General features: G+C 66.3%; 110 protein-coding genes, 1 tRNA gene and 2 rRNA genes (2 of these 113 only partly in view). 77 read left to right on the forward strand and 36 right to left on the reverse strand.

Annotation, left to right across the window (positions count from 1 at the left end; all coding sequences use genetic code 11):
* The 3 genes from PVT71_RS07185 to PVT71_RS07195 all read left to right on the forward strand — a co-directional run.
* A 23S ribosomal RNA gene (locus PVT71_RS07185) occupies window positions 1-1514 on the forward strand; it begins 1314 nt to the left of the window's first position.
* Window positions 1515-1687: 173 nt separating this feature from the next.
* Window positions 1688-1802: ribosomal RNA gene (rrf, locus tag PVT71_RS07190) — 5S ribosomal RNA — on the forward strand.
* Between the two features lie 47 nt (window positions 1803-1849).
* Window positions 1850-1926: transfer RNA gene (locus PVT71_RS07195), tRNA-Met, on the forward strand.
* 156 nt (window positions 1927-2082) lie between these two features.
* Here the strand turns inward: PVT71_RS07195 and PVT71_RS07200 are convergent.
* The 5 genes from PVT71_RS07200 to PVT71_RS07220 all read right to left on the reverse strand — a co-directional run bounded on the left by PVT71_RS07200 (window position 2083) and on the right by PVT71_RS07220 (window position 7632).
* A complete protein-coding gene (locus PVT71_RS07200) occupies window positions 2083-2610 on the reverse strand; it encodes a hypothetical protein (RefSeq protein ID WP_353471124.1) in 528 nt (175 codons plus the stop codon).
* Window positions 2611-2713: 103 nt separating this feature from the next.
* Window positions 2714-4192, reverse strand: coding sequence for a S8 family serine peptidase (locus PVT71_RS07205; protein ID WP_353471125.1), 1479 nt, complete (start codon window positions 4190-4192; stop codon window positions 2714-2716).
* Between the two features lie 14 nt (window positions 4193-4206).
* Entirely contained in the window at window positions 4207-5106 is a 900-nt protein-coding gene (locus PVT71_RS07210; protein ID WP_353471126.1) for a hypothetical protein, read from the reverse strand.
* A gap of 18 nt (window positions 5107-5124) precedes the next feature.
* A complete protein-coding gene (locus PVT71_RS07215) occupies window positions 5125-6726 on the reverse strand; it encodes a hypothetical protein (protein WP_353471127.1) in 1602 nt (533 codons plus the stop codon).
* Window positions 6727-7074: 348 nt separating this feature from the next.
* A complete protein-coding gene (locus PVT71_RS07220) occupies window positions 7075-7632 on the reverse strand; it encodes a hypothetical protein (protein WP_353471128.1) in 558 nt (185 codons plus the stop codon).
* A 351-nt stretch (window positions 7633-7983) separates the two neighbouring features.
* Between PVT71_RS07220 and secE the strand changes: the two genes are divergently transcribed.
* The 4 genes from secE to rplA all read left to right on the forward strand — a co-directional run bounded on the left by secE (window position 7984) and on the right by rplA (window position 10320).
* On the forward strand, window positions 7984-8175 hold the full coding sequence (secE, locus tag PVT71_RS07225; RefSeq protein WP_353471129.1) for a preprotein translocase subunit SecE: 192 nt from the start codon (window positions 7984-7986) through the stop codon (window positions 8173-8175).
* A 336-nt stretch (window positions 8176-8511) separates the two neighbouring features.
* Window positions 8512-9045, forward strand: a complete 534-nt coding sequence (nusG, locus tag PVT71_RS07230) for a transcription termination/antitermination protein NusG (protein ID WP_353471130.1) — start codon at window positions 8512-8514, stop codon at window positions 9043-9045.
* A 125-nt stretch (window positions 9046-9170) separates the two neighbouring features.
* On the forward strand, window positions 9171-9620 hold the full coding sequence (gene rplK, locus PVT71_RS07235; RefSeq protein ID WP_095880753.1) for a 50S ribosomal protein L11: 450 nt from the start codon (window positions 9171-9173) through the stop codon (window positions 9618-9620).
* A gap of 1 nt (window position 9621) precedes the next feature.
* Entirely contained in the window at window positions 9622-10320 is a 699-nt protein-coding gene (gene rplA / locus PVT71_RS07240; RefSeq protein ID WP_353471131.1) for a 50S ribosomal protein L1, read from the forward strand.
* Between the two features lie 65 nt (window positions 10321-10385).
* Here the strand turns inward: rplA and PVT71_RS07245 are convergent, their stop codons facing one another.
* Window positions 10386-10625, reverse strand: a complete 240-nt coding sequence (locus PVT71_RS07245; RefSeq protein ID WP_353471132.1) for a DUF2798 domain-containing protein — start codon at window positions 10623-10625, stop codon at window positions 10386-10388.
* A gap of 573 nt (window positions 10626-11198) precedes the next feature.
* Here PVT71_RS07245 and rplJ point away from each other — a divergent pair.
* From rplJ to PVT71_RS07270, 5 genes are all read left to right on the forward strand, one after another.
* Window positions 11199-11711 carry a 50S ribosomal protein L10 gene (gene rplJ, locus PVT71_RS07250; RefSeq protein ID WP_353471133.1) on the forward strand — a complete coding sequence of 171 codons (513 nt, stop codon included), beginning with the start codon at window positions 11199-11201 and terminating at the stop codon, window positions 11709-11711.
* A 73-nt stretch (window positions 11712-11784) separates the two neighbouring features.
* On the forward strand, window positions 11785-12165 hold the full coding sequence (gene rplL, locus PVT71_RS07255; RefSeq protein ID WP_353471134.1) for a 50S ribosomal protein L7/L12: 381 nt from the start codon (window positions 11785-11787) through the stop codon (window positions 12163-12165).
* A 243-nt stretch (window positions 12166-12408) separates the two neighbouring features.
* Entirely contained in the window at window positions 12409-16545 is a 4137-nt protein-coding gene (gene rpoB / locus PVT71_RS07260; RefSeq protein WP_353471135.1) for a DNA-directed RNA polymerase subunit beta, read from the forward strand.
* Between the two features lie 77 nt (window positions 16546-16622).
* Window positions 16623-20873, forward strand: coding sequence for a DNA-directed RNA polymerase subunit beta' (rpoC, locus tag PVT71_RS07265; RefSeq protein WP_353471136.1), 4251 nt, complete (start codon window positions 16623-16625; stop codon window positions 20871-20873).
* A 228-nt stretch (window positions 20874-21101) separates the two neighbouring features.
* The gene (locus PVT71_RS07270) at window positions 21102-22025 is read left to right on the forward strand and encodes a DMT family transporter (RefSeq protein ID WP_353471137.1); all 924 of its coding nucleotides are present in this window, start codon (window positions 21102-21104) and stop codon (window positions 22023-22025) included.
* On the opposite strand, the gene PVT71_RS07275 is transcribed toward PVT71_RS07270, so the two are convergent.
* Window positions 21986-22801, reverse strand: a complete 816-nt coding sequence (locus PVT71_RS07275) for a putative rhamnosyl transferase (protein ID WP_353471138.1) — start codon at window positions 22799-22801, stop codon at window positions 21986-21988. The two genes, PVT71_RS07270 and PVT71_RS07275, sit on opposite strands and share 40 nt — an antisense overlap.
* Before the next feature lie 420 nt (window positions 22802-23221).
* Here PVT71_RS07275 and rpsL point away from each other — a divergent pair, with 420 nt between their 5' ends.
* The 28 genes from rpsL to PVT71_RS07415 all read left to right on the forward strand — a co-directional run bounded on the left by rpsL (window position 23222) and on the right by PVT71_RS07415 (window position 40929).
* On the forward strand, window positions 23222-23593 hold the full coding sequence (gene rpsL / locus PVT71_RS07280) for a 30S ribosomal protein S12 (protein WP_008883423.1): 372 nt from the start codon (window positions 23222-23224) through the stop codon (window positions 23591-23593).
* Window positions 23594-23605: 12 nt separating this feature from the next.
* Window positions 23606-24076, forward strand: a complete 471-nt coding sequence (gene rpsG / locus PVT71_RS07285; RefSeq protein WP_095880744.1) for a 30S ribosomal protein S7 — start codon at window positions 23606-23608, stop codon at window positions 24074-24076.
* 20 nt (window positions 24077-24096) lie between these two features.
* Window positions 24097-26220 (forward strand): elongation factor G, encoded by a 2124-nt coding sequence (fusA, locus tag PVT71_RS07290; RefSeq protein WP_353471139.1) that lies wholly within the window; start codon window positions 24097-24099, stop codon window positions 26218-26220.
* 84 nt (window positions 26221-26304) lie between these two features.
* Window positions 26305-27480 (forward strand): elongation factor Tu, encoded by a 1176-nt coding sequence (tuf, locus tag PVT71_RS07295; protein WP_353471140.1) that lies wholly within the window; start codon window positions 26305-26307, stop codon window positions 27478-27480.
* A 181-nt stretch (window positions 27481-27661) separates the two neighbouring features.
* Window positions 27662-27970, forward strand: a complete 309-nt coding sequence (gene rpsJ, locus PVT71_RS07300) for a 30S ribosomal protein S10 (RefSeq protein ID WP_009503373.1) — start codon at window positions 27662-27664, stop codon at window positions 27968-27970.
* A gap of 11 nt (window positions 27971-27981) precedes the next feature.
* Complete coding sequence (rplC, locus tag PVT71_RS07305; RefSeq protein ID WP_353471141.1) at window positions 27982-28707, forward strand: 50S ribosomal protein L3; 726 nt, start codon at window positions 27982-27984, stop codon at window positions 28705-28707.
* Window positions 28704-29321, forward strand: a complete 618-nt coding sequence (gene rplD / locus PVT71_RS07310; RefSeq protein WP_353471142.1) for a 50S ribosomal protein L4 — start codon at window positions 28704-28706, stop codon at window positions 29319-29321. Before rplC ends, rplD begins: the two co-directional genes overlap by 4 nt.
* On the forward strand, window positions 29318-29614 hold the full coding sequence (locus PVT71_RS07315; RefSeq protein WP_353471143.1) for a 50S ribosomal protein L23: 297 nt from the start codon (window positions 29318-29320) through the stop codon (window positions 29612-29614). Before rplD ends, PVT71_RS07315 begins: the two co-directional genes overlap by 4 nt.
* Window positions 29615-29969: 355 nt before the next feature.
* Window positions 29970-30812: a 50S ribosomal protein L2 gene (gene rplB, locus PVT71_RS07320; RefSeq protein WP_353471144.1), complete on the forward strand. Its 843-nt coding sequence runs from the start codon at window positions 29970-29972 to the stop codon at window positions 30810-30812.
* Between the two features lie 3 nt (window positions 30813-30815).
* Entirely contained in the window at window positions 30816-31094 is a 279-nt protein-coding gene (rpsS, locus tag PVT71_RS07325; protein WP_353471145.1) for a 30S ribosomal protein S19, read from the forward strand.
* Between the two features lie 3 nt (window positions 31095-31097).
* Window positions 31098-31478 carry a 50S ribosomal protein L22 gene (rplV, locus tag PVT71_RS07330; protein ID WP_353471146.1) on the forward strand — a complete coding sequence of 127 codons (381 nt, stop codon included), beginning with the start codon at window positions 31098-31100 and terminating at the stop codon, window positions 31476-31478.
* On the forward strand, window positions 31478-32188 hold the full coding sequence (gene rpsC, locus PVT71_RS07335) for a 30S ribosomal protein S3 (RefSeq protein WP_353471147.1): 711 nt from the start codon (window positions 31478-31480) through the stop codon (window positions 32186-32188). The genes rplV and rpsC overlap by 1 nt, the downstream gene beginning before the upstream one ends.
* 13 nt (window positions 32189-32201) lie before the next feature.
* The gene (gene rplP, locus PVT71_RS07340) at window positions 32202-32615 is read left to right on the forward strand and encodes a 50S ribosomal protein L16 (RefSeq protein WP_353471148.1); all 414 of its coding nucleotides are present in this window, start codon (window positions 32202-32204) and stop codon (window positions 32613-32615) included.
* 124 nt (window positions 32616-32739) lie between these two features.
* On the forward strand, window positions 32740-33360 hold the full coding sequence (locus tag PVT71_RS07345; RefSeq protein ID WP_353471149.1) for a 2OG-Fe(II) oxygenase family protein: 621 nt from the start codon (window positions 32740-32742) through the stop codon (window positions 33358-33360).
* 229 nt (window positions 33361-33589) lie between these two features.
* Window positions 33590-33796 (forward strand): 50S ribosomal protein L29, encoded by a 207-nt coding sequence (gene rpmC / locus PVT71_RS07350; protein ID WP_066104080.1) that lies wholly within the window; start codon window positions 33590-33592, stop codon window positions 33794-33796.
* A 13-nt stretch (window positions 33797-33809) separates the two neighbouring features.
* On the forward strand, window positions 33810-34040 hold the full coding sequence (gene rpsQ / locus PVT71_RS07355) for a 30S ribosomal protein S17 (protein WP_353471150.1): 231 nt from the start codon (window positions 33810-33812) through the stop codon (window positions 34038-34040).
* Between the two features lie 117 nt (window positions 34041-34157).
* Window positions 34158-34526, forward strand: coding sequence for a 50S ribosomal protein L14 (gene rplN / locus PVT71_RS07360; RefSeq protein ID WP_023851005.1), 369 nt, complete (start codon window positions 34158-34160; stop codon window positions 34524-34526).
* Window positions 34526-34837 (forward strand): 50S ribosomal protein L24, encoded by a 312-nt coding sequence (gene rplX / locus PVT71_RS07365; protein WP_353471151.1) that lies wholly within the window; start codon window positions 34526-34528, stop codon window positions 34835-34837. Before rplN ends, rplX begins: the two co-directional genes overlap by 1 nt.
* Window positions 34830-35390 (forward strand): 50S ribosomal protein L5, encoded by a 561-nt coding sequence (gene rplE / locus PVT71_RS07370; RefSeq protein ID WP_353471152.1) that lies wholly within the window; start codon window positions 34830-34832, stop codon window positions 35388-35390. Before rplX ends, rplE begins: the two co-directional genes overlap by 8 nt.
* A gap of 12 nt (window positions 35391-35402) precedes the next feature.
* Window positions 35403-35708, forward strand: a complete 306-nt coding sequence (rpsN, locus tag PVT71_RS07375; protein WP_353471153.1) for a 30S ribosomal protein S14 — start codon at window positions 35403-35405, stop codon at window positions 35706-35708.
* 12 nt (window positions 35709-35720) lie between these two features.
* Window positions 35721-36113, forward strand: a complete 393-nt coding sequence (rpsH, locus tag PVT71_RS07380; RefSeq protein WP_353471154.1) for a 30S ribosomal protein S8 — start codon at window positions 35721-35723, stop codon at window positions 36111-36113.
* Window positions 36114-36123: 10 nt separating this feature from the next.
* Complete coding sequence (gene rplF / locus PVT71_RS07385; RefSeq protein WP_353471155.1) at window positions 36124-36657, forward strand: 50S ribosomal protein L6; 534 nt, start codon at window positions 36124-36126, stop codon at window positions 36655-36657.
* Window positions 36658-36668: 11 nt separating this feature from the next.
* Window positions 36669-37028 (forward strand): 50S ribosomal protein L18, encoded by a 360-nt coding sequence (gene rplR, locus PVT71_RS07390; protein WP_353471156.1) that lies wholly within the window; start codon window positions 36669-36671, stop codon window positions 37026-37028.
* A 210-nt stretch (window positions 37029-37238) separates the two neighbouring features.
* Window positions 37239-37817, forward strand: a complete 579-nt coding sequence (rpsE, locus tag PVT71_RS07395; RefSeq protein WP_095880728.1) for a 30S ribosomal protein S5 — start codon at window positions 37239-37241, stop codon at window positions 37815-37817.
* Between the two features lie 5 nt (window positions 37818-37822).
* Window positions 37823-38011: a 50S ribosomal protein L30 gene (gene rpmD / locus PVT71_RS07400; RefSeq protein ID WP_066104107.1), complete on the forward strand. Its 189-nt coding sequence runs from the start codon at window positions 37823-37825 to the stop codon at window positions 38009-38011.
* 338 nt (window positions 38012-38349) lie between these two features.
* Window positions 38350-38814 carry a 50S ribosomal protein L15 gene (gene rplO / locus PVT71_RS07405; protein WP_353471157.1) on the forward strand — a complete coding sequence of 155 codons (465 nt, stop codon included), beginning with the start codon at window positions 38350-38352 and terminating at the stop codon, window positions 38812-38814.
* Window positions 38815-38923: 109 nt separating this feature from the next.
* Window positions 38924-40288, forward strand: a complete 1365-nt coding sequence (gene secY, locus PVT71_RS07410) for a preprotein translocase subunit SecY (RefSeq protein WP_353471158.1) — start codon at window positions 38924-38926, stop codon at window positions 40286-40288.
* The gene (locus PVT71_RS07415) at window positions 40285-40929 is read left to right on the forward strand and encodes an adenylate kinase (protein ID WP_353471159.1); all 645 of its coding nucleotides are present in this window, start codon (window positions 40285-40287) and stop codon (window positions 40927-40929) included. The genes secY and PVT71_RS07415 overlap by 4 nt, the downstream gene beginning before the upstream one ends.
* Before the next feature lie 118 nt (window positions 40930-41047).
* Here PVT71_RS07415 and PVT71_RS07420 read toward each other — a convergent pair whose 3' ends face one another.
* Window positions 41048-41440, reverse strand: a complete 393-nt coding sequence (locus tag PVT71_RS07420; RefSeq protein ID WP_353471160.1) for a BLUF domain-containing protein — start codon at window positions 41438-41440, stop codon at window positions 41048-41050.
* 349 nt (window positions 41441-41789) lie between these two features.
* Here PVT71_RS07420 and rpsM point away from each other — a divergent pair, with 349 nt between their 5' ends.
* The 8 genes from rpsM to PVT71_RS07460 all read left to right on the forward strand — a co-directional run bounded on the left by rpsM (window position 41790) and on the right by PVT71_RS07460 (window position 47728).
* Entirely contained in the window at window positions 41790-42158 is a 369-nt protein-coding gene (gene rpsM, locus PVT71_RS07425) for a 30S ribosomal protein S13 (protein WP_353471161.1), read from the forward strand.
* Window positions 42159-42171: 13 nt separating this feature from the next.
* Window positions 42172-42564, forward strand: a complete 393-nt coding sequence (rpsK, locus tag PVT71_RS07430; RefSeq protein ID WP_072780049.1) for a 30S ribosomal protein S11 — start codon at window positions 42172-42174, stop codon at window positions 42562-42564.
* Between the two features lie 115 nt (window positions 42565-42679).
* Window positions 42680-43696 (forward strand): DNA-directed RNA polymerase subunit alpha, encoded by a 1017-nt coding sequence (locus tag PVT71_RS07435; RefSeq protein WP_095881762.1) that lies wholly within the window; start codon window positions 42680-42682, stop codon window positions 43694-43696.
* A gap of 136 nt (window positions 43697-43832) precedes the next feature.
* The gene (rplQ, locus tag PVT71_RS07440; protein WP_095881763.1) at window positions 43833-44258 is read left to right on the forward strand and encodes a 50S ribosomal protein L17; all 426 of its coding nucleotides are present in this window, start codon (window positions 43833-43835) and stop codon (window positions 44256-44258) included.
* A 234-nt stretch (window positions 44259-44492) separates the two neighbouring features.
* The gene (locus PVT71_RS07445) at window positions 44493-45623 is read left to right on the forward strand and encodes an S-(hydroxymethyl)glutathione dehydrogenase/class III alcohol dehydrogenase (protein ID WP_353471162.1); all 1131 of its coding nucleotides are present in this window, start codon (window positions 44493-44495) and stop codon (window positions 45621-45623) included.
* Window positions 45624-45731: 108 nt separating this feature from the next.
* The gene (locus PVT71_RS07450) at window positions 45732-46499 is read left to right on the forward strand and encodes a potassium channel family protein (protein ID WP_353471163.1); all 768 of its coding nucleotides are present in this window, start codon (window positions 45732-45734) and stop codon (window positions 46497-46499) included.
* Entirely contained in the window at window positions 46499-47002 is a 504-nt protein-coding gene (locus PVT71_RS07455; protein WP_353471164.1) for a GNAT family N-acetyltransferase, read from the forward strand. The genes PVT71_RS07450 and PVT71_RS07455 overlap by 1 nt, the downstream gene beginning before the upstream one ends.
* Before the next feature lie 18 nt (window positions 47003-47020).
* Window positions 47021-47728, forward strand: a complete 708-nt coding sequence (locus tag PVT71_RS07460) for an NYN domain-containing protein (RefSeq protein WP_353471165.1) — start codon at window positions 47021-47023, stop codon at window positions 47726-47728.
* 7 nt (window positions 47729-47735) lie between these two features.
* Here PVT71_RS07460 and PVT71_RS07465 read toward each other — a convergent pair whose 3' ends face one another.
* On the reverse strand, window positions 47736-48353 hold the full coding sequence (locus PVT71_RS07465) for a TetR/AcrR family transcriptional regulator (RefSeq protein ID WP_353471166.1): 618 nt from the start codon (window positions 48351-48353) through the stop codon (window positions 47736-47738).
* A gap of 151 nt (window positions 48354-48504) precedes the next feature.
* Between PVT71_RS07465 and mbfA the strand changes: the two genes are divergently transcribed.
* Both mbfA and polA read left to right on the forward strand, forming a co-directional pair.
* On the forward strand, window positions 48505-49479 hold the full coding sequence (gene mbfA, locus PVT71_RS07470; RefSeq protein ID WP_353471167.1) for an iron exporter MbfA: 975 nt from the start codon (window positions 48505-48507) through the stop codon (window positions 49477-49479).
* A 213-nt stretch (window positions 49480-49692) separates the two neighbouring features.
* Entirely contained in the window at window positions 49693-52512 is a 2820-nt protein-coding gene (gene polA, locus PVT71_RS07475; protein WP_353471168.1) for a DNA polymerase I, read from the forward strand.
* A 73-nt stretch (window positions 52513-52585) separates the two neighbouring features.
* On the opposite strand, the gene PVT71_RS07480 is transcribed toward polA, so the two are convergent.
* Entirely contained in the window at window positions 52586-53575 is a 990-nt protein-coding gene (locus PVT71_RS07480) for an adenosine kinase (protein ID WP_353471169.1), read from the reverse strand.
* Window positions 53572-54216: an endonuclease III gene (nth, locus tag PVT71_RS07485; RefSeq protein WP_353471170.1), complete on the reverse strand. Its 645-nt coding sequence runs from the start codon at window positions 54214-54216 to the stop codon at window positions 53572-53574. Before nth ends, PVT71_RS07480 begins: the two co-directional genes overlap by 4 nt.
* A gap of 154 nt (window positions 54217-54370) precedes the next feature.
* Between nth and PVT71_RS07490 the strand changes: the two genes are divergently transcribed.
* Window positions 54371-55228: a bifunctional helix-turn-helix domain-containing protein/methylated-DNA--[protein]-cysteine S-methyltransferase gene (locus PVT71_RS07490; protein ID WP_353471171.1), complete on the forward strand. Its 858-nt coding sequence runs from the start codon at window positions 54371-54373 to the stop codon at window positions 55226-55228.
* A gap of 134 nt (window positions 55229-55362) precedes the next feature.
* Entirely contained in the window at window positions 55363-56013 is a 651-nt protein-coding gene (locus PVT71_RS07495) for an OmpA family protein (protein ID WP_353471172.1), read from the forward strand.
* A gap of 81 nt (window positions 56014-56094) precedes the next feature.
* Here PVT71_RS07495 and PVT71_RS07500 read toward each other — a convergent pair whose 3' ends face one another.
* Window positions 56095-56787 carry a sugar transferase gene (locus PVT71_RS07500; RefSeq protein ID WP_353471173.1) on the reverse strand — a complete coding sequence of 231 codons (693 nt, stop codon included), beginning with the start codon at window positions 56785-56787 and terminating at the stop codon, window positions 56095-56097.
* Window positions 56788-57677: 890 nt separating this feature from the next.
* Here PVT71_RS07500 and PVT71_RS07505 point away from each other — a divergent pair.
* The 6 genes from PVT71_RS07505 (at window position 57678) to PVT71_RS07530 (ending at window position 61510) form a co-directional block, all read left to right on the forward strand.
* Window positions 57678-58292 (forward strand): ribonuclease D, encoded by a 615-nt coding sequence (locus PVT71_RS07505; protein ID WP_353471174.1) that lies wholly within the window; start codon window positions 57678-57680, stop codon window positions 58290-58292.
* A 3-nt stretch (window positions 58293-58295) separates the two neighbouring features.
* Window positions 58296-58895, forward strand: a complete 600-nt coding sequence (lptC, locus tag PVT71_RS07510; RefSeq protein ID WP_353471175.1) for an LPS export ABC transporter periplasmic protein LptC — start codon at window positions 58296-58298, stop codon at window positions 58893-58895.
* Between the two features lie 7 nt (window positions 58896-58902).
* Window positions 58903-59415, forward strand: a complete 513-nt coding sequence (locus PVT71_RS07515) for an LptA/OstA family protein (protein WP_353471176.1) — start codon at window positions 58903-58905, stop codon at window positions 59413-59415.
* Window positions 59415-60173: an LPS export ABC transporter ATP-binding protein gene (lptB, locus tag PVT71_RS07520; RefSeq protein WP_353471177.1), complete on the forward strand. Its 759-nt coding sequence runs from the start codon at window positions 59415-59417 to the stop codon at window positions 60171-60173. Before PVT71_RS07515 ends, lptB begins: the two co-directional genes overlap by 1 nt.
* A 251-nt stretch (window positions 60174-60424) precedes the next feature.
* Window positions 60425-60991, forward strand: a complete 567-nt coding sequence (gene raiA, locus PVT71_RS07525) for a ribosome-associated translation inhibitor RaiA (RefSeq protein WP_353471178.1) — start codon at window positions 60425-60427, stop codon at window positions 60989-60991.
* Between the two features lie 54 nt (window positions 60992-61045).
* Window positions 61046-61510: a PTS sugar transporter subunit IIA gene (locus PVT71_RS07530; protein ID WP_353471179.1), complete on the forward strand. Its 465-nt coding sequence runs from the start codon at window positions 61046-61048 to the stop codon at window positions 61508-61510.
* A gap of 91 nt (window positions 61511-61601) precedes the next feature.
* Here the strand turns inward: PVT71_RS07530 and PVT71_RS07535 are convergent, their stop codons facing one another.
* The 8 genes from PVT71_RS07535 to cysQ form a co-directional block, all read right to left on the reverse strand.
* Window positions 61602-63032 carry a nodulation protein NodH gene (locus PVT71_RS07535; protein ID WP_353471180.1) on the reverse strand — a complete coding sequence of 477 codons (1431 nt, stop codon included), beginning with the start codon at window positions 63030-63032 and terminating at the stop codon, window positions 61602-61604.
* A 6-nt stretch (window positions 63033-63038) separates the two neighbouring features.
* Complete coding sequence (locus PVT71_RS07540; RefSeq protein ID WP_353471181.1) at window positions 63039-64739, reverse strand: beta-1,6-N-acetylglucosaminyltransferase; 1701 nt, start codon at window positions 64737-64739, stop codon at window positions 63039-63041.
* Window positions 64736-65746: a glycosyltransferase family 2 protein gene (locus PVT71_RS07545; RefSeq protein WP_353471182.1), complete on the reverse strand. Its 1011-nt coding sequence runs from the start codon at window positions 65744-65746 to the stop codon at window positions 64736-64738. The genes PVT71_RS07540 and PVT71_RS07545 overlap by 4 nt, the downstream gene beginning before the upstream one ends.
* A gap of 52 nt (window positions 65747-65798) precedes the next feature.
* Entirely contained in the window at window positions 65799-67019 is a 1221-nt protein-coding gene (locus tag PVT71_RS07550) for a glycosyltransferase family 1 protein (RefSeq protein WP_353471183.1), read from the reverse strand.
* Window positions 67000-67983, reverse strand: a complete 984-nt coding sequence (gene galE, locus PVT71_RS07555; RefSeq protein WP_353471184.1) for a UDP-glucose 4-epimerase GalE — start codon at window positions 67981-67983, stop codon at window positions 67000-67002. The genes PVT71_RS07550 and galE overlap by 20 nt, the downstream gene beginning before the upstream one ends.
* A 21-nt stretch (window positions 67984-68004) precedes the next feature.
* A complete protein-coding gene (galU, locus tag PVT71_RS07560) occupies window positions 68005-68898 on the reverse strand; it encodes a UTP--glucose-1-phosphate uridylyltransferase GalU (protein ID WP_353471185.1) in 894 nt (297 codons plus the stop codon).
* 110 nt (window positions 68899-69008) lie between these two features.
* Complete coding sequence (locus PVT71_RS07565) at window positions 69009-70250, reverse strand: glycosyltransferase family 2 protein (RefSeq protein WP_353471186.1); 1242 nt, start codon at window positions 70248-70250, stop codon at window positions 69009-69011.
* A gap of 7 nt (window positions 70251-70257) precedes the next feature.
* Entirely contained in the window at window positions 70258-71055 is a 798-nt protein-coding gene (gene cysQ, locus PVT71_RS07570; protein WP_353471187.1) for a 3'(2'),5'-bisphosphate nucleotidase CysQ, read from the reverse strand.
* A 121-nt stretch (window positions 71056-71176) separates the two neighbouring features.
* Between cysQ and PVT71_RS07575 the strand changes: the two genes are divergently transcribed.
* On the forward strand, window positions 71177-72007 hold the full coding sequence (locus PVT71_RS07575) for an ABC transporter permease (protein ID WP_353471188.1): 831 nt from the start codon (window positions 71177-71179) through the stop codon (window positions 72005-72007).
* Window positions 72008-72090: 83 nt separating this feature from the next.
* Window positions 72091-72696 (forward strand): SH3 domain-containing protein, encoded by a 606-nt coding sequence (locus tag PVT71_RS07580; RefSeq protein WP_353471189.1) that lies wholly within the window; start codon window positions 72091-72093, stop codon window positions 72694-72696.
* Between the two features lie 3 nt (window positions 72697-72699).
* Here the strand turns inward: PVT71_RS07580 and PVT71_RS07585 are convergent, their stop codons facing one another.
* Window positions 72700-73305, reverse strand: a complete 606-nt coding sequence (locus PVT71_RS07585; RefSeq protein WP_353471190.1) for an alpha-ketoglutarate-dependent dioxygenase AlkB — start codon at window positions 73303-73305, stop codon at window positions 72700-72702.
* Between the two features lie 221 nt (window positions 73306-73526).
* On the opposite strand from PVT71_RS07585, the gene dnaK reads away from it, so the two are divergent.
* The 3 genes from dnaK (at window position 73527) to radC (ending at window position 77564) form a co-directional block, all read left to right on the forward strand.
* Window positions 73527-75458: a molecular chaperone DnaK gene (gene dnaK, locus PVT71_RS07590; RefSeq protein ID WP_353471191.1), complete on the forward strand. Its 1932-nt coding sequence runs from the start codon at window positions 73527-73529 to the stop codon at window positions 75456-75458.
* Between the two features lie 76 nt (window positions 75459-75534).
* Window positions 75535-76686, forward strand: coding sequence for a molecular chaperone DnaJ (dnaJ, locus tag PVT71_RS07595; protein ID WP_353471192.1), 1152 nt, complete (start codon window positions 75535-75537; stop codon window positions 76684-76686).
* Window positions 76687-76802: 116 nt separating this feature from the next.
* Window positions 76803-77564 carry a DNA repair protein RadC gene (gene radC, locus PVT71_RS07600; RefSeq protein ID WP_353471193.1) on the forward strand — a complete coding sequence of 254 codons (762 nt, stop codon included), beginning with the start codon at window positions 76803-76805 and terminating at the stop codon, window positions 77562-77564.
* Here radC and PVT71_RS07605 read toward each other — a convergent pair.
* The 3 genes from PVT71_RS07605 to secA all read right to left on the reverse strand — a co-directional run bounded on the left by PVT71_RS07605 (window position 77561) and on the right by secA (window position 83017).
* On the reverse strand, window positions 77561-79135 hold the full coding sequence (locus tag PVT71_RS07605) for a phosphate ABC transporter substrate-binding/OmpA family protein (protein ID WP_353471194.1): 1575 nt from the start codon (window positions 79133-79135) through the stop codon (window positions 77561-77563). The genes radC and PVT71_RS07605 overlap by 4 nt on opposite strands.
* Window positions 79136-79156: 21 nt before the next feature.
* Window positions 79157-80116 (reverse strand): translocase, encoded by a 960-nt coding sequence (locus PVT71_RS07610; protein WP_353471195.1) that lies wholly within the window; start codon window positions 80114-80116, stop codon window positions 79157-79159.
* A gap of 177 nt (window positions 80117-80293) precedes the next feature.
* Window positions 80294-83017: a preprotein translocase subunit SecA gene (secA, locus tag PVT71_RS07615; protein WP_353471196.1), complete on the reverse strand. Its 2724-nt coding sequence runs from the start codon at window positions 83015-83017 to the stop codon at window positions 80294-80296.
* Window positions 83018-83201: 184 nt separating this feature from the next.
* Between secA and PVT71_RS07620 the strand changes: the two genes are divergently transcribed.
* The 4 genes from PVT71_RS07620 to PVT71_RS07635 all read left to right on the forward strand — a co-directional run bounded on the left by PVT71_RS07620 (window position 83202) and on the right by PVT71_RS07635 (window position 86067).
* The gene (locus tag PVT71_RS07620) at window positions 83202-84065 is read left to right on the forward strand and encodes a peptidylprolyl isomerase (protein WP_353471197.1); all 864 of its coding nucleotides are present in this window, start codon (window positions 83202-83204) and stop codon (window positions 84063-84065) included.
* Entirely contained in the window at window positions 84066-85295 is a 1230-nt protein-coding gene (argJ, locus tag PVT71_RS07625; protein WP_353471198.1) for a bifunctional glutamate N-acetyltransferase/amino-acid acetyltransferase ArgJ, read from the forward strand. It begins immediately after the preceding gene.
* A gap of 89 nt (window positions 85296-85384) precedes the next feature.
* A complete protein-coding gene (gene mutT / locus PVT71_RS07630) occupies window positions 85385-85786 on the forward strand; it encodes an 8-oxo-dGTP diphosphatase MutT (RefSeq protein ID WP_353471199.1) in 402 nt (133 codons plus the stop codon).
* 158 nt (window positions 85787-85944) lie between these two features.
* A complete protein-coding gene (locus PVT71_RS07635; RefSeq protein WP_353471200.1) occupies window positions 85945-86067 on the forward strand; it encodes a hypothetical protein in 123 nt (40 codons plus the stop codon).
* Between the two features lie 207 nt (window positions 86068-86274).
* Here the strand turns inward: PVT71_RS07635 and infB are convergent, their stop codons facing one another.
* The 4 genes from infB to rimP are packed head-to-tail and all read right to left on the reverse strand — an operon-like array spanning window position 86275 to window position 91701.
* Window positions 86275-88812: a translation initiation factor IF-2 gene (gene infB / locus PVT71_RS07640; RefSeq protein ID WP_353471201.1), complete on the reverse strand. Its 2538-nt coding sequence runs from the start codon at window positions 88810-88812 to the stop codon at window positions 86275-86277.
* Between the two features lie 10 nt (window positions 88813-88822).
* The gene (locus tag PVT71_RS07645) at window positions 88823-89476 is read right to left on the reverse strand and encodes an RNA-binding protein (RefSeq protein WP_353471202.1); all 654 of its coding nucleotides are present in this window, start codon (window positions 89474-89476) and stop codon (window positions 88823-88825) included.
* Between the two features lie 7 nt (window positions 89477-89483).
* A complete protein-coding gene (gene nusA, locus PVT71_RS07650) occupies window positions 89484-91112 on the reverse strand; it encodes a transcription termination factor NusA (protein WP_353471203.1) in 1629 nt (542 codons plus the stop codon).
* Window positions 91113-91116: 4 nt separating this feature from the next.
* On the reverse strand, window positions 91117-91701 hold the full coding sequence (gene rimP / locus PVT71_RS07655; RefSeq protein ID WP_353471204.1) for a ribosome maturation factor RimP: 585 nt from the start codon (window positions 91699-91701) through the stop codon (window positions 91117-91119).
* Between the two features lie 342 nt (window positions 91702-92043).
* Between rimP and PVT71_RS07660 the strand changes: the two genes are divergently transcribed.
* Window positions 92044-93000 carry a putative zinc-binding metallopeptidase gene (locus PVT71_RS07660; protein WP_353471205.1) on the forward strand — a complete coding sequence of 319 codons (957 nt, stop codon included), beginning with the start codon at window positions 92044-92046 and terminating at the stop codon, window positions 92998-93000.
* Between the two features lie 6 nt (window positions 93001-93006).
* Here the strand turns inward: PVT71_RS07660 and PVT71_RS07665 are convergent, their stop codons facing one another.
* A complete protein-coding gene (locus tag PVT71_RS07665; RefSeq protein WP_353471206.1) occupies window positions 93007-94863 on the reverse strand; it encodes an FUSC family protein in 1857 nt (618 codons plus the stop codon).
* A complete protein-coding gene (locus tag PVT71_RS07670) occupies window positions 94860-95324 on the reverse strand; it encodes a MarR family transcriptional regulator (RefSeq protein ID WP_353471207.1) in 465 nt (154 codons plus the stop codon). The genes PVT71_RS07665 and PVT71_RS07670 overlap by 4 nt, the downstream gene beginning before the upstream one ends.
* Before the next feature lie 189 nt (window positions 95325-95513).
* On the opposite strand from PVT71_RS07670, the gene PVT71_RS07675 reads away from it, so the two are divergent.
* Complete coding sequence (locus PVT71_RS07675; protein WP_353471208.1) at window positions 95514-97235, forward strand: tetratricopeptide repeat protein; 1722 nt, start codon at window positions 95514-95516, stop codon at window positions 97233-97235.
* Window positions 97222-98106 (forward strand): 4-(cytidine 5'-diphospho)-2-C-methyl-D-erythritol kinase, encoded by an 885-nt coding sequence (locus PVT71_RS07680; protein WP_353471209.1) that lies wholly within the window; start codon window positions 97222-97224, stop codon window positions 98104-98106. The genes PVT71_RS07675 and PVT71_RS07680 overlap by 14 nt, the downstream gene beginning before the upstream one ends.
* A gap of 19 nt (window positions 98107-98125) precedes the next feature.
* Here the strand turns inward: PVT71_RS07680 and PVT71_RS07685 are convergent, their stop codons facing one another.
* Window positions 98126-99127 carry a polyprenyl synthetase family protein gene (locus PVT71_RS07685; protein ID WP_353471210.1) on the reverse strand — a complete coding sequence of 334 codons (1002 nt, stop codon included), beginning with the start codon at window positions 99125-99127 and terminating at the stop codon, window positions 98126-98128.
* A gap of 54 nt (window positions 99128-99181) precedes the next feature.
* On the opposite strand from PVT71_RS07685, the gene PVT71_RS07690 reads away from it, so the two are divergent.
* From PVT71_RS07690 to PVT71_RS07700, 3 genes are all read left to right on the forward strand, one after another.
* Window positions 99182-99403, forward strand: coding sequence for a DUF2007 domain-containing protein (locus tag PVT71_RS07690; RefSeq protein ID WP_353471211.1), 222 nt, complete (start codon window positions 99182-99184; stop codon window positions 99401-99403).
* Window positions 99400-100179, forward strand: coding sequence for a methyltransferase (locus PVT71_RS07695; RefSeq protein WP_353471212.1), 780 nt, complete (start codon window positions 99400-99402; stop codon window positions 100177-100179). Before PVT71_RS07690 ends, PVT71_RS07695 begins: the two co-directional genes overlap by 4 nt.
* 113 nt (window positions 100180-100292) lie before the next feature.
* Window positions 100293-100466, forward strand: a complete 174-nt coding sequence (locus PVT71_RS07700; RefSeq protein ID WP_353471213.1) for a DUF465 domain-containing protein — start codon at window positions 100293-100295, stop codon at window positions 100464-100466.
* 357 nt (window positions 100467-100823) lie between these two features.
* Here the strand turns inward: PVT71_RS07700 and PVT71_RS07705 are convergent, their stop codons facing one another.
* From PVT71_RS07705 to PVT71_RS07720, 4 genes are all read right to left on the reverse strand, one after another.
* A complete protein-coding gene (locus PVT71_RS07705) occupies window positions 100824-101747 on the reverse strand; it encodes a VOC family protein (protein ID WP_353471214.1) in 924 nt (307 codons plus the stop codon).
* Window positions 101748-101915: 168 nt separating this feature from the next.
* The gene (gene phbB / locus PVT71_RS07710; RefSeq protein WP_353471215.1) at window positions 101916-102638 is read right to left on the reverse strand and encodes an acetoacetyl-CoA reductase; all 723 of its coding nucleotides are present in this window, start codon (window positions 102636-102638) and stop codon (window positions 101916-101918) included.
* A gap of 148 nt (window positions 102639-102786) precedes the next feature.
* The gene (locus tag PVT71_RS07715) at window positions 102787-103962 is read right to left on the reverse strand and encodes an acetyl-CoA C-acetyltransferase (protein WP_353471216.1); all 1176 of its coding nucleotides are present in this window, start codon (window positions 103960-103962) and stop codon (window positions 102787-102789) included.
* 241 nt (window positions 103963-104203) lie between these two features.
* Window positions 104204-105106 (reverse strand): EAL domain-containing protein, encoded by a 903-nt coding sequence (locus PVT71_RS07720; protein ID WP_353471217.1) that lies wholly within the window; start codon window positions 105104-105106, stop codon window positions 104204-104206.
* A gap of 310 nt (window positions 105107-105416) precedes the next feature.
* Here PVT71_RS07720 and rpsD point away from each other — a divergent pair, with 310 nt between their 5' ends.
* The 3 genes from rpsD (at window position 105417) to preA (ending at window position 108862) form a co-directional block, all read left to right on the forward strand.
* Entirely contained in the window at window positions 105417-106037 is a 621-nt protein-coding gene (gene rpsD / locus PVT71_RS07725; protein ID WP_353471218.1) for a 30S ribosomal protein S4, read from the forward strand.
* Window positions 106038-106225: 188 nt separating this feature from the next.
* Complete coding sequence (locus PVT71_RS07730; RefSeq protein WP_353471219.1) at window positions 106226-107548, forward strand: NAD(P)-dependent oxidoreductase; 1323 nt, start codon at window positions 106226-106228, stop codon at window positions 107546-107548.
* A 12-nt stretch (window positions 107549-107560) separates the two neighbouring features.
* The gene (gene preA / locus PVT71_RS07735) at window positions 107561-108862 is read left to right on the forward strand and encodes an NAD-dependent dihydropyrimidine dehydrogenase subunit PreA (protein WP_353471220.1); all 1302 of its coding nucleotides are present in this window, start codon (window positions 107561-107563) and stop codon (window positions 108860-108862) included.
* Between the two features lie 30 nt (window positions 108863-108892).
* Here the strand turns inward: preA and PVT71_RS07740 are convergent, their stop codons facing one another.
* Entirely contained in the window at window positions 108893-109540 is a 648-nt protein-coding gene (locus PVT71_RS07740; RefSeq protein ID WP_353471221.1) for a TetR family transcriptional regulator C-terminal domain-containing protein, read from the reverse strand.
* A 198-nt stretch (window positions 109541-109738) separates the two neighbouring features.
* On the opposite strand from PVT71_RS07740, the gene PVT71_RS07745 reads away from it, so the two are divergent.
* Window positions 109739-110003: the beginning of a Zn-dependent hydrolase gene (locus PVT71_RS07745; protein ID WP_353471222.1), read on the forward strand. 986 nt of this gene lie beyond the right edge of the window; the window shows 265 of its 1251 coding nt (coding positions 1-265); it begins with the start codon at window positions 109739-109741; its stop codon lies off the right edge, out of view.

The raw sequence follows: 110003 nt of genomic DNA on the forward strand, positions 1-110003 counted from the left end.
ATCACTAGCGAGAATGATGACATGAGTAGCGACAAAGAGTGTGAGAGACACTCTCGCCGAAAGTCCAAGGGTTCCTGCTTAAAGCTAATCTGAGCAGGGTAAGCCGGCCCCTAAGGCGAGGCCGAAAGGCGTAGTCGATGGGAACCAGGTCAATATTCCTGGGCCATGTGGTGGTGACGGATCGCAGGGGTAGTTCTTCCTTATCGGATTGGAAGGGCTGCTGAGCGGTTCCTGGAAATAGCCCCACTTTTAGACCGTACCCTAAACCGACACAGGTGGACTGGTAGAGAATACCAAGGCGCTTGAGAGAACGATGTTGAAGGAACTCGGCAAAATACCTCCGTAAGTTCGCGAGAAGGAGGCCCAGTTTCAACGCAAGTTTTGGCTGGGGGCACAAACCAGGGGTGGCGACTGTTTACTAAAAACACAGGGCTCTGCGAAGTCGCAAGACGACGTATAGGGTCTGACGCCTGCCCGGTGCCTGAAGGTTAAAAGGAGGGGTGAGAGCTCTGAATTGAAGCCCAGGTAAACGGCGGCCGTAACTATAACGGTCCTAAGGTAGCGAAATTCCTTGTCGGGTAAGTTCCGACCTGCACGAATGGCGTAACGACTTCCCCGCTGTCTCCAACATCGACTCAGCGAAATTGAATTGCCTGTCAAGATGCAGGCTTCCCGCGGTTAGACGGAAAGACCCCGTGCACCTTTACTACAGCTTCACACTGGCATCAGGCCATGCATGTGCAGGATAGGTGGTAGGCTTCGAAGCAGAACGCCAGTTTCTGTGGAGCCTCCCTTGAGATACCACCCTTGCATTGCTTGATGTCTAACCGCGGACCGTTATCCGGTTCCGGGACCCTGTGTGGCGGGTAGTTTGACTGGGGCGGTCGCCTCCTAAAGCGTAACGGAGGCGCGCGAAGGTTGGCTCAGAGCGGTCGGAAATCGCTCGTTGAGTGCAATGGCAGAAGCCAGCCTGACTGCAAGACTGACAAGTCGAGCAGAGTCGAAAGACGGCCATAGTGATCCGGTGGTCCCAAGTGGGAGGGCCATCGCTCAACGGATAAAAGGTACGCCGGGGATAACAGGCTGATACTGCCCAAGAGTCCATATCGACGGCAGTGTTTGGCACCTCGATGTCGGCTCATCTCATCCTGGGGCTGGAGCAGGTCCCAAGGGTATGGCTGTTCGCCATTTAAAGAGGTACGTGAGCTGGGTTTAGAACGTCGTGAGACAGTTCGGTCCCTATCTGCCGTGGGTGTAGGATACTTGAGAGGAGTTGCCCCTAGTACGAGAGGACCGGGGTGAACGATCCACTGGTGGACCAGTTGTCGTGCCAACGGCAGTGCTGGGTAGCTATGATCGGACAGGATAACCGCTGAAGGCATCTAAGCGGGAAGCCCCCCTCAAAACAAGGTATCCCTGAGGGCCGTGGAAGACCACCACGTCGATAGGCCGGAGGTGTAAGTGCAGCAATGCATTCAGCTGACCGGTACTAATGGCCCGATAGGCTTGATCCGATCCAGGAACAGCAAGGCTGTTCCGATCAGACAAAAGCATACAACCCCTACATTTACTTGACTTGGAAATCGCTGCATCCAGCACGTGAGACGTGTCGGCCCGCAACCTGCTTCGCAGGTCGCTTCCGCCGACCAGACCCACTTGCTGCCTGCAGCAAGTGGGTCTTTCTCGGTTTGGTGGTCATAGCGCAAGCAAAACACCCGGCTCCATTCCGAACCCGGCCGTTAAGTGCTGCCGCGCCAATGGTACTGCGTCTCAAGACGTGGGAGAGTAGGTCACCGCCAAACCTAGCAAGGCCCACACAACCCGTATCTCTCAAAACGATCTCCCCTGTCGCGGGATGGAGCAGCCCGGTAGCTCGTCAGGCTCATAACCTGAAGGTCGCAGGTTCAAATCCTGCTCCCGCAACCAACCCCCCACCAGCCGCCCCTAGGGCGGCTTTCGTGTTTTTGGGCATTCCCATCACGCGGCACAAAACGGGTGTGTTGACCGGCGCGGGGAATGGCCGGCGTCACCTTCGGACATTCGTTCTCCGTCGCACGTGCGCTGCGAGCGAAAGAGAGTTGCCTAACCCTTTGCCTGATCGGGGTCCGTCCGTGGCACTGCGGCAGCAGACCTCGGAGCGACCAGCGCCTCCGGGTGCAGCAAGGACAGCGCGGGCGAGGGGGTGCAGCCGCGCAGTTCGCCGAGGCCTTGCTTCACCTCCTCCGCGACCCGGTCGATCGCGTGATCGACGAGTTGTTCCGGACTGTCGAGCAGCACCTCGATCCGCTGCGCGGCGGTGCCGAGGCGCGCGTCGAGGGCGTCGAGCCTTGCGGTGATCTTCCGCGCCGCCTCGGTGGTCATCTCGCTGCCGCCCTCGCGCAGGGCCCGGACGTCGTCGCGCAGCCCCGTCACTTCCGAGGTCATGGTGCCGATCTCCGTGCGCAGCGGATCGAGCGAGACGAGGTTGCGGGCGAAGCTGCCGGTGATCTCCTCGACGCGGTGGCTGAGCTGCAGCGCGAGAAACAGGCAGAGCGCCACGAGGATCAGCGTCGCGTTCAGCAGCGCCAGCAGCAGGTCCTTGATCGTCTTGCCGAAACTCCGCTCGCGCATGGCGTCGCCCTTCCTCGGTCTGCCCGCGTTCACCCTAGGTAAGGCACGGCGGTCTGGCAATCTTGCCCGCAGCCTGGGCAAGGGGCCCGGCTGCGGGAGGTGGCTAGATGCGGGCCCAGTTCAGCTTCGGCTCCGCCGCCGCGTCGTTTGTCGGCGCTGCACTGCCACGCAGCTTCTTCTTCGCGCCCACCCCGTCGCCGCGCGGGACCTTCCCGGTGCTCATCGCGAGCGCCAGCACGCCCGACGCGATGGCCGTGGCGGCGGAGGTGCCGCTGAACCGGCAATAGTAGGAGCGGTAGTCGGGCAGCGTGTTCTCGGCCGGCAGGATCTCGGGGAAGGGGCTGCCGTTGTAGCCCGCCGCGCCCGGCACGTCGGTGCTGATCACGTCCAGCGCCGAGAAGGGCTCGCTCTCTTCGAGCGTGCCCGGCGCATGGGTGTTGGCGTGGAAATCGGGCGAGGTCTGGTCGAGCCGGACGATCTCGCTGTCGAGCCGCTCGCTGTCGCCGCTGGGGGCATAGAGCGTGATCGGCAGCGCGTCCGTTCCGATGTTCGAATAGCCGGCCCGCGTGCCGAGGCTGGTGTGCGCGCCCACGAGGATGATGCCGTTCCTGTCGCTCGCGAGCAGGCCCGGGTAGAGCATCGTGGTGTCCCCGCCATTGCCGCTGGCACAGAGGATCGGCCGGGTCATCGACATCGCCGGCACGAGGTCGTGCAGCGAATCCCAGAGCGTCTCCTCCTCGGGGCTGACGGTGACCGGGTGGGTCTCGCGCAGCAGCGCGAGCTCGGCCGGGTCCACCGTCCCGCCCTTGCCGAGCGCGCCGGTCAGCGGGCTGCGCCAGGGGTCGGGAAAGTCGCGCGCCAGCACGATGAGATCGGCGTCGATGATATGCGCGTAGAGCATCGCGGCGAGGAACTGCTCGGGGTCCGGATCGAAGCTGGTCGAGATCGGGACGATCTCGCAGGTGGGGTCGATGCCGATGTAGGGCAGCCCGTGGCCGGCAAGCGGGCTGTCGACCTGAAGGTCCTCGTCGTTGGGCAGCGGCGTCACCGTCGTGCCGACGAGCTGGACCATCTCGGGGGGAACGGGCCGCGCGCCGATCAGCCCCGCCATGGCCGTGCCATGTCCGGAAAAGGCGGCGGAGGTCGCCGGGAAGACGCGCTGTGCGGTGACGGCGGCGTCGCGGGCGGCGACGTCCTCCTTGGCGAGATGGGCGGTCAGTTCGGTGAAGAGCGCCTTCGCGCGGGCGTCGCCGATGGGCTTGGCGGCGGCGAGCAGGTCCTTGAATCGACTGCCGTTTGGCTCGGGGAAGGTGCCGAGCCGGCTGGAGAAGAAGTCCACCGCGAGGTCCCAGGCGATGGCGCCGTCGAGGTTGGGGTGACCCGGCGTGACCGAGACGTCGATCAGCGCGACGCGGGTCCGCCGACCGCCGGCCGTCACCCGGTCCTCCGCCTCGCCCCATGCATCGCTGTCGAAGGTCGCGACGCTGTCGATGAGGCCAAGCGTGAAGAGATGCCAGAGCGCGTGGTAGCCGTCGTAGCGGCCCGATCCGCGGGTGCTTTCGGGAGGGGTGATGCGTGCCATGTCCGCTCCTCCGCTCAGAGCCATTCCGCGCGTGAGCGCAGCATCTGTTCCTCGAGCACCACTTCCAGCACCGGGGTCAGCATCCGGGCCAGGTCGTGCCCGCATTTCGTGTCCGCCGGGTAGTGGATGCCCGCCCATTCGCGGTTCTCGGCGATGCGGCGGGCGCTGCGGAAGAGCTCGACGATGCCGGGGTGCTCGGGCAGGACGCGGCTGAAGACGAAGGCGATGGAGAAGGACTGCAGCGAGTGGTTCGACGGCCAGGAGGCATGCGCGGGCACCGGGATGAAGGGGCGCAGCCTCGGTTCCACCGCGCTCGGGCGGGGGACGTTGAAGCGTTCCTTGTAGCGCATCCCCACCTCCTCGGCGAGCCGCGCCACCATCAGGAAAAGCGCCGTGGTATTGTCGTAGCCAGAGAGGTTCTCGACCCCGAGCGGCCGCACGTAGCCCGACAGTTCCAGCTCGGCCTCCCGCAGGATTTCCTCCTGCCGGCCGCGATGGGCATCGTCGTTGCGCAGGGACTGTTTCTTCAAGAGGCTCACCGTCTGCGAATGCAGCACCGACAGGGCGGGAGGCCGGCCGATCGGCAGGTCGATCCAGTATTGGCGCAATTGGTGCAGGCGCTCTATTTCGCGCCACGGCAGCAGGATATCCCCGTATTCATAGGAGGCGCTGCCGTTTTCGACATTGGTGCGATTGCGGTTCCGGTTCCGGTTTCTGTTCCGGTTGCGATTGCGGTTCCTGTTGCGGTTCCGATTGAGCACCGAGGACGCGCCACCGCTGCCGGCGGCATTCGCGGTCAGGACGGGGCCGCCGGTGGGCGGAGGGGCCGCGGTGGTGGAGGGGCGTGTCAGCTCGAAACTGTCGCCCACGGCCAGCAGCCAACTCGTTCGCAGCGTCTTTCCGAATGAAGACATGACTCTCCTCCAATGACTTCAGCAAATCGCCTTTTTCAAGCCGGCGGACAAAATGAGCCGTCCGGTTTCATCATTCACCGCCATGCGATTTCGGTCCACCCAATTCGGCGAGAAGTCGGGGTCCATTTCGCGGATCCGGTTGATGAGATCGCGCGCCCGGTCCAGTTCCCCCAGGTGCGCGAGGCTGATCGCGGTATAGCGCAGCGCGGCACCGTAGCGGGGCCTGCGGGCCAGCACGCGCAGCCCATGCGCGCTGGCATTGGCAAAGCGGCCCTCCAGCGTCTCGATCATGCAGCGCGTCTGCTCGTAGGTGAAGGCGAAGGGGCTGCAATGCCCCAGCGCCTCGGCCCGACGCGAGGCGGTGGAGGCCAGGTCGTAGCGCGCGGTGTATAGAGCGTGCAGCGCCAGGTGATCCCAGCTGATCGCCATGAACGGGTTGATCTCCACGGCGCGCTGCAGCAGCAGTTCGGCGCCCAGCATGTCGTGCAGCACGTAGCCCTTGGCGTGACCGGCCAGCGCCATGGCGACGCCGTTCCAGGGCTGCTCCGCCTCGACGCGGGCGATCAGGTCCGCGGTCTCCTCGGCGACCTCGGGCGAGAAGCTCTGCCAGTGCTCGCCGACGGTGAAGGTGTTCAGGTAGGCGAGGATGCTCAGGTAGCTGGTGTTGCGGGTCTGCCCGTAGGCGCGCTGCAGCTCGGCCTTCAGCGCGTCGAGCGCACCGTGGTCGAGGCGGAACATCTCGACGATGGCGTGAAAGGGCGAGATGACCGCGCCCCGGGCGCTCTCCTCGAAGGACATCAGCGTGTGGCAGACCCGGTCGATGCCCTCGCCGATGAACCGCGCGAGCCGGTCGTTCTCGACGTTGATCTGCATCTTGTCGATCGGTTCCGAGGCGAGCGACCAGAGCAGGCTGTTGTCCGTCCCGCGCAGCGCAGCGAGCCGCAGGCCGGCGGTCTCGCCGAAGCTGCTGCAGCCCATGCGCAGGTAGATGTCCGGACGGTTGTGCAGCGTGTCCGCGTCGCCCGAGCCGCCGGGTGTCTCGCGGAAGTCGTTGATCGTGACGTCCACGAGGTGCTGGGTGCCGAATATCAACTGCTCGAGCAGCGTGTCGGCCTGAAAGCGCAGCAGGCTGTCCGCCGGCTGGCCGGCGCAGGGAAGCAGGCCTATCACGAAGCCTCGGCGCGGCGGCTCGACCGGGGCTTCGGCGAGGATCGCGGGGCGCGTCGGGGCAGGGGCGTCGAGCGCCTCGAGCCGGTCGCGCCAATGGCTGCGCTGCACCCGCAGCCAGTCCTCGAACTCGTCGTCGGCCGAGCGCAGGTCGAGCCCCTCGAGCAGGTCCGGCACCGCCGCGCCGAGATGCGCGCGCAGCTGCTGCGCCTCAGAGGGATCGTCGAGCGCGCGGACGTCGACCCAGAGATCGTCGAGGCGCAGCGTCACGTTGGTGCTGTCCGAGGTCACCAGCGCCTCGCCCGGAACCTTCAGCACCTCGCCCAGGTCGCGCCGCAGCGCGTAGAGGGCGCTGCGCAGGCTCTGCGAGGCATAGTGCGCGTCCTTGCGCGCCCAGAGCAGGCTTTGGAGGCGCGAGCGGTGCATGGTGCCGCGCGGCGCGAGCGCAAGCATGGCGAGCAGGGCCTGCGCCGGCTGGCTCTGGGGCGTGCAGTCCCGCCCCTCACGGTCCAGCAGGCAAAGCGGGCCGAGAAGGTGGAGCTTAGCAATAGGTCCCTGATCAATAGGCGTGTTCGAATCCTGCTGCCGCATCTCGCACAACCTGACGGCGATATCGCGGCGTATCATGCGTCAGGGGCGGGTAGCCGTCAGCAAAAATTGCTTGCCCCGTGCTCTTCTGCGGGTCGGCGTGTCCGGAAAGGCCGGCGCTGCCGGTTCCCTGGACGCGGGAAGGCGCCGGGCGGACCCGGCGCCTTCCTGGATGTCGTCCGGGCCGATCGGCCCGGCATCCGGGGTGCGTGGTTACGACACGATGTCGAGCACGCGGCCCTTGATCTGGCCGTCGCTCTCGTCGGTGTAGATCAGCGCGCGAAGGCGCGACACCTGCTCGGCGCTCAGGACGGTCAGGTCGGCTTCCGGCGCGATCGTCTCGACGCGCGAGATCTCGGCGGGGGTGAGGCCGGGGACCATGTTCTCGCCCATGGCATTCAGCAGGCCGCGCAGCTCGGTGTCATCCATGCCGCTGTTGATCATCGCCAGCGCGTCGGCGCGCTGTTCGCCGGTCATCATCATGACGGTCTCGCTCGGCAGGTAGGCCTCGATCTGGGCCAGCTGCTCGGCCGAGAAGGTGCTCGGCGCGCGCTCGGTCATGGCGATGGACTCGATGGTGGAGCGCTTGAGTGTGTCCGACTCGCCGCTGTTGGCCACGCTGAAGGCATCGTTCAACTGCTGCTCGCTCAGCGCCGAGACATCGACGTCGGGGGCGTAGGTGTTGATCAGGTCGGTCTGAGCCTCGCTGGCCGCGAAGGCGCCGGTGGCAAGGGCCGAGGTGAGGGCGGTGATGGCAATGAAACGTTTCATCGTTAAATCCTCCGGTTCGGTGTTCCAGGAAGCGACGACGCGGGATGGCGTGTCGCATCTGGCCTCACAACACGGCGCGCCCGGGCCGCGTTCCGCCCGGTGGAGGTGGCAAGTTTCCGTGTCCGGGTGGCGCTGGTGCTTGACGGCTCCGGAATGGGGGCCAGATGCGCGCAAACGTCTGGGACAGCTACAAGTTCCGTAACGTCACGTCGCGCCGGATCAGCTTTCCTTGATGTTCCGAGGTCGCGCGTGATCCCCGGCGGGGCGGCTTTGCCCGGACTCGGCTTGTATCGGCCCGCGGGTGCGCGTATACGACCCGCCAACCGAGGAATTCCCGCAAGGCAGACCTGCATGACCAACCCGCTCCAGTTCATTCAGCAGACGCGGTCCGAGATCGGCAAGATCGCCTGGCCGACCCGTCGCGAAGTGGTGCTGACCACGATCACCGTCTTCGTCATGGCGACGCTGACGGCGGTGTTCTTCGCGCTGGTCGACATCCTGATCCGCACCGGCCTGCAGGGCCTGCTCTCCTTCTTCGGCTGACCGGAGGGGCGCCCGCGCGCCCGTCCTCGCACGGCATGGGGGCCTTGCCCCCGCCCGCCATTCGGCGGACTCCCCCGGGATATTTGCGCCTGTTGGAAAGGGCGCCGGCGCACGCCGGTGCCGGATGTCGGTGACTTTGCGGTCCCGGCCTTGAAATCACGGCGCAGGGGGGGTAGTCCACACTCCACTTTCCCATGGCGGGCGTGCAGCGATTCGGTTGCACGCCGGTTTTCTTTTGGGGTGGGGCGCATCCGCGCCCAGACGGCAGCACGCCGGAACGGCGCGCATCTGAACGGACGGCCCCTTCGGGCGGTCAAGGTAACGAAGAGGGGCCAGATGGCGAAGCGGTGGTATTCGGTGAGCGTTCTGTCGAACTTCGAGAAGAAGATCGCGGAACAGATCCGGCAAGCGGTGGCCGAACAGGGACTTGAGGACCAGATCGACGAGGTTCTCGTTCCGACCGAAGAGGTCATCGAGATTCGTCGTGGCAAGAAGGTCACGACCGAGCGCCGCTTCATGCCCGGCTACGTGCTGGTGCACATGGAAATGTCCGACCGGGGCTACCACCTGGTCAACTCGATCAACCGGGTGACCGGTTTCCTTGGCCCGCAGGGCCGCCCGATGCCGATGCGCGACGCCGAAGTTCAGGCTGTCCTCGGCCGGGTGCAGGAAGGCGAAGAGACCCCGCGCACCCTCATCCACTTCGAGGTGGGCGAGAAGGTCAAGGTCAACGACGGCCCGTTCGAGGGCTTCGACGGCATGGTCGAGGGTGTCGACGACGACAACCAGCGCCTGCGCGTCTCGGTGTCGATCTTCGGCCGGGAGACCCCGGTCGAGCTGGAATTCACTCAGGTCTCGAAACAGATCTGAGCGTCTCGGCGGGGCTTGCCCCGCCTTTCAGGTGGGAGGCGAGGGCAGCGCGCTGTCCGGACCACACCACGCCAAGCAATCCCTTGCGGACGCGTCCGTGAGGATTTGGATAAAGGAGAGGCCAGATGGCCAAGAAACTCGCTGGCAAGATGAAGCTGCAGATCCCTGCAGGCAAAGCCAACCCGTCGCCGCCCGTGGGCCCCGCCCTGGGTCAGCGCGGCATCAACATCATGGAATTCTGCAAGGCGTTCAATGCCAAGACGCAGGACATGGAAGTTGGTGCACCCTGCCCGACCGTCATCACCTACTATCAGGACAAGTCCTTCACCATGGACATCAAGACGCCCCCCGCGTCTTACTACCTGAAGAAGGCTGCCGGTCTGAAGCCCGTCGGCAAGCGCAACCGTCCGCGCGGCGCCGAGAAGCCCGGACGTGAGACCATTGCAACCGTCACCGTCGCCCAGGTCCGTGAGATCGCCGAAGCGAAGATGAAGGACCTGTCGGCAAACGACGTCGAACAGGCAATGCAGATCATCCTTGGCTCGGCCAAGTCCATGGGCATCGAGGTTAAGTAAGATGGCAAAACTCGGTAAACGCACCCGCGCCGCCCGTGAAGCCTTTGTCGGCAAGGAAGAGCTGAGCGTCGAAGACGCGATCGCCCTGATCAAGGCAAACGCATCGGCCAAGTTCGACGAGACCGTCGAGATCGCGATGAACCTCGGCGTCGACCCGCGCCACGCAGACCAGATGGTCCGCGGCGTTGTCGGCCTGCCGAACGGCACCGGCAAGACCGTGCGCGTCGCCGTCTTCGCCCGTGGCGCCAAGGCTGACGAAGCCCAGGCCGCAGGCGCGGACATCGTTGGTGCAGAAGACCTGATGGAAATCATCCAGGGCGGCACCATCGACTTCGACCGCTGCATCGCGACCCCGGACATGATGCCGATCGTCGGCCGTCTGGGCAAAGTGCTCGGCCCGCGCAACCTGATGCCGAACCCCAAGGTCGGCACCGTGACCATGGATGTCGCCCAGGCCGTCAAGGACGCCAAGGGTGGCCAGGTCCAGTTCCGGGTCGAAAAAGCCGGCGTGATCCACGCAGGCGTTGGCAAGGCGTCGTTCGACGTCAACAAGCTGGCCGAGAACGTCCGTGCCTTCGTCGGCGCGGTTGCCAAGGCAAAGCCGACCGGCGCCAAGGGCACCTACGTGAAGAAGATCTCGCTCAGCTCGACCATGGGCCCGGGCGTGTCGGTGGACGTCGTCTCGGCAACCGCCGAGTGATCTGATCCGATCCGAATGCGAAGGCCCCGCTGGAAACGGCGGGGCCTTCTGCATTTCCGGGGGGCTCAGCGCAGGCGGTCGGCGCTGCGCATCACCAGGAACGAGGCTTTGAAACAGAGCGGTCCGACGATCAGCGACAGCACGAAGGCGACGGGCCAGGCGGCGATCCAGTGATGCATCCAGGTCGCGGCCCAGCCGCTGGCGAAGCCGAGCGGCACGGCGGCGAAGATGCCGGTCATCAGGAAGGACATGCTGCCCGAGATGAAGAGCTGCGCGAGGATCAGGGTGGAACGGGAAGTGGTCATGTGGGGCTCCATGGCGGTGCACGAGGGCAGGGGGCCGTGGAGGGCCGAAAGGTCCCGAGCGCTCCACGGTCCCCGGGTGACGGGGCGCCGCGGGTTCGTGGAACGACTAGCTCCCGCATGAAGCGGTGGCCGGGCTAACCTAACCGGCCTGACGTTTTTCGGCAGTGCCGGATGTAGAGGCCGGGCGGCGCGGCGTCAACCGCCGCAGCTTCCGGGCAGGGCCGCGACCCGGGCCCGAGATGGCGGATTGCATCTTTTCTCGTCGGTGCTAACATGCCCGTCTCCGCAAATGGGCGCATGCGCCCTTGGCAAGGGCGGCAAAACCCTTTAAGCGGAGCAGACGAGGGCAGCGCACGATTCGTCGCAGCCCTCGATTTCGTCCGAGACGGTGGGTGGGTGATCGGTCTTACGACTCGATGTCCGTAAGTCCTGCCTGAGACGGGAAGAGACATAACGTTCCGGGCCGATGTGTTCCGGTGGCGCGATGTGACGACCCGATCGGACCTTGAGGCCGGGGAAACCCGGCAGAACGAGCCGGAGGGGTCGATCCCCTCCATAACTTGGAGTGAAACTGTGGATAGAGCCCAGAAAGAGAAAGTGGTCGAGGAACTCGGCCAGATCTTTGAAAGCTCTGGCGTCGTAGTGGTAAGCCGCTACGAAGGTCTCACGGTTGCCGAGATGACGGATCTTCGTGCCCGCGCCCGCGCGGCCGGCACGTCGGTTCGCGTCGCCAAGAACAGGCTCGCCAAGATCGCCCTGAAAGGCACCGGCTGCGAGAGCATCGCCGACTACCTCGAGGGCATGACCGTTCTGACCTATTCCGAAGATCCCGTGGCAGCTGCCAAGGTGGTCGAGGACTTCGCCAAGGCAAACTCGAAATTCGAGATCCTCGGCGGCGCAATGGCTGGAACGGCTCTGGACCGGGCCGGTGTCGAGGCCGTGTCGAAAATGCCGTCGCGCGAGGAGCTCATTGCCTCCATCGTCGGCTGCATCGGCGCACCCGCTTCGAACATCGCCGGCGCGATTGGCGCACCTGCATCGAACATCGCATCCATTCTCTCGACCATCGAAGAGAAAGCTGCGTAACGGCACCCAACAGATCTTCGTGGGGTTGAAGACCTGCACGTTGGAACACATCTAGCTAAACGGAATACGTAAAATGGCTGATCTGAAAGCACTTGCTGAGCAAATCGTGAACCTCACGCTGCTCGAAGCACAAGAACTGAAAACCATCCTCAAGGACGAGTACGGCATCGAGCCCGCAGCAGGCGGCGCAGTGATGATCGCTGGTCCGGCAGCTGGTGGCGAAGCCGCAGCTGAGGAAGAGAAGACCGAATTCGACGTGATCCTCAAGTCGGCTGGCGACAAGAAGATCAACGTGATCAAAGAAGTCCGCGCCATCACCGGCCTGGGCCTGAAAGAAGCCAAAGAGCTGGTGGAAGCAGGCGGCAAGGCTGTCAAAGAAGGCGTGTCGAAGGACGAAGCCGAGTCGATCAAGAAGCAGCTCGAAGAAGCTGGCGCCGAGATCGAAGTCAAGTAATCGTCCCCCGGGCTTGCCCGGTACGATCGCAAAATTTGGCTGGATCCGGAGAAATCCGGGTCCAGCCGAACCCGTCTCAGCAAGGCCCATTTGACGGGGCTTTTCTAAGGCGAGTTCCAGGATCGGGAGGCTTCTGGTGGGACAGGGGCCAGGAATGGATCGGAACACTGCCGTCTCGGATGGATGTGCCGCTGGTGCCCGACAGCACGCGCGTCCAGTGAGAAGCGAAAGGTGAACAGACCTATGGCGCAAAGCTTTCTTGGCCAGAAACGTCTCCGCAGATATTACGGTAAAATTCGTGAGGTTCTGGAGATGCCGAACCTCATCGAGGTTCAGAAAAGCTCCTACGAACTCTTCCTGAAATCCGGCGACCAGCTGCAGCCCAGCGACGGCGAAGGCATCATGGGCGTCTTCCAGTCGGTCTTCCCGATCAAGGATTTCAACGAGACCGCCGTTCTGGAATTCGTCGGCTACGAGCTGGAGAAGCCGAAGTACGACGTCGAAGAGTGCATGCAGCGCGACATGACCTACAGCGCGCCGCTGAAGGTCACCCTGCGTCTCATCGTGTTCGATATCGACGAGGATACCGGCGCCAAGTCGGTGAAGGACATCAAGGAACAGGACGTCTTCATGGGCGACATGCCCCTGATGACCCCGAACGGTACGTTCATCGTGAACGGCACCGAACGCGTGATCGTGTCCCAGATGCACCGCTCGCCGGGCGTCTTCTTCGACCATGACAAAGGCAAGACCCACAGCTCGGGCAAGCTGCTCTTCGCCTGCCGCATCATTCCCTACCGCGGCTCCTGGCTCGATTTCGAATTCGACGCCAAGGACATCGTCTTCGCGCGTATCGACCGCCGTCGGAAGCTTCCGGTCACGACCCTGCTCTATGCGCTGGGTCTCGACCAGGAAGCCATCATGGATTCCTACTACGACACCGTGAACTACACGCTGCGTCGTGGCGAAGGCTGGGTGACCAAGTTCTTCCCCGAGCGGGTGCGCGGCACGCGCCCGACCTACGACCTCGTGGATGCGGACACCGGCGAGATCATCGCCGAGGCCACCAAGAAGGTGACCCCGCGCGCGGTGAAGGCCCTGATCGACGAAGGCAAGGTGAAGAACCTGCTGCTGCCCTTCGAGCAGATCGTCGGCAAGTTCGTCGCCAAGGACATCATCAACGAGGACACCGGCGCGATCTACGTCGAGGCCGGCGACGAGCTGACCTGGGAAGTCGACAAGGACGGTGACGTCACCGGCGGCACCCTGAAGGATCTGGTCGACGCGGGCATCACCGAGATTCCCGTTCTCGACATCGACAACATCACCGTCGGCGCCTACATGCGCAACACGATGGCGCAGGACAAGAACATGGACCGCAACAGCGCGCTCATGGACATCTACCGCGTCATGCGCCCGGGCGAGCCGCCGACCGTCGAGGCCGCCTCGTCGCTGTTCGACACGCTGTTCTTCGATTCCGAGCGCTACGACCTCTCGGCCGTGGGTCGCGTGAAGATGAACATGCGCCTTGCGCTGAGCAAGCCGGACACCCAGCGCACGCTGGACCGCGACGATATCGTCAAGTGCATCAAGGCGCTGGTCGAGCTGCGTGACGGCAAGGGCGAAGTGGACGACATCGACCACCTCGGCAACCGTCGCGTCCGTTCCGTCGGCGAACTGATGGAAAACCAGTACCGCGTCGGCCTGCTCCGCATGGAGCGCGCGATCAAGGAACGCATGTCGTCGGTCGAGATCGACACCGTCATGCCGCAGGACCTGATCAACGCGAAGCCCGCGGCTGCCGCCGTGCGCGAGTTCTTCGGCTCGTCGCAGCTGTCGCAGTTCATGGACCAGACCAACCCGCTTTCCGAAGTGACGCACAAGCGTCGCCTGTCGGCCCTCGGGCCGGGCGGTCTGACCCGCGAGCGCGCCGGCTTCGAAGTCCGCGACGTGCACCCGACCCACTATGGCCGGATGTGCCCGATCGAGACGCCGGAAGGCCCGAACATCGGTCTGATCAACTCGCTGGCCACCTTCGCCCGCGTCAACAAGTACGGCTTCATCGAGACCCCGTATCGGAAAGTCATCGATGCGAAGGTGACCGACGAGGTCCAGTACATGTCGGCGACCGAGGAAATGCGTCACACCGTGGCGCAGGCCAACGCGACGCTGGACGAGGAAGGCCGTTTCGTGAACGACCTCGTCTCGACCCGCCAGTCCGGTGACTACACGCTCGCGCCGCGCGAAAGCGTCGACCTGATCGACGTCTCGCCGAAGCAGCTGGTCTCGGTCGGTGCCTCGCTCATCCCGTTCCTGGAAAACGACGACGCCAACCGCGCACTGATGGGCGCGAACATGCAGCGTCAGGCCGTGCCCGTCCTGAAATCCGAGGCGCCGCTGGTCGGCACCGGGATCGAGGGCGTCGTGGCACGCGACTCCGGCGCGGCGATCATGGCCAAGCGTGGCGGCGTCATCGACCAGGTCGATGCGCAGCGTATCGTGATCCGTGCGACCGATGACCTCGAGCCGGGCGATCCGGGCGTGGACATCTACCGCATGCGCAAGTTCCAGCGTTCGAACCAGAACACCTGCATCAACCAGCGTCCGCTGGTGAAGGTGGGTGACCGGGTCGGCAAGGGCGAAGTGATTGCGGACGGTCCGTCCACCGACATCGGTGAACTGGCGCTCGGCAAGAACATCATCGTCGCCTTCATGCCCTGGAACGGCTACAACTACGAAGACTCGATCCTCATCTCCGAGCGCATCGCGCGTGACGACGTCTACACCTCGATCCACATCGAGGAATTCGAAGTCGCCGCCCGCGACACCAAGCTCGGGCCGGAAGAGATCACCCGCGACATTCCCAACGTCGGCGAGGAAGCCCTGCGCAACCTCGACGAAGCCGGTATCGTGTATATCGGTGCGGACGTGGAGCCGGGCGACATCCTCGTGGGCAAGATCACTCCGAAGGGCGAAAGCCCGATGACGCCGGAAGAGAAACTCCTCCGCGCCATCTTCGGCGAAAAGGCCTCGGACGTGCGCGACACCTCGCTGCGCGTGAAGCCGGGCGACTACGGCACCGTCGTGGAAGTTCGCGTCTTCAACCGCCACGGCGTGGAAAAGGACGAACGTGCGCTGCAGATCGAGCGCGAGGAAGTCGAACGTCTGGCCCGTGACCGGGACGACGAACTCGCGATCCTCGACCGCAACATCTACGCGCGTCTCAAGGACCTGATCTTCGGCAAGACCGCGGTGAAGGGCCCGAAAGGCGTCCGTCCGAACGCACAGATCGACGACGAGCTTCTGGAAAGCCTGAGCCGCGGCCAGTGGTGGCAGCTCGCGCTCGCCGAGGAAGCCGACGCGCAGATCGTCGAGGCCCTGCACGAGCAGTACGAGGCGCAGAAGCGCGCCCTCGATGCCCGCTTCGAGGACAAGGTCGAGAAGGTCCGCCGTGGCGACGACCTGCCGCCGGGCGTGATGAAGATGGTCAAGGTCTTCGTCGCGGTGAAGCGCAAGCTGCAGCCGGGCGACAAGATGGCCGGCCGTCACGGGAACAAGGGCGTGGTGTCGCGCGTGGTGCCGATCGAGGACATGCCGTTCCTCGCCGACGGTACCCCGGTCGACTTCTGCCTCAACCCGCTGGGTGTGCCGTCGCGTATGAACGTCGGTCAGATCCTCGAGACGCACATGGGCTGGGCCGCACGCGGCCTCGGCATCCAGATCGAGGAAGGCCTGCAGGAATACCGCCGCTCGGGCGACCTGACGCCGGTGCGCGAGGCCATGCGCCACGCCTACGGTGCCGAGGTCTACGCCGAGGGGATCGAGGGCATGGACGAGATCGAGCTCATCGAAGCCGCCTCGAACGTGACCCGCGGTGTTCCGATCGCGACCCCGGTCTTCGACGGCGCCAAGGAAGCCGACGTGAACGACGCGCTGGAGCGCGCGGGCATCGACCAGTCCGGCCAGTCCGTGCTGTTCGACGGCCGCACCGGCGACCAGTTCGCGCGGAAGGTGACGGTGGGCGTGAAGTACATGCTCAAGCTGCACCACCTTGTCGACGACAAGATCCACGCGCGTTCGACCGGCCCGTACTCGCTCGTTACCCAGCAGCCGCTGGGTGGTAAGGCGCAGTTCGGTGGCCAGCGTTTCGGGGAGATGGAGGTCTGGGCTCTGGAAGCCTACGGCGCCGCCTACACCCTGCAGGAAATGCTGACCGTGAAGTCGGACGACGTGGCGGGCCGGACGAAGGTCTACGAAAGCATCGTCAAGGGCGAGGACAACTACGAGGCGGGCGTTCCCGAGAGCTTCAACGTGCTCGTGAAGGAAGTCCGCGGCCTCGGCCTGAACATGGAACTCCTGGACGCGGAGGACGGGGAATAACGGTCCATCCGACCACCGCGCGGGGCGAAAATCCCGCGCGGCTCCCCTCTCCAAGCCCTGTCATTTAGGAAGACGACATGAACCAGGAACTGACGAACAACCCGTTCAACCCGCTGACTCCGCCCAAGGTCTTCGACGAGATCAAGGTGTCGCTGGCGTCGCCCGAGCGGATCCTCTCGTGGTCCTACGGCGAGATCAAGAAGCCCGAGACGATCAACTACCGCACGTTCAAGCCCGAGCGTGACGGCCTCTTCTGCGCGCGCATCTTCGGCCCGATCAAGGACTACGAGTGCCTGTGCGGCAAGTACAAGCGCATGAAGTACCGCGGCGTCGTCTGCGAGAAGTGCGGCGTCGAAGTCACCCTCCAGAAAGTGCGCCGCGAGCGCATGGGCCACATCGAGCTCGCAGCTCCCTGCGCGCACATCTGGTTCCTGAAGTCGCTGCCCTCGCGCATCGGCCTCATGCTGGACATGACGCTGCGTGACCTCGAGCGCGTGCTGTACTTCGAAAACTACGTGGTGATCGAGCCCGGCCTGACCGACCTGACCTACGGCCAGATGCTGACCGAGGACGAGTTCCTCGACGCACAGGACCAGTACGGCGCAGACGCGTTCAGCGCCAACATCGGCGCCGAGGCCATCCGCGAGATGCTCGCAGCCATCGACCTCGAGGCCGAGGCCGAGCAGCTGCGTGCGGACCTCAAGGAAGCCACCGGCGAGCTGAAGCCCAAGAAGATCATCAAGCGCCTCAAGGTCGTGGAATCCTTCCTCGAGTCGGGCAACCGCCCCGAGTGGATGATCCTCACCGTGATCCCGGTCATCCCGCCCGAACTGCGCCCGCTGGTGCCGCTCGACGGTGGCCGTTTCGCGACTTCGGATCTCAACGATCTGTACCGCCGCGTGATCAACCGGAACAACCGCCTCAAGCGCCTGATCGAGCTGCGCGCTCCGGACATCATCGTCCGGAACGAAAAGCGGATGCTGCAGGAAGCCGTCGACGCCCTCTTCGACAACGGCCGCCGCGGCCGCGTCATCACCGGCGCCAACAAGCGTCCGCTGAAGTCGCTGTCCGACATGCTCAAGGGCAAGCAGGGCCGCTTCCGTCAGAACCTTCTCGGCAAGCGCGTCGACTTCTCGGGCCGTTCGGTCATCGTGACCGGCCCGGAACTCAAGCTGCACCAGTGCGGCCTGCCGAAGAAGATGGCGCTCGAACTCTTCAAGCCCTTCATCTACTCGCGCCTGGAGGCCAAGGGCCTGTCCAGCACCGTGAAGCAGGCGAAGAAGCTGGTTGAAAAAGAGCGTCCGGAAGTCTGGGACATCCTCGACGAGGTGATCCGCGAGCACCCGGTTCTGCTGAACCGCGCGCCGACGCTGCACCGTCTGGGGATCCAGGCGTTCGAACCCCAGCTGATCGAAGGCAAGGCCATCCAGCTGCACCCGCTCGTCTGCTCGGCGTTCAACGCCGACTTCGACGGTGACCAGATGGCCGTCCACGTGCCGCTGTCGCTCGAAGCGCAGCTCGAGGCGCGCGTCCTGATGATGTCCACGAACAACGTGCTGTCGCCCGCAAACGGCAGCCCGATCATCGTGCCGTCGCAGGACATGATCCTCGGCCTCTACTACACGACCATCATGCGTGAAGGCATGAAGGGCGAGGGGATGAAGTTCTCCAACATCGAAGAGGTCGAGCACGCCCTGACGGCTGGCGAAGTGCACCTGCACGCCAAGATCGAATGCCGCGTGAAGCAGATCGACGAAGAGGGCAACGAGGTCGTCAAGCGTTACGAGACGACCCCGGGCCGCGTGCGCCTCGGCGCGCTGCTGCCGATGAACGCCAAGGCTCCGTTCGATCTCGTCAACACGCTGCTTCGCAAGAAGGACGTTCAGAAGGTCATCGACACCGTCTACCGCTACTGCGGCCAGAAAGAGTCGGTCATCTTCTGCGACCAGATCATGGCGATGGGCTTCAAGGAAGCGTTCCGCGCCGGCATCTCGTTCGGCAAGGACGACATGGTGATCCCGGACAGCAAGTGGACGCTGGTCGAGGAAACTCGTGACCAGGTGAAGGATTTCGAGCAGCAGTACCTCGACGGCCTGATTACCCAGGGCGAGAAGTACAACAAGGTCGTGGACGCCTGGTCGAAGTGCAACGACAAGGTCACCGACGCCATGATGAACACCATCTCGGCGAACAAGCGCGCCGAGGACGGGTCGGAAATGGAACCGAACTCGGTGTACATGATGGCCCACTCCGGTGCGCGTGGCTCGGTCACCCAGATGAAGCAGCTGGGCGGGATGCGCGGCCTGATGGCGAAGCCGAACGGCGACATCATCGAGACCCCGATCATCTCGAACTTCAAGGAAGGCCTGACCGTTCTCGAGTACTTCAACTCGACCCACGGTGCCCGTAAGGGTCTGTCGGATACCGCTCTGAAGACGGCAAACTCGGGTTACCTGACCCGCCGTCTGGTGGACGTGGCGCAGGACTGCATCGTGCGCTCGCACGACTGCGGCACCGACCGCGCGATCACCGCGGAAGCGGCTGTCAACGATGGTGAAGTCGTCGCCTCGCTCGCCGAGCGCGTCCTGGGCCGTGTCGCGGCGGATGACATTCCGCACCCCGTCACGGGCGAGATCATCGTGCGCGCCGGCCAGCTCATCGACGAGCGCATGTCCGACGCCATCGACGAGGCTGCGGTGCAGTCGACCCGCATCCGCTCGCCGCTGACCTGCGAGGCCGAAGAGGGCGTCTGCGCCATGTGCTATGGCCGTGACCTCGCACGAGGCACCATGGTCAACACCGGCGAGGCTGTCGGCATCATCGCCGCGCAGTCGATCGGTGAACCCGGCACGCAGCTGACGATGCGGACCTTCCACATCGGCGGCGTTGCCCAGGGTGGCCAGCAGTCGTTCCAGGAAGCGTCGCAGGAAGGCGTGATCGAGTTCGAGAACACCTCGACCCTCGAGAACTCCATCGGCGAAACCCTCGTCATGGGCCGCAACATGAAGCTGCGGATCATGGGCGAGGACGGCAAGGAACGTGCGAGCCACAAGCTCGGCTACGGCACCAAGCTGTTCGTCAAGGAAGGCCAGTCGGTCAAGCGCGGCGACAAGCTCTTCGAGTGGGACCCCTACACCCTGCCGATCCTCGCCGAGGCGGACGGTGTCGCGAAGCACGTCGACCTCACCGCTGGTGTGGCCGTCCGCGACGAGACCGACGAAGCGACCGGCATGACCCAGAAGATCGTGATCGACTGGCGTGCGGCACCGAAGGGCAACGAGCTCAAGCCCGAGATCATCCTGATGGATGCCGACGGCGAGCCCGTGCGCAACGCGGCCGGCAACCCGCTGACCTACCCGATGTCGGTGGACGCCATCCTGTCCTGTGAAGAAGGTCAGGAGATCAAGGCCGGTGACGTTCTTGCGCGTATCCCGCGCGAGGGCGCGAAGACGAAGGACATCACCGGCGGTCTGCCGCGTGTGGCCGAACTCTTCGAGGCGCGTCGTCCGAAGGACCACGCCATCATCGCCGAGATCGACGGCTACGTGCGCTTCGGCAAGGACTACAAGAACAAGCGCCGCATCACGATCGAGCCGGTCGACGACACGCTCGAGCCCAAGGAATACATGATCCCCAAGGGCAAGCACATTCCCGTGGTCGAGGGCGATTACGTCCAGAAGGGCGACTACATCATGGACGGCAACCCAGCGCCGCATGACATCCTGGCCATCATGGGTGTCGAGGCTCTGGCGAACTACATGATCGACGAAGTCCAGGACGTGTATCGACTGCAGGGCGTGAAGATCAACGACAAGCACGTCGAGGTCATCGTCCGCCAGATGCTGCAGAAGTGGGAAATCCACGACTCCGGCGACACCACGCTGCTCAAGGGCGAGCACGTGGACAAGGCGGAGTTCGACGCGGTCAACGAGAAGGTCCTCAAGAAGGGCGGCCGTCCGGCCACCGGCGAGCCGATCCTTCTCGGGATCACCAAGGCGTCGCTGCAGACCCGTTCGTTCATCTCGGCGGCTTCCTTCCAGGAGACCACCCGCGTCCTCACCGAGGCTTCGGTGCAGGGCAAGAAGGACAAGCTGGTCGGCCTCAAGGAGAACGTCATCGTGGGCCGCCTGATCCCGGCGGGCACCGGTGGCGCGACCCAGCGGGTCCGTCGCATCGCGACCGAGCGCGACAACAAGGTGATCGAAGTGCGCCGCGAGGAGGCCGAACAGGCCGCGCTCCTGGCCGCTCCGGACATGTCGTCGAGCGACGTGATCGGTGGCGACGAGTTCGACACCCTGGTCGTGGACACGCCGGAAAGCCGCGAGTAATCGCGCGCCGAACGGCGAAAAGCTTCGGGCCCCCGCACACTCGGGGGGGGGGCCGCCTTTCGTTTGGCGGTTCTCTCTGGCCGGCGGGGCAGGGGGGCGCTGCCCCCCTCGGCCTGCGGCCTCACCCCCCGGCGTATTTGGAAAGAGAAGAAGGGGCGGGCGGACTTGCACAAAAGGCGCGCGTTTTGAGGATGGTGGCGGCGCGCCGGGGGTGCTAGCGATCTGCCCATGACGCGCTTGTCCGACAATGGCCGCGGCATGCTCCTGATGATCGGGAACATGGCCGCTTTCACCTTCAGCGACGCCTGTGTGAAGGAGATCGGCTCCGATCTGCCGCTGTCACAGGTGCTCGTCCTGCGCGGGCTCGTCGCGAGCCTGTTCATCGCCGGGCTCGCGCTTCGGCTCGGCGCGCTGCGCCACCGGCCCGGCGGCCGCGACGCCGCGCTCATGCTGCTGCGCGGGATCGCGGAATGCGGCTCGGCCTATTTCTTCCTGACGGCGCTGCGCAACATGCCGCTGGCCAATGCCACGGCGCTCCTGCAGATGGTGCCGCTGACGGTGACGCTGGGCAGCGCGGTCTTCTTCGGCGAGCCGGTCGGCTGGCGGCGCTGGCTGGCGATCGCAGGCGGGTTCTGCGGCATGCTGCTGATCGTCCGGCCGGGCACCGAGGGGTTCAACACCTACTCGGTCTACGCGCTGCTGACGGTGGTCGCGGTCACGCTGCGCGACCTGACGACGCGGCGCTTCTCGAAGCAGCTGCCAAGCATGCAGGTGACGCTCTCCTCCTCGGTGCTGGTGACGCTCATGGCGGCGGTGCTGTCGCTGGGCGAGGACTGGCAGCCGCTCGACGCGCGGCTCTCGGTGCTGATGCTGGGCACGGCGCTGCTGGTCATGGCGGGCTATACGCTGAGCGTGATGGTCATGCGCATCGGCGAGGTCGGCTTCATCGCGCCGTTCCGCTACACCGGCCTGCTCTGGGCTCTGCTGCTGGGGCTGGTGTTCTGGGGCGAGGTGCCGCAGCCGATGACGCTGCTCGGCGCGGCCGTGATCGTCGCCATGGGCAGCTTCACCCTCTGGCGCGAGCGGCAGCTGCGGCGGCGCGGCGTGCGCGATCAGCTGGCGGCGACCCCCGCGAAGACCCGGCGGACGTGATCGGCGTCGATCGCGAAGAGCCGCTTCATCTCGGCCTCGCCCGCGGCATCGAGCCGCGGCAGCTCGACCGGCTTCACGTGTTTCTTCTGGCGTGAATCGTTGTGGTCGTTGTGGCCGCGCAGATACATCGGCCGGTCGGTGAAGCTGAGCGTGGGCATGAACTCGATCAGCTTCGCGTGGCCGAAGTTCATGTTGCTCTGGCGCACGCCGGGCGCGACGGCCACCGCCTGTGCGACGCCCCAGAAGGGGGTCACGGAAGGCTCGGCGCAGAGCCCTGCGGCATCGGGACGCGCCACGTAGCCGCGGTTCCAGTCGAGCGCCACCAACCGGTGCCGCGCGCGCAGCGCCGAGATGTCGAGCGCGGCGGCCCGGAGTTCCTCGACGAACGTCACCGCCACCGCGTCGTCGTCGTCATGGCGGAACTCGAGGCAGGGCAGGGCAAGGTCGCGGGCGGCGTTGATCACCTCCTGGCAGACCTGCCGGTGCGGGCCGGGCGGGCGGCTGACGATCCGCGCCTGCGGGAAGTCCGCGAGAAGCTCCTGCAGCCGCGCGAGATAGGGCAGGGGCATGGCGTCGCCGACCAGCACGAGGAAGATGAAGTCGGGATCGGTCTGGGCCTTCAGCCCGGGCAGGCAGATGCATTCGAAGTGGCGCAGTCTTTCCTCCATCCGCGCCGGCGCGTAGAGGTAGGCAATGCGTGCGGCGAGGCTCTCGTGCTCGACCTGGAAGCCCCCCTCGGCGGGGTAGGAAAACCGGCACAGGCCAATGATCTGCATGGGGGGAAACCTCTGTCACTCGTCCGCCTCATCGTTGGCATCGCGCCCCCGTGCTGGCAAGGGGCGGGGCAGGGACCGGGCTGGGGCAGGGCAGCCGGCGGCCCATGTTGACAAGCCCTGCGACTCCCCCTATACGCGCCTCAATCCGGCGGAGGCCTAAGTGCGCCCGCCGCATTCTACAGAACTAAAGCGGTCAAGATCGGCGTCCCTGGCCCCGATCCTCTGGAGACCCACCGCGACGTCACCCGTGCTCGGGGGCGTATGCGGTATTTTGCGTCGTTATAGGGTTCCTGCCCTTCGGTCCTCGGATCTTCGGCGCATCACCGGTGACCCGCGGACGCGTGGGGCGCCTGATCGATTGAACCGCATGGGGGGCTCCCCCTTGCACCACATATGTGAGAATTACGGGGAACAACCCATATGCCCACGATCCAACAGCTGATCCGCAAGCCGCGGCAGCCGAAAGTTAAGCGTTCGAAGTCGCAGCACCTCGAGCAGTGCCCGCAGAAGCGCGGTGTCTGCACCCGCGTCTACACCACCACGCCGAAGAAGCCGAACTCGGCAATGCGTAAGGTGGCCAAGGTGCGTCTGACCAACGGCTTCGAAGTCATCTCCTACATCCCGGGTGAATCGCACAACCTGCAGGAGCACTCGGTTGTGCTCATCCGCGGCGGCCGTGTGAAAGACCTTCCGGGTGTCCGTTACCACATCCTCCGCGGTGTTCTGGATACCCAGGGCGTCAAAGACCGTAAGCAGCGTCGCTCGAAGTACGGCGCGAAGCGTCCGAAATAAGAGGATACGAATATGTCTCGTCGTCACGCCGCAGAAAAACGCGAAGTCCTGCCCGACGCCAAGTATGGCGACCGGGTTCTGACGAAGTTCATGAACAACCTGATGATCGACGGCAAGAAGTCGGTCGCAGAGCGCATCGTCTACAATGCCCTCGACCGCGTCGAGAGCAAGGTGAAGCGCGCGCCGGTGGAAGTCTTCCACGAAGCGCTCGACAACATCAAGCCGGCCGTCGAAGTCCGTTCGCGCCGCGTTGGTGGTGCCACCTACCAGGTCCCCGTCGAAGTGCGCCCCGAGCGCCGTGAGGCCCTGGCCATCCGCTGGCTGATTGCAGCCTCGCGCGCCCGCAACGAGCACACCATGGAAGAGCGCCTCGCAGGCGAACTCCTGGATGCCGTGCAATCCCGTGGCTCCGCTGTTAAGAAACGCGAAGACACCCACAAGATGGCCGACGCGAACAAAGCGTTCAGCCATTATCGCTGGTAAGCTCGGAAAGGCAGACCATCATGGCACGCGAATATCCCCTCCAGCGCTACCGTAACTTCGGGATCATGGCCCACATCGACGCGGGCAAGACCACGACGACGGAACGCATCCTGTACTACACCGGCCGTTCGCACAAAATCGGTGAAGTCCACGACGGCGCTGCCACCATGGACTGGATGGAGCAGGAGCAGGAGCGTGGTATCACCATCACCTCCGCTGCAACCACCACGTTCTGGCAGTGGCAGGAAGATCCGACCGAAGAAGGTACTTCGGACACGAAATTCCGCTACAACATCATCGACACCCCCGGCCACGTGGACTTCACCATCGAAGTCGAACGTTCGCTGGCCGTGCTCGACGGTGCGATCTGCCTCCTCGACGGCAACGCCGGCGTTGAGCCCCAGACCGAGACCGTGTGGCGTCAGGCTGACCGCTACAAGGTGCCGCGCATCGTGTTCGTCAACAAGATGGACAAGATCGGTGCCGACTTCTTCAACTGCGTGAAGATGATCAAGGACCGCACGGGCGCAACCCCGGTCCCCGTCAACTTCCCGATCGGTGCGGAAGACCAGCTGGAAGGCATCGTCGACCTCGTGACCATGGAAGAGTGGGTCTGGCAGGGTGAAGACCTCGGCGCATCCTGGGTGCGTCAGCCGATCCGCGACGACCTGAAGGACCTGGCCGACGAGTGGCGTGCAACCCTCATCGAGAATGCTGTCGAGCAGGACGATGCGGCGATGGAAGCCTACCTCGAAGGCGAAGAGCCCGACGTTCCGACGCTGCGCAAGCTGATCCGCAAGGGCACGCTGTCGCTGTCGTTCGTTCCGGTTCTCGGCGGTTCGGCGTTCAAGAACAAGGGCGTGCAGCCCCTGCTCAACGCTGTCGTCGACTTCCTGCCGGGTCCCCTCGACGTTCCGCCGTACCTCGGCTTCTCGCCGGATGACGAGACCGAAACCCGGAACATCGAGCGCCGCGCTTCGGACGAAGAGCCGTTCTCGGGCCTCGCGTTCAAGATCATGAACGACCCGTTCGTGGGTTCGCTCACCTTCACCCGTATCTACTCCGGTACGATGAAGAAGGGCGATTCGATCATGAACTCGACCAAGGGCAAGAAAGAGCGCATCGGTCGTATGATGATGATGCACTCGAACAACCGGGAAGAGATCGAAGAAGCCTTCGCAGGCGACATCATCGCGCTGGCCGGTCTCAAGGAGACCACCACCGGTGACACCCTCTGCGACGCTCAGAAGCAAGTGGTTCTCGAGACCATGACCTTCCCCGAGCCGGTGATCGAGATCGCGGTCGAGCCGAAGACGAAGAACGACCAGGAGAAGATGTCCCAGGGTCTGGCCCGTCTGGCCGCAGAAGACCCCTCCTTCCGCGTCGAGACCGACATCGAGTCCGGTCAGACCATCATGAAGGGCATGGGCGAACTTCACCTCGACATTCTCGTCGACCGCCTGAAGCGCGAGTTCAAGGTCGAGGCGAACATCGGTGCCCCGCAGGTGGCGTATCGCGAGACCATCGGTCACGAGATCGAGCACACCTACACCCACAAGAAACAGTCGGGTGGTTCGGGTCAGTTCGCAGAGGTCAAGCTGGTCATCAGCCCGACCCAGCCGGGCGAAGGCTACTCGTTCGAGTCGAAGATCGTCGGCGGTTCGGTTCCGAAGGAATACGTCCCGGGCGTCGAGAAGGGCATCAAGTCGGTCATGGACTCCGGTCCGCTGGCAGGCTTCCCGGTGATCGACTTCAAGGTCGCGCTGATCGACGGCAAGTTCCACGACGTGGACTCCTCGGTTCTGGCCTTCGAGATCGCATCGCGGATGTGCATGCGTGAAGGTCTGCGTAAAGCAGGCGCGAAGCTGCTCGAGCCGATGATGAAGGTCGAGGTGGTCACGCCGGAAGAGTACACCGGTTCGATCATCGGTGACCTCACCTCCCGCCGTGGCCAGGTGTCGGGTCAGGAAGCGCGCGGCAACGCCGTTGCGGTCCAGGCCTTCGTGCCGCTGGCCAACATGTTCGGCTACATCAACAACCTGCGCTCCATGTCCTCGGGCCGCGCGCAGTTCACGATGCAGTTCGACCACTACGATCCGGTTCCGCAGAACATCTCGGACGAGATCCAGGCGAAATACGCATAAGCAGCGGTGCGGGGCACAGCCCCGCACCCTACCCCCCCGTAGGGTGCGTGATCACACGCACCGCCATCGACCAAGGAGGCCATCATGGCAAAGGAAAAGTTTGAGCGCGGCAAGCCGCACTGCAACATCGGCACGATCGGTCACGTCGACCACGGCAAGACCACGCTGACCGCAGCGATCACCAAGTACTTCGGTGACTTCAAGGCGTACGACCAGATCGACGGCGCGCCGGAAGAGAAAGCCCGCGGCATCACGATCTCGACCGCGCACGTGGAATACGAGACCGACGCACGCCACTACGCGCACGTCGACTGCCCCGGCCACGCCGACTACGTGAAGAACATGATCACCGGCGCGGCGCAGATGGACGGCGCGATCCTGGTTGTGAACGCAGCTGACGGCCCCATGCCGCAGACCCGCGAGCACATCCTTCTGGGCCGCCAGGTGGGCATCCCCGCCATGGTCGTGTTCATGAACAAGGTTGACCAGGTCGACGACGAAGAGCTGCTCGAGCTCGTCGAGATGGAAATCCGCGAACTGCTGTCGGCCTACGACTTCCCGGGCGACGACATCCCCGTGATCGCCGGCTCGGCCCTGCACGCGATGAACGGCACCCAGCCGGAAATCGGCGAAGCCAAGATCCGCGAACTGATGGCGGGCGTGGACGAGTACATCCCGCAGCCGGCACGTGCCGTGGACCAGCCGTTCCTGATGCCGATCGAAGACGTGTTCTCGATCTCGGGCCGCGGCACCGTGGTGACCGGCCGTGTGGAGCGTGGCGTTGTGAACGTCGGCGACGAACTCGAGATCGTCGGCATCCGCGACACCAAGAAGACCACCTGCACCGGCGTGGAAATGTTCCGCAAGCTGCTCGACCGCGGTGAGGCAGGCGACAACATCGGCGCCCTGCTGCGCGGCATCGACCGTGAAGGCGTGGAGCGTGGCCAGGTTCTCTGCAAGCCGGGTTCGGTGAAGCCGCACACCAAGTTCGAGTGCGAGGTCTACATCCTGACCAAGGAAGAAGGCGGCCGTCACACGCCGTTCTTCGCGAACTACCGTCCGCAGTTCTACTTCCGCACCACCGACGTGACCGGCACCGTGACCCTCCCCGAGGGCACCGAGATGGTCATGCCCGGCGACAACCTGAAGTTCACCGTGGAACTGATCGCACCGATCGCCATGGAAGACGGTCTGCGCTTCGCAATCCGCGAAGGCGGCCGCACCGTCGGTTCGGGCGTCGTCTCGAAAATCCTCGAGTGATCTCTTGACTCGCGGCGGGCCCGGGTATAACCGGCCCGCCAGCACGTTATACGAAATGGGCGTCACGGCGCCCATTTCGATTTTAGGGCGGGACCCCGGTCTCTCCCGACGGGTTCGATGAAGGGGCAGGGTGGTCCTGTTTCTTCCTCTCAACTCCAACGCCTGAACAAGGGCAAAGAACATGCAAAGCCAGAACATTCGCATCCGGCTCAAGGCGTTCGATTACCGCGTCCTCGATGCGTCGACGCAGGAGATCGTGAACACCGCGAAACGCACCGGTGCGACCGTGCGCGGGCCCATCCCGCTGCCGAACAAGATCGAGAAATTCACCGTTCTGCGTGGCCCGCACGTGAACAAGAAATCCCGCGATCAGTTCGAGATCCGCACGCACAAGCGTCTTCTCGACATCGTCGATCCGACCCCGCAGACCGTGGACGCGCTGATGAAGCTCGACCTCGCGGCCGGCGTGGACGTCGAGATCAAGGTGTAAGGGGGCAGATGATGTTGCGCTCTGGAGTTATCGCAAAGAAAGTCGGCATGACCCGGCTTTTCATGGAAGACGGCAAGCAGATCCCTGTGACCGTCCTCCAACTCGAAGGTTGCCAGGTCGTCGCACAGCGGACCGCTGACAAGGACGGCTACACCGCCGTTCAGCTCGGCGCCGGTGCGGCAAAGGCCAAGAACGTCTCGAAAGCCATGCGCGGCCACTTCGCCGCTGCCAAGGTCGAGCCGAAGCGGAAGATCGCGGAATTCCGCGTCGACGCAGAGAACCTCATCGCCGTCGGCGAAGAGATCTCGGCAGAGCACTACTTCGAAGGTCAGTATGTCGACGTTGCCGGCACGACCATCGGTAAGGGCTTTGCCGGTGCCATGAAGCGCCATAACTTCGGTGGTCTTCGTGCATCGCACGGCGTGTCGATCTCGCACCGTTCGCACGGTTCGACCGGTCAGTGCCAGGATCCGGGCAAGGTCTTCAAAGGCAAGAAAATGGCCGGCCACATGGGTGCCGTCCGTGTCACCACGCAGAACCTGCAGGTCGTGAAGACCGATGCCGATCGCGGCATCATCATGATCAAGGGCGCGGTGCCGGGCTCCAAGGGCGGCTGGGTGACCATCAAGGACGCCGTGAAGAAGCCGTTCCCCGAGAACGCGGTTCTGCCGGCTGGCCTGAAATCCGCTGCAGCTCCTGCTGAAGCCGCAGTCGAAGAGAAGGAAGGCGACGAATGAAACTCGACGTTATCAAACTCGACGGCGGTGCCGCGGGCGAAGTCGAGCTGACGGACGCGATCTTTGATCTCGAGCCGCGCGCCGACATTCTGCACCGTGTGGTTCGCTGGCAGCGTAACAAGGCCCAGGCCGGTACGCACAAGGTCAAGACCCGCTCGGAAGTGAGCTACTCGACCAAGAAGATCTATCGCCAGAAGGGCACCGGCGGCGCACGCCACGGCTCCCGCAAGGCGCCGATCTTCCGCAAGGGTGGCATCTACAAGGGCCCGACCCCGCGCAGCCACGGCCATGACCTGCCCAAGAAGGTCCGTGCTCTCGGCCTCAAGCTGGCCCTCTCGGCGAAAGCCAAGACCGGCTCGCTCGTGATCATCGAGAACGCTGAGACCGATGGCAAGACCAAGACGCTGGCGGCACAGGTGAAGAGCCTGGGCTGGAAGCGCGCCCTGGTGATCGACGGTGCTTCGGTGAACGAGGGCTTCGCCCGCGCCGCCGCGAACATCGAAGGTCTGGACGTGCTGCCCTCCGTCGGCGCCAACGTGTATGACATCCTCAAGCGTGACACCCTGGTGCTCACCAAGGCGGGTGTCGAAGCTCTGGAGGCTCGACTGAAATGACCGCTAAGGCACAACACTACGACGTGATCCGCAAGCCGATCATCACCGAGAAATCCACCATGGTCGGCGAGAACGGCGTCGTGGTCTTCGAAGTGGCGATCGACTCGACCAAACCCCAGGTCAAGGAGGCCGTCGAGGCGCTCTTCGGCGTGAAGGTGAAGGCGGTCAACACCACCATCACCAAGGGCAAGGTGAAGCGTTTCCGCGGCCAGATCGGCAAGCGGAACGACGTCAAGAAGGCCTACGTGACCCTCGAAGAGGGCAACACGATCGACGTGACCACCGGTCTCTGATCGTCGCCTTCGACAAGTTCGGGAAAGCCCTCGCAGCTGCGGGGGCTTTTCCTTTTCCGGGGTCCGGGTCCCGGCCGGGGAGGGGAGGGCGCCAGGCGCCCGAAGCCTCGGCAAATAAGGGCGTCGAGGCGCTTTCCCCGGGTGGCAGCGCTTGACCTTCGGCGACTCTTTGACTAGAGCAGGCCATCCGCAGCAGCCCCGGATTCGTCCGGGGCTTCGCGTTTTGTCGCCGGACCTGTCCGGCGGCTCAGAGCCGGGGACCTTCGGGGCCCTATGAAATGGCCACCTTCGGGGGGCTAAACTCCGGCAGGCCCGACACGCGGGCGCTGTCGCATTACAACGGAAGACAGAAAGCATGGCACTTAAGTCGTACAAGCCGACGACGCCGGGCCAGCGCGGGCTGGTGCTGATCGACCGTTCGGAGCTGTATAAAGGACGTCCCGTCAAGGCCCTCACCGAGGGTCTGACGAAATCGGGCGGCCGGAACAACACCGGACGGATCACCGCACGCCGCCGCGGCGGTGGCGCGAAGCGTCTCTATCGCATCGTGGACTTCAAGCGGAACAAGTTCGACGTGTCGGCCACCGTGGCCCGCATCGAATACGACCCGAACCGGACCGCGTTCATCGCCCTCGTCCAGTATGACGATGGCGAACAGGCCTACATCCTCGCGCCCCAGCGTCTCGCCATCGGCGACCGCGTGATCGCGTCGGCCAAAGCGGACATCAAGCCCGGCAACGCAATGCCCTTCTCGGGCATGCCGATCGGCACGATCGTCCACAACATCGAGCTGAAGCCCGGCAAGGGCGGCCAGATCGCACGCGCCGCGGGCACCTATGCCCAATTCGTCGGCCGTGACGGTGGCTACGCTCAGATCCGCCTTTCCTCGGGCGAACTGCGCATGGTTCGTCAGGAATGCATGGCCACCATCGGTGCCGTGTCGAACCCTGACAACTCGAACCAGAACCTTGGTAAAGCCGGCCGCAACCGCCACTATGGCAAGCGTCCGTCCGTCCGCGGCGTCGTCATGAACCCGATCGACCACCCGCACGGTGGTGGTGAAGGTCGTACCTCCGGTGGCCGTCACCCGGTTACCCCGTGGGGCAAGCCGACCAAGGGCAAGAAGACCCGCAATCCCAACAAGGCGTCCAGCAAGCTGATCATCCGCTCGCGTCACGCCAAGAAGAAAGGGCGGTAATCCATGTCGCGCTCTGTCTGGAAAGGCCCGTTCGTCGACGCCTACGTCCTGAAAAAGGCCGAGAAGGTTCGCGAATCTGGCAAGAACGAAGTCATCAAAATCTGGTCGCGCCGCTCGACGATCCTGCCCCAGTTCGTGGGTCTGACGTTCGCGGTCTACAATGGCCAGAAGCATGTTCCCGTCAATGTCACCGAAGACATGATCGGTCAGAAGTTCGGTGAATACTCGCCGACCCGGACCTATTATGGCCACGCGGCTGACAAGAAAGCCAAGAGGAAGTAAGCCATGGGCAAGGATAAGAATCCCCGCCGCGTGGCGGACAACGAGGCGATGGCAAAGCTGCGCATGCTGCGCACTTCGCCGCAGAAGCTGAACCTGGTGGCCGCGCTGATCCGCGGCAAGAAGGTCGAGCGGGCCCTCACGGACCTGACCTTCTCGAAGAAGCGGATCGCCGTGGACGTGAAGAAGTGCCTTCAGTCCGCAATCGCGAACGCCGAGAACAACCACGGTCTGGACGTCGATGATCTGATCGTCGCCGAAGCCTTCGTGGGCAAGAACCTTGTGATGAAGCGTGGGCGTCCGCGCGCACGTGGCCGCTTCGGCCGCATCAACAAGCCGTTCTCGGAACTCACCATCAAGGTGCGTCAGGTCGAGGAGCAAGCCTAATGGGTAACAAGACCAATCCGATCGGCATGCGCCTCCAGGTCAACCGCACCTGGGACAGCCGCTGGTACGCCGACACCAAGGACTACGGTAACCTGCTTCTGGAAGACCTCGCGATCCGCGATTTCATCCACGAAGAGTGCAAGCAGGCCGGCGTCGCACGTGTGATCATCGAGCGTCCGCACAAGAAGTGCCGCGTCACGATCCACACCGCACGCCCCGGCGTCATCATCGGCAAGAAAGGCGCGGACATCGAAGTCCTGCGCAAGAAGCTGGCGAAGATGACCGACTCCGAGCTGCACCTCAACATCGTTGAAGTGCGCAAGCCCGAGCTCGACGCCCGCCTCGTGGGTGAGAGCATCGCGCAGCAGCTCGAGCGCCGTGTGTCCTTCCGTCGTGCCATGAAGCGTGCCGTGCAGAACGCCATGCGCATGGGCGCCCTGGGCATCCGCGTGAACGTCGCTGGCCGTCTCGGCGGTGCCGAGATTGCTCGTACCGAGTGGTATCGCGAAGGCCGTGTGCCCCTGCACACCCTGCGCGCCGACATCGATTACTCGCACGTCGAAGCCACGACCCCCTATGGTATCATCGGGATCAAGGTCTGGATCTTCAAAGGCGAGATCATGGAGCATGACCCGGCAGCCCGCGACCGTAAGTCCGCGGAACTGCAGGACGGTCCGGCTCCGCGCGGCGCCATGGGCGGCCGTCGCTGAGGAGGTTTGAGAGATGCTTCAACCGAAACGCACTAAATTCCGGAAGATGTTCAAGGGCCGCATCAAAGGTGAGGCCAAGGGCGGTTCCGACCTGAACTTCGGCCACTTTGGCCTGAAGGCTCTTCAGCCCGAGCGTGTGACGGCTCGTCAGATCGAAGCGGCTCGCCGCGCGATGACCCGCCACATGAAACGTCAGGGCCGGGTCTGGATCCGTATCTTCCCGGACACCCCCGTGACCTCCAAGCCCACCGAAGTTCGTATGGGTAAGGGTAAAGGTTCCGTGGATTACTGGGCCTGCAAAGTGAAGCCGGGCCGCGTGATGTTCGAGATCGACGGTGTTCCCGAGGACATCGCCCGCGAGGCCCTGCGCCTTGCCGCGATGAAACTGCCGATCAAGTCGCGCGTCGTGGTTCGCGAGGACTGGTAATCCCTTCGGGATGACCGCATGACACAAGCCCCCGCCGAGCGATCGGCGGGGGTTTTCCGTTAATCCCCGCGGGGCAGGGGGCCCGAGAGGCCCGCCGGCGCCGCAACCGCTTCAGGACAGTGCCATGGCCCAGATCCGCTCTCTCTTCGCCACCCGCCTCTACCGCGCGCGCCTCGCCGAACACGGCCCCGAGATCGACGCGGACGAGCTCGAGGGCTCCTGCTACTCCATCGCCGAGGATGACGAGGCGGGCCAGGAGTGGTGCGAGCAGAACGACTACCCGGGCTACACCTCCTACGCCTCGCTGACCGACCTGCCGTGGCGCTTCCCGATCTTCGGCGACCTGGTGAAGTCGCTCGACGCCCATGTCGCGGCCTTTGCCGAGGATCTCGAGTTCGAGCTCGCCGACCGGAAGCTGGTGCTCGAGGATCTCTGGATCAACATCCTGCCCGAGGGCGGCACGCACAGCTCGCACATCCACCCGCACTCGGTGATCTCGGGCACCACCTATGTCTCGATGCCCGAGGGCGCCAGCGCGCTGAAGCTCGAGGACCCGCGCCTGCCGATGATGATGGCCGCTCCGACCCGCAGGAAGGGCTGCCGCGAGGAGCTGCGCTCGTTCATCTACGAGAAGCCCGCCGTGGGCGACGTGCTGCTCTGGGAGAGCTGGCTGCGCCACGAGGTGCCGATGAACATGTCCGAGGACGAGCGCATTTCGGTCAGCTTCAACTACAAGTGGGAGTGATCCCGCAACTTTCCGCAACGTCAGGGGGCCGCTCGTCCGGCCCCCGTTCCGGCTCCTGTCCGGGCCCCCGTTTCGAGCAGGCCAGCCATGCGCGAAGGGCCTTGTTTTACAGGGTTGTCATGGCCGGGATTCTGGCCTATATCGCCCGCTCATCCACCTCCACCGGGAATCAGGGTGACCCGTAACACGACGGGGCTCTCCGGTGATGTTGAAACAAAGGAGCGACCTTATGGACGCCAAAGAACTTGCGAACAAGACCCCGGACCAGCTCCGGGACGAGCTCGTCGCGCTGAAGAAGGAAGCGTTCAACCTGCGCTTCCAGAAAGCGACCGGCGCACTCGAGAACACCGCACGCATCCGCCAGGTGCGTCGCGACGTTGCCCGCGTCAACACCGTGCTGAACCAAAAAGCCGCCGGCGCGGCAGCAACCGAATAAGGGAGTCCGAGACATGCCCAAGCGCATCCTGCAAGGCACCGTGACTTCCACGGCAAACGCACAGACCGTCACCGTTTCGGTCGAGCGTCGCTTCAAGCACCCCGTCCTTCAAAAGACCGTGCGGAAGTCGAAGAAATACCGGGCTCATGACGAGGCCGAGAAATTCGCTGTTGGCGATACGGTTCGCATCATCGAGTGCGCACCGAAGTCCAAGACGAAGCGCTGGGAAGTCATCGCAGAGTAAACGTCCAAGCCCCGGTCGTCTGATCGGGGCCCAGGCGTTTTCCTGCGGTGGTGCCCAGCATCATCGAAACCCTGGGGGGTAGACCTAGAACAACCCCCAAAGGTCGGGAGAAACCAAATGATCCAGATGCAGACCAATCTGGATGTTGCTGACAATTCCGGTGCCCGGAAGGTTCAGTGCATCAAGGTCCTCGGCGGCTCGCATCGCCGCTACGCATCGGTCGGCGACATCATCGTCGTCTCGGTGAAAGAGGCCATTCCGCGCGGCCGCGTGAAGAAAGGTGACGTCCGCAAGGCCGTCGTCGTGCGCACCGCCAAGGAAGTTCGTCGTGAAGATGGCACGTCGATCCGCTTCGACCGCAACGCGGCCGTCATCCTGAACAACGCGGGCGAGCCGGTCGGCACCCGTATTTTCGGGCCGGTGGTTCGTGAGCTGCGTGCGAAGAACTTCATGAAGATCATCTCGCTTGCGCCGGAGGTGCTGTAATGGCTGCGAAACTCCGTAAAGGCGACAAGGTCGTCGTCCTCGCCGGCAAAGACAAGGGCAAGACCGGGACCATCGAGTCCGTCGATCCCAAGGCTGGCAAGGCTGTTGTCGGCGGCATCAACATGGCCGTCCGTCACACCCGCCAGAGCCAGACCTCGCAGGGTGGCCGCATGCCGAAGGCAATGCCGCTCGACCTGTCGAACCTGGCCATCGTCGATGCCAACGGCAAGGCAACCCGCGTCGGCTTCCGCATGGAAGGTGACAAGAAGGTCCGCTTCGCCAAGACCACGGGGGACGTGATCGATGCTTGATACCGCGACCTACACGCCGCGTCTGAAGACGCAGTACCGCGAGTCGATCAAGGCCGCTCTCAAGGAAGAGTTCGGCTACAAGAACATGATGCAGGTTCCTGCACTCGATAAGATCGTTCTGAACATCGGCTGCGGCGCAGAAGCCGTGCGCGACTCCAAGAAGGCGAAATCGGCTCAGCAAGACCTGACCCAGATCGCCGGCCAGCTGGCTGTCACCACCAAGGCAAAGAAGTCGATCGCCGGCTTCCGCGTCCGTGAAGACATGCCGCTCGGTGCAAAGGTCACGCTGCGTGGTGACCGGATGTACGACTTCCTCGATCGCCTGATCAACATCGCGATGCCGCGTATCCGCGACTTCCGTGGTGTGAAGCCGTCCTTCGACGGCCGTGGCAACTTCGCCATGGGCATCAAGGAACACATCGTGTTCCCCGAAATCGAATTCGACAAGGTCGATGAGGTTTGGGGTATCGACGTGATCATCACCACGACCGCCGACACCGACGCGGAAGCCAAGGCGCTGTTGAAGCATTTCAACATGCCCTTCAACGCCTGAGGAGCGAGACACATGGCCAAAAAATCCATGATCGAACGCGAGAAGAAGCGTCAGAAGCTGGTGGAGCAATACGCCGCCAAGCGCGCCGCTCTGAAAGAGATCGCGACCGACGAAAGCAAACCGATGGAAGAGCGCTTCAAGGCTCGCCTGCAACTGGCGAAACTCCCGCGCAACTCCTCGCCGACCCGTCTGCACAACCGTTGCCAGCTGACCGGTCGTCCCCATGCCTACTACCGCAAGCTGAAAATCAGCCGTATCGCCCTGCGCGAACTCGGTTCGATGGGCCAGCTGCCCGGTGTGGTCAAGTCGAGCTGGTAAGGAGGGTATGAGATGAACGATCCTATCGGCGATATGCTCACCCGTATCCGCAACGCACAGATGCGCGGCAAGTCGACCGTGTCGACCCCCGCTTCCAAGCTGCGCGCCTGGGTGCTCGACGTCCTCGCGGACGAAGGCTACATCCGCGGCTACGAAAAAGGCACTGACGAGCGCGGCCACGGCACGCTCGAGATCAGCCTGAAGTACTTCGACGGCACCCCCGTCATTCGCGAACTGAAGCGGGTCTCCAAGCCCGGCCGTCGCGTCTACATGGGTGTCAGTGACATCCCGCAGGTCCGCCAGGGCCTCGGTGTGTCGATTGTCAGCACGCCGAAGGGCGTGATGTCGGACGCAAATGCCCGCGCTGCCAATGTTGGCGGCGAGGTGCTCTGCACGGTCTTCTAAGGAGGGGCTCATGTCTCGTATTGGTAAGAAACCGGTCGAGCTGCCGTCGGGTGTTTCCGCATCCGTCTCCGGCCAGACCGTCGAAGTGAAGGGCCCGAAAGGCACCCAGACCTTCAACGCGACCGACGACGTGACCATCAAGGTCGAGGACAATGTCATCACTGTGGCGCCGCGCGGCAACTCGAAGCGCGCGCTCCAGCAGTGGGGCATGTCCCGCACCGTGATCGCGAACATGGTCCACGGTGTTCAGAACACCTTCAAGAAAGAGCTCGAGATCCAGGGTGTGGGTTACCGCGCCGCGGTTCAGGGTTCGACCCTGAAGCTGAACCTGGGCTACAGCCACGACGTGAACTTCGACATTCCCGCCGGCATCACGGTCACCACGCCGAAGCCGACCGAGATCATCATCGAAGGTCACGATCTGCAGGAAGTCGGTCAGGTTGCGGCGAACATCCGCGACTGGCGCCGCCCCGAGCCCTACAAAGGCAAGGGTATTCGCTATAAGGGCGAATACATCTTCGCCAAGGAAGGCAAGAAGAAGTAAGGACGCGAAACATGGCACTCAGCAAACGGGAACTGTTCCTCAAGCGCCGCCTGCGCGTCCGGAACAAGCTTCGCAAGGTCAACGCCGGGCGTGTTCGCCTGTCGGTGCACCGCTCGAACAAGAACATCAGCGTGCAGCTGATCGACGACGTGCAGGGCGTGACCCTGGCATCCGCCTCCTCGCTGGAGAAGGATCTCGGCGTCGTCGGCAAAGGCAACGTGGAAGCCGCCCAGAAGGTTGGCACCGCGATCGCCGAGCGCGCGAAGAAAGCCGGTGTGGACGAAGCCTACTTCGACCGCGGCGGTTTCCTCTTCCACGGTCGCGTCAAGGCCCTGGCCGACGCAGCCCGCGAAGCAGGTCTGAAAATCTGATCGTCGCGGCGGGGTGACCCGCCGCACGGTCGAACAATCCGCAAGGCGGGAGACCCTCCCGCCTTGCGCTTTTGCAGGCGGAAACGCCTCGATGATCCGGGATCCGTCCGACTTCGGTTCGGCGATCACCTGGATTGGTCCAATCGGTGCCGATGTGGCCCGGGCTCCGTTCCGGTCCGCCACGCGCCAACCTGAAAAAAGGGATGCCTGATGGCAGAACGTGAAAACCGCCGCGGGAACCGTCGCGAACGCGAGGAAGCCCCGGAATTCGCAGATCGCCTTGTCGCGATCAACCGTGTGTCCAAGACCGTCAAGGGTGGTAAGCGCTTCGGCTTCGCCGCGCTCGTCGTCGTCGGCGACCAGAAGGGCCGCGTCGGCTTCGGCAAGGGCAAGGCCAAGGAGGTCCCCGAGGCCATCCGCAAGGCCACCGAGCAAGCCAAGCGCAAGATGATTCGCGTGCCGCTGCGCGAAGGCCGCACGCTGCACCACGACATCGAAGGCCGTCACGGCGCTGGCCGTGTGGTGATGCGCACCGCACCGCAAGGTACCGGTATCATCGCCGGTGGTCCGATGCGTGCCGTGTTCGAGATGCTGGGCGTGCACGACGTGGTCGCCAAGTCGATCGGTTCGCAGAACCCCTACAACATGATCCGCGCCACGCTGAACGCGCTGGAAAAGGTCAACTCGCCCCGCAGCGTCGCCCAGCGTCGCGGCAAGAAGGTGGCAGACATCCTTCCCAAGCGTGACGATGCCCCCGCGGAATCGTCGCAAGTGGCTGAGGAGGCCTGAGATCCATGGCTAAGACCATCGTTGTGAAGCAGATCGGCTCGCCGATCCGTCGCCCCGCCGTCCAGCGCCAGACGCTGATCGGCCTGGGTCTGAACAAGATGAACAAGACCCGCGAGCTTGAGGACACCCCCGCCGTGCGCGGCATGGTTCGCAAGATCCCGCACCTGGTAGAGATCATCGAAGAGCGCGGCTGAGCCGTTCCTTCGCCAATCTCGGAAGCGCCCCGGACCTCATGCCGGGGCGTTTTCTTTTGCGCGCGGGGCAGGGCGCAGGACAAATCCCTCCGAAGGGATTTGCAAAAGCCTTCGAAGGCTTTTGCGCGCTAACCAATTCTTCACACCATTTCCCCGAAACTGCATTTCCAATTCCGCGCCATGGCGGCAGGCCGGGCTAATCCCTTGCACCGTGCCGCGCCGGACGCTATACGCCCCCGGTGGCCGGCTTTCCGAGTCTGGCCGCGAATCCTTAATCGTCTAATGCCGTGGTTGCTCCATCCGTCGCTTGGGGGGCACATCCGGCAAGGAGAAGCGACATGAAACTGCACGAACTGCGCGACAACGAAGGCGCAACCCGCACCAAGAAACGCGTCGGCCGTGGTCCGGGCTCCGGCAAGGGCAAGACCGGTGGCCGTGGTATCAAGGGTCAGAAATCCCGTTCGGGCGTGGCCATCAACGGCTACGAAGGCGGCCAGATGCCGCTCTACCAGCGTCTTCCTAAGCGCGGCTTCAACAAGCCCAACCGGAAGTCGTTCGCCGTGGTCAACCTCGGCCTGATCCAGAAGTTCGTCGAAGCCGGCAAGCTCGACGCCGCTTCGATCAACGAAGACACCCTCGTTGCTTCGGGCCTCGTGCGCCGCAAGCTCGACGGCATCCGCGTTCTCGCGAAAGGTGATGTCACCGCCGCCCTCACCATCGAGGTGACCGGCGCTTCGAAGGCCGCTGTCGAGGCGGTCGAGAAGGCAGGTGGCGCGCTGAAGACCGCAGTCGCGGCTGAATAAGCGGGTTGTGAGCGGCCGCTGTGCCGCTTACATAAGGCCCCATGTTTTCCACGAACGCCGCCGGAGCCGGAAAGCGCCCCGGCGGCGTTTCGTCTGAGAGAGGACCCTCATGGCATCCGCTGTGGAACAAATGGCCGCCAATACCAGCTGGGCGGCGCTCGGCAAGGCGACGGACCTTCGCAACCGCATCTTCTTCACGCTGGGGCTGCTGGTCGTCTACCGACTCGGCACCTACATCCCGGTTCCGGGCATCGACGGCACCGCGCTGCGCCAGTTCATGGAGCAGGCGGGGCAGGGCATCGGCGGCATGGTGTCGATGTTCACCGGTGGCGCGCTGGGACGCATGGGCATCTTCGCCCTTGGCATCATGCCCTACATCTCCGCCTCGATCATCGTTCAGCTCCTCACGGCCATGGTGCCGGCGCTCGAGCAGCTGAAGAAGGAAGGCGAGCAGGGCCGCAAGAAGATCAACCAGTACACCCGCTACGGCACCGTCGCCCTGGCCCTGTTCCAGGCCTACGGTCTCGCGGTCAGCCTCGAGGCGGGCGATCTCGCCCATGATCCGGGCTGGTACTTCCGCGCCGCGGTGGTCATCACCCTCGTCGGCGGCACGATGTTCCTGATGTGGCTGGGCGAGCAGATCACCGCCCGCGGCATCGGCAACGGCATCTCTCTCATCATCTTCGTCGGCATCGTCGCCGAGATTCCCGCGGCCCTGGCGCAGTTCTTCGCCTCCGGCCGGTCGGGCGCGATCTCCCCGGCGGTCATCGTCGGCGTGATCCTCATGGTCATCGTGGTGATCATGTTCGTGGTGTTCATGGAACGGGCGCTGCGCAAGATCACCATCCAGTACCCGCGCCGCCAGGTCGGCATGCGCATGACCGAGGCGCAGCAGTCGCACCTGCCGATTAAGGTGAACCCGGCGGGCGTGATCCCGGCGATCTTCGCCTCGTCGCTGCTGCTGCTGCCGACCACGATCGCGACCTTCAGCCAGGCCGGCTCGACCGGGCCGATCATGTCGACGATCCTTGCCTACTTCGGTCCGGGCCAGCCGCTCTACCTGCTGTTCTTCACGGCCATGATCGTCTTCTTCGCGTATTTCTACACGCACAACGTGTCGTTCAAGACCGATGAAGTCGCCGACAACCTGAAGAACCAGAACGGCTTCATTCCCGGCATCCGTCCCGGCAAGAAGACCGCGGAGCACCTCGAATACGTGGTCAACCGCGTGCTCGTGCTCGGCGCCGCCTACCTGGCCCTGGTCTGCCTGATGCCCGAGATCCTGCGCTCGCAGTTCGCGATCCCGTTCTACTTCGGCGGCACCTCGGTGCTGATCGTGGTCTCGGTGACCATGGACACGATCCAGCAGATCCAGAGCCACCTGCTCGCACATCAATACGAAGGCCTGATCCAGCGCTCGCAGCTGCGTGGCAAGGGCAAGGCCCGCAAACGGAAGGGACCGTCACGTCGATGAACATCATTCTTCTTGGACCGCCTGGCGCAGGCAAGGGCACCCAGGCGCGCATCCTCGTGGACGAGCGCGGCATGATCCAGCTTTCGACCGGCGACATGCTGCGTGAGGCCAAGGACAGCGGCACCGAGATGGGCAAGAAGGTTGCCGACGTGATGGCTCGCGGCGAACTCGTCACCGACGAGATCGTCATCGGCCTGATCCGCGAGAAGCTCGAGGCGGACCCCGCCGCCGGCTACATCTTCGACGGCTTCCCGCGCACGCTGAAGCAGGCGGATGCGCTGGCGGACCTGCTCGAGGAGCAGGGGCAGAGCCTCGACAAGGTGGTCGAGCTGCGGGTGAACGACGATGCGCTGGTCGAGCGCATCACCGCCCGCTCCACCTGCGGCAGCTGCGGTGAGGTCTACAACGACATCACCAAGCCGATCCCCGCGGATGGCAAGTGCACGGTCTGCGGCGGCACCGAGTTCAAGCGGCGCGCCGACGACAACGCCCAGGCGCTGCAGAAGCGCCTGATGGAGTACTACAAGCAGACCTCGCCGCTGATCGGCTACTACTACGCCAAGGGTCAGCACACCCGCGTCGACGGGCTGGGCGAGATCGGCGACGTCAAGGCGGCGATCGCCGAGAAGCTCGACGCCTGAGTCGGACCTCCCCCGGGACCGCGCCTGCCTGCAGGCGGGCGGGTCCCGGGGAACCCCGCTTCACCGGATCTGCAATGCGGACCGCCGAAGCGCACCGGGGCAGCGCCCCGCATCCCCCTCAGCTCGCCACCGCGATCTCGCGCAGCCGGTCGAAGACCAGCGAGACGTTGCGCCCCTCTCCCGCGAAGCGGCGGTCGAGAAAGGCGCGGTCCTCGGGCGGAAGCGTTCCGTAACACATGCTCCAGCTCGCGAAGCTGCGGATCGGCACCAGCCGGTTGATCCGCTCGGTCACCGCGAAATGCCGCGGGTCGCGGCTGATCTCCTCGAAGAGCCCGCGCACCGTCTCCTTCGCGCCCTCCAGCACCTGGCAGAATCCGGTCTCCTCGCGCAGCAGGCAGCCGGTGATCCCCAGCAGCCGGTTGCGGGTCAGCGCCCCGGCGAGGATCTCGAGATCCGAGGCATGGCCGCGCGGCTCGCTCGAGCGGCTGGTATAGAGAAGCTGGTAGATCATGCGGCGGCACAACCTGCTGACCCGGTGCCATTTCCCCGCGAAGGGGAGGGGGAATTGCGCCGCGCCGCGGCATGGACCGGCCGGATCGTGATCGGGGGGAGGGTTGTCGTGGCCTTCATGAAACGGTAAACGGGTGGCCTCGGTGAATGGTTCCGAAATGGGTCTTGACGCCCTTTCCGAATCCTCATACCCACTCCCATCTCTTACAGAGACTCAGTTTGTGAGGCGGGCCGCGCCTGTCTTGCAGATTACCTCATCAGCGGAAGGCCCGGAGGCGCGCGCGCATTCCGGGCTCATGTTGTGAAAAAAGGTTCTGGAGCTACGGAACCGCAACGAAAGGAATAGACACTTGGCACGTATTGCCGGCGTTAACATCCCGACTAACAAGCGGGTGCCCATCGCCCTGACTTACATCACCGGTATCGGCCCGACCTCGGCCAAGGCCATCTGCGAAGCCGTGAACATCGACGCAACCCGTCGCGTGAACGAGCTTTCGGATGCCGAAGTACTGGCGATCCGCGAGCACATCGACGCGAACTACACCGTCGAAGGCGACCTGCGCCGTGAAGTTCAGATGAACATCAAGCGCCTGATGGACCTCGGCTGCTACCGCGGCCTGCGTCACCGCCGCAACCTCCCGGTCCGCGGTCAGCGGACCCACACCAACGCTCGTACCCGCAAGGGCCCGGCGAAGCCGATTGCCGGCAAGAAGAAGTAAGGGAGGCTGACCAATGGCACGTGATACCCGTCGCGGAGGCAAGAAGAAGGTCTCCAAGAACATCGCCGCTGGCGTGGCGCATGTTAACTCGTCGTTCAACAACACCAAGATCCTGATCTCGGACGTGCAGGGCAACGCGATCTCCTGGTCGTCCGCCGGCACCATGGGCTTCAAGGGTTCGCGTAAGTCGACCCCCTACGCTGCCCAGCTCGCCGCCGAGGATGCTGGCCGCAAGGCTCAGGAACACGGTGTGAAGACGCTGGAAGTCGAAGTTCAGGGCCCGGGTTCGGGTCGTGAATCGGCTCTGCGCGCACTGGCTGCAGTGGGCTTCAACATCACGTCGATCCGCGACGTGACGCCGATCGCTCACAACGGCTGCCGTCCGCCGAAGCGTCGTCGCGTCTGATCGGACTTACTTAAGGGGTGGGGCCTCGCCATGTGCGCGGGGCCCTGCCCTCGTCATTTCAACCTCGGGCGTCCGCGCCTTTGGACATGGGGCACGGACTGGAATGGAGGGACGCATGATCCACAAGAACTGGGCTGAACTTATCAAGCCGACCCAGCTGGAGGTTCGCCCCGGCGCCGATCCTACCCGCGTTGCGACCCTCGTCGCCGAACCGCTCGAGCGTGGCTTCGGCCTGACTCTGGGCAACGCGCTGCGTCGGGTCCTGCTGTCGAGCCTTCAGGGTGCGGCAATCACCTCCGTGCAGATCGACAACGTTCTGCACGAGTTTTCGTCGGTCGCCGGCGTGCGGGAAGATGTCACCGACATCATCCTCAACCTCAAGGGCGTGGCTCTCCGCATGGAAGTCGAAGGCCCGAAACGCCTCTCCCTGACCGCCAAGGGTCCGGGCGTGGTGACGGCTGCCGACATCACCGAAACCGCCGGCATCGACGTGCTGAACAAGGATCACGTGATCTGCCACCTCGACGAGGGCGCGGATTTCTACGTGGAACTGACCGTCAACACCGGCAAGGGCTACGTTTCGGCTGACAAGAACAAGCCGGAAGATGCACCCATCGGCCTCATCCCGATCGACGCGATCTACTCGCCGGTCAAGAAGGTGGCCTATGACGTGCAGCCGACCCGCGAGGGCCAGGTTCTCGACTACGACAAGCTGACCATGAAGGTCGAGACCGATGGTTCGGTCACGCCCGAGGACGCGATCGCCTTCGCAGCGCGCATCCTGCAGGATCAGCTGTCGATCTTCGTGAACTTCGAAGAGCCCGAATCCGCCGGCCGTCAGGACGACGACGACGGTCTCGAGTTCAACCCGCTCCTCCTCAAGAAGGTGGACGAGCTGGAACTCTCGGTGCGTTCGGCAAACTGCCTCAAGAACGACAACATCGTCTACATCGGCGATCTCATCCAGAAGACCGAAGCCGAGATGCTCCGCACCCCGAACTTCGGCCGGAAGTCGCTCAACGAGATCAAGGAAGTGCTGTCCGGCATGGGCCTGCACCTCGGCATGGACGTCGAGGACTGGCCGCCGGACAACATCGAAGACCTGGCGAAGAAACTGGAAGACCAGTTCTGAGCCATCCGCGACCGCACGGGGTGTGCATGACATGTGCATGCCCCGTGCCTCGTGAATTCGGGCCACCGGCCCCAAGGTGAGGGTCCCGTACGCAAGGGATCCCGGACAAAGCAAAACACGTATCTGGAGATAGAAAATGCGTCACGCAAAAGGTTACCGCCGCCTGAACCGTACCCACGAGCACCGCAAGGCGCTGTGGGCAAACATGGCCGGCTCGCTCATCGAGCATGAGCAGATCAAGACCACCCTGCCCAAGGCAAAGGAACTCCGCCGCGTCGTGGAGAAGCTCGTCACCCTCGGCAAGCGCGGCGACATCCACGCCCGCCGTCAGGCTGCCGCGCAGCTCAAGCAGGACATGCACGTTGCCAAGCTCTTCGAAGTGCTCGGCCCGCGCTACGCAGAGCGTCAGGGCGGCTACGTCCGTATCCTGAAAGCCGGCTTCCGCTATGGCGACATGGCTCCGATGGCGATCATCGAGTTCGTCGACCGCGACGTCTCGGCCAAGGGCGCAGCCGACAAGGCCCGCCTCGAAGCCGAAGAAGCTCTGGCTGACGCCGAATAATTCCATCTCTCCCCGCGGGAGATGACTGGGCCCTGCCGGCAACGGCGGGGCCCTTTTCCGTTTGCCGGCGCGGATGGTTGCGTCGGTTTTTGAGTATTTTGGGAAAGATGAAAGAGCGGCGGCGGCGGGCGCGCTGTCGCGAATATGATCGATTGCGCCGCAAAACTGCTTGCGGATGAAGGGGTTGCGTAGCTAGGTGCGGGCAAGCGAACCCCCAGCAGGAAGGACAGGGACATGAGAACCCGTGCAGCCGTCGCCCTCGAGGCCGGCAAACCGCTCGAAATCATGGAAGTCGAACTCGACGGGCCGAAGGCCGGCGAGGTTCTGGTCGAGATCAAGGCCACCGGGCTTTGCCACACCGACGAGTTCACCCGCTCCGGCGCCGACCCCGAGGGGATCTTCCCCTGCATCCTCGGCCACGAGGGCGCGGGTGTGGTCATCGAGGTGGGCGAGGGCGTCACCACGCTGAAGCCCGGCGACCACGTCATCCCGCTCTACACCCCCGAGTGCCGCCAGTGCCCGTCGTGCCTCTCGGGCAAGACCAACCTCTGCACCGCGATCCGCAACACGCAGGGCCAGGGGCTGATGCCGGACGGCACGACCCGCTTCAAGATGCTCGATGGCACGCCGATCTATCACTACATGGGCTGCTCGACCTTCGCCAACCACACGGTGATGCCGGAGATCGCGCTCGCCAAGGTCCGCGATGACGCGCCCTTCGACAAGATCTGCTACATCGGCTGCGGCGTCACCACCGGCATCGGCGCGGTGATCAACACCGCGGGCGTCGAGATCGGTTCGACCGCGGCGGTCTTCGGCCTTGGCGGCATCGGGCTCAACGTGATCCAGGGCCTGCGCATGGCGGGCGCCGACATGATCATCGGCGTCGATCTCAACGACTCCAAGGCCGAGATGGGCCGCAAGTTCGGCATGACCCACTTCGTCAACCCGTCGAAGATCGAGGGCACCGTGGTGCAGGAAATCGTCAACATGACGAAGAAGGGCGCCGACCAGATCGGCGGCGTCGACTACTCGTTCGACGCCACCGGCAACGTCAAGGTGATGCGCGACGCGCTCGAATGCTCGCACCGCGGCTGGGGCGTGTCGGTGATCATCGGCGTGGCGCCGGCGGGGGCCGAGATCTCGACCCGCCCGTTCCAGCTGGTCACCGGGCGGGTCTGGAAGGGCACCGCCTTCGGCGGCGCCAAGGGCCGCACCGACGTGCCGAAATTCGTCGACTGGTACATGGACGGCAAGATCGAGATCGACCCGATGATCACGCACAAGCTGAAGCTCGAGGAGATCAACCACGGCTTCGACCTGATGCACGAGGGCAAGTCGATCCGCGCGGTGGTGGAATACTGAGCCGCGCGCCGGTCGGACCGGCATGAAAATTCTCCCGGCGGGCGCCTGGCTTGCCGGGAGTCCCGCGCCACCCTATAGCTTCTTTATGCCGGAACGGGGAACGCGGACATGGGCCTGCGCGACAAGCTGAGGGAACTCTACGAGGGTGACAGCGACGAGGCGCACCGCTTCCGCTACGTGCTGCTCGGCTTCGACATCTTCACCGTCCTCTTCGTCATCGCCACCTCCTTCACCTCGCATGGCCGCATCGTCGAGATCTTCGACATCGCCTTCGGCCTGGTGATCCTGGCGGACTTCCTCGCGCGGCTCTGGATCGCGCCGAAGCGCCCGGCCTTCCTGTTCAGCCCGGCGACGCTGGCCGACCTCGTCTCGATGGTGTCGTTCCTCGCGCCGCTGGCGGGGGAGGGGCTGGGCTTCCTGCGGGTGCTGCGCACGCTGCGGCTCCTGCACACCTACCAGCTCAGCAAGCGTCTGCGCGAGGATTTCCGCTTCTTCCGCCAGAACGAGGACGTGCTCGTCGCGGTGGTCAACCTCATGGTCTTCCTCTTCGTGATGACCGGGCTCGTCTACGCGCTGCAGTACAAGACCAACCCCGACATCAACAACTACGCCGACGCGCTCTATTTCACCGTGACGACGCTCACCACCACCGGCTACGGCGACATCACCCTCGAAGGGTCGTGGGGCCGGGTGATCTCGGTCGTGGTGATGATCTGCGGCGTCACGCTCTTCCTGCGCCTCGCGCAGGTGCTGTTCCGGCCGCCGAAGGTGCGCAAGACCTGCGAGACCTGCGGGCTGCGGCTCCATGACGCCGACGCCATCCATTGCAAGCATTGCGGAGAGATCATCCGCATCGAGACCGAAGGACAAAGCTGATGAGCGAAACGCTCGAGTTGCGCGCCTATGCGCCCGAGGACGCCGAGGCGGTCTGGCAGATGCTGGAGCCTGTGTTCCGCGCCGGCGACACCTATGCCATCGACCGCGACATCTCGCGCGAGGCGGCGATCGCCTACTGGACCGGGCCCGAGCGCCGGGTCTTCGTGGTGTCGGACGGCGACCGGCTGCTCGGCACCTACTACATCGTGCGCAACCAGAAGGGCGGCGGTTCGCATGTCTGCAACTGCGGCTACGTCACCGCCGCCGAGGCGCGCGGCCGCGGCGTGGCCCGGCGGATGCTGGCGCATTCGCTGGAGATCGCGCCGAAGCTCGGCTTCCGCGCCATGCAGTACAACTTCGTGGTCTCGACCAACCGCCGCGCCGTCGACACCTGGCAGCGCGCCGGGTTCGAGATCATCGGCCGCCTTCCCGGCGCCTTCCACCACCCCGAGCAGGGCGACGTGGATGCGCTGGTCATGTACAAGACGCTTGCGGGCAACTGACCCGCGAAGGAGTGGACCATGCGAGAAGACACCCGCCTGCTGGCGGTCCTGATCGACGCCGACAACACCTCGCCGAAATACGCCAAGGCGATCTTCGACGAACTGGCCAGCATCGGCGAGGCAAGCGTGCGGCGCTGCTACGGCGATTTTTCCAGCCAGCAGATGGCGGGCTGGTCGAAGATCGCCGCCGAGTTCGGCCTCGTGCCGCACCACCAGCCGGCCAATACCGTGGGCAAGAACGCCAGCGACATCGCGCTGGTGATCGACGCCATGGATCTCATGCATTCCGGCCGGTTCGACGGTTTCGCGCTGGTGAGTTCCGACAGCGACTTCACCCGGCTTGCGAGCCGCATCCGCGAGCAGGGGCTCGATGTCTTCGGCATGGGCATGCAGAAGACCCCCGACGCCTTCCGCAAGGCCTGCAAGCGGTTCATCTTCCTCGAGAACCTCGACAGCGCGCCGGAAAAGGCGGCGGGCATCAAGCCGCAGAAATCCGGCAGCCTCGAGGATGCGCGCAACCTGATCTTCACCGCCATGGACGCGATCGACCAGGAAGACGACTGGTACACGCTCGGCCAGCTCGGCCAGTTCATCACCGCGGCCAACCCCGATTTCGACACGCGCAGCTACGGCAAGCGCAAGCTCTCGGACCTGGTGGACGAGCTCAAGGTCTTCGAGACCAAGCGCGGCCCGGGCAACCAGATGCTGGTGCGGCGGCTCGACTGAGCCCGGCTCAGCAGCCGTAGCGGGCGAGGAAGGTGGCCACCGCGCCGTCGACGGTGCGGGCGATCTCGGCCTCGCCCGGCGCCTCGGCCACGCCGAAGACGCAGCGCGTCCAGAGACCGGCCTTGCAGAGCTCGGTGAACTGGTCGGCGGCGAGTTCCAGATCCTCGACATCGACCTCGCCGCGCTCCCGGGCGGCGGCGAGGTAGTTCACCAGCTTGCTGTGCATGGTCATCGGCCCGCTCTGGTAGAATTGCCGGCCAAGGTCGGGAAAGCGGTCTGCCTCGGCGATGCAGATGCGGAAGATGCGCTGTCCCATCTCCGAGAGCACGAACTTCAGGAAACTGCGGGCGACCAGCGGCAGCACCGCGGCGGGCGGCTGGCTCGGGTCGATGGTCAGCATCGCCTCGTCGGCCTGCAGCGCGCATTGCCGGCTGGCCATCTCCATGAAGAGCAGGCGCTTGTCGGGGAAGTAGCTGTAGAGCGTCGCCTTGGAGACACCCGCCGCGCGGGCGATGTCATCCACGTTGGCCCCCTCGAACCCGTCGCGCAGGAAGACGCTGCGCGCACCTTCCAGCACCTGTTCGAACTTGCGCCCGCGGCGCACGCCGGCCGTTTCGGTCCCCATCAGGCAGCTCCCTTGTCCGGACAAGCTTAAACCGCACGGTTCAGTTCAGGCAAGCAAGATACCGGAAGCAGGGGCATTCTGACGGCTTGCCTCCGCGGCAGGGACCGATAGATTGGAATCGTTCTAAAGTATCCGAAGGCCCGGAGGCCCCATGCGATTCTTCACCCAGCGGCGCCACTTCCGCGATCTCAGCGAGCAGGAGGTGCTCGCGCTGGCGATCTCCTCGGAAGAGGACGACGCCCGCATCTACCGATCCTACGCCGAGCGGCTGCGCGCCGAATATCCCGACACCGCCGCGATCTTCGACGGCATGGCCGAGGAGGAGGACGGCCATCGCCGCGCCCTGATCAGCCTGCACCGCATGCGCTTCGGCGAGGTGATTCCGCTGATCCGGCGCGAGCACGTGGCCGGCTTCTACGCGCGCCGCCCGGTCTGGCTGGTGCAGAACCTGCCGCTCGAGCGCATCCGCGACGAGGCCGAAGGCATGGAGCGCGAGGCCGAGCGCTTCTACCTCGAGGCCGCCAAGCGCAGCAGCGACGCCGCGACGCGCAAGCTGCTCGGCGATCTCGCCGCCGCCGAGGCCGGCCACGAGGAGCGCGCCGGGGAACTGGTCGAGAAGCACCTGAACGGCGCGGCGCGCGAGACCGAGGACCGCATGGCGCACCGGCAGTTCGTGCTGACCTGGGTGCAGCCGGGGCTCGCCGGGCTGATGGACGGCTCGGTCTCGACCCTCGCGCCGATCTTCGCCACCGCCTTCGCCACGCAGGACACCTGGACGACCTTCCTCGTCGGCCTTGCCGCCTCGGTCGGCGCGGGCATCTCCATGGGCTTCACCGAGGCCGCCTCGGACGACGGCGAGCTCTCGGGCCGCGGCTCGCCCTTCAAGCGCGGCATCGCCTCGGGGGTGATGACGGCGCTCGGCGGGCTCGGCCACGCGCTGCCCTACCTCATCCCGCATTTCTGGACCGCGACGCTCATCGCCTGGGTTATCGTCTTCTTCGAGCTCTGGGCCATCGCCTGGATCCAGAACCGCTACATGGAAACGCCGTTCTTCCGCGCCGCGCTGCAGGTGGTGCTGGGCGGCGCGCTGGTGCTGGCGGCGGGGGTGCTCATCGGCAGCGGCTGAGCCCGCGCCGCATCCCGGCTTCCACATGTCGGAAATATCCCGGGGGAGTCCGCGTCAGCGGACGGGGGCAGCGCCCCCCTCCGCAAAGCCCGGCGCCCCTTGCCCGGCGGGGGCGGAGCGCCCGATCCGCCGGTGCCGCGTGATCTCCTCTGGCACCCTGCGCCCGCCCATGGCAAACCCTTGCAAAAGCGCGAAGGCCAAGGAGACGCCACCATGACCCAGTTCGGCAAGGGCTGCCACCTGCATCTGATCGACGGATCGGCCTTCATCTTCCGCGCCTACCACGCGCTGCCGCCGCTCACCCGCAAGTCCGACGGGCTGCCGATCGGCGCGGTCAGCGGCTTCTGCAACATGCTGCAGAAATACGTCGAGGACAGCTCGGGCGCCGATGCGCCGACCCACGTGGCGGTGATCTTCGACAAGGGCAGCCACACCTTCCGCAATGACATGTACGACCTCTACAAGGCCAACCGCGAGGCCATGCCCGAGGACCTGCGGCCGCAGATGCCGCTGACCCGGCGCGCCACGCTGGCCTTCAACATTGCCTGCAAGGAGCTCGAGGGCTACGAGGCCGACGACATCATCGCCACGCTCGCCTGCCAGGCGCGCGAGGCGGGCGGGCGCGTCACCATCATCTCGTCGGACAAGGACCTCATGCAGCTGGTCGGCGACGGGGTCGAGATGCTCGACGCGATGAAGAACCGCCGCATCGACCGCGACGGGGTCTTCGAGAAGTTCGGCGTCTTCCCCGAGCGGGTGGTCGACGTGCAGGCGCTGGCCGGGGATTCGGTCGACAACGTGCCGGGCGCGCCCGGGATCGGCATCAAGACCGCCGCGTTGCTGATCAACGAGTTCGGCTCGCTCGAGGAGCTGCTCGACCGCGCCGGCGAGATCAAGCAGCCCAAGCGCCGAGAGACGCTGATCGAGAAGCGCGACCAGATCGAGCTCTCGAAGCGCCTCGTGCAGCTCGACTGCAACACGCCGCTCGACTTCACCCTCGACGATCTCGAGGTGAAGGAGCCCGATCCCGAGGTGCTGCTGCCCTTCCTCGCCGAGATGGAATTCACCACGCTGACCAAGCGCATCGCCAATTCGCTCGGCGCCGAGGCCCCGGCGATCACCGAGCCGAAGCCCGTGGCCGCCGCCGCCCCGGGCACCGCGGCGCCCGAGGCGCCCGAGATGCCGCCGATCGACCCCGCCTCCTACACCTGGGTGAAGAGCGCCGCCGATCTCGCGCCCTGGATCGCGCAGGCCCGCCAGCGCGGCTGGGTGGCGGTGGACACCGAGACCACGGGGCTCGACGAGATGACCTGCGATCTCGTCGGCGTCTCGCTGGCGATCGAACCGGGAAAGGCCTGCTACATCCCGCTGGCGCATCGCGCGGCGGAGGGCGAGGCGGACCTCTTCGGCTCGGACGAGCTGGCCGAGGGGCAGATGCCCTTGCAGCAGGCGCTCGACCTGCTGAAGCCGCTGCTCGAGGATCCGGCGGTGATGAAGATCGGCCAGAACATGAAATACGATGCCAAGGTGCTCTCGCGCTACGGCCTCGACGTCGCGCCGATCGACGACACCATGCTGATCTCCTACGCGCTGCACGCCGGGTTGCACGGGCATGGCATGGACACGCTCTCGGAGCGCTACCTCGGACATGTGCCGATCCCGATCAAGGACCTGCTCGGCTCGGGCAAGAAGATGATCACCTTCGACCGCGTGCCGATCGCGGAGGCGGTGAAATACGCCGCCGAGGACGCCGACATCACCCTGCGCCTGTGGAAGCTGCTGAAGCCGCGCCTGCACCAGGCCCGCGTCACCCGCGTCTACGAGGGCACCGAGCGCCCGCTGGTGCCGGTGCTGGCCGAGATGGAGATGGCGGGCGTGCAGGTGGACCGGGGCACGCTCTCGCGCATGTCCACCGCCTTCGCGCAGAAGATGGCGGGGCTCGAGGCAGAACTGCACGAGCTTGCGGGCCATCCGTTCAACGTCAACTCCCCGGCACAGGTCGGCGAGATCCTCTTTGCCGAGATGGGGCTCGAGGGCGGCAAGAAGACCAAGACCGGCGCCTGGTCGACCCCTGCCGAGGTGCTCGAGGATCTGGCCACCGAGCATGACTTCGCCGCGCGGGTGCTGGACTACCGTCAGTTGCAGAAGCTGAAATCGACCTACACCGATGCGCTGCAGGAGCACATCAACCCCGAGACCGGGCGCGTGCACACCTCCTACTCGATCGCCGGCGCCAACACCGGGCGTCTCGCCTCGACCGATCCCAACCTGCAGAACATCCCGGTGCGCTCCGAGGAGGGCCGGCGCATCCGCGAGGCCTTCGTCGCGCCCGAGGGCAAGGTGATCGTGTCGCTGGACTACAGCCAGATCGAGCTGCGCATCCTCGCGCACATGGCGAATATCGACGCGCTGAAACAGGCGTTTCGCGACGGGCAGGACATCCACGCGATGACCGCCTCCGAGATGTTTGGCGTGCCGATGGAGGAGATGACCTCGGACATCCGCCGCCGCGCCAAGGCGATCAACTTCGGCGTCATCTACGGCATCTCGGGCTTCGGCCTTGCCCGCAACCTGCGCATCCCGCGCGGCGAGGCGCAGGCCTTCATCGACCGCTACTTCGAGCGCTTCCCGGGCATCAAGGCCTACATGGACGAGACCATCGCCTTTGCCCGCGAGCATGACCGGGTCGAGACGCTGTTCGGCCGGGTCATCCACACGCCCGAGATCAACGCCAAGGGGCCGCAGTCCGGCTTTGCCCGCCGCGCCGCGATCAACGCGCCGATTCAGGGCACGGCGGCGGACATCATCCGCCGCGCGATGATCCGCATGCCCGCCGCCATCGCGGGTCAGCCCGCGAAGATGCTGCTGCAGGTGCACGACGAACTCATCTTCGAGGTCGCCGAGGAAGGCGTCGAGAAGCTCATCGCCACCGCGCGCGAGGTCATGGAGGGCGCCGCCGAGCCGGTGGTCAAGCTCGACGTGCCGCTGGTGGTCGACGCCGGTCAGGGCAGGAACTGGGCCGAGGCGCACTGAGCCTCTTTTCGGCACGCCAAAGAAAAACGGCGTCCCCGCGGGGACGCCGTTTTCCGTTGGGCGGGCAGGGGGCTCAGATGAGCCCGGCCTCGCGGAAGAGCCCGGGCAGGCTGGCCTCGGGGCGCGGCCCCATGTGGCTGATCACCTCGGTCGCCGCCACGGTGCCCATGCGGCCCGCGGTCGCCATGTCGGTGCCGGTCGCCAGCCCGTAGAGGAAGCCCGCGGCGAACTGGTCGCCCGCGCCGGTGGCATCGACGGGCACGATCCTGGTCACCGGCACGTCGGTCCTCACCCCGTCCTGGATGATCGTCACGCCGTCACCCGAACGGGTGCAGATCACCAGCGGGCAGATTGCCGCGACGCGCGCGAGGTCGGCCTCGAGCGAGTTGTCCTGGTAGAGCGAGCGGATCTCGGCCTCGTTGCCGATCACGTAATCCATCTCGTGCTCGATGAGCTGCAGGAAATCCTCGCGGTGACGCTCGACGCAGAACGGGTCCGAGATGGCGATCCCGGCCTTGCCCCCCGCCGCGCGGCAGGCGCGGGCAAGGCGGATGAAGGCCTCCTTGCCCTTGTCCTTGTCGAAGAGATAGCCCTCGAGGAAGACGATCTCGGCCTCGGAGGCCACCTCCTCGGATACGTCCTGCGGCCCCAGCTCGGCCGAGATGCCGAGGTAGGTGTTCATCGAGCGCTCGCCGTCGGGCGAGACGAAGATCATCGAGCGCGAGGTCGGCAGCTCGCCGCCCGGCACCGGCGGGTTGACGAAATCGGTGCCGTCCTTCGCCATCGCCTCGGCGTAGAAACGCCCCAGCGCGTCGTCATGCACCCGGCCGATGAAGGCGGTGCGCAGCCCGAGGTTGCCGAGCCCGGCGAGCGTGTTGGCGACCGAGCCGCCCGGCGCCTGCACGCGGCCCTCCATGGCACCGTAGAGCAGCTCGGCGCGCTCGCGCTCGATCAGCTGCATGATGCCCTTGGTGATGCCCATGTGCTCGAGGAAGGAGTCATCCGCCCGGGTCAGCACGTCGACGATGGCGTTGCCGATGCCGACAACCTGGTACTTCTTCATAGGGTCTTTTCCTCGAACTGGCAGAGGTCGCGGATCAGGCAGGCCCCGCACTTGGGCTTGCGCGCGACGCATGTGTAGCGCCCGTGCAGGATCATCCAGTGATGCGCGTGCTGCTGGAAATCCACGGGGATATTGTCTTCGATGGCGCGCTCGACGGCGACCACGTCCCTGCCCGGGCAGACGCCCGAGCGGTTGCCGAAGCGGAAGATATGCGTGTCCACCGCCTGCGCCGGGTAGTGCCACCACATGTTCAGCACCACGTTGGCGGTCTTGCGCCCGACGCCCGGCAGGCTTTCCAGCGCCGCGCGCGAGCAGGGCACCTCGCCGCCGTACTCCTCGACGAGGATCTGCGAGAGCTTGATTACGTTCCTGGCCTTGTTGCGGAAGAGCCCGATCGTCTTGATATGCTCGATCAGCGCGTCTTCCCCGAGGGCGAGCATCTTCGCGGGCGTGTCGGCGATCTTGAAGAGCTCGTGCGTCGCGCGGTTCACCCCGATGTCGGTCGCCTGCGCCGAGAGTGCCACCGCCACCACCAGCGTGTAGGCGTTGACGTGGTCGAGCTCTCCCTTCGGCTCCGGCTCGGAGGCGTGGAAGCGGGTGAAGATCTCGCGGATCGTGTGATAATCGAGCTGCTTGGCCATGACGGAGCTATGCAACGCCGGGCCATTTCCCGCAAGTCCGGCTTCTTCTCTTTCCAAATACGCAAATCCCGCCCGCGCCGCTTGCGCAACATTCGGGTCGCGTGCCGGGCCCGATTTCCGCTATTCCGGGAACAAAGAGCATCAGGAGGCCGCGATGGGCGAGCTTGCCGAACAGGGCTACCACTTCAACGTCATGCGCCGCGCGATCGAGCTCATCGACGCGGGCGGCCCGCAGATGACGCTCGAGCGGCTGGCGTCCGAGATGGACATGAGCCCGGCGCATTTCCAGCGCCTTTTCTCCCGCTGGGCGGGGGTCTCTCCGAAGCGCTTCCAGCAATATCTCGCGCTCGGCCACGCCAAGGCGCTGCTGTCGGAGCGCTTCTCGACGCTCGAGACGGCGCATGCGGCGGGGCTCTCGGGCGGCGGGCGGCTGCACGACCTCTTCCTGCGCTGGGAGGCGATGAGCCCCGGCGACTTCGCCCGCGGCGGCGCGGGGCTGACGATCTTCTGGGGCTGGTTCGAAAGCCCCTTCGGCCCGGCGCTGGTCATGGGCACCGAGAAGGGCATCTGCGGCATGGGCTTCGCCGCCGAGGCGGGCGCGGAGGAGACCTTCCGCGACCTGATCTCGCGCTGGCCGCATGCCGAGTTCGTCGAGGACCCGATGTTCCTGCGCCCCTGGGTGCTGACCGCCTTCGGCACGCAGCAGGAGGGCGAGGTGCCGATCTACCTCATCGGCGCGCCCTTCCAGATCAAGGTCTGGGAGGCGCTGATGCGCATCCCCTCGGGCCATGTCACCAGCTATTCCGAAATCGCCGAGGCCATCGGCAGCCCGCGCGCGGTGCGCGCCGTCGGCACCGCCGTGGGGCGCAACCCGGTGTCGTGGCTGATCCCCTGCCACCGGGCGCTGCGCAAGTCCGGCGGGCTCGGCGGCTATCACTGGGGCCTGCCGGTCAAGCGCGCGATCCTCGCCTGGGAGGCGGCGCGGCTCGAGGCGGAGGAGGCGGCGGTTTGACCGCGCCATGTTGCAGCCATGGGCGGAGACTTGCCAACAATGTGTGCATGCGGCCATTGGCCTCTCCTTCCGGGACACTATAACTGTGGTCACACCCATCCTTGGGCCAACGACACGAGGACACGAGGCAATCCATGTTCCGGGCAAAGACCACTGTATTCCTGACGCTTGCAGCCGCGATGGCGCTGACCGCCTGTACTGACGTCAACGACCCCAACCGCCAGGCCAAGAACGGCGTGATGATCGGCGCGCTCGGCGGCGCCGTTGCCGGCCGTGCCATCGGTGGCAACAACAACGACGCGGTGAAGAACGCGCTGGCGGGTGCCGCCGCGGGTGCCATCGCGGGCGGCCTGATCGGCAACAACCTCGACAAGCAGGAAGCGGCGCTCCGCCAGCAGCTTGGCAACAACGTCGGCATCACCAACACCGGTGACCGCCTGATCGTGACCATGCCGCAGGACATCCTCTTCGCCACCGACAGCGCCTCGCTGCGCCCCGATCTGCAGGGCGACATCGCGACCGTCGGCCGCAGCCTGCTGGAATACCCGAACACCACCGTGCAGGTCATCGGCCACACCGACAGCGACGGCTCGGCAGAGTACAACCAGTCGCTCTCGCAGCGCCGCGCGTCCTCGGTCGCCTCGCTGCTGATGCAGCAGGGCGTGCCCTCCTACCGCGTGCAGGCCATCGGCCGCGGCGAAGCGCAGCCGATCGCGTCGAACCTGACGCCGGAAGGCAAGCAGCAGAACCGCCGCGTCGAGATCGTGATCCTGCCGAACGGCTGATCGTCTCGCACGGGTTCGAAAATGCGAAGGGCGCCCCGGGAAACCGGGGCGCCCTTTTCCTTGCCGATCAGCGGTGGCCGCTCAGCAGCCGGTGCCGGTCCAGACCACCTGCACGGTGCGCAGCAGGACCTTGAGGTCGGTGGCCAGGGACATGTCGCGCAGGTAGTCGCTGTCGAAACGGGCGCGCTCGGTGAAGCTCGACTCGTTGCGCACCGAGGTCTGCCAGAAGCCGGTGATGCCGGGGCGCATCGCGTAATAGGCTGTTCCCGGGTAGATCGCGCGCTGCTCGACCATCATCGGGCGCGGACCGACGAGCGACATCTCGCCGCGCAGCACGTTCCACAGCTGCGGCAGCTCGTCGATCGAGCTCTTGCGGATGATGCGGCCGATCGGCGTGATGCGGGGATCCTTGCGCAGCTTCTGGTTGTGCTCCCATTCCGCGCGGGCCCGCGGGTCCGACTGCAGGTGGGCGACGAGCAGGCGCTCGGCATCGGGCAGCATCGAGCGCAGCTTCCACATCTGGAACACGCGGCCGTTCTGGCCGACGCGCTTCTGGAAGTAGAAGGGCGAGTGGCCGTCGCGGGCGATCAGCAGCGCGCAGCCGAGGATGATCAGCAGCGACGGCAGCGCGAGGATCAGCACGATGCTCACGTCGAGCAGGCGCTTGAACAGGGCGCGGTAGGCCACGGCACGCGACGCGCCGAGCAGCGTCTCATCCACCAGCTTCTCGAATTCGACCACCGCGGCAAGCGGTTGGCGGGCATGCGTCGTCATGTCGACCTCCTCGAGGTACATCGACGGAAGCAATGCAAGGCGGCACGCGACTTCTCCGGAAACTCGGCATGCGGACGCCCGGCGCACAGCCCGCAGGGCAATGCGAAACGCTTTTTCCGACCATGTCCGAGTGTCAGTTCCGAACGAACGTCAGCAGACTCACAAACACTCCCAAAAGTGGAAGCACCAACCCCAAGTGCCGAGATGTGGCGGAAATAAGGCTCTTCCGCCGACAGGAATGGTTATGCATTTGCTTAGACTTGTCGTCAACTGAACCTTTGGAGTGCAACTTCGGGGCGAACGGGTAGGGGGCGAACCCGATCGGATCGCCGGGCGGGATCGCTGGGTCGGGGAGCCGGTCAGGGCGGTTTGCCGGCGGGGATTGCGGGAGTTTCACCACCGCCGAATTGCCCGCTCTGCGGCGGCACCGGAAACAGTTCGCGGCGGGCGCCGCGTGCGATTGTCCTAAATGTCCGTTAAGTCGGGAGAGTGGCGTTCACTTGTCGCCGCGACGTGGTCAATGGCTGGTGGGAGGGCCATCTGCGCCAGCTTCTGGCGGAAACAGTCGGTCCCGGGCGCTCTGCGGGGAGAGGGGCGCGGCGGTGGAAGGCCGGAGGCGGGAGGCCCGTTCGCGGGATCGCCAGGAGGGACACGCCATGGGTGAGCGCTCAAGCTCACGAAATGTTACAATGCTGGGCATTCCGCGAGATGCCGTGCCGAATCACTTCACCGGAGCGCCCAGAATGTGCCTCATGACGCGCCAAAGGCGTCATATTTTCGGGGTGGTCCGGGCGGAATGTGGCGGCATTGTCGTGGCTGGCGCGGTTGCATGGCGCCCGGCACGGGCCTATGTGCGGGCATGCGGATGAGCGGGAAGCGAAAGGGCCATCATGGCGAACCATCTCTACCAGGGTGACCTGCCGGACGGGCTCGATCTCGGATCGGTCGTGGCGATCGATTGCGAGACCATGGGGCTCAACCCGCACCGCGACCGGCTCTGTGTCGTGCAACTGTCGGGCGGCGACGGCGACGCGCATCTCGTGCAGATCGCCCGCGGCCAGGACGTGGCCCCGAACCTCTGCCGCCTGCTCGAGGATCCGCAGGTGCTGAAGCTTTTCCACTTCGGCCGGTTCGACATCGCCGTGCTCTTCCAGAGCTTCGGCGCGCTTGCGGCGCCGGTCTATTGCACCAAGATCGCCAGCCGGCTGGTGCGCACCTACACCGACCGGCACGGGCTGAAGAACCTCACCCATGAGCTGCTCGGGGTCGATATCTCGAAGCAGCAGCAATCGAGCGACTGGGGCGCGCCCGAGCTGAAACCCGCGCAGCTCGACTACGCGGCCTCGGACGTGCTGCACCTGCACCGGCTGCGCGAGGTGCTCGACGCCATGCTCGCGCGCGAAGGTCGTGCCGAGATTGCCCAGGCCTGCTTCGACTTCCTTCCGACCCGCGCGAAGCTCGACCTCGCCGGCTGGCCGGACACCGACATCTTTGCGCATGTCTGACCGATGGTGCAGCGCGGCGACACATATTCGAGGCTGATTGCCTGGCTGAAGATCCTGCTGCCGCTCGTGGCGCTGGCCTCGCTGTCGACGCTGTTCCTGCTGTCGCGCGGCTCGCAGACCTCGCAGGACCTGCCCTTTGCCGAGGGCAGCGTGCCGGATTCCGCCGCCGTCCAGGCGCCGCATTACGCCGGGACCACGGCGCGGGGCGACGCGATCACCATGACCGCCGCACGCGCCCGACCGATCGCCGGCTCGAGCGGCGAGCTGGAGGCCGACGCCTTTTCGGCCACGATGGACATGGCGGATGGCAGCCGCCTGACGCTCGACGCCGACCTCGCGACGATCCGCGAGGACGGGGAGGGGGCGCTGCTCGAGGACAAGGTCCGCATCACCAGTTCGACCGGCTACGTGATGGAGACCGAGAAGATGCGCACCGCGCTCGACCGGATCGACGCCGAGACGCTCGCGCCGGTCAGCGGCGAGGGTCCCGCGGGCTCGTTCACCGCCGGTCGGCTGAAAATCACTTCCTCTGCGGAAGGCAATGACGTGCAACTGCTTTTCACGGATGGCGTGAAGCTGATATACGATCCGAAACGAGAGTGAGTTCATCATGGTCCGCACCGCCATAACGACGATTGCGCTACTTGCCTGGGCCGGCCTTGCCGCGGCGCAGGGCACGCAGGTCGCGTTTGGCGGCATGACCCAGGACACCAGCGCCCCGGTCGAGGTGACCGCGGACCAGCTGGAGGTGAACCAGGGCGACGGCACCGCGCTCTACACCGGCGACGTGGTGATCGGGCAGGGCGAGATGCGCCTTGCCGCGCCGCGCGTGCTGATCGTCTACGCCGAGGGCCAGAACGGCGAGCAGGGGCGGATCCAGCGCATGGAGGCGACCGGCGGCGTCACGCTGGTCAGCGGCAAGGAAGCCGCCGAGGCCGAGCGCGCCGACTACGACATCGACGCCGGCACCGTGGTGATGACCGGCAAGGTCCTGCTCACGCAGGGCAGCAACGCGCTGACCTCCGAACGGATGGTGGTGAACCTCCGGGACGGGACGGCCCAGATGGCCGGGCGGGTCCAGACGATCATCAACCAGGGCGGCAGCGGGCAAGGACAGAACTGATGGCACGCCCCCAACTTACAGTGACCGAAGGCAGCCAGGGCCTGCGGGTCGATCACCTGCGCAAGAGCTACCGCAAGCGCACGGTCATCCGCGACGTGTCGCTCAAGCTCGACCGGGGCGAGGTCGTCGCGCTGCTCGGGCCGAACGGCTGCGGCAAGACCACCACCTTCTACTCGATTGCCGGGCTGGTGAACCCCGAGGGCGGGCAGGTCACCATCGACGGGCGCAACGTGACCTTCATGCCGATGTACCGCCGCGCGCGGCTCGGCATCGGCTACCTGCCGCAGGAGAAGTCGATCTTCCGCGGCCTGTCGGTCGAGGACAACATCGCCGCGGTGCTCGACATCGCCGAGAGCGACCGCCACCGCCGCCGCGAGCGGCTGGAGGAACTGCTGGGCGGCTTCTCGATCGAGCACCTGCGCCGGGCGCCCGCGCTGGCCCTTTCGGGCGGTGAGCGGCGCCGTGTCGAGATCGCACGCTGCCTTGCCGCGAATCCCAAGTACCTGCTGCTCGACGAGCCTTTCGCCGGGGTCGACCCGATCAGCGTCGGTGACATCCGCCATCTCGTCGCCGACCTGAAGAAGCGTGGCATCGGCGTGCTGATCACCGACCATAACGTTCGCGAGACGCTAGAGATCGTGGACCGCGCCTACATCCTCCACGATGGGCAGGTGCTGATGTCCGGAACCCCCGCCGAAGTGGTCCAGAACGAAAACGTGCGGCGCGTTTACCTTGGTGAGAATTTCCGCATCAGCTGAAGCGATTCTCCGAGAGATTCCGCCTATTCTGCCGTCACGGCCCTGCGACAGATCATTGACAAGTCGGGGGATGCTGACCTCAAATGAAGGTATGACGCTCCGTTATTCTGCATCTCCGGAACTCGCGTCCCCTGAGGAGAGGGACCCCCGGAACCTTTCTGCAGCGGGCTTGCGTCACCCCTGATCCGCACCACATCTGAGGCAGCCCTCGGGCTGGATGCGATACGGATCCAAAGAGAGAAGGAACAAAGATGCGCTATCAGATCACGGGTAAGCAGATCGATATCGGCGACGCGCTCCAAACCCATGCCAAGCAGGAACTTGGCGGGGTTTTCGGCAAGTACTCCGGGCGTCCGACCGATGCGAGTATCACCTTTTCCAAGAGTGCGCATGAATACGTCTGCGAGGTAACCGTCCACCTCTCGACAGGCCTGACCACCTCGGCGAAGGACAAGGCCACCGAGATCTATTCCGCCTTCGATGGCTGCGCGGAGAAGATCGACAAGCAACTGCGTCGTTACAAGCGCCGGCTGAAGGATCATCACAAGGATCGCGTGGAGCCCGTTGAACTCCACAACGCGGCCTCGTATATCCTCGCGCGCGAAGAGGACTCGCACGACGACAATGAGCCCGAAACGCTGCAGCCCATCATCGTGGCGGAGATGGAGACGAAAATCCCGTCTCTGACCGTGGGCGAAGCCGTTATGCAGATGGAACTGGCCGGAGCCCCCGTGCTGGTCTTTCGCAATGAGAAGAAGGATGGCGTGAACGTCGTTTATCGGCGTGAAGACGGCAATATCGGCTGGATCGATCCGTAAGGAGCAGAGCAGCCGGTGGATCGGCGCCTTCGAGCAGACAGTAAAGGGCGGTCAATGACCTTTCTTGAACTCCTGAAACCGCAGGCCGTGAAGGTCATCGGTGCGGCTAGCAGCAAGAAGCGGCTGATGCATGACATCGCCGAGCTTGCCGAATCCGCCTATGGCATTCACGCCGCCTCGGCGGTGGAGGCTCTGATGGAACGCGAAAGCCTCGGTCCCACGGGCGTGGGCCATGGCGTGGCGCTTCCGCACGCGCGAATCCCCGGCATCGACCAGGTACACGGCGTGTTCATCCTGTTGGAGAAACCCGTCGAGTTCGAGGCGGTGGACCGGCAACCGGTGGATATCATCTTTGCCCTCTTCGCCCCGGAGGACGCGGGGGTCGAGCACCTCAAGGCGCTGGCACTGGTGTCCCGCTCGCTGCGCGACGCGGCGCTCTGCACCAAGCTGCGGGCCAACCCCGATCCGTCGACGCTCTACGCCGTGCTGACCGAGGACCGCTCGTCGCAGGCGGCCTGAGCCGACCAGTCAGGACTTTCCGGAAGGAGCGGGCCGCAGGGTCCGCTCCTTTTTCGTTGGGACCAGGAGGGCGCGTGTTCGGCCGGCTCGGTCAGCGCCAGTCGCCGAAGCCGAACATCAGGTAGTCGCGCTGGTAGGCCTCGCGGGCAAGCTCCTCAAGCGTCGCGTCGTAGATGTCCGCGAGCGCATGGGGCCCGGTGCTCTCGGGCAGCTCCGGCTCGGGCGGCGCGGCATGGCCCACCTGCATGGCAAGCGCCGGCAGGTAGACCGCCATCTCCTCCTCGCGCACGATCATGTCGGGCAGGGTGAGCTCGGCCATGCCCTGCAGGCACTGCGCCTGCGACGCCCAGTGCCCGTCCACCCGCACCGCCGTCTGGCCGGACAGGTTCGCCTTGAGGAAGATCAGGAAGGCGGCAAAGGCGTCGCGGTGCTGGGCAAGACTGTAGCCGGGGCCGGGCGCCCCCTCGGGCAGCGGCAGGCCATGGCTGCGCACCAGCGTCTTGCGGATGCCCCGGAAGCTGCCGGGCTCGACTGAGAGGATGCGCCTGCAGAAAACCTCGTGCGCGCGGGCCAGCGGGTGGCGGATGACGGTGAAGCTGCGGTGCCCGGGACGGGCGCGCTTCCACTGGCGCAGCTCCTTCTGGCTGAACTCGCCGGCAAGCGTCTCGTCCGGCACGCCGTCGAGTGCAGAGAGCCAGCGTCGCACCGTGCCGGTCGGGCCGGACTGGATCGGCATGTAGAGCAGCCGCGTCTCCGCCGCGGCGACGTAGGAGGGCACCACCGGCCCGCGGCGCGGCTCGAAATTGGGTGTACGCGAGAGGTTGAACCTGTCGAGCCGGGTCAGCGCGCGCTCCATCTCCTCGGCATTGGCGACCTTCTCCGCGACGGGCTCGGGGTTCTGCCGCTTGAGCTTGCCGTCGAGCGCCTCGAGCCGGGAGCGGACGCCGAGCCATTTCGCCAGCCCGTTCATCACGCCCACGTCCTGCAGGTCCTCGTAGGCGACGTAGAAGGCGGTCTGCCCGCCCACCTGCAGCGCGGTCATGAGATGGACCTGGAACTCCTGCAGGCGCGCGAGATGCGCCTCGAATTCCCCGGCGTCGAACTCGGCGAGGGCGTCCTTGCGCTTGCTGACGTTGGTCAGCTTCCACTGGCCTGTGGCCTGGGCGATCTTCCAGCTGACGTAACTTTCGACCGGGTTGCGGGTCAGCACGATCTTGGCGATGCGCTCTTCGTCCAGAAGCGCTTGCAGCACCCGCGGGTCGTGGTCGTGGAAGAAGCGGAAGCCGCCCATGCCGCCCGGGGTCTGCGTCCGGATCACCTGCAGCAGGTGCAGCGGATCGGCGTCACGTTCGGCCAGGCTCACGCCGAGGATCTCCGCCGAGTTCGGATAGCCGATGAAGTGCGGGTTGAACGCCTCGCCATGGCAGGTGACGCCGTCGAGCGCGTTGAGGTTGGCCTCGAGGAAGTTCGAGCCGGTGCGCATCTCGGCAAAGACGACGAAACTGTCGAAACGGTCGGACATGAAAACTCAGTTCTTCACAAGGTAGGGCTTGCGCGCGGGCGAGCTGCTGGGACGGGGCGCGGGTTCGACCGGGAAATCGCCCATGAGATAGGGATGCATCCCCTGGTTCTTGAGGTTCTGCAGGAAGCGCCCGAAGCCGGTGAGGTCCTGCATGACCGGCGCCTCGGCAAAGCGGCGGGGGTCCTTCTGGCCGATCTCGTCGACGACCAGCTGCAGCGGCTCCATCGGCGCCTCGATGAACTCGGCCATGGTCCAGATGCGGATGCGGGCCTTGGCCTCGGGCGAGCGCAGCTGGTCTAGCAGCTGGTGCTCGGCCTTCTGCAGGATGGCGGCCTCGGCGCGGAGCATGGCGAAGTCGCCGCCCGAGCGGAAGAGCGGCACCGCCCAGGCCCCCGAGATGACGCTGATCTGCGCATTGGGGTCGCGCGCGAGGTCCCACATGACATGGGGCGAGTCGCCCGGCCCGAACTGGAAGCATTGCCGCGTGCCTCGGGTGTTCCAGATGAGGTTCGTCAGGAACGCCCTGTGATTCCAGTCGCGCAGCTCGGCCGTGTCGGGAAGCGCGCCGTTCAGCACCCGCTGGCCCTCGGCGAACTCGGCCCGCGCGGGCGCAAAGAGATGGCCGTGGACCTGCGCCCCGGTCGCGCGCGAGAGCCAGGGCTCGAACTCCTCGAAGAGTTCGGAAAACCCCTGGAAGACCGAGTAGCGCGTCGCGGTCACGCCGTTCTCCCAGCCGCGGTTGGGAAAGCGCGACTGCATGTAGAGCCCGGCGCGGCCGCGCGTGCGGCGGTCCACCGCCCTGGCAAAGACGCGGTCGATCTTGCCGGGGCTCGGCTCCTGCCGGTTCGCGGCGCTGTCGGAGGGGCTCAGGAAGGCCTGGTAGAGCCGGTCGGCATGGGGCCAGATCTTGCGGGCGACGAAACAGTCCGAGCGGCGCAGGAGCTGCAGGTGATCGTCGTAGAAGATGTGCGGCTTGCCCTGGAAATCGAACTTCGACAGCGTCAGCGACCGGCTCTCGATATTGCGCGAATGGAGCCGGGCGAGCGACTGGAAGTAGCTCTCGTCGGGGATCCAGACGCGCCTGAAGTAGCGGTCATGACGGGCGCGCTGCGGCGAGGTGAGGATTGCCGAGAGCGTGTGCCGGGTCAGGCACCACCACTGGCTGCCCATGTGCGGCACCACGCCCCTGGGGATGCGGCGGCTGACGCGCAGCTTGCGCTGAAGCTCGACGAAGCGGTCGAAGAGATAGCGGTTCCGGCGCCAGGAGAAGGGGAAGAACAGCGTGAAGCGCTCGTGGTCGAGCCCGCCCACCGTCCAGGGCACGTCGGCGGTGGTGGCGCTCTCGATGAAATCGGTCCCGGGCCGCGCGCCGAGGTAGTCGACCAGCTCCTCGACCGGGCGCAGCGGCAGGCAGGAGCCCGAGGTCAGGTAGACGTGGCGCACGTCGATGAAGCGCTCGAGCATCAGCTCGGCGGCGTCCTGGCTGGCGGCCACCAGCCCCCAGGTGCCCCAGTCGCAGCGATGGCGGCGCGAGAAGAGCACCTGCGGCAGGTCCGACAGCGCCGCGGTAAAGGCGGCGAAGGTCTTCTGCGGCACCTTCTCGTCGACATGGATCACCACCGGGCAGCCCGCCTTCGCCCAGTGCCGCGCCACCTGCTCGGCGCGGTCGAAGGCGGTATGCACCAGCATGATGATCCCGACGCTCACGCCCAGTTCCCCTTGGACATGAGCCCGAGGATCTCGAGTTGGCGCCAGTTGATGTATTTCTCGGACCACTTGCACCAGAGATCGGGGTTGTCGCGGATGCCGCTCGCATAGGCGATGTACTCGGTCGAGCCGGCGTAGTGCTGCTTGCGGCTCAGTTCCTCCTCGGCCTTGGCGTTGAACGTGTCGAGGAACTTGGTGTGCAGCAGGAGGCCAGAGGCCTTCTCGCCGCCCCATTCGTCGTAGACGAGGTTCAGCCCGCGCGGCAGCAGCATGTGGGTCGAGCTGACATAGGCGTAGCGCCGGTCCCATTTCACCAGCGGCACCTTGTTCAGCGCGGGCGCGCGCTCGGGCTGGTCGGCGAAGAACATCCGTGCGCGCGGCCCGCCCTGGATCCAGAGGTTGCCGAAACGGCTGTTGCGCGTGACCGAGTAGTTCCCGGCGTCGAACCACGATGCGATCTCCAACGGGTCCTGCCCGGCGGTGTAGGGCTGCGCGTCGAGCCGGCCCTTGGGGTACATGTCGAGCAGCATGGCCGAGAAGCTCTTGATCGACGAGGCGTCGAGCCAGTCGGTCAGCGCGCGCAGCGGCCGGGTGTCGCAGAACGGGTAGAGGAAGAGCTCGTCGGGATCGACCACCAGCACCCAGTGCCCGTCGCCGTACTTGCGCAGCAGCCAGTTGATCCAGTCCATGCCGAAGCGCGACCGCTTGTAGCTGCCGCGCGTGTGCCAGACCGAGACGTCATCCTGCCGGGCGAGATAGTCGAGCGAGCCGTCAGTGCTGTCGTTGTCGACCATGACGAAATGGTTCACGCCCATGTCGCGGTAGTACTTGAGGAACCACGGCAGGCGCACGCCCTCGTTCCGGGCGGTGCAGAAGACGATCAGGTCCGAGGGGCGGATGCGGTCGGTGCGGTCGGCGACGCAGCGCAGCTCCCGCCGCTTGCGGAACGCCCGGATCAGCCACCGCTTGCGCTGCAGCCGAAGCCTGTATGACTGCCATGCACCCACGCAACTTCCCTCGTTCGGGGCAGAACCCCGGAGCCGGCCCGGAGGCCGGATATCAGATCAGGGTTAACACGGCTTTGAAATGGGCATCCCACGTCGGCGGGAAATACCCTGCCTGCGTGCCTGCCGCCTCGTCCGGTTGCGCCCGATACCCCTTGGCCATTTGCCTTATTCTTGAGGCCCAAAGATACCGGTCCGATTCGTCTGCGTAAATGGGTATGTCGCCAAGCACTTCACGCAGGACCGGAAGTGGCGCGGCGAGCACGGGCACGCCGAGCCCCGCCGCCTCGACGGGGGGAAGCCCGTAGCCCTCGGCAAAGCTTGGGAAAAGCAGTCCGGCGCTCTGCCGGAGCAGGCCGGCGATCTCGGCATCGCCCAGGCCGGGCATTTCGTGGACCCTTGGGATACCCGCGTCCAGTGCGGCGAAGACCCCGGCATTGTTCCAGCCGCGCGCGCCGCAGATCAGCAGCTGCGCGGGCGGGGCAAGCTCGCGCCAGATGTCGAGCAGCAGCGCGTGGTTCTTGCGCGGCTCGATCGTGCCCAGCACGACGAAGTAAGGCTGCCCGGTCCACGGCCCCTCGGGCGGGGTGCCGGGATCGGGCGGCGTGACGCCGAGATGGGCCACGACGGCCTCGGGCAGGGGCACCGGGCCGAGGTGCCGGGCGATGTCGGTCCGGGTCACCTCGGAATTGCAGATCACCAGGTCGGCGTTCTCGCCCACGCGCTTCAGGAAGGCGGCGAAGCGCTGGGCGCTGCCCTCGCGCTGGTACTGCGGCCAGTCGAGCGGGATGGTGTCGTGCACCAGCACCGCGATGCGCCTCCCCTCGACCCCGCGCAGGGCGTCGATCACCCCTTGCGAGAAGTTGGAATGGCCGGTGTTGAGATAGGTCGTGCCCGGCGGGAGGTGCCGGCGCAAGGTCCGGCCAAGCAGGGCGGCGGGGGTGCGGGCAAGGGCAACGCCGCGCAGCGCGGTCTCGGCCCCGGCGCGGGCGGTGTCCTTCCTTCGGGCGAGGCGGGCCAGCAGGTCGGGCTCGGGCCAGTCGTCCGCGTCGAGCCGGGCGCGCAGCGCCGCGCAACCGGCGCGGTCCAGCAGCAGGTAGCCCAGGGAGGTCTGCACCAGCCCGAAAAGCGGAACCGGCCCCTGCAGGAGCCGGTCCAGATAGGCGTATTCCACCCGGTCGACCCCGGTCATCACCCGGCCCGCGCGGCTGACCAGCCGGGTCAGGTCGAGCAGGCGGGCGGGGGGCTGTCGGGGCTCAGTGATCGTAGTGCCCATTCAGATGCCAGTTCCAGGCATCGGCGATCATCTGCGGCATGGTCGAGCGCGCGGGCTCCCAGCCGAGCTCGGCCAGCGCCCGGGTCGAGCCCGAGACCAGCTTCGTCGCGTCGCCCGCCCGGCGCGGACCCTCGGAATGCGGCACCTCGCGGTTGGTCACTGTGCGCGAGGCGTCGATCACCTCGCGGACCGAGAAGCCCTTGCCGGTGCCGAGATTGAACACCGACGAGGGCTTGCCCGCCTCGAGCCATTTCAGCCCCAGCACATGCGCGTCCACGAGGTCCATGACGTGCACGTAGTCGCGGATGCAGGTGCCGTCCGGAGTGTCGTAGTCGGTGCCGTGGATGGTCAGCGCCGGGCGCTTGCCGTCGATTGCTTCCAGCATGACCGGGATGAGGTGCGTCTCGGGGCGGTGATGCTCGCCCACCTCGCCCTCGGGGTCGGCGCCTGCCACGTTGAAGTAGCGGAAGATCACGTGGTTCAGCCCGTCCGAGGCGGCGAAGTCGCGCAGGATGTTCTCGACCGCCCGTTTCGAGGCGCCATAGGCGTTGAGCGGGATCTGCGGCGTCTCCTCGTCGAGCACGACGTTGTCATGCTCGCCGTAGGTGGCGCAGGTCGAGGAAAAGACGAAATTCCGGCAGCCCGCGGCGCAGGCGGCCTCGATCAGCGTCAGCGAGCCCTCGACATTGTTGCGCCAGTAGAGCCCGGGCTGGGTCATGGCCTCGCCGACCTGGCTGAGCGCGGCGAAATGCATCACCGCGACCGGCTGGTACCTGGCGAAGACCTCGTCGAGCCGCGCGCGGTCCGACAGGCTGCCCTTCTCGAAGGGACCGAATTTCACCGCCTGCTGCCAGCCGGTGACCAGGTTGTCATAGGTGACGGGCGTGTAGCCCGCCGCCTTGAGGGCCTTGCAGGCGTGCGAGCCGATGTAGCCCGCTCCGCCGGTTACCAGTACATGTGTCATACAGCGGGCTCTGGCGCGTCCTTACTGGGCCGCCTTGCGCGAGGACATCACCTCGTGCAGGTAGCCTTCGAGATCGTCGCGCAGCTCGTCGCGGCTGAGGCCGAAGGCCACGGTCGCCTGCAGGAAGCCCGCCTTGGAGCCGCAGTCGAAGCGCTGGCCGTTGAAGCGGAAGCCGTAGACCCCCTCGTCGGTGCCGATCTGCTTGGCGATCGCGTCGGTCAGCTGGATCTCGCCGCCGGCGCCGACCTGCTTGTCCTCGAGGTTCTGCAGCACCTGCGGCGACAGGATGTAGCGGCCGATCACCGCGAGGTTCGACGGCGCGGTGCCAGGCGCGGGCTTCTCGACCATGCCCTTGACCGAGACCAGCGAGCCCATGTCTTCCTGCACGTCGAGGATACCGTAGGACGAGGCTTGCGCGGCGGGCACTTCCATCGCGGCGACCATGTTGCCGCCCACTTCCTCGTAGGCCTCGACCATCTGCTGGAGGCAGGGCTTGTCGGCGGCGATCACGTCATCGGGCAGCATCACCGCAAAGGGCTCGTTGCCGATCAGCCGACGCGCGCACCAGATCGCGTGACCGAGGCCGAGAGCCTTGTGCTGGCGGATGTAGGCGATCTCGCCCGAGTCCATGTTGGTGTCCTGAAGGATCTTCAGGAGCTTGTCCTTGCCCTTCGATTCCAGCTCGCGCTCGAGCTGCGGCGCATGGTCGAAATAGTCCTCGAGCGCACCCTTGCCGCGCGAGGTGACGAAGATGAATTCCTTGATCCCGGCGGCGCGTGCCTCGTCGATGGCGTACTGGACGAGCGGACGGTCGACCAGGGTCATGATTTCCTTGGGAACCGACTTCGTGGCGGGGAGAAAGCGTGTGCCGAGACCGGCGACCGGGAAAATTGCTTTTGTAACTTTGCGGGCCATGAAAGGTGCTCCTGGGATTGGTGCTAGGCCTGAAGGCTTAGACGTGAATCAATTCATAACAATCATATTGCTGCGACAGCGTAAAAGTAAATCTACGGGGGAGGGAAGGGCTAAGCGCCCGTCCGCCCGCGCACGCCCGCGTTGCGCGATGCTTCTTCGCTCAATCTCGCGGTGAAACGCCAGAATTTCAGCAACTTGCTGCTCCGGTCGCTGCGTCCGAACAGGCCGCCCGTCTGCTCCCAGAACCCGCCGGGATGGAACCTGACCCGATGGTAGAAGGCGGTCCGCGAGAAGCTGTAGATTGTGACGATATTCCCGGCGGCCGCGCACCGTTTTGCCTTCTTCCGGGCGGCGTCCCGTTGTCCGAGGCTTGCTGACAGAACGACGCGCTCGGCGCCCGGGCGCCCGGGGTAGGCAAGGAATGGCGTGATTGCGGCGCCGATCGGCTGTTGCTCATTGTCTGGGCTGCGTTTTTCCGCCTGCCGCCATCCGGCGTCGAGCCCCCGGAGCAGCCGCGACACATCGTCCGCGCCGAGCGGGCCGCGCTGCATGAGGCGGAGCAGCCGCGCCCGCTGTTCCGCGCGCAGCCGCTGCCAGGCGCGGTCGCGCTCGGCGTCGGGGCAATGCCGGTCGAGGAAGCAGCGGATCGAGGCGCCGATCTCGGTCAGGTCGCGCGGGACGCGGTCGGCGCTGCGCAGCAGGCTCGGCGCGTAGCCGTGGTGGACCTCGGCGAGCGGGTTGATGGCGATGCGGTGCCCGGCCGCCGCGTGGCGCAGGTCGAGGTCGGTCTCGTCGAGGTAGAAGCGGAAGGCCGGGTCGAACCCGCCCATGGCGGCCAGCAGGTCGCGCCGGTGCGCCATGTTGGTGCCCTGCAGCTTCACCGTCTCGCCCGGCGGCAGGTCCGGGACGTGCGGGCCGGGCGCGCCGAGCGCCAGTTCGCGCTCGCGCAGGTCGCCGGTGACCGCGCGCGCGCGCCATTGGAAGGATATGCCGTTGCGCCCGCGAACGAAGCCGCCGGTGGCGGCGATGCCCGGGTCGGCGAAGGGGGCGCAGAGGTGGTGGAGCCAGAGCGGCTCGGGCACCGCGTCGTCGTCGATGAAGGCGACGATCTCTCCCGCCGCCTGCGCGATGCCGAGGTTGCGCGCGGCCGAGATGTTGGCCTCGTCGAAGCTGAGCAACTTGATGCTGGCCCGGTCGGGCCGCGCCTCGACGGCGGCGGCCCCCGCGGGGCAGGCGACCACCACTACCTCGAAGGCGGGATGGTCGAGTTGCGCCACGCCGGTCAGGCAGAGATCGAGCTCCGCGGGGCGTCCGCGGCTGACGATCACCACGCTGACCGGCTGGGCGGTCATTCCCGGGTCACGCCTCTTTCAGCGCGACGTCGGGCGAATAGGCGATGAAGAACGGGTTGGCGAACCCGGCCTTGCCGTAGGAGAGCGGCGCGTGGTTGTCGAAGCGCACGACGCGCCCGCCCGCGCCCTGCAGCACGGCCTGACCGGCGGCGGTGTCCCATTCCATCGTGCGGCCGAGGCGCGGGTAGAGGTCCGCCTCGCCGGTGGCCACGAGGCAGAACTTCAGCGAGGAACCGGCACTCTTCATGTCGGCGACGTCGTACTTGCCGATGTAGTCGTCGGTGGCCTGGTCGCGGTGCGACTTGGAGGCGACCACCATCAGCGCGGAATTGTCCGGCGCCGAGACGCGGATCGGCTTGATCTCGCCGGGGGCCTGCTTGTCGAAGGGGCCCATCTCCTCGACCGAGTTGCCGACGCTGTCGGTGTAGAACATGCGGTCCTGCGCCGGGGCATAGACCACGCCGATGGTCGGCACGCCGTCCTCGACCAGCGCGATGTTCACGGTGAAATCGCCGCGGCGGTTGACGAACTCCTTGGTGCCGTCGAGCGGGTCGACGATGAGGAAGGTCATCGCGTCGAGATCGTGGCTGTCGGCCTGCTCCTCGGTCACCAGCGGAATGTCGGGGAAGGCCTCGCGCAGGCCGGCGGAGATCAGCGCATCGGCGGCTTCGTCGGCCTCGGTCACGGGGCTTGCGTCGGACTTGGACTTCACTTCGAAATCATCGGAGTTGTAAATTTCCATGATCCTGTCCCCGGCTTCGAGGGCGAGGCGTCGGATCACGGCAACAAGATTTTCATAATTCAAAGCATTACTCCCATCCGCGACGCGGATTTATTGATTTGAAGGCCTGCGACTCTTATGCTGCGCTGCGTCAAGATGGGCAAGCAGACCCGTCCGTTTCCGCCAGTACCGGAGCAGTGTTGCCATGTTTCAGACCACGAAGCCGCGCTCTCGGCTGGGTTCCTTCCTCTACATCTGCGAGTTGATCTACCACAATTCGGTACGTGCGGTCCGCAAGAGCCACGGCAACGCGTTCATGGCGATCTTCATGAACATGCTGCAGACCATCATCTTCGTGCTGGCCTTCTACTTCATGTTCCACGTCCTCGGGATGCGGGGCACGGCGATCCGCGGCGACTTCATGATCTACATCATGACCGGGGTCTTCCTCTACATGACCCATTCGAAGACGCTGGGGGCGGTCGCGGGCTCAGAGGGCCCGGCGAGCCCGATGATGCAGCACGCGCCGATGAACACCGCGATCGCCATCGCCTCGGCCATGCTCTCGACGCTCTACGTGCAGGTGCTGTCGCTCTTCGCGATCCTCTTCGTCTACGACGTGGCCTTCAATCCCTTCGTCATGTCCGAGATCCACGATCCCATCGGCGCGCTGGCGATGCTGATGCTGTCGTGGTTCTCGGGGGCGGCGATCGGCATGGTCTTCCTCGCCGCCAAGCCATGGTTCCCGACGCCGGTGTCGATCCTCACGACGATCTACCAGCGCGCCAACATGATCGCCTCGGGCAAGATGTTCGTGGCCAACTCGCTGACCCCGGGGATGCTGGCGATCTTCGACTGGAACCCGCTCTTCCACACCATCGACCAGAGCCGGGGCTACGCCTTCGCCAACTACTTCCCGCGCAATTCGAGCTGGGAATACGCGCTCTGGGTCTCGATCGTGCTGCTGATGATCGGGCTGATGGGCGAGTTCTACACCCGCAAGCACGCCTCGGCCTCCTGGTCGGCGCGGCGCTGATCCGGAGGCGCGTGGCTGCCCGGGCTGGACCGGGGGCACCCGTCTCGCCCATGATGCGGAGGAGACGCCCGGAGGAGAGCCTGATGCGACACGCCCTTGCCCTGATCGCCCTTCTGCCCGCCGGTGGCGCAGCGGCGCAGGACCTGCCCGCGCTCCATGCCGTGACCGGGGTCGCGGCGGATGACGTGCTGAACGTGCGTGCCGCGCCAGATGCCGGGGCCGAGATTCTCGGCGCGCTTGCCCCCTCGGCGCGGGACATCGAGGTCACCGCGCGCGACGCGGCGGGCGGCTGGGGCCGGATCGTCACGGAGGAGGGGGTGGGGTGGGTCTCGATGGCCTTTCTTGCGCCCGAGGAGAACGGCAGCCTGCCCGGCGTGGCGGGGCTGCACTGCTTCGGCACCGAACCCTTCTGGGGCTACGAGGTGAGGCAGAACGGTGCCGCGTCCTGGTCGACGCCCGAGGGGGAGGCGGAGAGCCTGAGCGCGGGCCCCTTCGACACGGCGCGCGGCATGTACGCGCCCTTTTCCTCGGTCGCAGTAGCCGAGGGGCTGCAGGCGGTGCTCGTCGCGAGCCCCGACTCGCAGTGCAGCGACGGCATGTCGGACCGGCTCTACGGGCTTTCGGCCACGCTGGTGCTGACCGACCGGATCAGCGGCACTTACGGCGGCTGCTGCGCGCTGCTGCCCTGAGGCTCAGGTGACCACGCGCAGGGTGAGATTGATCCGCCCGCCTTGCGGCAGCAGCGTCGACGAGCCGAAGCGGATGCGGTCGACCCCATGATGCTTGAGCCGCGCCTCGCCGCCCATCACCACCACGTCGCCCGACTTCAGCCAGACCGACTCGGTCCCGCCGCCGCGCGCCGCGTTGCCCATCCGGAAGAGCCCGTCGTCCCCGAGCGACACCGAGACCACCGGGCAGGAGAAATCCGCCTCGTCCTTGTCCTGGTGCAGCCCCATGCGGGCGCCCTCGCCATACCAGTTGATCAGGCAGCATTCGGGTGCGCGGGCGCAATCGCTCACCGCGTCCCAGATCGACAGCACCTCGGCCGGGATCGGCGGCCAGTCCATCCCTGCCGGGTGGCGCGGCTCGTAGCGGTAGCCCCTGCGGTCGGTGACCCAGCCGAAACGCCCGGCCGCGCTCATCCGGACCGACATCGCCTGGCCGCGCGGCGTGACAGGCTGGTAGAGCGGTGCGACGCGCAGCAGGCCGCGCAGCACCTCGACCAGCGCCTCCTGCGCGGGGCGGTCGAGAAGGCCCGGAAACAGCCGGAATCCGCGAATCTCGAGAGGGGAGGACATGGCCTTCTTCTCGGGCATTCCGTCACGGCGTGCAAAGAATTTCCCGCCAAATGCAGGCAAAGCCCCGCCAAGGCCGCTTGCAGGGCCGAAACCCCCTCCTTATATACCCTTCGAACGCCGCGAGGCCCCCGCCGGACGGCTTCTGAAACAAGCGGGGCTGGATGCCGTAACGGGTCCGTATGCCTCGCGTCATCGCCTTGAATTGGAAAAGGGATCGAATCATGGGCAAAGTGATCGGTATCGACCTCGGCACCACGAACTCCTGCGTCGCCATCATGGACGGCAGCCAGGCCCGCGTGATTGAAAACGCCGAAGGCGCACGTACCACCCCGTCGATCGTCGCCTTCACCGACGACGAACGCCTCGTCGGCCAGCCCGCCAAGCGGCAGGCCGTGACCAACCCGGAAGCCACCATCTTCGCCGTGAAGCGTCTGATTGGCCGCCGCACCACCGATGCGGAAGTGACCAAGGACCAGAACATCGTCCCCTACAAGATCGTGGACGGCGGCAATGGCGATGCCTGGGTTGAAGCAAAGGGCGACAAGTACTCCCCGTCGCAGATTTCCGCCTTCATCCTCGGGAAGATGAAGGAAACCGCCGAGAGCTACCTCGGCGAAGAAGTGACCCAGGCCGTCATCACGGTTCCGGCCTACTTCAACGACGCCCAGCGTCAGGCCACCAAGGACGCCGGCAAGATCGCCGGCCTCGAAGTGCTGCGCATCATCAACGAGCCGACCGCGGCTGCGCTGGCCTACGGCCTCGACAAGAAAGAATCGAAGACCATCGCCGTCTATGACCTCGGCGGCGGCACCTTCGACGTGACCATCCTCGAGATCGACGACGGTCTCTTCGAAGTGAAATCCACCAACGGCGACACGTTCCTCGGCGGTGAAGACTTCGACATGCGGATCGTCAACTACCTCGCGGACGAGTTCCGGAAGGAGCACTCGGTCGACCTGACCAAGGACAAGATGGCCCTGCAGCGTCTCAAGGAAGCTGCCGAGAAGGCCAAGATCGAGCTGTCGAGCTCGAGCCAGACCGAGATCAACCAGCCGTTCATCTCGATGGGCTCGAACGGCCAGCCGCTGCACATGGTCATGAAGCTGACCCGCGCCAAGCTGGAAAGCCTCGTCGGCGACCTGATCAAGGCCTCGCTGAAGCCCTGCGCGGCCGCGCTCAAGGACGCCGGCATCTCGAAGGAAGAGATCGACGAGGTCGTGCTCGTCGGTGGTCAGACCCGCATGCCGAAGGTCATCGAAGAGGTGACCAAGTTCTTCGGCAAGGAGCCGCACAAGGGCGTGAACCCGGATGAAGTGGTCGCCATGGGCGCCGCCATCCAGGCCGGCGTTCTGCAGGGCGACGTGAAGGACGTGGTCCTTCTCGACGTGACCCCGCTGTCGCTGGGCATCGAGACGCTGGGTGGCGTGTTCACCCGCCTGATCGACCGCAACACCACGATCCCGACCAAGAAGTCGCAGATCTTCTCCACCGCCGAGGACCACCAGTCGGCCGTGACGATCCGCGTCTTCCAGGGTGAGCGCGAGATGGCTGCCGACAACAAGCTGCTCGGCCAGTTCAACCTCGAGAACATCCCGCCGGCACCGCGCGGCATGCCGCAGATCGAGGTGACCTTCGACATCGACGCCAACGGCATCGTCTCCGTGTCGGCCAAGGACAAGGGCACCGGCAAGGAGCAGAAGATCACCATCCAGGCGTCCGGCGGTCTCACCGACGAGGACATCGAGCGCATGGTCAAGGACGCCGAGGAGAACGCCGAGGCGGACCACAAGCGCAAGGAACTCGTCGAGGCCCGCAACCAGGCCGAGAGCCTCATCCACTCGACCGAGAAGTCGATCGAGGAGCATGGCGACAAGGTCGACCCGTCGACCATCGAAGCCATCGAGCTGGCAATCGCCGCGCTCAAGGATGACCTCGAGAAGACCGACGTGTCGGGCGAGAAGATCAAGGCCGGCATCCAGAACGTGACCGAAGCGGCCATGCGTCTGGGCGAGGCGATCTACCGTGCGCAGGCGGACGAGGGCGACTCGTCCTCCGAGGCCGAGGATCCCGAAGCGGCCAAGGCCGGCCCGTCGGATGACGACAACATCGTGGACGCGGATTTCGAAGACCTCGATGACCGCAAGCGCAGCTAAGCCATAGCGGAACCAGACGGGGGCCGGTCCGGATGCCGGACCGGCCCTTTTCTGTTCCGGGCCAAGGAGGGCATGTATGTCCAAGCGTGACTATTACGAGCTGCTCGGCGTCGCCAAAGGGGCCTCCGCGGACGAGATCAAGAAGGGCTATCGCAAGAAGGCGAAGGAACTTCACCCCGACCGGAACGCGGACAACCCTGATGCGGAAGCTCAGTTCAAGGAAATCAACGAAGCCTACGAGGTCCTGAAGGACGCCGACAAGAAGGCGGCCTACGACCGCTATGGCCATGCCGCCTTCGAGAACGGCATGGGTGGCGGCGGACGTCCCGGCGGCGGCTTCGGCCAGCAGGGCGACTTCGCCTCGGCCTTCTCCGACGTGTTCGACGATCTCTTCGGCGACTTCATGGGCGGCGGCCGCGGTGGCGGTGGGCGCCAGCGTGCCGCGCGTGGTGCGGACCTGCGCTACAACCTGCGCGTGACCCTCGAGGACGCGTTCGGCGGGCTGCAGAAGACCATCAGCGTGCCGACCTCGGTGCAATGCGGCGAGTGCCACGGCTCGGGTGCCGAAGGTGGCGCCGAGCCGGTCACCTGCCCGACCTGCTCGGGCATGGGCAAGGTGCGCGCGACGCAGGGCTTCTTCACCGTGGAGAGGACCTGCCCGACCTGTTCGGGCCTCGGCCAGATCATCAAGAACCCCTGTGCCTCCTGCGGTGGCCAGGGCCGCGTGCACAAGGAGCGGGCGCTGTCGGTGAACATCCCGGCGGGGGTCGAGACCGGCACCCGCATCCGTCTGGCCGGTGAAGGCGAGGCGGGGATGCGCGGCGGGCCTCCGGGCGATCTCTACATCTTCATCGAGGTGAAGAAGCACGGGATCTTCGAGCGCGAGGGCACCGAGTTGCATTGCCGCGTGCCGGTGTCGATGACCACGGCCGCGCTTGGCGGCGACATCGAGGTGCCGACGATCGACGGCGGCCGCAGCCGGGTGAAGATCCCCGCGGGCAGCCAGTCCGGCCGGCAGATGCGCCTGCGCGGCAAGGGCATGCCGGCGCTGCGCGGCGGCGTCGCCGGTGACATGTTCATCGAGCTGGCGGTCGAGACCCCGGTCAACCTCACCGCACGCCAGCGCGAGCTGCTGCGCGAGTTCGAGGACCAGTCCGAGGACAACAACCCGGAATCGAAGAGCTTCTTCTCTTCGGTCAAGGGCTTCTGGGATTCGATGAAGGGCTGAGAGGCCCTCGTCACCCAAGATGGACGGCGCGGGACCTCCCGCGCCGTTTTTCTTTCGGCTGCGGCGGCCCGGTCTTGTTAAGCCTTCGCTAACCATGCCGGGCGCAGTCTGCCCGGATGACCCGCCCGCGCCATTTCTCCGACAGCCAGCCCTCGCTCTTTGCCGGCGACGAGGTGCCGTTGCGCCCCGAGGAGGGCCGGGACCTGCCCTCCTATATCCGTGACCACCGGCGGCGGCTCCGTGACCGCTTTCTGGCCGGCGGTGCCGAGGCGGTGCCGGATTACGAACTGCTGGAGCTGGTGCTCTTCCGGGCGATCCCGCGGCAGGACGTGAAGCCGCTCGCCCGCCGCCTTCTCGAACACTTCGGCGACTTCAACGCCGTGGTCTCGGCCCCCACGCCGCGGCTGCGCGACGTGGACGGGGTGGGCGAGGCGGTGGTGACCGAGCTCAAGATCGTCGAGGCGGCGGCGCACCGGCTCGCCCGCAGCCGGGTGCTGCAGCGGCAGGTGGTCAGCTCGTGGGAGGCGCTGCTCGCCTATTGCCAGACCGCCATGGCGCACCAGCAGACCGAGCAGTTCCGCGTCCTCTTCCTCGACCGCAAGAACGTGCTGATCGCCGACGAGGCGCAGGCGCGGGGCACGGTCGATCACGTGCCGGTCTACCCGCGCGAGGTGGTGAAGCGCGCGCTCGAGCTGAATGCCAGCGCGCTAATCCTCGTGCACAACCACCCCTCGGGCGATCCCACCCCCAGCGGCGCCGACATCGAGATGACCGCGCAGATACAGGCGGCGGCCGAGGTGCTGGGCATCACCCTGCACGACCACCTGGTGATCGGCCGCTCACGCGAGCTGAGCTTCCGGGCCGAGGGGCTGCTCTAGCGCAGCCAGACCTCGACGCGCCGGTTGACCTCCCGGCCCCAGACGGTCTCGTCGCAGGCCATGGGCATGGCCTCGCCGAAGGCGTCGGTCTCGAGCGTGATGCCGGCAAGATCGGCGGTCTCGGCGGCGGCGATCACCGCGTCCCGGACCGCGCCGGCGCGCTCGGCCGAGATCATCAGGTTGGCCTCGCTCGGCCCTTCGCCGTCGGAGAAGCCGATGAAGACCAACGTGCGCCCGTCGAACTCGCCCAGCTCGAGCGACCGCGCGAGCTGCTGCACGTTCGACCGGGACCGGGCGTCGAGCCCCGAGGAGCCAGGCTCGAAGCGGAAGGAGGTGGTCAGCCGGCGCATCGGGGCAAGCGTGGCGACGAGCCGCTTCAGCTCGGCAAGGCCCGCCTCGCCCTCGGCGATGCTGATCGCATTGGCGAGCCGGTCGCCCTGTTCGTCGAGCGCCAGCTCCTCGGGGGTCTGGTCGACGAACCCGGCGCGCCGGATGACGATCTGCGCTGGCTCGGAGCGGGTGAACTCGAGGAACTCGCGCGCCAGCTTTGGCAGCCGCCGTGCGGGCATGTAGACGAAGACCGGCATGGTCAGCGGGTAGTCCTCGGTCTTGATCGCCTGCCGCGTGCCGCTGAGGTGGAAGCCGCAGCTGCCGGTCAGCACCACCGGCCGCGCATTGCCGACCTCGGCCGCGCTGACGAAGCCGAGCCCGAACGGATCGCCCGCGACGGCGGAGGCGAGCGCCGCGGCGCTGGCGTGGCGCAGCGTGTCGGTACCGCGCAGGGAAAGGGCGGGGGGCTGCAGCAGCTGGTCCTCGAGCGCCTGCACCAGCCCCGAGCCCTCGGGCGGGAGGTGCAGCACGATGGGCGCGTCCGGCCCGCCAAGGTCCTGCCAGCTGTCGATCCGGCCCGAGAGCACGCCCGCGAGATCGGACATCGAGACCGAGGTGACCGGGTTCTCCGGCGCCACGACCGGGATCAGCGCGTCGAGCGCCAGCACGCGGCTGCGGTTCGGCTGGCCGAGATCGCCCAGCCCCGCCTGTCGCGCAAGGTCGAGCTCCGCGGGCCGCACCTCGCGCAACGCCACGACGATGTCCGCCTCGTCGGCGAGAAGGTCGGCAAATCCCTCGTCGGTTGTCGAGGGCGCGATGTCGAAGCGGCCGATCACCCGCCCGCCGTCGCCGAGGGTGATCCGCGTGCCGCCCTCGGCGAGCGTGCTGCGCTCCGCGCTGTACTCGTTGCGCTGCGCAAAGCTCTCGATCAGCGCGGGCATTAGCAGATCGCCCATGGTTGCCGCACCCGAGATGCGCAGCTCGGCGACGAAATCGGTGAGGGAGGGGCAGCCGACGCCCTCGCAAACTACGCCGGAGCTGTCGACCGTCAGATCGCCGTAGCGCGTGTCGATGCGGTAGAACTCGCCGTCGAAGCCCAGCATCGTGCCGCTGAGCTCGATGCCGCCATCGCGCGAGCGCAGGATGACGTCCTGCGCCTCGGCCATCGTCGGAAGAAGGAGGCCGGAAAGGGCGCCCGGAATGAAAAGTGCGGCGAGGATCGCCGCACGGACCTGTCGCATCGGGGCCTCTTGACCGCTCGTTTACTTGGCGGCGATCTTCAGGTCTTCGAGCAGGTTTTTCAACACCAGAAAGTCACCGGCGGCGCTGCAATCGGGCATGGACAGCGTCAGGTCGCGGGCGCGCAGGCTGCCGCCGACGCGCCGCTCGAGGGTCTGCGCCTCGAGTGCCTGTCCGCAGTTCGACGCGGTGATCTCGGCCTCGATGGTCAGCGCGACCGCGCCAGCCTTCGTCGCCGCCGCGGCGGGGAAGGTGTAGACCTCGGCCAGGCGCGCCTCGGGGCTGGCGGAATCGCCGAGGCGGGTCAGAAAACCGCCCTCGCCGCGCGCCGTGCGGGTCAGATCGCCCGTGCTGGCGGCCCAGACATGACCGGCGTCCTCGTCCGCGGCGCCGAATTCGCTGGCGTGCAGGGCAAGGCCGCTCTCGCCGCGCCATTGCAGCGCGACACGGTCGTAGAAGGGCAGGGCGGGGACCTCGGCCGAGGCGGTGGCACCGGCCCCGTTGGCGAAGGCGGCGATGAAGAGCGCGCTCTCGGAAAGGGCGGGGACCTCGATCCGCAGGGTGCCGTCGGGCTGGGTCACCTCGGTGAACATCAGCCCGTTGTGATGGATGGTCACCCGCTCCGAGGCGAAGCAGGGCGCGTCGATCTGCAGCGTGACCATGGCCCCCGCGCCGGTGCGGGCCGACATCGAGACGGCGCAGTCGGCGGGTCTTGCCTCGGTTTCAGCGGGCAGGGTGGCGGGCGTGATCGCGGGCTCGGCCACGGCTGCGGCAAGCTGCAGCTGCGGCTCGGGCAATCTCGCGGTGGCGGTGCGGTCGAGCGGAAGGGGCGGCAGGCCGGCGGACGAGGTGTCCTGGATCTGCGCGACCTGCAGCGATCCGGCGCGCTTGCCGCGGGCGTCGTGCTGCTGCATCGCGAAGCCGATGCTGATGGCGGCGCAAAGGGTGACTGCCGCAAGCCTGAAGGTCTTCATCCGTCCCATGATGGTCCCCAACACTCGAACTCGAACGGGAAACAATCTGCGCGGAAAAAGCGGCAACGTTGCGGCGGCGGCGAGGAGTCATCGCGGCGGGCCCGGGGCAGGCGGGCGTGATCCGGAAAGAGAAAGGGCGCCCCGGAGGGCGCCCTGCGTGTCATGCCGGCCTGGGCCGGGCCGCGGTCAGGCGAGGCTGCCGTGGCAGTGCTTGAACTTCTTGCCCGAGCCGCAGGGGCAGGGGTCGTTGCGGCTGGGGTTGCCCCAGGTCGCCTGGTCGTTTTCATCGAACCCGTCGACCAGCGGCTCGTGCGATTCCGGGATGCCGGCATTCTCGCTCGGGCCGACGGCATGGGCCATCTCGGCGAGGCGCTGCTGCTGGAGCTGTTGCGCCGCCATCTGCTGGAGCATCTTCTGCTGCTCTTCCTCGGTCATCGGACGGACGCGGCCGATCTGCTCGCTCACGCGCTCGCGCAGCGACTCGAGCATCGACTCGAAGAGCTGGAAGGCCTCGGTCTTGTACTCGTTCAGCGGGTCGCGCTGCGCGTAGCCGCGGAAGCCCACCACCGAGCGCAGGTGCTCGAGCGTCAGCAGGTGCTCGCGCCACTTGGTGTCGATGGTCTGCAGCAGCACCTGCTTCTCGATCTGGCGCATGGTCTCGGGGCCGAAGGCCGCGGTCTTGTCGGCCATCTGCTTGCTGGTGGCTTCCTCGATCCGCTCGCGGATGATCTCGGCGTCGACACCCTCTTCCTCGCCCCAGGCGATGACCGGCAGGTCGATGCCCAGCTTCTCGATGCAGGCGGCGTAGAGGCTCTGCATGTCCCACTGGTCGGCATAGGCCTTGGCGGGGGCATGGGCCTCGACGAGTTCGTCGATCACCTCGTGGCGCATGTCCTCGACGATCTCGGACAGGTCCTGCGCTTCCATGATCTCGAGACGCTGCGCGAAGATCACCTTGCGCTGGTCGTTCATCACGTCGTCGAACTTCAGCAGCTGCTTGCGGATGTCGAAGTTGCGGCCCTCGACCTTCGCCTGCGCGCGTTCCAGCGACTTGTTCACCCAGGGGTGGATGATCGCCTCGCCTTCCTTCATGCCGAGCTTGGTCAGCACCTTGTCGAGCCGTTCCGAGCCGAAGATGCGCATCAGGTCGTCTTCGAGCGAGAGGTAGAACGAGCTGCGGCCCGGGTCGCCCTGACGGCCGGAACGGCCGCGCAGCTGGTTGTCGATGCGGCGGCTCTCGTGGCGTTCGGTGGCGAGGACGAAGAGACCGCCGGCCTCCTTCACCTCGGCCTCGGCCATGGCGTGCTCGGTCTCGATCCGGGCGCGGATGTCCTCGGGATCGGCCTCGGGATCGGCGGCGATGGCCTCCATCACGAGGAATTCGAAGTTGCCGCCCAGCTTGATGTCGGTGCCGCGGCCGGCCATGTTGGTCGCGATGGTGACCGCGCCCAGCTTGCCGGCGTCGGCGACGATCTGCGCTTCCTGCTCGTGCTGGCGGGCGTTGAGCACGTTGTGCGTCAGCCCGGCCTTGGTCAGCAGCTGCGAGAGCATCTCGGATTTCTCGATCGAGGTGGTGCCGACGAGCACGGGCTGGCCCTTCTCGTGCGCCTTCTTGATCTCGTCGACGATGGCCGCGTATTTCTCGCCGGCGGTGCGGTAGACCTTGTCGTCCTCGTCGATCCGCGCGATCGGCCGGTTGGTCGGCACCTCGACCACGCCGAGCTTGTAGATCTCGGCGAATTCCTCGGCTTCCGTCAGCGCCGTGCCGGTCATCCCCGAGAGCTTCTGGTAGAGGCGGAAGTAGTTCTGGAAGGTCACGCTGGCGAGGGTGACGTTCTCGGGCTGGATCTGGCAGCCCTCCTTCGCCTCGATCGCCTGGTGCAGGCCGTCCGACAGGCGGCGGCCGGCCATCATGCGGCCGGTGAACTCGTCGATCAGCACCACCTGGCCGTCACGGACGATATAGTCCTTGTCACGGGTGTAGAGCTTGTGCGCGCGCAGGCCCTGGTTCACGTGGTGCACCACGGTGGTGCTTTCCGGATCGTAGAGCGTCTGGCCCTCGGGCAGGATGCCGCGGCGGTGCAGCATCTGCTCCAGCGCCTCGTTGCCCTCGTCGGTGAAGGTGACGTTGCGGCTCTTCTCGTCGAGCTTGTAGCCCTCGTCGGAGAGCTCGGGGATCAGCCGGTCGATCGCGACGTAGAGGTCCGAGCGGTCCTGCGACGGGCCGGAGATGATCAGCGGAGTGCGCGCCTCGTCGATGAGGATCGAGTCCACCTCGTCGACCACGGCGAAGCCATGGCCGCGCTGCATCATCTGCTCCAGCTCGGACTTCATGTTGTCGCGCAGGTAGTCGAAGCCCAGTTCGTTGTTGGTGGCGTAGGTGATGTCGCAGGCATAGGCCTGCTTCTTCTCGGCCTCGGGCTGCTGCGGGTAGACCACGCCGGTGGTCATGCCGAGCGCGGCAAAGACCTTCGACATCCACTCGGCGTCGCGGCGGGCGAGGTAGTCGTTCACCGTGACCACGTGCACGCTCTTGCCCGAGAGGGCGTTGAGGTAGGAGGGGAAGGTCGCGACGAGCGTCTTGCCCTCGCCGGTCTTCATCTCGGAGATGTTACCCTGGTGGAGGAAGACCCCGCCCATCAGCTGCACGTCGAAGGCGCGCAGGCCGAGCGCCCGCTTGGCCGCCTCGCGGCAGTTGGCAAAGGCCTCGGGGAGCAGCGCATCGAGGCTTTCGCCCTCGGCGACGCGCTTGCGGAATTCTTCGGTCTTGGCGATCAGCCCGGCGTCATCGAGTGCTTCGAACTCGGGTTCCAGGGCGTTGATCTGTGCGATCAGCGGTCGGGTGGCCTTGATCTTGCGGTCGTTCGGCGTACCGAACACCTTCCGCGCGAGTTTTCCCATTCCGAGCATTTGGCCTGCCTGTCCTGTCTGACAAAGTCGTGTTCTGCGTGAGGCATCCGCTTGCCCGCCTCGCACTCAACCCATATGACACAGGGGAACGACCGGCCTTGCAGAGCCTTCAGGCGATGTAAGCGGCAGGTCGGTAAGTGTCAACGCCGCCCTGTGGCGGGCGGCCAATAGGAAGGACGCCTAGATGCCCAAAACCCTCACCACACTGGGGGCGGCCGCGCTCGCCCTTGCCCTCGCACTGCCCGCTTATGCCCAGGAGCAGAGTCAGGACCTGAGCGCCGAGACCGTCGTGGCCACGGTGAACGGCAAGGACATCACCCTCGGCGAGATGCTGGTCGTGCGCGCCAGCCTGCCCGAGCAGTACCAGCAGCTTGGCGATGACGTCCTGTGGGACGGCATCCTCGACCAGCTGGTGCAGCAGGAGGTGCTGGCCCAGGACGAGAAGGCGGTCGAGACCAAGCGCGTCGACCTGTCGCTGAAGACCGAGCGCCGCACGCTGCTCGCCGCCGAGACCGTTTCGGCCGTGGCAGATGCCGCGGTGACCGACGAGGCGCTGCAGGCCGCCTATGACGCCCAGTTCGCCGGTGCCAACCAGGGCCAGGAATACAACGCCTCGCACATCCTGGTGGAGACCGAGGACGAGGCCAAGGCGATCATCGACGAGCTGAACGGCGGCGCCGATTTCGCCGAGGTGGCGAAATCCAAGTCGACCGGCCCCTCGGGACCCAACGGCGGCGAGCTCGGCTGGTTCAGCAAGGGCATGATGGTCGAGCCCTTCGAGGCGGCGGTCGAGGCGATGGAGCCCGGCACCATCTCGGCGGCACCGGTGCAGACCCAGTTCGGCTGGCACGTGATCAAGCTCAACGAGACCCGCGCCAAGGAAGCGCCGAAGCTCGAAGAGGTGAAGGACCAGCTCACCCAGCAGGTGCAGCAGGAAGCGGTCAAGACCTACATGGAGGAGGCCGAGGCCGGTGCCGAGATCACCCGCACCGCATCCGGCGAGATCGACCCCTCGGTCCTTTCGAAGCTCGAGCTGCTGGAGGACTGAGTGGCCAAGACCCTCGCCGTTTCCCCGCTGGCCCCCGCGGCCTTTCCCGACCTGCCGGTGATCGACGGGGTGCGCTTCGCCTCCGTCGCGGCGGGGGTGCGCTACGCGGGGCGCACCGACGTCATGCTCGCCCTGCTCGATGCGGGCAGCACCATGGCGGGGGTCTTCACCCGCTCGGCCACGCGCTCGGCCCCCGTGCTCGACTGCCAGGCCAAGATCGGCGCGTCCTCTGAAGAGGGCGCGGCGATCATCGTGAACTCGGGCAATTCCAACGCCTTCACCGGCAAGAACGGCATCGAGTCCACCCGCGCGGTGACCTCGGCCGTGGCCGCGGCGACGGGCCTGCCCGAGAGCCGCGTCTTCTCTTCCTCGACCGGCGTGATCGGCGAGCCGCTGCCGCACGAGCGCATCACCGCCAAGGTGGACGAGCTTGTCGCTTCGCTCGACGCGACCGGCATCGCCGGCGCGGCCAGGGCGATCATGACCACCGACACCTTCCCCAAGGGCTCGACCGTCACGGTCGACCTGCCGGGCGGCGCGGTGAAGATCGCCGGCATCGCCAAGGGCTCGGGCATGATCGCGCCCGACATGGCGACGATGCTGGTCTACATCTTCACCGATGCGAAGGTGTCCCAGCCGCTGCTGCAGAAGCTGGTGAGCGGGATCAACGACCGCAGCTTCAACTGCATCACCGTCGACAGCGACACCTCGACCTCGGACACGCTGCTCATGGGCGCCACCGGCGCCTCGGGCGTCGAGGTGACCGAGGCTGACACCGCCTTCGCCGAGGCGCTCGAGACCGTGTTCCTCGACCTTGCGCACCAGGTGGTGAAGGACGGCGAGGGCGCGACCAAGTTCGTGACCGTCACCGTGACCGGCGCGGCCTCGGACGCAGATGCGCGCATCCACGCCATGGCCATCGCCAACTCGCCGCTGGTCAAGACCGCCATCGCCGGCGAGGACCCGAACTGGGGCCGCATCGTCATGGCGATCGGCAAGTCCGGCGCCGCGGCCGACCGCGACCTGCTGACCATCCGCTTCGGAGACGTGCTGGTGGCCGAGAAGGGCTGGCGCTCGCCGGACTACCGCGAGGAAGACGGCGCGCGGCTGATGAAGGCGCCGGAGATCAGACTCTCGGTCGATCTCGGGCTGGGGCAGGGCACGGCCACCGTGTGGACCTGCGACCTGACCCACGGCTACATCAGCATCAACGCGGACTATCGTTCGTAACGCACTTGCCCCTTTGCCAAGGGGCACATATGCCAAGGAACGCGAGGGGCTTGCTCCTCGCGTTCCCGCATCTGCCGAAAGCGCCGCCCATGAAGAAGATCGTCCTCGTCTCCGCCGTTGCCCTTATCGACGTCGAGGGGCGCGTGCTGCTCGCCCAGCGGCCGGAGGGCAAGTCCATGGCGGGGCTCTGGGAATTCCCGGGCGGCAAGGTCGAGCCGGGCGAGACGCCCGAGGCCGCGCTGATCCGCGAGCTGCACGAGGAACTGGGGATCGAGACCTGGGACAGCTGCCTTGCACCGCTCACCTTCGCCTCGCATGCCTACGAGGAGTTCCACCTGCTCATGCCGCTCTTTGCCTGCCGCAAGTGGAAGGGCGTGCCGCACGCCCGCGAGGGGCAAGTGCTGAAATGGGCGCGGGCGCGCGATCTCACCAGCTACCCGATGCCGCCGGCGGACGTGCCGCTGATCCCGATTCTCCGCGATCTCCTGTGACAAGCGTTTTCTTGGCCACAGTGTTGCATGATGACAATTTCAGCGAAAAATCAGGCGGTTTTGCCTATAATTGAAACAGATTTATGCAATATTTGTGTAGTTTTGTCTCGTGGCATGGAGTAATACTCCGATCACAGAGTTTTAGTTGAGGACACAACATGTTGCGCACCATCATCATGGGTAGCTGCATTTCGGTCCAGGGCTTTCTTGAGAAGACCCTCCCCGATGGACGGATCGTCGTCCGCGTCGGTCAGCAGGTCTTCACCGGGCGCCCGGTCTGAATACACGCCCCTAGAAGTCAACGACATGCGAGTCGCCTGAGAAGGCGGCTCGTATTTTTTTGTCCGCCACGATCCGCATGAATTTCCAAGGATAGAGAAGGCTGGCCCGAACCGGCAGTTCCTGTCCTCACCTGCCGCAAACGAAGAAGCCGGCGACCCAGGGTCGCCGGCTTTTCCGAATTCTGTCGCCCGGTGGGGCAGGGGAGATCAGAGCGAGCGCTCGACTTCCTCGCGCTCGAAGATCTCGATGACATCGTTGGGACGGATGTCGTCGTAGTTCTCGAAGGCCATGCCGCATTCCTGGCCGGAGTGGACTTCCGCCACCTCGTCCTTGAAGCGCTTGAGCGTCTTCAGCGTGCCTTCGTGGATCACCACGTTGTCGCGCAGCAGGCGGACACCTGCGGAGCGGCGGGCAACACCCTCGGTAACGAGGCAGCCGGCGACCTTGCCGACGTTGGAGACCTTGAACACTTCCTTGATCGACGCGTAGCCGATGAAGTGTTCGCGGATCTCGTTCGACAGCAGGCCCGAGGCCGCGGCCTTCACGTCGTCCACCAGGTCGTAGATCACCGAGTAGTAGCGGATCTCCACGCCCTTCTGGTTGGCGGCGTTGCGGGCCGGTGCGTTGGCACGGACGTTGAAGCCGATGACCGGGCATCCCGACGCTTCGGCCAGGCCGATGTCGGTCTCGGTGATCGCGCCGACGCCGGAGTGGAGCACGCGCACGCGCACCTCTTCGTTGCCGACCTTCTCGAGCGCCTGAACGATCGCTTCCGCCGAGCCCTGCACGTCCGCCTTCACGATGACCGGAAGCTCGGAGACGTTCTCGTCGTCCTTCGCCTTCTGCATCAGCTGTTCCAGCGTGGTCGCGGCACCGGCTGCGGCGCGCTTGTCCTTCGACAGCTGGGCACGGTACTCGGCGATCTCGCGGGCCTGCGCCTCGGTCTCGGTGACGTTGAGAACGTCGCCTGCCTCGGGCGTGCCGTTGAGACCCAGCACCTCGACGGGCACCGACGGACCGGCTTCGGTGACGCGCTCACCCTTGTCGTTGATCAGCGCACGGACCTTGCCGTACTGCTCGCCCACGACGAAGATGTCGCCCTGCCGCAGCGTGCCGTTCTGGATCAGGACGGTGGCCACCGGACCGCGGCCCACGTCGAGCTGCGCTTCGATGACCGCACCCTGTGCGGCGCGATCGGGGTTGGCCTTGAGCTCGAGGATCTCGGCCTGCAGCGCGATGGCTTCGAGCAGCGAGTCGAGGCCCTGGCCGGTCTTGGCCGAGACTTCCACGTCCTGCACGTCGCCCGACATCTCTTCCACCACGACTTCGTGCTGGAGCAGGTCGGTGCGCACCTTGGTCGGATTCGCCGACGGCTTGTCGACCTTGTTGATCGCCACGATCATCGGCACCTTGGCCGCTTTCGCGTGGCTGATCGCCTCGACCGTCTGCGGCATCACGGCGTCATCCGCGGCAACCACAAGCACGACGATGTCAGTCACCTGAGCGCCACGCGAGCGCATCGAGGTGAAGGCGGCGTGGCCCGGCGTGTCGAGGAAGGACAGCACGTCGCCGTTCTTCGTCGTCACCTGGTAGGCGCCGATGTGCTGGGTGATCCCGCCGGCTTCGCCGGAGGTCACGTTGGTGTTGCGGATCGCGTCGAGCAGCGAGGTCTTGCCGTGGTCGACGTGGCCCATGATCGTGATGACCGGGGGACGCGGCTGGAGGTCTTCCGGCTTGTCGTCCACGGTCTTGATCACGTCCTCGACGTCGGCGTCGGACACGCGGGTCACGCGGTGGCCGAATTCCTCGATGAGGAGTTCCGCGGTGTCGGCGTCGATCGTCTGGTTCTGCGTCGCCATGATGCCGCTCTGCATGAGCGATTTCACGACGTCAGCCACGCGCTCGGCCATACGGTTGGCGAGTTCCGCCACCGTGATCGCCTCGGGAAGCTGCACGTCACGCACGACCTTCTCGCGCGACTGCGCGCCGCCCATGGCCTTCTGACGCGCACGCTCCTGCTTGCGCTTCATCGCCGCCATGGACTTCTGACGTCCGCCTTCGCCACCGAGGGCCTGGTTCAGCGTCAGCTTGCCGGACCGGCGCTCGCCGTCGTCGCGGCCACGGGTCGACCGGCCACGCTCTTCGCGCTCGCGGTCGGCCTTGCGCTGCTGCTGCTGGGCCGGTGTGGCGGGCTTGGCACCCGGAGCTGCCGCGGCACGTGCTGCCGGGGCTGCCGCGTCTTCCTTGGCCGCCGCGGGTTTCTTCGCGACGGACTCGGCTTTCTTGGCAGCTTCGGCGGCTTCAGCAGCCTCGGCGGCTTCGCGGACCTTGCGCTCTTCTTCCTCGGCTTTCGCCTTGGCACGCTCTTCGGCCTCGCGCTGCTCGCGCTCCTTCTGTTCCTTCTCGGCGCGCATGCGCTCGCGCTCCTCGGCGCGGGCCTTTTCCTCGGCCTCGCGCTGAGCAGTTTCCTCGGCTTCGCGCGCCTTGGCAGCCTGCAGCGCGCGCAGCCGGCGTTCCATCTCCGCATCGGTGATGCCCGCCGGGCGCTTGCCCGATCCGCCATGCGATCCGCCGCCCGAACCCTTTGCACCGCCAGCGGCGCCAGTTTTCGGCACCACGACGCGTTTGCGCTTGGTCTCCACCACGACGTTCTTTGTGCGGCCGTGGCTGAAGCTCTGCTTCACGTTCCCCGAGTGGGACCCGCCGCGCAAACCCAAAGTCTTCTTGCCGTCGTTATCGCTCATTAAGATTCTCTTATCCTTTCCGGCGGCCTTTGCCGCCCGCGGCAGCCCCTGCTGCCGCTTTCGCGTCTGCCGATGCGACGCGCAGGCCCTTCAAACGTTGGGCCTCCTCTACAACACGTTTGGTGAGTCCACCAGCGCCAAGCGCCGCATGTATCACCTTTTCACGTCCGAAGGCCAGCCCAAGTTCGTCCGCGGTGAGCCAGCCGATGTAGTTGCCCCCGTAGGGGGTACTCAGTTTTGTCTTCCCGCGGGCCGATCCATCCTCGGCCTGGATCAGGACGCGGGCCTCTTCCTTGGAGAGCCAGTCCTTCACCTTCTCGTAGCCAGAAACCGCGCCGCCGCCCTTGCGGGCGAGGCTGATCAGTTCGACCACCCGGCGGGCCAGCATGCCCTCGACGAGGTCGGGCAGCCCTTCGGGAACGGTCACCGGTGCCTTGGCTGCGCGGGCAAAGAGACCCTTGCCCGCCGCCTTTTCCAATGCCTTGCGATCGGCCGAGACCCAGATGCCCCGACCGGGCAGCTTGCCCGCGAGGTCGGGAACGACCTGACCCTCGGGCCCGACCACGAACCGGATCAGGCCGCCCTTGGGCTCCACCTCGCCAGTGGCGATGCAGCGCCGCTCGGGACCGTCTTCCCTGTCCTTTTCCTGACCTCCGCGACTCATCTCGGGCTCAGGCCTCCGACTCGTCGGACTCGCCATCCTCGGCGTCGAGCTCATCGCCCTCGGCGTCGGAAGCGAGTTCCTCGGGGTCGACCCAGCCCAGCATCACGCGGGCGGTCATGATCAGGTTCTGCGCCTCGGCGAGATCCACGTCGAACTTTTCGAGCAGACCGTCGTCCTTCTGGCGCTGGCCGTCGACCGTGGTCCAGCCACCGGCCAGTTCCCAGTCGGCGCAGGTCGCGAAGTCCTCGAGCGTCTTGACGCCGTCTTCCGCCAGCGCCTCCACCATCTGGGGCGTGAGCCCCTCGAATTCAATGAGGCTGTCCTCGGCACCCAGTTCGCGGGCCTTCTCGAGAGCCTTGCGGGCCTGCTCCTCGATGAACTCGCGGGCGCGGGTCTGCAGCTCCTCGGCGGTGCCTTCGTCGACGCCGTCGATCACCAGCAACTCGTCGAGCTCGACGTAGGCGACTTCCTCGAGGTTGGTGAAGCCTTCGGCAACCAGCAGCTGGGCGAAGAACTCGTCGACGTCCAGCGTGTCCATGAACAGCTTGGTGCGCTCTTCGAACTCGGCCTGGCGGCGCTTGGATTCCTCTTCCTCGGTCATGATGTCGATGTCGAGACCGGTCAGCTGCGAGGCGAGGCGCACGTTCTGGCCGCGGCGGCCGATGGCCAGCGACAGCTGCTCGTCGGGCACCACGACCTCGATGCGCTCGGCATCCTCGTCGAGAACCACCTTCGACACTTCGGCCGGCTGCAGCGCGTTGACGAGGAAGGTCGGCATGTCCTCGTTCCACGGGATGATGTCGATCTTCTCGCCCTGCAGTTCGTTCACCACGGCCTGCACGCGCGAGCCGCGCATGCCGACGCAGGCGCCGACGGGGTCGATCGAGCCATCGTAGGACACGACGCCGATCTTGGCGCGCGAGCCGGGGTCACGGGCCACGGCCTTGATCTCGATGATGCCGTCGTAGATTTCCGGCACTTCCATCTTGAACAGCTCGGCCATGAATTCCGGCGCGGTCCGCGACAGGAAGATCTGCGGGCCGCGGGCCTCGCGGCGCACGTCCTTGACGTAGCAGCGGATGCGGTCGCCGGGGCGATAGCTCTCGCGGCCGATCTTCTCGTTGCGGCGCAGGATGGCTTCGCCACGGCCGACGTCGACGATGACGTTGCCGTATTCCTCGCGCTTGACCTGGCCGTTGATGATCGTGCCCTGGCGGTCCTTGAACTCTTCGTACTGGCGGTCACGCTCGGCCTCGCGCACCTTCTGCAGGATCACCTGCTTGGCGCTCTGCGCGGCGATGCGGCCGAGGTCCACCGGCGGGACCTCCTCGACGAACTGGTCGCCCACCTTGGGGTCGGCCATGTACTGCTTGGCCTGCTTGACGGTCATCTCGGCCTGGTAGTTCTCGACCATCTCGTCCTCGACGACGGTGCGCACGCGGGTGAAGGTGGCGCGACCGGTCTTGCGGTCGATCTTCACGCGGATGTCCATCTCGGAGCCGTAGCGGCTCTTGGCGGCGCGGGCGAGGCTCTCCTCCATCGCTTCGATCACCAGCGAGGGGTCGATCATCTTCTCGCGGGCGACGGCTTCGGCGGTCTGCAGAAGCTCGAGCTGGTTGGCAGAGGTGATTGCCATGGTCTTAGTCCTCCTGAGCGGCCGCGTCGTCGGCCTCGATGTCGTCGAATTTGGTTTCGTCCACTTCCTGCGCCTTGCGGGCGCGGAGCATGTCGCGGATCAGGTCGTCGGTGAGCACCAGCTTGGCGTCCGACAGCCAGTCGAATTGCAGGCCGATGGTCTGCTCCTCGCCGCCTTCCTCGATGTTGAGCAGCACTTCGTCACCCTCGACACCCGCGACGACGCCGCGCCAGCGCTTGCGGCCGTCGATCATCTCGGAGGTCTCGATCTTCACCTCGTAGCCTTCGAAGGTCTCGAAGTCCTTGAGGCGGGTGAGCGGGCGGTCGATGCCGGGCGAGGAGACCTCGAGCGTGTAGGCGTCGATGATCGGGTCCTCGACGTCGAGCACGGCGGAGACCGCGGTCGAGATGTCGGCGCATTCGTCGACTTCGATGCCGCCTTCGGGGCGTTCGGCCATGATCTGCAGGGTCGCGGTCTTGCCGCCCATCAGGCGGATGCGCACGAGTTCGAACCCCATGTCTTCGATGACGGGGCCGACGATCTCGGCGAGGCGCTTGTCGAGCGATGACTTGGCGATGAGGTCGGTCATTCTTCCGACTCCTTCGGAAACAAAAATACGGGCGCGCGGCCCGTCGATGTTTCCCGGTGGAGCTTCGGTGCCAGGACCGACGCGCCGCTGTTGAAGGGGCATATACGTGTCTGCGGCGGTTTTCGCAAGGGTGATTCAGGAAAGCGCCGCCGCGACAGGGGCCGCGCCGCCCCGGCTTCCCGGCTGAAGGCCGCCGGTGCGTGCTCCCCCCGCCGCCCAACCTGCCGCAGAGTCACGCAAACCTCTTTCCATGGGCCGCCTCTTGCCGCTTCACTGCGGCGCGGGAACCCGGGACCGTCCCGCGCCGTTTCCGCCCCGAACTCCCGCGCCCGAGGATCCCCGATGCAAATCTTCCGCTGCCCCGCCTGTTCGAGCCCGGTCTACTTCCACAACCTCGCCTGCGGCTGCGGGCAGGAGGTCAGCTTCGATCCCGACGCGCAGACCATGGTCGCCGGGGCCGTGCATTGCGCCAACCGGGAGGATATCGCCTGCAACTGGATCGCCGAGGCGGGCGGGCTCTGCCGCTCCTGCGCGATGACCGAGACCGTGCCCGACCTGCGCGCCGAGCAGAACCTGCCGCTCTGGGCGGAAAGCGAGCTCTCCAAGCGGCGGATGCTTGCCGAGCTGGCGCGCTGGGGCTGGTTCACGCCCACCGACCCGGGCGCGCGGCCGGTCTTCCGCATGCTCTCGGAAGAGACGCTGCACGGCGAGGCGGACGTGGTCATGGGGCACGCGGACGGGATCATCACGATCAACGTCTCGGAGGCGAGCGGCGCGGTGCTGGCCGAGCGGCAGGAGCAGTTCGACGAGCTCTACCGCACGATGCTGGGCCACATGCGGCACGAGATGGCGCATTTCCTCTTCCTGCGACTCGCCGAGAACCCGGCGTTTCCGGAGGAGTTCCGGGCGCTCTTCGGCGACGAGCGCGCGGATTACGGCGCGGCGCTGCAGCGGCACTACGAGGCCCCGCAGGAGCCGGGAGAGCAGTACATCACCACCTATGCCACCGCCCATCCGCACGAGGACTGGGCCGAGACCCTCGCGCACCTGCAGCATCTCGTCTCGCTCCTCGACAGCGGCGTCGCGAGCGGCTTGCGGCTGCCCGGGATGCCGGGCGAGGGCTACGATCCCTACCGCGAGGCGGACACCGAGGCGCTGATCACCCGTGCCGTGGACCTCTCGATCGCGGTGAACCACGTCAACCGGGCGCTCGACCTGCCCGACCTCTACCCCTTCGTGCTGACGCAGCCGGTGCGCGGGAAGATGGCCCTCGCGCACCGCTGGCTTAAGCGAATTTGAAGCCTCTCAGCCCGCCAGCACCGCGGCGCTGCGCGCGGCGTGGCGGAATATCTCGGCGTCTGGCCCGGTGGCGCGGCGGGCGAGGCGGCTGAAGGCGCCCTCGGCCCGCGCCGGCGTCTCGGGGATGCGTGCGAGCCGGGCCAGCGCCGCCTTCAGCGCGCGGCGCTCGGCGGGCGGGGTGCCGGGGGCGGCAAGGATTTCGTGCGCCCGCATCGCCGCGTGGCCGAGGTCGAGCAGCGCCAGCCCGCTGTCGAGCGCGTCGCGCTGCGCCCGGGCCGAGCGCTCGGTCAGCCGGAAAAGCCGCAGCATCCGGTGATAGAGCCGGGCGCGCCAGACCGTGCGGTGCCGCAGCGCGCCCGCATCCGCGGCAAGCGCCGCGACGTCGTGCAACATCATCCGCGCCAGCGTCGCCTGCTTGCGGCGCAGGGTCGGCGGGTAGACCGTACGGTAGGCGACCAGTGCCGCCAGCGGGGCGGCCACCACCGCCAGCGCCATCAGCACCGAGGTGGCGAAGCTGCCGGTCAGCGGCAGGGCGGGGTGCAGCAGGAGCAGCATCACCATGTTGTAGTCGAAGGCGACCTTCATGCCGCGGTTGTGCCCGGCCAGCAGCGCGCCCGCGAAGACGAAGGGCAGCATCATCGCCACCAGCTGCCAGTCCGCCGCGGCCTGCGGCCAGAGCATCCAGCGGATCGCCAGCGCCGTCGCCGCGCCGAGGAACTGGCCGAGGAAGACGAAGGGCAGCATCCCGATCGGGTTCTCGAAGGTGGTGAAGACCGAGATCATGATCGACATGCCGAGCAGCAGGAAGGCGCCCGCCGCAACCCCGGTGATCTGCCAGAGCGCGCCGAAGAGCAGCAGCGCGCCGGTGGCCCGGATCGCGGCTTCGCGCGCGCCGATCCAGTCGCGGTGCAGCACCACCGGAAGCGCATCGCCAGTGGTCGGGGCCGGGCGGTTCTCGGGGGCGCGCCACCGGGCGAGGGCCGCGGCAAGCGGCTGCAGCGCATCCGACTGGCCGGGCAGCGACGCCGCGCGGCTGAGCGCCGCCTCGGCGGTGGCGCTGTCGCCCGCGCGCAGGGCAACCGAGGCCTCGGTCAGCGCAAGCCGGGCGGCGCCCGACGGGCCCGCCTCGTCGTGGGCGCGGCGCCAGAGCAGGGCGGACAGCGCGGTCGAGAGCAGGGCGCGGCTGGCGCGGGTCTCGCGGTGCGAACGGATAGAGCCGGCGGCATGCGGATCGAGCGCCTCCTCGACGCCGGCCATCGCCGAGACCAGCCGCTGCGCCGCCTCGGCATCGGGCGCGGACGCGGCAAGCTGGTCGCAAAGATCGGCGAGGACGCCGCGGATCCGGGCGCGCAGCGCGGTGCCGTCGGCGACCGGGGCCGACAGCCAGCCGACCAGCAGCGCGGCGAGCACGCCCACGAGCACCGTCGCCATCCGGTCGGCGCCGAGCGCAAGCACGTTCTCGGGGTGGCCGACATCCAGCAGGGCGATCATCGCGGCGGTGTAGCCGGCCAACACCGTCCCGTAGGCGACGAAGCCGCGCAGCAGGTTGGCAAGGCCGGTGCAGAGACCGACCCAGAGCGCCAGCCCGATCACCAGCAGGGCAGGGTGCAGCTGCATGGCGAGGATCAGCCCGACCCCGGCAAGGGTGCCGATCACCGTCCCGGCGAATCGGAAGAGGCCTTTCTCGAGCAGTTGGCCGCGGACCGGCTGCGAGGCGGCCCAGACGGTCATCCCGGCCCATTGCGGATGTTCCAGCCCCAGCAGCCACGCGACGATCAGCGCAAGGCTGGCCGCCGCCGCGGTGCGCAGGGCGAAGGCCAGCCTTGGGCGGTCGAAGCCGAGTGCCCCGAGCGCCGCGGTCATGCCTCCACCCCCTCGTCCGCGAGCATGGCGTCGGCCCGGGCCGAGATCTTCGCGAACCGCTCGAGCAGGACGGGCAGGTCCTCGTCGCCGATGTCCGCGAGCAGCTCGCGTTCGGCCTTCAGCAGCATGGCGCGGATGCGGTCCACCTCGGCCTGTCCGGCGACGGTCAGGTGAATGCGCCGGGCGCGCCGGTCCAAGGGATCGACGCGGCGCTCGATGAGGCCACGCTCGGACAGCAGGTCCAGCAGGCGCACCAGTGTCGAGGTGTCGAGCGAGATGCGCGCGGCAAGGTCGCGCTGGCTGATCCCGTCGCCGCCCTCGGCAAGATGGATGAGGGGCCGCCACGTCGCATCGGTCAGCCCGGCCGCGGCAAGGCGTTTGTCGACCACGCGGTGCCAGGCCCGGGCGAGCGTGACGAAGGCGAAGCCGAAGCGGTCTCTGGGGAGGGAATCCTGAGTCATGCGGTTGCATGTATGTGTCAATGATTGGCAATGCAAACTAATTAATGCACGCGCACCGCGCGAAGTTGCCGCATGGGCATCCGGCCGCGCCGGCGGGGCGCCGCGCTCGCCGCCCCGTGAACGGGGCGCGGATTGCGCCGGGGGGCGGTGCGGTCTAATCTCGACGTCAACCAATCAACAGGAGGCGGCATGTCGGGCAAGGCAATCGGGACACTTCGCGGCACGGTTCTTGCGCTCGCGCTGATGGCGGCAGGAGCGGTTTCGGCCGAGAGCCTCTCGGGCGACTATCTTGCCGCGCGGCAGGCCAGCTTCAGCGGCGACTTCAAGGCGGCGGCCCGCTACTACGGCGAGGCGGTCAAGCACGACCCCGAGAACGCCGACCTGCTCGAGCGCGCGGCCCTTGCGAACATCGGCCTTGGCGACTTCATCCGCGCCGAGGGGCTGGCCGAGCGCCTGACCGCGCTTGGCCACACCAGCCAGATCGGCCAGCTGGCCGAGGTCGCGGTGCTCGCGCATGAAGAGAACTATGCCGAGCTCCTGGCGCGGGTCGAGGCGGACCAGTCCGCCGGGCCGCTCGCCGACGGGCTGCTCAAGGCCTGGGCCGAGCTTGGCCGCGGCGACGTGAGCGCCGCGCTCGCCTCCTTCGACGAGGTGGCCAAGGAGCGCGGGCTGGCCGGCTTTGCCGCCTATCACAAGGCCATGGCCCTCGCCTCCGTCGGGGACTTCGAGGGGGCCGAGGCGATCTTCGCCGAGCCCGGCGCCGGGGCCATGCAGATGACCCGCCGGGCGGTGCTGGCGCGCATCGAGATCCTGTCGCAGATCGACCGCCACGCCGACGCCATCACCTTGATCGACGAGGCCTTCGGCCAGCAGCTCGACCCGGGCATGGCCGAGCTGCGCGGCAAGCTAGAGGCCGGCGAGACGCTGCCGTTCGACATCATCACCTCGGCCCGCGACGGCATCGCCGAGGTGTTCTTCACCATCGCCAGCGCGCTCGCCAGCGAATCCGCCGAGGATTATACGCTGCTGCACGTGCGCGTGGCCGAGTTCCTGCGCCCCGACCACGTGGGCGCCCTGCTGATGGCCGGTGAACTGCTCGAGAAGATGGGCCAGTACGAGCTGGCCGCCGCCACCTATCGCCGCGTGCCGCGCGAGGATGCGGCCTTCCACGTGGCCGAGCTGGGCCGCTCCGACGCGCTGCGCGCCGAGGGCAAGATGGATGCGGCGGTCGAGGTGCTCGAGCAGCTGGCCGACACCCATGGCAACCTGCCCGCGGTGCAGTCGGCGCTCGGCGACCTGATGCGCCAGCTCGAGCGCTACCCCGAGGCGATCGAGGCCTATGACCGGGCGCTCGCGACCTTTGCCGAGCCCGATCCGGCGCAATGGTTCCTCTATTACGCCCGGGGCATCTGCAAGGAGCGCAACGGCGACTGGGAGGCGGCCGAGAAGGACTTCCGCGCCGCGCTCGACTTCGTGCCGAACCAGCCGCAGGTGCTGAACTACCTCGGCTATTCCATGGTCGAGCACCACGTGAACCTCGACGAGGCGCTCGAGATGATCGAGCGCGCGGTCAAGGCAGAACCGCAGAGCGGCTACATCGTCGACAGCCTCGGCTGGGCGCTCTACCGGCTGGGCCGCTACGACGAGGCGGTCGGCCACATGGAACGCGCCGCCGAGCTGATGGCGGTGGACCCGGTGGTCAACGATCACCTCGGCGACGTCTACTGGGCCGTGGGTCGCAAGACCGAGGCGCGGTTCCAGTGGCAGCGCGCGCTGTCCTTCGTCGGCTGGGAGGATGCCTCGGACGATGTCGAGCCCGAGCGCATCCGCCGCAAGCTGGCGGTGGGGCTGGATGCGGTGCTGGCCGAGGAAGGCCGGCCGCCGCTGAAGGTCGCGCATGACGTGGACTGACGTCTTCGCCCCGGCGAAGATCAACCTGACCCTGCACATCACCGGCCAGCGCGACGACGGGTATCACCTGCTCGACTCGCTGGTCGTCTTCGCTCCGGTGGGCGACGCGCTGCGCGTCGCGCCCGCCGAGGCGCTGAGCCTGCGCGTCGAGGGGCCGGAGGCCGCGGGCATTCCCGCGGATGGCGACAACCTCGCGCTGCGCGCCGCCGCCATGGTGGGCGGGGGGCAGGGGGCGGCGATCGTCCTCGAAAAGGTGCTGCCCGTCGCCTCGGGCATCGGCGGTGGCTCGGCGGATGCCGCGGCCGCGGCGCGGGCGATGCTGGCCGAGGCGGATATGCTGGACGCGGCGGGGCTCGCGCGGGCGGAAGCCGCGCTGCTGCCGCTCGGGGCCGACGTGCCCATGTGCCTCGCGTCCCGCCCGGTTCGCGTGCGCGGCATCGGCGAGGCTCTGGAGCCGGTCGCGCTGCCGCCGCTGCCGGCCGTGCTGGTCAACCCGCGGGTGCCGGTCTCGACGCCGCAGATCTTCCGCAGCCTGATCTCGCGCCGGAACCCTCCGATGCCCGAGACCCTGCCGGAGTTCTCCGGTCCCGGGGCGCTGATCGCCTGGCTGCGGGACATGCGCAACGACATGGAACCCGCGGCACGGGCGCTGGAGCCGGTGATCGGCACGGTGCTGGAGGAGCTTGCGGCGCTGCCCGGCTGCGGCCTTGCGCGCATGTCGGGATCGGGCGCGACCTGCTTCGGGCTCTTCGCAACCATGGGTGAGGCGGGCGCGGCGGCAGAGGTTCTGCGCACAGCGCGCCCGGACTGGTGGATCGCCGAGGGTCTGCTGGGGGATCAGCAGGCGCGGGCGATGCCGCGCCGGGGCTGAAGGAGCGGGTGGCGCGGGCTCAGTAGAGCCGCGACACCACGAAATCGGCGAGCTCGATCATCACGTCGCGCAGCTCGGACTGGGGCAGGCGCGCCATCGCGGCCTTCGCCTTTTCCGACCAGCCGAGCGCATCTTCGCGCGTAGCCTCGAGCGCGCCGTGCTTGTTCAGCAGTGCCAGCGCGTGTTCGAGATCGCCCTCTTCCTGCTTGCCCTTCTCGATCGTGCGCTGCCAGAAGGCGCGCTCTTCCGCATCCGCCGCCGCCACGGCCTTGATCACCGGCAGCGTGAGCTTGCGCTCGCGGAAGTCGTCGCCGACGTTCTTGCCGGTGGCCGAGCTGTCGCCCATGTAGTCGAGGAGGTCGTCGGCGATCTGGAAGGCGATGCCGAGCGCGTCGCCGTAGTCGAAGAGCGCCTGCACCTGCTCGGGGTCCGCCCCGGCGATGACGCCGCCCACCTCGGTCGCCGCCGAGAACAGCGCCGCGGTCTTGCCCCGAACCACCTGCAGGTAGATGTCCTCGGTCGTGCGCAGGTCCTGCGCCGCGGTCAGCTGCAGCACCTCGCCCTCGGCGATGGTGGCCGAGGCGTTCGACAGGATCTCGAGCACGCGCAGGTTGCCGGTCTCGGTCATCAGCTGGAAGCTGCGGGCAAAGAGGTAGTCGCCGACAAGCACCGAGGACTTGTTGTCCCAGAGCAGGTTGGCGGTGGGACGGCCGCGCCGCTGCGCGCTTTCGTCCACCACGTCGTCGTGCAGCAGCGTCGCGGTGTGGATGAACTCAACCGTCGCGGCGAGGTGCACGTGGTAGGGGCCGTCGTAGTCGCAGATATTGGCCGCGGCGAGGGTCAGCATCGGGCGCAGGCGCTTGCCGCCCGCCTCGACCAGATGCGCGGTGACCTCGGGGATGCGCGGCGCGTGTCTCGAGGCCATCCGCTCGCGGATCAGCGCGTTTACCGCCCCCATCTCGTCGGCCAGCATCGTCGCAAGGCGATCGTGCGGTTTCGCTTTTGCCGTATCCAAGCCCATCAGACCCCCGTCACAGGCTCGACAAGGCCGGGGCCCTGTCCTTAAATCCCCAGTATGGAAGAACTTCTGCGCACGACCGACATCACGCTGATCCCGCTGGCGAAGACCCTCCTTGATGGGCAGGGTATAGACAGCTTTGAGTTGGACGTAAATATGAGCGTCCTCGAGGGATCCCTGGGTATACTTCCGCGCCGCCTGATGGTGCGGAGCGGTGATCTGCAGGCCGCGCAGCGGGTGCTGCGCGACTTCGGCATCCGTTTCGAGTCCGGGGCATGAGGCACGACCCCTTCCCCGAAGAGGCGCTGCGGCGCGACGATTTCCTTGGCGGTATGGCGCGAATATGGCAGCCAAGACAGGGGCTTGGCTATCGCGCCGGGGTCGATCCCGTGCTGCTGGCGGCAAGCGTCGAGGCGCGGCCGGGGCAGGAGGTGCTGGAGCTTGGCTGCGGTGCCGCCCCGGCGCTGGTGTGCCTCGGGGTGAGGGTCGCGGGCCTGCGGCTTGCCGGGGTCGAGATCCAGCCGGCCTATGCCGCGCTCGCGCGGCGTAACATTGCCGAGAACGGCCTGCAGGGCGAGATCCTCGAGGCGGACCTTTCGGCGCCGCCGACGGAGCTGAAGGCGCGCAGCTTCGATCACGTTCTCGCCAACCCGCCCTATTTCGAGGAAGGCAAGCGCAGCGCCGCGCCCGATGCCGGGGTCGAGCTGGCGCTGGCCGGGGCGCTGCCGCTCGCGGACTGGGTGGCGCTGGCGGCAAAGCGGCTGAAGCCCCGCGGCACCGCGACCTTCGTCCAACGGGTCGAGCGCCTGCCCGAGCTTCTGGCCGCTCTCGGCACGCATCTGGGCTCTGTCGAGGTGCTGCCGCTGGCCCCGCGCGAGGGCCGCGCGCCCCGGCTGATTCTCGCCCGTGGACGCAAGGGCGGCAGGGCGGCTTTCCGCCTCTGTGCCCCGCTCGTGCTTCACGCCCGCGCGTCCCACCTTGAAGACGGCGAGGATTATACAAATGTCGTCAAAGCAGCCTTGCGTGACGGAAAACCGATCACCTTTGACGGGTGAGCGGAGTTCCGAGCATCGCCTTGAGCCTGCGTAAAGCAATGCTGCGGGTGCGGCGTGACAGAATGTAAAAGTTGTGCTGCACTGGACATGCCCAAAGCAAAAAGGAGGACATGATGAGCTTAACTTCACACCTGCAGGAACTGAAGAAGAAGCACCAAAACCTCGCCATCACAGTGGAAGAAATGCAGCGCAGTCCGGGCGTGGACGACCTGCATGTCGCAGCGCTGAAGAAGCAGAAACTCCGTATCAAGGAAGAGATTAGCAGGCTCTCGGCCGAGGCCACCTGACACGGTCCGGGCAGGTAGCCTTCCTCGCGAAGCGCCACCCACCCGCCTAGAGAGCTGACGGAAGCAACCCGATCCGACCGGCCGCCGCGCCGAAGGATCACAGAGGTTCCGGGCCCGGAGAATCGGGCCCGGGCGACAGGGCAAGGCGCCGACCGGCGCGACACCGCGGCAATTCAGAGCACGCCTTTCAACCCACATCCCTTTTCACCCTTGCAAGGATGGCGCGGGCCACATGGTCCTCGCATTCGGAAGGTCGTGCACGTGGTGCCCTGTGAAAGAAAGCGCCCCCGGAGTTCAAGGCTCCGGGGGCGCTGCCCTGAGAGGGGAGTGGCACCCCGGAAGAACCGGGGCGGAAGGTCAGCCGATGGGCTCGAGCGTCTTCTCGAGCTGGGCGCGCAGATGCGCGTGCTGGGTCGGTAGTTTCAGCGCCTCGCCGAGATGGGCGCGGTCCTCGTCCCGATCGAAGCCGGGCTCGTTGGTCGCGACCTCGAAGAGCACGCCGCCGGGGCTGCGGAAGTAGATCGCGTAGAAATAGTCCCGGTCGATCTGCGGCGTGATCTGGAAGCCCTGCTCGGTCAGCGCCTTGCGTACCTCGAGCTGGGCCGCGCGATCGTCGACCGCGAAGGCGATGTGGTGCACGCTGCCGGCGCCCTGTGCGGCACGCGGGGCGTCGATCGTCTCGATGTCGATGGTCCCGGCACCGTTGTGCTCGGGCAGCACGAGCCGCATCACGTTGGCCTGCCGGCATTCCTCCTTGTAGCCCAAGGCGCCCAGCAGCTCGGCCGTGGGGCCGGCGTCGCGCAGGCGCATCTGCACCGAGTGGAAGCCGCGGATCGCCATGTCCTCGCCGACGCCGCCCGCCGTCCACGGGGCGCGGTCGTCCTCGGCCTCGACCAGCGCCAGCCCGTCACCGTCCGGCCCTTCGAAGGTCAGGCGATGCTCGCCGTAGCGGTTGAGCCGTTCGATGCCCTTCACCTCGGCCTCGGAGAGCCGGGCTTCCCAGGCGTCGAGCGAACCCTCGGGAACCGCGAAGGCGGTGGTCGCCACCTCGCCCGTGCCGCGGCGGCCGCGGGCTGCGTGCGGGAAGGGGAAGTAGGTCATGACGCTGCCGGGGGTGCCGACCTCGTCACCGTAGTAGAGGTGATAGACGTCGGGGGCGTCGAAGTTGACGGTCTTCTTGACCCGGCGCAGGCCGAGCGTGCCGGTGAAGAAGGCATTGTTCCGAGACGCGCTGCTGGCCAGCGCGGTCACGTGATGCAGGCCCTTGATCTGTGTAAGCATGGTCTCTCTCCTGATGAAGATTTGATCCCAATATGGGCCATCGCGGGTTTGCGGAAAACGAACATGACCGCGCGGATGGGCTGCACCAGTGCACAGCCGCGGAGGCGAAACGCGAAAGGGCCCCGGCGCTTCCGCAGCCGGGGCCCCCCGTAATCGATGTAGGGATCGTCAGACGAAGAATTGCCCGCCGTTGGCCGAGATCGTCGAGCCGTTCACGAAGCCGGCCTTCTCGTCGGCAAGGAACACCACGCAGCGCGCGATCTCTTCCGGCTCGCCGAGGCGGCCCGCCGGGATCTGCGCGATGATCGACTCGCGGACCTTCTCGGGCACGGCCATGACCATCTCGGTGGCGATGTAGCCGGGGCAGATCGCGTTGGCGGTGATGCCGTAGCGCGCGCCTTCCTGTGCCAGCGACTTGATGATGCCGAGGTCACCCGCCTTGGTCGCGGCGTAGTTCACCTGCGCGAACTGGCCCTTCTGGCCGTTGATCGACGAGATCACGATGACCCGCCCGAACTTGCGCTCGCGCATGCCCGGCCAGACCGGGTGGACGGTGTTGAAGACGCCGGTGAGGTTGGTGTCGATGACCTCCTTCCACTGCTGGGGCGTCATCTTGTGGAAGGGCGCGTCGCGGGTGATGCCGGCATTGGCGACCACCACGTCGATCGGTCCGAGGTCAGCCTCGACCTGGGCGATACCGGCCTTCGAGGCCTCGTAATCCGCCACGTCCCATTTGTACGTCCTGATTCCCGTGTCCGCGGTGAAGGCCTGCGCCTTCTCGTCGTTCCCGGCATAGGTCGCGGCCACTTCGTACCCTTCGGCTTTGAGTGCCTTCGAGATCGCCTCCCCGATCCCGCGGCTGCCGCCTGTGACCAATGCAACTTTCGCCATTCTGTCCTCCAATATGGAACTTCCGAACCACAGTAACGTTGTTACCGAAGTTAATTTAATCTAGCAACAATATTGCGCGACCATTTTGCACGTGCAGCATGGCGGCGCAAAGAAAAAGGGGCGCCGCGGCGCCCCTTCCTCATTTCGATCAGTCGCGCTCGACGCAGAGCGCGACGCCCATGCCGCCGCCGATGCAGAGCGTCGCGAGGCCTTTCTTGGCATCGCGGCGCTTCATCTCGAAGAGCAGCGTGTTCAGGATGCGGGCCCCCGAGGCGCCGATCGGGTGGCCGATGGCGATGGCGCCGCCGTTCACGTTCACGATCGACGGATCCCAGCCCATGTCCTTGTTCACCGCGCAGGCCTGCGCGGCGAAGGCCTCGTTGGCCTCGACGAGGTCGAGGTCCTCGGGCTTCCAGCCCGCCTTCTCCAGCGCCTTGCGCGAGGCGTGGATCGGGCCAACGCCCATGATCGACGGATCGAGACCGGCGGTGGCGTAGGAGACGATGCGGGCGAGCGGCTCGATGCCACGCTTCGCGGCATTGTCTGCGCTCATCAGCAGCACACCGGCGGCGCCGTCATTGATGCCGGAGGCGTTTGCCGCGGTGACCGAGCCGTCCTTGGTGAAGGCCGGGCGCAGCTTCTGCATCGCCTCGAGCGTCGCGCCGTGGCGGATGTACTCGTCCTTGTCGACGACGATGTCGCCCTTGCGGGTCTTCACGGTGAAGGGGATCACCTCGTCGTCGAACTTGCCGGCCTTCTGCGCGGCCTCGGCCTTGTTCTGCGACGCGACGGCGAATTCGTCCTGCTGTTCGCGGCTGATCTGCCACTGCTGCGCGACGTTCTCGGCGGTCTGGCCCATGTGGTAGCCGTTGAAGGCATCCCACAGACCGTCGCGGATCATCGTGTCGATGTAGGTCATGTCGCCCATCTTGTGGCCGGCGCGCAGGTGCGCGGCATGGGGCGAGAGGGTCATGTTCTCCTGGCCGCCGGCGCAGACGATGTCGGCATCGCCCAGCAGGATGTGCTGCGCGCCCAGCATCACGGTGCGCAGGCCCGAGCCGCAGACCTGGTTGATCGACCAGGCCGAGCTTTCCTTCGGCAGGCCGGCGTTGATATGCGCCTGGCGCGCCGGGTTTTGGCCCTGCGCCGCGGTCAGCACCTGGCCGAGGATGGTCTCGGAGACCTCGCCCTTCTCGATCCCCGCGCGGGCGACCAGCGCTTCGAGCATGGCCGCGCCGAGATCATGGGCGGGTGTGTTGGCAAAGGAGCCGCTGAAGCTGCCGACGGCAGTCCGTGCCGCGGATGCGATTACGACGTTGGTCATGAAGTTCTCCCTCAAGCAAAGCGTGTCGTCGGAACGCGCTTCCACCGCCCTCGTGGCGGGGTCAGGGCGCTCCGCATATGGCCTCAGTCCTGTTGATAACGTGCGGTTTCGCGCCTGCACAGGGGCCGAAGTGCGGAATTGCACCTGATAGCGCAATTGGTCGCAGATCGCCGGGAAACAGGGGAGGGGGTGCCCGCGCCGGGGGCGGCCGGGTCCGCAAGCGCCCGGAAACGCTTGAAAGTCACGCCGGGGAAGCGGGCGCATCCGCGCTGCGCCAGCCCGGGCGCGGCACCGGCACGCCGAGATGGTAGCCCTGCAGGCAGGTGACGCCGCAGGCCGCGGCAAGCTCGGCCTCGGCCCGGGTTTCGACCGATTCGGCGACGGTGAACATGTCGAACTGCTCGGCGATGGCGGTGATGGCGCGCAGCAGGACCTGGTTGTCAGGGTCGCGGTCGATGCCGCTGATCACCTGCCCGTCGATCTTGAGGATGTCGAAGCTGAAGCGCTTGAAGTGGCGCAGCACGGTCTGCCCCGCGCCGAAATCGTCCATGGCGAAGGTGATGCCGCGCCGGTGCAGGTCGTTCATGAAGCCGATCACCAGCTCGGGCAGCAGCATCGCCGAGCTTTCGCTGATCTCGAGGATCAGCCGACCGGCGAGGGTCGGGTCGGCGCCAAGGCCCTTGTCCAGCACCTGCATCCAGCGCCGGTAGCCGATCGAGCGGGCCGACATGTTCACCGAGAGGCGCAGGCCGGGCGCGCGGATCAGCTCGGCCAGCCCCTGTTCGAGCGCAAGGCAGTCGAGGATGCGCCCCTCCTCGAGATCCTCGACCTCCCAGATGAAGTCGCGCGCGGGCACGATGCGCCCGGTCTCGTCCATCACCCGCAGCATGGCCTCGTGGAACACCACGTTCCGAGGCGCGCGCGCCTGGACGACGGGCTGGAACACCAGCATGACCTGCCGGTGCCGGATCGCCGCCCGGACGCGCTGCAGGATGTCGCGGTCGCGCAGGTCCAGCGCCGCGTCGAGGACGGCCCCCGTGCCGCCCCCGGAGTGCGGATTCCGGCCCGGGCCGCGGAGCTGCGTGACCCGCGCGCCTTCGCCCGCAATTCCCTGCATGACCTCTGCACCTTCGGCTGCGCGCATCGGCGTTTCTCCTGTCGGCCAAATTCCAGTCGGCCAAATCACAGTCGGCCAAATTCCAGTCGGCACCTCGCGCGCGGTCGGGCCCGCTGCTTCCGGCACGAGGTTCTGGCATTCTGCGCGCGGGGGCCTTAATCCGTGATTAAACGCGGAGCGCGGCGAAAGCGCGGTGATCGCGCGAAGGGATGTTGACTCCCCCCGCAATCCCAATATAAGCGCCCGCTCATTGGTGTTGGTGGCCCCCGCAAGGGGATGCCTGTCGGCCTTCGGGCAGGAGGACAACGCCCTTCACAACTCATGAAGGAGATCAGCCGTGACCAAACGCACGTCTGCCAAGTACAAAATCGACCGCCGCATGGGCGAAAACATCTGGGGCCGTCCGAAGTCCCCGGTGAACAAGCGCGAATACGGCCCGGGCCAGCACGGCCAGCGCCGCAAGGGCAAGATGTCGGACTTCGGTCTGCAGCTCCGCGCCAAGCAGAAGCTCAAGGGCTACTACGGCGACCTGACCGAGAAGCAGTTCCGCCGCATCTTCGGCGACGCAGAGCGTCTGAAGGGTGACACCGGCGAGCTGCTGATCGGCCTGCTCGAGCGCCGCCTCGACGCCGTCGTGTACCGCGCCAAGTTCGTGCCGACCGTCTTCGCAGCCCGTCAGTTCGTGAACCACGGCCACGTGCTGGTGAACGGCAAGCGCGTGAACATCCCCTCCTACCGCGTGAAGGAAGGCGACGTCATCGAGGTTCGCGACAAGTCGAAGCAGATGGTTGTCCTGCTCGAGGCCGTCCAGCTCGCAGAGCGTGACGTTCCCGACTACATCGAGGTCGACCACTCCAAGATGACCGCGACCTTCGTGCGCACCCCCGGCCTCGCCGACGTGCCCTACGCGGTCCAGATGGAACCGAACCTCGTGATCGAATACTACGCGCAGAACTGATCCTTCTGCCCGTACGATCTTTGGAAGGCCGCGCAGCGATGCGCGGCCTTTCTGCTTTTCCGCCTGCGTTTTGGGCAGTCCCTGACGGTTTCCCTGCGGGCAGCGCCCACAATTATTTTACCGATTGATAAAAAAATCGACCTGTGAGAGCGTTTCTCCATTGCGCAAAGGCAGCGGGGAGGCGACCGATGGACGCAAGACAACTGGCAGGCGGGATCCGCGCGGCACGGCTGGAGCCGGAGGCGCTGGAGGCGGGGTTCTCCGATCTGCACCCACCCTACGACGATCACGAGGCGCTGGTGGCGGCGGACCGCTGCTACTTCTGCCATGACGCGCCCTGCGCGACGGCATGTCCGACCTCGATCGACATTCCGCTCTTCATCCGGCAGATCGCCACCGGCACGCCCGAGGCGGCCGCGAAGACGATCCTGTCGCAGAATATCCTTGGCGGCATGTGCGCCCGGGTCTGCCCGACCGAGACGCTCTGCGAGGAGGTCTGCGTGCGCGAGACCGCCGAGGGCAAGCCGGTCGAGATCGGCCGCCTGCAGCGCTATGCCACCGACCGGGTGATGGCGCGCAACATCCACCCCTTCGAGCGTGCCGCCCCCACGGGCAAGCGCGTCGTGGTGGTGGGCGCGGGGCCCGCGGGCCTGTCCTGCGCGCACCGGCTGGCGATGAAGGGCCATGACGTGGTCATCCTCGACGCGCGCGCCAAGCCCGGCGGGCTCAACGAGTTCGGCATCGCCGCCTACAAGAGCACCGACGATTTCGCCGCGCGCGAGGTGGACTGGCTGCTCGGCATCGGCGGCATCACCATCGAGACCGGGCGGATGCTTGGGCGCGACCTCACGCTGGCGGAACTGACCTCCGACTACGACGCGGTCTTCCTCGGGATCGGCCTCGGCGGGGTCAACGCGCTGGGCATCGAGGGCGACGACCGCGACGGCGTGCGCAACGCGGTGGAGTTCATTTCCGACCTGCGGCAGGCGGGCGATCTTTCGGCGCTGCCGGTTGGCCGCGACGTGGTGGTGATCGGCGGCGGCATGACCGCCGTGGACGCCGCCGTTCAGTCGAAGCTCTTGGGCGCGCTCAACGTCACCATCGTCTACCGCCGATCGCAGGAGCGCATGGCGGCAAGCGCCTTCGAGCAGGAGCTGGCGCAGGCCAAGGGCGTTCGGATCATCTGCAACGCCACGCCCAAGGCGGTGCACGGCAACGGCGCGGTGCGCGAGATCGAGTTCGAGTTCACCGGCGACGACCTCACCCCGACGGGCGAGAGCTTCCGCCTGCCCGCCGACCAGGTGTTTCGCGCCATCGGCCAGAGCCTCGTGACGGACGGCCTCCCCGCGCTCGCGGGCCGCAAGATCGCCGTCGAGGGGCCGGGGCGCACCTCGGTGGCCCGGGTCTGGGCCGGGGGCGATTGCGCCGCCGGGGGCGATGACCTGACCGTCACCGCCGTCGCCGAGGGCCGCGACGCGGCCGAAGACATCCACGCCACGTTGATGCGCTGAGGAGGGACCGACATGGCTGATCTGACGAGCACTTTCGTGGGCATCAAGTCGCCCAACCCGTTCTGGCTGGCCTCGGCGCCGCCGACCGACAAGGAGTACAATGTCCGTCGCGCCTACGAGGCGGGCTGGGGCGGGGTGGTCTGGAAGACCCTCGGCGAGGAAGGCCCGCCGGTGGTCAACGTCAACGGCCCGCGCTACGGCGCGATCTGGGGTGCGGACCGGCGGCTGCTGGGGCTCAACAACATCGAGTTGATCACCGACCGCCCGCTCGAGGTGAACCTGCGCGAGATCAAGGCGGTCAAGCGCGACTACCCCGACCGCGCGCTGGTCGTCTCGCTCATGGTCCCCTGCGAGGAGGCGGCGTGGAAGGCGATCCTGCCGCTGGTCGAGGAGACCGGCGCGGATGGGGTCGAGCTGAACTTCGGCTGCCCGCACGGGATGAGCGAGCGCGGCATGGGCTCGGCGGTGGGGCAGGTGCCCGAGTACATCGAGATGGTGACCCGCTGGGTGAAGCAGAACTCGCGCATGCCCTGCATCGTGAAGCTGACCCCCAACATCACCGACATCCGCAAGCCCGCCGAGGCCGCCAAGCGCGGCGGGGCCGACGCGGTCAGCCTGATCAACACCATCAACTCGATCACCTCGGTCGATCTCGACCTCTTTGCCCCCGAGCCGACCATCGACGGCAAGGGCGCGCATGGCGGCTACTGCGGCCCGGCGGTGAAGCCCATCGCGCTCAACATGGTGGCCGAGATCGCCCGCTCGCCGGAAACCCGGGGCCTTCCGATCTCGGGCATCGGCGGCGTCACGACATGGCGCGACGCGGCGGAGTTCATGGCGCTGGGGGCGGGCAACGTGCAGGTCTGCACGGCGGCGATGACCTACGGCTTCAAGGTCGTGCAGGAGATGATCTCGGGCCTGTCGCAGTACCTCGACGAGAAGGGCGTGGGGCTCTCCGACCTCGTCGGCCGCGCGGTGCCGAACGTGTCGGACTGGCAGAACCTCAACCTCAACGCCATCTCCAAGGCGAAGATCGACCAGGACCTCTGCATCTCCTGCGGGCGCTGCTATGCCGCCTGCGAGGACACCTCGCACCAGGCGATCGCCATGTCCCCGGACCGGGTCTTCACCGTGAAGGACGACGAGTGCGTGGCCTGCAACCTCTGCGTCAACGTCTGCCCGATCGAAGGCTGCATCAGCATGGAGCGGATGGACGTGGGCGCGACGGACCCGCGCACCGGCAAGGTTGTGCCCGCCGAGTTCGGCGACTGGACGACCCACCCGAACAACCCGATGGCCCGCGCGGCGGAGTGATCGCAAGGGCGGGGCCTGTACGGCCCCGCCTCACCCCCTGGGCGTCAGGATCGCCCGGAAGATCGTCTCGACATGCGTATTGGCGGCCGCCCAGCCCGCCGCCTCGTCAGGCACCAGCACCCGTACCTGCGTGTCGAAGTCGGCGAAGTGCTGGGTCAGAGCCCAGATCGACATGATGAGCTGCTGCGGGTCCTGCGGGGCGAGCCTGCCCGCCGCCATCCAGCCCGCGATCAGCGCGCATTTCTCGTCGAAGAGCGGCTTCAGGTCACTCTCCAGGTGGGGCAGCATCCGCGGCGCGCCCTGGATGATCTCGATCGCGAAGAGCCGGCTCTCGCGCGGGAACTGGCGGCTCATCTCCATCTTGCGCGCGACGTAGGCGAGGAGTTCCGCCAGCGGATCGCCCTCGGGATCCATCTCGCGCAGCGGGTCGAGCCACTCGGTCATCAGCGCGTTCAGCAGGGCGACGTGGATCGCCTCCTTGCCGTCGAAATAGTAGATGAGGTTGGGCTTGGACATGCCCGCGGCCTCGGCGATCTGGTCGAGCGTCGCGCCGCGGAATCCGTGCTGGGAGAACACGTCGAGCGCGGCATCCATGATCTTGCGGCGGTTGCGGATCTGGATTCGGCTGGGCTTCTTTTGAGGCGTCTTTTCGGGCTTTGTCGCGGGAGGAGCGGGCATGGCTTTCCTTGGCTGCTGCTTTTCCGGGCGCTGCTGCCCGCTCTGTGCGCATCCGCGCCGGGGGCCAAGGAAGGGATTTCTTGACAGGTCCGGGGCGCATTGCAATCGTGGCTTTACCAAATGGTAAAAAACACGCGCGGCCCGCGCAAGCGCGACCGCGCAATGCAAGACGCAAAGCAAGGCAGCGAGGACAAAAAGATGGCGGCACCGGGCGAGAACCTCCGGATCGATGGCGACCGACTCTGGGACAGCCTGATGGAGATGGCCAAGATCGGGCCGGGCGTCGCCGGGGGCAATAACCGCCAGACGCTGACCGACGAGGACGCCGAGGGCCGCACGCTGTTCCAGGGTTGGTGCGAGGCCGCGGGCCTGACCATGGGCGTCGATGCCATGGGCACCATGTTCGCCACCCGCCCCGGCGAGGACCCGGACGCGCTGCCGGTCTACGTCGGCTCGCACCTCG

The organism is Salipiger sp. H15, from assembly GCF_040409955.1.
In the GTDB taxonomy this organism is placed as follows: domain Bacteria; phylum Pseudomonadota; class Alphaproteobacteria; order Rhodobacterales; family Rhodobacteraceae; genus Salipiger.

What these genes read in the sequence shown, in the direction of transcription:
- polA (WP_353471168.1), top strand. Translation starts at nt 49,693, where the DNA reads ATGACCCAGTTCGGCAAGGGCTGCCACCTGCATCTGATCGACGGATCG.
- rplP (WP_353471148.1), top strand. Translation starts at nt 32,202, where the DNA reads ATGCTTCAACCGAAACGCACTAAATTCCGGAAGATGTTCAAGGGCCGC.
- rpsN (WP_353471153.1), top strand. Translation starts at nt 35,403, where the DNA reads ATGGCCAAAAAATCCATGATCGAACGCGAGAAGAAGCGTCAGAAGCTG.
- radC (WP_353471193.1), top strand. Translation starts at nt 76,803, where the DNA reads ATGACCCGCCCGCGCCATTTCTCCGACAGCCAGCCCTCGCTCTTTGCC.
- rpsC (WP_353471147.1), top strand. Translation starts at nt 31,478, where the DNA reads ATGGGTAACAAGACCAATCCGATCGGCATGCGCCTCCAGGTCAACCGC.
- PVT71_RS07635 (WP_353471200.1), top strand. Translation starts at nt 85,945, where the DNA reads ATGTTGCGCACCATCATCATGGGTAGCTGCATTTCGGTCCAGGGCTTT.
- dnaK (WP_353471191.1), top strand. Translation starts at nt 73,527, where the DNA reads ATGGGCAAAGTGATCGGTATCGACCTCGGCACCACGAACTCCTGCGTC.
- rpmD (WP_066104107.1), top strand. Translation starts at nt 37,823, where the DNA reads ATGGCTAAGACCATCGTTGTGAAGCAGATCGGCTCGCCGATCCGTCGC.
- PVT71_RS07535 (WP_353471180.1), bottom strand. Translation starts at nt 63,032, where the DNA reads ATGTCCGACCGTTTCGACAGTTTCGTCGTCTTTGCCGAGATGCGCACC.
- PVT71_RS07720 (WP_353471217.1), bottom strand. Translation starts at nt 105,106, where the DNA reads ATGCGCGCAGCCGAAGGTGCAGAGGTCATGCAGGGAATTGCGGGCGAA.
- nusA (WP_353471203.1), bottom strand. Translation starts at nt 91,112, where the DNA reads ATGGCAATCACCTCTGCCAACCAGCTCGAGCTTCTGCAGACCGCCGAA.
- phbB (WP_353471215.1), bottom strand. Translation starts at nt 102,638, where the DNA reads ATGGCGAAAGTTGCATTGGTCACAGGCGGCAGCCGCGGGATCGGGGAG.
- PVT71_RS07665 (WP_353471206.1), bottom strand. Translation starts at nt 94,863, where the DNA reads ATGACCGCGGCGCTCGGGGCACTCGGCTTCGACCGCCCAAGGCTGGCC.
- galE (WP_353471184.1), bottom strand. Translation starts at nt 67,983, where the DNA reads ATGACACATGTACTGGTAACCGGCGGAGCGGGCTACATCGGCTCGCAC.
- rplR (WP_353471156.1), top strand. Translation starts at nt 36,669, where the DNA reads ATGGCACTCAGCAAACGGGAACTGTTCCTCAAGCGCCGCCTGCGCGTC.
- PVT71_RS07220 (WP_353471128.1), bottom strand. Translation starts at nt 7,632, where the DNA reads ATGAAACGTTTCATTGCCATCACCGCCCTCACCTCGGCCCTTGCCACC.
- PVT71_RS07415 (WP_353471159.1), top strand. Translation starts at nt 40,285, where the DNA reads ATGAACATCATTCTTCTTGGACCGCCTGGCGCAGGCAAGGGCACCCAG.
- PVT71_RS07660 (WP_353471205.1), top strand. Translation starts at nt 92,044, where the DNA reads ATGCAAATCTTCCGCTGCCCCGCCTGTTCGAGCCCGGTCTACTTCCAC.
- PVT71_RS07585 (WP_353471190.1), bottom strand. Translation starts at nt 73,305, where the DNA reads ATGTCCTCCCCTCTCGAGATTCGCGGATTCCGGCTGTTTCCGGGCCTT.
- mbfA (WP_353471167.1), top strand. Translation starts at nt 48,505, where the DNA reads ATGCGATTCTTCACCCAGCGGCGCCACTTCCGCGATCTCAGCGAGCAG.
- PVT71_RS07580 (WP_353471189.1), top strand. Translation starts at nt 72,091, where the DNA reads ATGCGACACGCCCTTGCCCTGATCGCCCTTCTGCCCGCCGGTGGCGCA.
- fusA (WP_353471139.1), top strand. Translation starts at nt 24,097, where the DNA reads ATGGCACGCGAATATCCCCTCCAGCGCTACCGTAACTTCGGGATCATG.
- lptB (WP_353471177.1), top strand. Translation starts at nt 59,415, where the DNA reads ATGGCACGCCCCCAACTTACAGTGACCGAAGGCAGCCAGGGCCTGCGG.
- PVT71_RS07550 (WP_353471183.1), bottom strand. Translation starts at nt 67,019, where the DNA reads ATGGGCACTACGATCACTGAGCCCCGACAGCCCCCCGCCCGCCTGCTC.
- PVT71_RS07730 (WP_353471219.1), top strand. Translation starts at nt 106,226, where the DNA reads ATGGACGCAAGACAACTGGCAGGCGGGATCCGCGCGGCACGGCTGGAG.
- rplO (WP_353471157.1), top strand. Translation starts at nt 38,350, where the DNA reads ATGAAACTGCACGAACTGCGCGACAACGAAGGCGCAACCCGCACCAAG.
- PVT71_RS07705 (WP_353471214.1), bottom strand. Translation starts at nt 101,747, where the DNA reads ATGCTTACACAGATCAAGGGCCTGCATCACGTGACCGCGCTGGCCAGC.
- lptC (WP_353471175.1), top strand. Translation starts at nt 58,296, where the DNA reads ATGGTGCAGCGCGGCGACACATATTCGAGGCTGATTGCCTGGCTGAAG.
- infB (WP_353471201.1), bottom strand. Translation starts at nt 88,812, where the DNA reads ATGAGCGATAACGACGGCAAGAAGACTTTGGGTTTGCGCGGCGGGTCC.
- PVT71_RS07445 (WP_353471162.1), top strand. Translation starts at nt 44,493, where the DNA reads ATGAGAACCCGTGCAGCCGTCGCCCTCGAGGCCGGCAAACCGCTCGAA.
- PVT71_RS07275 (WP_353471138.1), bottom strand. Translation starts at nt 22,801, where the DNA reads ATGCAGATCATTGGCCTGTGCCGGTTTTCCTACCCCGCCGAGGGGGGC.
- rpsH (WP_353471154.1), top strand. Translation starts at nt 35,721, where the DNA reads ATGAACGATCCTATCGGCGATATGCTCACCCGTATCCGCAACGCACAG.
- raiA (WP_353471178.1), top strand. Translation starts at nt 60,425, where the DNA reads ATGCGCTATCAGATCACGGGTAAGCAGATCGATATCGGCGACGCGCTC.
- PVT71_RS07675 (WP_353471208.1), top strand. Translation starts at nt 95,514, where the DNA reads ATGTCGGGCAAGGCAATCGGGACACTTCGCGGCACGGTTCTTGCGCTC.
- mutT (WP_353471199.1), top strand. Translation starts at nt 85,385, where the DNA reads ATGAAGAAGATCGTCCTCGTCTCCGCCGTTGCCCTTATCGACGTCGAG.
- secE (WP_353471129.1), top strand. Translation starts at nt 7,984, where the DNA reads ATGACCAACCCGCTCCAGTTCATTCAGCAGACGCGGTCCGAGATCGGC.
- PVT71_RS07270 (WP_353471137.1), top strand. Translation starts at nt 21,102, where the DNA reads ATGACGCGCTTGTCCGACAATGGCCGCGGCATGCTCCTGATGATCGGG.
- rpsL (WP_008883423.1), top strand. Translation starts at nt 23,222, where the DNA reads ATGCCCACGATCCAACAGCTGATCCGCAAGCCGCGGCAGCCGAAAGTT.
- rplB (WP_353471144.1), top strand. Translation starts at nt 29,970, where the DNA reads ATGGCACTTAAGTCGTACAAGCCGACGACGCCGGGCCAGCGCGGGCTG.
- PVT71_RS07460 (WP_353471165.1), top strand. Translation starts at nt 47,021, where the DNA reads ATGCGAGAAGACACCCGCCTGCTGGCGGTCCTGATCGACGCCGACAAC.
- rimP (WP_353471204.1), bottom strand. Translation starts at nt 91,701, where the DNA reads ATGACCGACCTCATCGCCAAGTCATCGCTCGACAAGCGCCTCGCCGAG.
- PVT71_RS07715 (WP_353471216.1), bottom strand. Translation starts at nt 103,962, where the DNA reads ATGACCAACGTCGTAATCGCATCCGCGGCACGGACTGCCGTCGGCAGC.
- rplK (WP_095880753.1), top strand. Translation starts at nt 9,171, where the DNA reads ATGGCCAAGAAACTCGCTGGCAAGATGAAGCTGCAGATCCCTGCAGGC.
- rplC (WP_353471141.1), top strand. Translation starts at nt 27,982, where the DNA reads ATGTTGCGCTCTGGAGTTATCGCAAAGAAAGTCGGCATGACCCGGCTT.
- dnaJ (WP_353471192.1), top strand. Translation starts at nt 75,535, where the DNA reads ATGTCCAAGCGTGACTATTACGAGCTGCTCGGCGTCGCCAAAGGGGCC.
- PVT71_RS07645 (WP_353471202.1), bottom strand. Translation starts at nt 89,476, where the DNA reads ATGAGTCGCGGAGGTCAGGAAAAGGACAGGGAAGACGGTCCCGAGCGG.
- PVT71_RS07215 (WP_353471127.1), bottom strand. Translation starts at nt 6,726, where the DNA reads ATGCTTGCGCTCGCGCCGCGCGGCACCATGCACCGCTCGCGCCTCCAA.
- rpmC (WP_066104080.1), top strand. Translation starts at nt 33,590, where the DNA reads ATGGACGCCAAAGAACTTGCGAACAAGACCCCGGACCAGCTCCGGGAC.
- rpsG (WP_095880744.1), top strand. Translation starts at nt 23,606, where the DNA reads ATGTCTCGTCGTCACGCCGCAGAAAAACGCGAAGTCCTGCCCGACGCC.
- PVT71_RS07700 (WP_353471213.1), top strand. Translation starts at nt 100,293, where the DNA reads ATGAGCTTAACTTCACACCTGCAGGAACTGAAGAAGAAGCACCAAAAC.
- PVT71_RS07740 (WP_353471221.1), bottom strand. Translation starts at nt 109,540, where the DNA reads ATGCCCGCTCCTCCCGCGACAAAGCCCGAAAAGACGCCTCAAAAGAAG.
- rplN (WP_023851005.1), top strand. Translation starts at nt 34,158, where the DNA reads ATGATCCAGATGCAGACCAATCTGGATGTTGCTGACAATTCCGGTGCC.
- nth (WP_353471170.1), bottom strand. Translation starts at nt 54,216, where the DNA reads ATGGCCAAGCAGCTCGATTATCACACGATCCGCGAGATCTTCACCCGC.
- rplV (WP_353471146.1), top strand. Translation starts at nt 31,098, where the DNA reads ATGGGCAAGGATAAGAATCCCCGCCGCGTGGCGGACAACGAGGCGATG.
- PVT71_RS07245 (WP_353471132.1), bottom strand. Translation starts at nt 10,625, where the DNA reads ATGACCACTTCCCGTTCCACCCTGATCCTCGCGCAGCTCTTCATCTCG.
- PVT71_RS07500 (WP_353471173.1), bottom strand. Translation starts at nt 56,787, where the DNA reads ATGACGACGCATGCCCGCCAACCGCTTGCCGCGGTGGTCGAATTCGAG.
- rpsS (WP_353471145.1), top strand. Translation starts at nt 30,816, where the DNA reads ATGTCGCGCTCTGTCTGGAAAGGCCCGTTCGTCGACGCCTACGTCCTG.
- rplF (WP_353471155.1), top strand. Translation starts at nt 36,124, where the DNA reads ATGTCTCGTATTGGTAAGAAACCGGTCGAGCTGCCGTCGGGTGTTTCC.
- galU (WP_353471185.1), bottom strand. Translation starts at nt 68,898, where the DNA reads ATGGCCCGCAAAGTTACAAAAGCAATTTTCCCGGTCGCCGGTCTCGGC.
- PVT71_RS07695 (WP_353471212.1), top strand. Translation starts at nt 99,400, where the DNA reads ATGAGGCACGACCCCTTCCCCGAAGAGGCGCTGCGGCGCGACGATTTC.
- PVT71_RS07345 (WP_353471149.1), top strand. Translation starts at nt 32,740, where the DNA reads ATGGCCCAGATCCGCTCTCTCTTCGCCACCCGCCTCTACCGCGCGCGC.
- PVT71_RS07205 (WP_353471125.1), bottom strand. Translation starts at nt 4,192, where the DNA reads ATGGCACGCATCACCCCTCCCGAAAGCACCCGCGGATCGGGCCGCTAC.
- PVT71_RS07605 (WP_353471194.1), bottom strand. Translation starts at nt 79,135, where the DNA reads ATGCGACAGGTCCGTGCGGCGATCCTCGCCGCACTTTTCATTCCGGGC.
- PVT71_RS07610 (WP_353471195.1), bottom strand. Translation starts at nt 80,116, where the DNA reads ATGGGACGGATGAAGACCTTCAGGCTTGCGGCAGTCACCCTTTGCGCC.
- PVT71_RS07575 (WP_353471188.1), top strand. Translation starts at nt 71,177, where the DNA reads ATGTTTCAGACCACGAAGCCGCGCTCTCGGCTGGGTTCCTTCCTCTAC.
- rpsE (WP_095880728.1), top strand. Translation starts at nt 37,239, where the DNA reads ATGGCAGAACGTGAAAACCGCCGCGGGAACCGTCGCGAACGCGAGGAA.
- PVT71_RS07480 (WP_353471169.1), bottom strand. Translation starts at nt 53,575, where the DNA reads ATGAAGAAGTACCAGGTTGTCGGCATCGGCAACGCCATCGTCGACGTG.
- nusG (WP_353471130.1), top strand. Translation starts at nt 8,512, where the DNA reads ATGGCGAAGCGGTGGTATTCGGTGAGCGTTCTGTCGAACTTCGAGAAG.
- PVT71_RS07505 (WP_353471174.1), top strand. Translation starts at nt 57,678, where the DNA reads ATGGCGAACCATCTCTACCAGGGTGACCTGCCGGACGGGCTCGATCTC.
- PVT71_RS07680 (WP_353471209.1), top strand. Translation starts at nt 97,222, where the DNA reads ATGACGTGGACTGACGTCTTCGCCCCGGCGAAGATCAACCTGACCCTG.
- PVT71_RS07450 (WP_353471163.1), top strand. Translation starts at nt 45,732, where the DNA reads ATGGGCCTGCGCGACAAGCTGAGGGAACTCTACGAGGGTGACAGCGAC.
- PVT71_RS07565 (WP_353471186.1), bottom strand. Translation starts at nt 70,250, where the DNA reads ATGACCGCCCAGCCGGTCAGCGTGGTGATCGTCAGCCGCGGACGCCCC.
- rpsQ (WP_353471150.1), top strand. Translation starts at nt 33,810, where the DNA reads ATGCCCAAGCGCATCCTGCAAGGCACCGTGACTTCCACGGCAAACGCA.
- rplQ (WP_095881763.1), top strand. Translation starts at nt 43,833, where the DNA reads ATGCGTCACGCAAAAGGTTACCGCCGCCTGAACCGTACCCACGAGCAC.
- rplD (WP_353471142.1), top strand. Translation starts at nt 28,704, where the DNA reads ATGAAACTCGACGTTATCAAACTCGACGGCGGTGCCGCGGGCGAAGTC.
- rpoB (WP_353471135.1), top strand. Translation starts at nt 12,409, where the DNA reads ATGGCGCAAAGCTTTCTTGGCCAGAAACGTCTCCGCAGATATTACGGT.
- rpsJ (WP_009503373.1), top strand. Translation starts at nt 27,662, where the DNA reads ATGCAAAGCCAGAACATTCGCATCCGGCTCAAGGCGTTCGATTACCGC.
- tuf (WP_353471140.1), top strand. Translation starts at nt 26,305, where the DNA reads ATGGCAAAGGAAAAGTTTGAGCGCGGCAAGCCGCACTGCAACATCGGC.
- rplX (WP_353471151.1), top strand. Translation starts at nt 34,526, where the DNA reads ATGGCTGCGAAACTCCGTAAAGGCGACAAGGTCGTCGTCCTCGCCGGC.
- PVT71_RS07435 (WP_095881762.1), top strand. Translation starts at nt 42,680, where the DNA reads ATGATCCACAAGAACTGGGCTGAACTTATCAAGCCGACCCAGCTGGAG.
- PVT71_RS07690 (WP_353471211.1), top strand. Translation starts at nt 99,182, where the DNA reads ATGGAAGAACTTCTGCGCACGACCGACATCACGCTGATCCCGCTGGCG.
- rpsK (WP_072780049.1), top strand. Translation starts at nt 42,172, where the DNA reads ATGGCACGTGATACCCGTCGCGGAGGCAAGAAGAAGGTCTCCAAGAAC.
- PVT71_RS07490 (WP_353471171.1), top strand. Translation starts at nt 54,371, where the DNA reads ATGGGCGAGCTTGCCGAACAGGGCTACCACTTCAACGTCATGCGCCGC.
- PVT71_RS07670 (WP_353471207.1), bottom strand. Translation starts at nt 95,324, where the DNA reads ATGACTCAGGATTCCCTCCCCAGAGACCGCTTCGGCTTCGCCTTCGTC.
- secY (WP_353471158.1), top strand. Translation starts at nt 38,924, where the DNA reads ATGGCATCCGCTGTGGAACAAATGGCCGCCAATACCAGCTGGGCGGCG.
- preA (WP_353471220.1), top strand. Translation starts at nt 107,561, where the DNA reads ATGGCTGATCTGACGAGCACTTTCGTGGGCATCAAGTCGCCCAACCCG.
- PVT71_RS07515 (WP_353471176.1), top strand. Translation starts at nt 58,903, where the DNA reads ATGGTCCGCACCGCCATAACGACGATTGCGCTACTTGCCTGGGCCGGC.
- PVT71_RS07495 (WP_353471172.1), top strand. Translation starts at nt 55,363, where the DNA reads ATGTTCCGGGCAAAGACCACTGTATTCCTGACGCTTGCAGCCGCGATG.
- PVT71_RS07210 (WP_353471126.1), bottom strand. Translation starts at nt 5,106, where the DNA reads ATGTCTTCATTCGGAAAGACGCTGCGAACGAGTTGGCTGCTGGCCGTG.
- PVT71_RS07465 (WP_353471166.1), bottom strand. Translation starts at nt 48,353, where the DNA reads ATGGGGACCGAAACGGCCGGCGTGCGCCGCGGGCGCAAGTTCGAACAG.
- rplA (WP_353471131.1), top strand. Translation starts at nt 9,622, where the DNA reads ATGGCAAAACTCGGTAAACGCACCCGCGCCGCCCGTGAAGCCTTTGTC.
- PVT71_RS07685 (WP_353471210.1), bottom strand. Translation starts at nt 99,127, where the DNA reads ATGGGCTTGGATACGGCAAAAGCGAAACCGCACGATCGCCTTGCGACG.
- rplL (WP_353471134.1), top strand. Translation starts at nt 11,785, where the DNA reads ATGGCTGATCTGAAAGCACTTGCTGAGCAAATCGTGAACCTCACGCTG.
- PVT71_RS07315 (WP_353471143.1), top strand. Translation starts at nt 29,318, where the DNA reads ATGACCGCTAAGGCACAACACTACGACGTGATCCGCAAGCCGATCATC.
- rpoC (WP_353471136.1), top strand. Translation starts at nt 16,623, where the DNA reads ATGAACCAGGAACTGACGAACAACCCGTTCAACCCGCTGACTCCGCCC.
- secA (WP_353471196.1), bottom strand. Translation starts at nt 83,017, where the DNA reads ATGCTCGGAATGGGAAAACTCGCGCGGAAGGTGTTCGGTACGCCGAAC.
- rplE (WP_353471152.1), top strand. Translation starts at nt 34,830, where the DNA reads ATGCTTGATACCGCGACCTACACGCCGCGTCTGAAGACGCAGTACCGC.
- PVT71_RS07530 (WP_353471179.1), top strand. Translation starts at nt 61,046, where the DNA reads ATGACCTTTCTTGAACTCCTGAAACCGCAGGCCGTGAAGGTCATCGGT.
- PVT71_RS07420 (WP_353471160.1), bottom strand. Translation starts at nt 41,440, where the DNA reads ATGATCTACCAGCTTCTCTATACCAGCCGCTCGAGCGAGCCGCGCGGC.
- PVT71_RS07455 (WP_353471164.1), top strand. Translation starts at nt 46,499, where the DNA reads ATGAGCGAAACGCTCGAGTTGCGCGCCTATGCGCCCGAGGACGCCGAG.
- PVT71_RS07200 (WP_353471124.1), bottom strand. Translation starts at nt 2,610, where the DNA reads ATGCGCGAGCGGAGTTTCGGCAAGACGATCAAGGACCTGCTGCTGGCG.
- PVT71_RS07620 (WP_353471197.1), top strand. Translation starts at nt 83,202, where the DNA reads ATGCCCAAAACCCTCACCACACTGGGGGCGGCCGCGCTCGCCCTTGCC.